This is a genomic window from Arthrobacter sp. Y3223166, from assembly GCF_059090935.1.
This window is the reverse complement of the sequence record NZ_JBNHGE010000007.1, coordinates 1-109106: the sequence shown is the minus strand read 5'-3', so window position 1 is coordinate 109106 and position 109106 is coordinate 1. Positions and strand designations below refer to the sequence as shown.

General features: G+C 68.4%; 91 protein-coding genes and 5 tRNA genes. 46 read left to right on the top strand and 50 right to left on the bottom strand.

The window, feature by feature from the left end; translation table 11 throughout:
• Positions 1-302: 302 nt before the first annotated feature.
• From glgB to AC5RUH_RS05825, 3 genes are read right to left on the bottom strand one after another with little or no spacing between them, the layout of a single operon-like run.
• The gene (glgB, locus tag AC5RUH_RS05835; protein WP_494128126.1) at positions 303-4289 is read right to left on the bottom strand and encodes a 1,4-alpha-glucan branching protein GlgB; all 3987 of its coding nucleotides are present in this window, start codon (positions 4287-4289) and stop codon (positions 303-305) included.
• Positions 4282-6081: a maltose alpha-D-glucosyltransferase gene (treS, locus tag AC5RUH_RS05830; RefSeq protein ID WP_494002334.1), complete on the bottom strand. Its 1800-nt coding sequence runs from the start codon at positions 6079-6081 to the stop codon at positions 4282-4284. The genes glgB and treS overlap by 8 nt, the downstream gene beginning before the upstream one ends.
• Positions 6081-8129: an alpha-1,4-glucan--maltose-1-phosphate maltosyltransferase gene (locus AC5RUH_RS05825; RefSeq protein WP_494128125.1), complete on the bottom strand. Its 2049-nt coding sequence runs from the start codon at positions 8127-8129 to the stop codon at positions 6081-6083. The genes treS and AC5RUH_RS05825 overlap by 1 nt, the downstream gene beginning before the upstream one ends.
• 146 nt (positions 8130-8275) lie before the next feature.
• Here AC5RUH_RS05825 and glgP point away from each other — a divergent pair, with 146 nt between their 5' ends.
• From glgP to AC5RUH_RS05800, 5 genes are all read left to right on the top strand, one after another.
• Positions 8276-10909 (top strand): alpha-glucan family phosphorylase, encoded by a 2634-nt coding sequence (glgP, locus tag AC5RUH_RS05820; RefSeq protein WP_494014726.1) that lies wholly within the window; start codon positions 8276-8278, stop codon positions 10907-10909.
• A 251-nt stretch (positions 10910-11160) separates the two neighbouring features.
• Entirely contained in the window at positions 11161-12225 is a 1065-nt protein-coding gene (locus AC5RUH_RS05815) for a YihY/virulence factor BrkB family protein (RefSeq protein ID WP_494002332.1), read from the top strand.
• 48 nt (positions 12226-12273) lie between these two features.
• Complete coding sequence (locus AC5RUH_RS05810) at positions 12274-13098, top strand: hypothetical protein (RefSeq protein ID WP_494002331.1); 825 nt, start codon at positions 12274-12276, stop codon at positions 13096-13098.
• An 11-nt stretch (positions 13099-13109) separates the two neighbouring features.
• Positions 13110-13562, top strand: a complete 453-nt coding sequence (locus AC5RUH_RS05805) for a phage holin family protein (RefSeq protein WP_494002359.1) — start codon at positions 13110-13112, stop codon at positions 13560-13562.
• Positions 13559-14146, top strand: a complete 588-nt coding sequence (locus AC5RUH_RS05800) for a DUF3618 domain-containing protein (protein ID WP_494002330.1) — start codon at positions 13559-13561, stop codon at positions 14144-14146. The genes AC5RUH_RS05805 and AC5RUH_RS05800 overlap by 4 nt, the downstream gene beginning before the upstream one ends.
• 82 nt (positions 14147-14228) lie before the next feature.
• Here the strand turns inward: AC5RUH_RS05800 and glgX are convergent, their stop codons facing one another.
• From glgX to AC5RUH_RS05770, 6 genes are all read right to left on the bottom strand, one after another.
• Positions 14229-16322, bottom strand: a complete 2094-nt coding sequence (gene glgX / locus AC5RUH_RS05795; RefSeq protein WP_494128124.1) for a glycogen debranching protein GlgX — start codon at positions 16320-16322, stop codon at positions 14229-14231.
• A 16-nt stretch (positions 16323-16338) separates the two neighbouring features.
• Positions 16339-17319 (bottom strand): 23S rRNA (guanosine(2251)-2'-O)-methyltransferase RlmB, encoded by a 981-nt coding sequence (gene rlmB, locus AC5RUH_RS05790; protein ID WP_494128123.1) that lies wholly within the window; start codon positions 17317-17319, stop codon positions 16339-16341.
• A gap of 120 nt (positions 17320-17439) precedes the next feature.
• Entirely contained in the window at positions 17440-18900 is a 1461-nt protein-coding gene (gene cysS / locus AC5RUH_RS05785) for a cysteine--tRNA ligase (protein ID WP_494128122.1), read from the bottom strand.
• Positions 18901-18946: 46 nt separating this feature from the next.
• Positions 18947-19447 (bottom strand): 2-C-methyl-D-erythritol 2,4-cyclodiphosphate synthase, encoded by a 501-nt coding sequence (ispF, locus tag AC5RUH_RS05780; RefSeq protein ID WP_494002326.1) that lies wholly within the window; start codon positions 19445-19447, stop codon positions 18947-18949.
• A 2-nt stretch (positions 19448-19449) separates the two neighbouring features.
• Positions 19450-20220 carry a 2-C-methyl-D-erythritol 4-phosphate cytidylyltransferase gene (ispD, locus tag AC5RUH_RS05775; protein ID WP_494128121.1) on the bottom strand — a complete coding sequence of 257 codons (771 nt, stop codon included), beginning with the start codon at positions 20218-20220 and terminating at the stop codon, positions 19450-19452.
• 89 nt (positions 20221-20309) lie between these two features.
• A complete protein-coding gene (locus AC5RUH_RS05770; protein ID WP_127513280.1) occupies positions 20310-20792 on the bottom strand; it encodes a CarD family transcriptional regulator in 483 nt (160 codons plus the stop codon).
• Between the two features lie 256 nt (positions 20793-21048).
• Between AC5RUH_RS05770 and AC5RUH_RS05765 the strand changes: the two genes are divergently transcribed.
• Positions 21049-21621, top strand: a complete 573-nt coding sequence (locus tag AC5RUH_RS05765; protein WP_494024625.1) for a hypothetical protein — start codon at positions 21049-21051, stop codon at positions 21619-21621.
• 82 nt (positions 21622-21703) lie between these two features.
• Here the strand turns inward: AC5RUH_RS05765 and AC5RUH_RS05760 are convergent, their stop codons facing one another.
• Positions 21704-22384, bottom strand: a complete 681-nt coding sequence (locus AC5RUH_RS05760) for a winged helix-turn-helix domain-containing protein (protein ID WP_494002323.1) — start codon at positions 22382-22384, stop codon at positions 21704-21706.
• On the bottom strand, positions 22381-23583 hold the full coding sequence (locus AC5RUH_RS05755) for a sensor histidine kinase (RefSeq protein WP_494074210.1): 1203 nt from the start codon (positions 23581-23583) through the stop codon (positions 22381-22383). The genes AC5RUH_RS05760 and AC5RUH_RS05755 overlap by 4 nt, the downstream gene beginning before the upstream one ends.
• Before the next feature lie 175 nt (positions 23584-23758).
• On the opposite strand from AC5RUH_RS05755, the gene phoU reads away from it, so the two are divergent.
• Positions 23759-24418, top strand: coding sequence for a phosphate signaling complex protein PhoU (gene phoU / locus AC5RUH_RS05750; RefSeq protein WP_494002321.1), 660 nt, complete (start codon positions 23759-23761; stop codon positions 24416-24418).
• A gap of 83 nt (positions 24419-24501) precedes the next feature.
• Here the strand turns inward: phoU and AC5RUH_RS05745 are convergent, their stop codons facing one another.
• Positions 24502-25260: a phosphoglyceromutase gene (locus AC5RUH_RS05745; RefSeq protein ID WP_494024318.1), complete on the bottom strand. Its 759-nt coding sequence runs from the start codon at positions 25258-25260 to the stop codon at positions 24502-24504.
• A gap of 159 nt (positions 25261-25419) precedes the next feature.
• Here AC5RUH_RS05745 and AC5RUH_RS05740 point away from each other — a divergent pair, with 159 nt between their 5' ends.
• Entirely contained in the window at positions 25420-26238 is an 819-nt protein-coding gene (locus AC5RUH_RS05740; RefSeq protein ID WP_494128120.1) for a class I SAM-dependent methyltransferase, read from the top strand.
• A 12-nt stretch (positions 26239-26250) separates the two neighbouring features.
• On the opposite strand, the gene AC5RUH_RS05735 is transcribed toward AC5RUH_RS05740, so the two are convergent.
• Together AC5RUH_RS05735 and AC5RUH_RS05730 are read right to left on the bottom strand one after the other, a co-directional pair.
• Complete coding sequence (locus AC5RUH_RS05735; RefSeq protein ID WP_493976898.1) at positions 26251-26574, bottom strand: DUF2516 family protein; 324 nt, start codon at positions 26572-26574, stop codon at positions 26251-26253.
• A gap of 38 nt (positions 26575-26612) precedes the next feature.
• The gene (locus AC5RUH_RS05730; RefSeq protein ID WP_494128119.1) at positions 26613-27779 is read right to left on the bottom strand and encodes a trans-sulfuration enzyme family protein; all 1167 of its coding nucleotides are present in this window, start codon (positions 27777-27779) and stop codon (positions 26613-26615) included.
• Between the two features lie 82 nt (positions 27780-27861).
• Here AC5RUH_RS05730 and tmk point away from each other — a divergent pair, with 82 nt between their 5' ends.
• The 4 genes from tmk to AC5RUH_RS05710 all read left to right on the top strand — a co-directional run bounded on the left by tmk (position 27862) and on the right by AC5RUH_RS05710 (position 31409).
• The gene (gene tmk / locus AC5RUH_RS05725; RefSeq protein ID WP_494024321.1) at positions 27862-28512 is read left to right on the top strand and encodes a dTMP kinase; all 651 of its coding nucleotides are present in this window, start codon (positions 27862-27864) and stop codon (positions 28510-28512) included.
• On the top strand, positions 28509-29648 hold the full coding sequence (locus tag AC5RUH_RS05720; protein ID WP_494024631.1) for a DNA polymerase III subunit delta': 1140 nt from the start codon (positions 28509-28511) through the stop codon (positions 29646-29648). The genes tmk and AC5RUH_RS05720 overlap by 4 nt, the downstream gene beginning before the upstream one ends.
• A gap of 41 nt (positions 29649-29689) precedes the next feature.
• Positions 29690-31243, top strand: coding sequence for an alpha/beta hydrolase (locus tag AC5RUH_RS05715; RefSeq protein ID WP_494128118.1), 1554 nt, complete (start codon positions 29690-29692; stop codon positions 31241-31243).
• Positions 31244-31333: 90 nt separating this feature from the next.
• Positions 31334-31409 (top strand) — tRNA-Thr (locus AC5RUH_RS05710).
• A 78-nt stretch (positions 31410-31487) separates the two neighbouring features.
• On the opposite strand, the gene AC5RUH_RS05705 is transcribed toward AC5RUH_RS05710, so the two are convergent.
• The 5 genes from AC5RUH_RS05705 to AC5RUH_RS05685 form a co-directional block, all read right to left on the bottom strand.
• Positions 31488-31943: a hypothetical protein gene (locus AC5RUH_RS05705; protein ID WP_494014750.1), complete on the bottom strand. Its 456-nt coding sequence runs from the start codon at positions 31941-31943 to the stop codon at positions 31488-31490.
• A gap of 5 nt (positions 31944-31948) precedes the next feature.
• Entirely contained in the window at positions 31949-32587 is a 639-nt protein-coding gene (locus tag AC5RUH_RS05700; RefSeq protein WP_494024324.1) for a bacterial proteasome activator family protein, read from the bottom strand.
• 52 nt (positions 32588-32639) lie between these two features.
• Entirely contained in the window at positions 32640-32846 is a 207-nt protein-coding gene (locus tag AC5RUH_RS05695) for a YbdD/YjiX family protein (RefSeq protein WP_494128117.1), read from the bottom strand.
• The gene (locus AC5RUH_RS05690; protein ID WP_494024633.1) at positions 32846-35143 is read right to left on the bottom strand and encodes a carbon starvation CstA family protein; all 2298 of its coding nucleotides are present in this window, start codon (positions 35141-35143) and stop codon (positions 32846-32848) included. Before AC5RUH_RS05690 ends, AC5RUH_RS05695 begins: the two co-directional genes overlap by 1 nt.
• A gap of 82 nt (positions 35144-35225) precedes the next feature.
• On the bottom strand, positions 35226-36206 hold the full coding sequence (locus tag AC5RUH_RS05685; protein WP_494128116.1) for an NAD(P)H-quinone oxidoreductase: 981 nt from the start codon (positions 36204-36206) through the stop codon (positions 35226-35228).
• Positions 36207-36295: 89 nt separating this feature from the next.
• Here AC5RUH_RS05685 and AC5RUH_RS05680 point away from each other — a divergent pair.
• From AC5RUH_RS05680 to AC5RUH_RS05670, 3 genes are all read left to right on the top strand, one after another.
• Positions 36296-36383: transfer RNA gene (locus AC5RUH_RS05680), tRNA-Ser, on the top strand.
• A gap of 191 nt (positions 36384-36574) precedes the next feature.
• A complete protein-coding gene (locus tag AC5RUH_RS05675; RefSeq protein ID WP_494002301.1) occupies positions 36575-37075 on the top strand; it encodes a septum formation family protein in 501 nt (166 codons plus the stop codon).
• A 334-nt stretch (positions 37076-37409) separates the two neighbouring features.
• Complete coding sequence (locus AC5RUH_RS05670) at positions 37410-41822, top strand: ExeM/NucH family extracellular endonuclease (RefSeq protein ID WP_494128115.1); 4413 nt, start codon at positions 37410-37412, stop codon at positions 41820-41822.
• A gap of 60 nt (positions 41823-41882) precedes the next feature.
• Here the strand turns inward: AC5RUH_RS05670 and AC5RUH_RS05665 are convergent, their stop codons facing one another.
• Positions 41883-43886, bottom strand: coding sequence for an FAD/NAD(P)-binding protein (locus tag AC5RUH_RS05665; RefSeq protein WP_494128114.1), 2004 nt, complete (start codon positions 43884-43886; stop codon positions 41883-41885).
• 58 nt (positions 43887-43944) lie between these two features.
• Here AC5RUH_RS05665 and AC5RUH_RS05660 point away from each other — a divergent pair, with 58 nt between their 5' ends.
• Complete coding sequence (locus AC5RUH_RS05660; RefSeq protein WP_494128113.1) at positions 43945-46011, top strand: prolyl oligopeptidase family serine peptidase; 2067 nt, start codon at positions 43945-43947, stop codon at positions 46009-46011.
• A gap of 65 nt (positions 46012-46076) precedes the next feature.
• Positions 46077-46165, top strand: a tRNA-Ser gene (locus AC5RUH_RS05655).
• Between the two features lie 100 nt (positions 46166-46265).
• Here the strand turns inward: AC5RUH_RS05655 and AC5RUH_RS05650 are convergent.
• The 4 genes from AC5RUH_RS05650 to AC5RUH_RS05635 all read right to left on the bottom strand — a co-directional run bounded on the left by AC5RUH_RS05650 (position 46266) and on the right by AC5RUH_RS05635 (position 51848).
• Complete coding sequence (locus AC5RUH_RS05650) at positions 46266-47723, bottom strand: FAD-dependent monooxygenase (RefSeq protein WP_494128128.1); 1458 nt, start codon at positions 47721-47723, stop codon at positions 46266-46268.
• Between the two features lie 139 nt (positions 47724-47862).
• The gene (locus AC5RUH_RS05645; RefSeq protein WP_494048847.1) at positions 47863-49206 is read right to left on the bottom strand and encodes a permease prefix domain 1-containing protein; all 1344 of its coding nucleotides are present in this window, start codon (positions 49204-49206) and stop codon (positions 47863-47865) included.
• On the bottom strand, positions 49206-49568 hold the full coding sequence (locus AC5RUH_RS05640) for a PadR family transcriptional regulator (RefSeq protein WP_494002295.1): 363 nt from the start codon (positions 49566-49568) through the stop codon (positions 49206-49208). Before AC5RUH_RS05640 ends, AC5RUH_RS05645 begins: the two co-directional genes overlap by 1 nt.
• Positions 49569-49658: 90 nt before the next feature.
• Positions 49659-51848, bottom strand: a complete 2190-nt coding sequence (locus AC5RUH_RS05635) for a RecQ family ATP-dependent DNA helicase (RefSeq protein WP_494024334.1) — start codon at positions 51846-51848, stop codon at positions 49659-49661.
• Positions 51849-51918: 70 nt separating this feature from the next.
• Here AC5RUH_RS05635 and AC5RUH_RS05630 point away from each other — a divergent pair, with 70 nt between their 5' ends.
• The 3 genes from AC5RUH_RS05630 to AC5RUH_RS05620 all read left to right on the top strand — a co-directional run bounded on the left by AC5RUH_RS05630 (position 51919) and on the right by AC5RUH_RS05620 (position 54394).
• Positions 51919-53397 carry a phosphohexomutase domain-containing protein gene (locus tag AC5RUH_RS05630; protein ID WP_494128112.1) on the top strand — a complete coding sequence of 493 codons (1479 nt, stop codon included), beginning with the start codon at positions 51919-51921 and terminating at the stop codon, positions 53395-53397.
• Complete coding sequence (locus AC5RUH_RS05625; protein ID WP_494128111.1) at positions 53394-53882, top strand: hypothetical protein; 489 nt, start codon at positions 53394-53396, stop codon at positions 53880-53882. Before AC5RUH_RS05630 ends, AC5RUH_RS05625 begins: the two co-directional genes overlap by 4 nt.
• 62 nt (positions 53883-53944) lie before the next feature.
• Positions 53945-54394, top strand: coding sequence for an RrF2 family transcriptional regulator (locus AC5RUH_RS05620; protein WP_494002291.1), 450 nt, complete (start codon positions 53945-53947; stop codon positions 54392-54394).
• A 25-nt stretch (positions 54395-54419) separates the two neighbouring features.
• On the opposite strand, the gene AC5RUH_RS05615 is transcribed toward AC5RUH_RS05620, so the two are convergent.
• Both AC5RUH_RS05615 and AC5RUH_RS05610 read right to left on the bottom strand, forming a co-directional pair.
• Positions 54420-54983, bottom strand: coding sequence for a hemerythrin domain-containing protein (locus AC5RUH_RS05615; protein WP_494002290.1), 564 nt, complete (start codon positions 54981-54983; stop codon positions 54420-54422).
• Between the two features lie 231 nt (positions 54984-55214).
• On the bottom strand, positions 55215-57053 hold the full coding sequence (locus AC5RUH_RS05610) for a phosphoenolpyruvate carboxykinase (GTP) (protein WP_494102270.1): 1839 nt from the start codon (positions 57051-57053) through the stop codon (positions 55215-55217).
• Positions 57054-57455: 402 nt separating this feature from the next.
• On the opposite strand from AC5RUH_RS05610, the gene AC5RUH_RS05605 reads away from it, so the two are divergent.
• The 3 genes from AC5RUH_RS05605 (at position 57456) to AC5RUH_RS05595 (ending at position 59928) form a co-directional block, all read left to right on the top strand.
• A tRNA-Arg gene (locus AC5RUH_RS05605) sits at positions 57456-57532 on the top strand.
• Between the two features lie 315 nt (positions 57533-57847).
• Entirely contained in the window at positions 57848-58738 is an 891-nt protein-coding gene (gene sigJ / locus AC5RUH_RS05600) for an RNA polymerase sigma factor SigJ (RefSeq protein WP_494002288.1), read from the top strand.
• A 101-nt stretch (positions 58739-58839) separates the two neighbouring features.
• Positions 58840-59928 carry an NAD(P)-dependent alcohol dehydrogenase gene (locus AC5RUH_RS05595; protein ID WP_494024645.1) on the top strand — a complete coding sequence of 363 codons (1089 nt, stop codon included), beginning with the start codon at positions 58840-58842 and terminating at the stop codon, positions 59926-59928.
• A gap of 62 nt (positions 59929-59990) precedes the next feature.
• Here the strand turns inward: AC5RUH_RS05595 and AC5RUH_RS05590 are convergent, their stop codons facing one another.
• Complete coding sequence (locus AC5RUH_RS05590; RefSeq protein ID WP_494024340.1) at positions 59991-60512, bottom strand: SixA phosphatase family protein; 522 nt, start codon at positions 60510-60512, stop codon at positions 59991-59993.
• 55 nt (positions 60513-60567) lie between these two features.
• On the opposite strand from AC5RUH_RS05590, the gene AC5RUH_RS05585 reads away from it, so the two are divergent.
• A complete protein-coding gene (locus AC5RUH_RS05585) occupies positions 60568-62019 on the top strand; it encodes a dihydrolipoyl dehydrogenase family protein (protein WP_494024646.1) in 1452 nt (483 codons plus the stop codon).
• Between the two features lie 24 nt (positions 62020-62043).
• On the opposite strand, the gene AC5RUH_RS05580 is transcribed toward AC5RUH_RS05585, so the two are convergent.
• Positions 62044-62907 carry a winged helix-turn-helix domain-containing protein gene (locus AC5RUH_RS05580; protein ID WP_494013021.1) on the bottom strand — a complete coding sequence of 288 codons (864 nt, stop codon included), beginning with the start codon at positions 62905-62907 and terminating at the stop codon, positions 62044-62046.
• 504 nt (positions 62908-63411) lie between these two features.
• Positions 63412-64047 carry a uracil phosphoribosyltransferase gene (upp, locus tag AC5RUH_RS05575; RefSeq protein ID WP_494024343.1) on the bottom strand — a complete coding sequence of 212 codons (636 nt, stop codon included), beginning with the start codon at positions 64045-64047 and terminating at the stop codon, positions 63412-63414.
• A gap of 61 nt (positions 64048-64108) precedes the next feature.
• On the opposite strand from upp, the gene AC5RUH_RS05570 reads away from it, so the two are divergent.
• Both AC5RUH_RS05570 and AC5RUH_RS05565 read left to right on the top strand, forming a co-directional pair.
• Complete coding sequence (locus AC5RUH_RS05570) at positions 64109-64588, top strand: nucleoside deaminase (RefSeq protein WP_494074222.1); 480 nt, start codon at positions 64109-64111, stop codon at positions 64586-64588.
• A 61-nt stretch (positions 64589-64649) separates the two neighbouring features.
• Positions 64650-64737, top strand: a tRNA-Ser gene (locus AC5RUH_RS05565).
• 137 nt (positions 64738-64874) lie between these two features.
• Here the strand turns inward: AC5RUH_RS05565 and AC5RUH_RS05560 are convergent.
• The 5 genes from AC5RUH_RS05560 to AC5RUH_RS05540 form a co-directional block, all read right to left on the bottom strand.
• Entirely contained in the window at positions 64875-65072 is a 198-nt protein-coding gene (locus AC5RUH_RS05560) for a hypothetical protein (protein WP_494002281.1), read from the bottom strand.
• 174 nt (positions 65073-65246) lie between these two features.
• Positions 65247-66554, bottom strand: a complete 1308-nt coding sequence (locus AC5RUH_RS05555) for a Glu/Leu/Phe/Val family dehydrogenase (protein ID WP_494002280.1) — start codon at positions 66552-66554, stop codon at positions 65247-65249.
• A 269-nt stretch (positions 66555-66823) separates the two neighbouring features.
• Positions 66824-67003, bottom strand: a complete 180-nt coding sequence (locus AC5RUH_RS05550) for a zinc-ribbon domain-containing protein (RefSeq protein WP_494002357.1) — start codon at positions 67001-67003, stop codon at positions 66824-66826.
• Between the two features lie 329 nt (positions 67004-67332).
• Complete coding sequence (locus AC5RUH_RS05545) at positions 67333-67536, bottom strand: cold-shock protein (RefSeq protein WP_494002279.1); 204 nt, start codon at positions 67534-67536, stop codon at positions 67333-67335.
• Between the two features lie 151 nt (positions 67537-67687).
• Positions 67688-67876, bottom strand: coding sequence for a hypothetical protein (locus AC5RUH_RS05540; RefSeq protein ID WP_494101226.1), 189 nt, complete (start codon positions 67874-67876; stop codon positions 67688-67690).
• A 180-nt stretch (positions 67877-68056) separates the two neighbouring features.
• Here AC5RUH_RS05540 and AC5RUH_RS05535 point away from each other — a divergent pair, with 180 nt between their 5' ends.
• The 12 genes from AC5RUH_RS05535 to AC5RUH_RS05480 all read left to right on the top strand — a co-directional run bounded on the left by AC5RUH_RS05535 (position 68057) and on the right by AC5RUH_RS05480 (position 85208).
• Positions 68057-68266 (top strand): hypothetical protein, encoded by a 210-nt coding sequence (locus tag AC5RUH_RS05535; RefSeq protein WP_494013068.1) that lies wholly within the window; start codon positions 68057-68059, stop codon positions 68264-68266.
• A 463-nt stretch (positions 68267-68729) separates the two neighbouring features.
• Complete coding sequence (locus AC5RUH_RS05530; protein WP_494128110.1) at positions 68730-71015, top strand: transglycosylase domain-containing protein; 2286 nt, start codon at positions 68730-68732, stop codon at positions 71013-71015.
• 9 nt (positions 71016-71024) lie between these two features.
• Complete coding sequence (locus AC5RUH_RS05525; protein ID WP_494002275.1) at positions 71025-72650, top strand: hypothetical protein; 1626 nt, start codon at positions 71025-71027, stop codon at positions 72648-72650.
• Between the two features lie 82 nt (positions 72651-72732).
• Entirely contained in the window at positions 72733-73593 is an 861-nt protein-coding gene (locus AC5RUH_RS05520; RefSeq protein ID WP_494002274.1) for a thioesterase family protein, read from the top strand.
• Positions 73590-74057: a 23S rRNA (pseudouridine(1915)-N(3))-methyltransferase RlmH gene (gene rlmH / locus AC5RUH_RS05515; RefSeq protein ID WP_494002273.1), complete on the top strand. Its 468-nt coding sequence runs from the start codon at positions 73590-73592 to the stop codon at positions 74055-74057. Before AC5RUH_RS05520 ends, rlmH begins: the two co-directional genes overlap by 4 nt.
• Before the next feature lie 2 nt (positions 74058-74059).
• Positions 74060-74680: a hypothetical protein gene (locus AC5RUH_RS05510; protein ID WP_494101431.1), complete on the top strand. Its 621-nt coding sequence runs from the start codon at positions 74060-74062 to the stop codon at positions 74678-74680.
• Positions 74681-74781: 101 nt separating this feature from the next.
• Positions 74782-75498, top strand: a complete 717-nt coding sequence (locus tag AC5RUH_RS05505) for a YcnI family copper-binding membrane protein (protein WP_494002271.1) — start codon at positions 74782-74784, stop codon at positions 75496-75498.
• Positions 75499-75591: 93 nt separating this feature from the next.
• On the top strand, positions 75592-76239 hold the full coding sequence (locus tag AC5RUH_RS05500; protein ID WP_494014864.1) for a DUF4232 domain-containing protein: 648 nt from the start codon (positions 75592-75594) through the stop codon (positions 76237-76239).
• A gap of 76 nt (positions 76240-76315) precedes the next feature.
• A complete protein-coding gene (locus tag AC5RUH_RS05495; RefSeq protein WP_494002269.1) occupies positions 76316-81289 on the top strand; it encodes an Lhr family helicase in 4974 nt (1657 codons plus the stop codon).
• Positions 81282-82070, top strand: coding sequence for an Fpg/Nei family DNA glycosylase (locus AC5RUH_RS05490; RefSeq protein ID WP_494002268.1), 789 nt, complete (start codon positions 81282-81284; stop codon positions 82068-82070). The genes AC5RUH_RS05495 and AC5RUH_RS05490 overlap by 8 nt, the downstream gene beginning before the upstream one ends.
• 145 nt (positions 82071-82215) lie before the next feature.
• Entirely contained in the window at positions 82216-84168 is a 1953-nt protein-coding gene (locus AC5RUH_RS05485) for a DUF6541 family protein (RefSeq protein ID WP_494002267.1), read from the top strand.
• Between the two features lie 44 nt (positions 84169-84212).
• The gene (locus tag AC5RUH_RS05480; protein ID WP_494002356.1) at positions 84213-85208 is read left to right on the top strand and encodes an RluA family pseudouridine synthase; all 996 of its coding nucleotides are present in this window, start codon (positions 84213-84215) and stop codon (positions 85206-85208) included.
• A gap of 48 nt (positions 85209-85256) precedes the next feature.
• Here AC5RUH_RS05480 and AC5RUH_RS05475 read toward each other — a convergent pair whose 3' ends face one another.
• Positions 85257-85736: a DUF4383 domain-containing protein gene (locus AC5RUH_RS05475; RefSeq protein ID WP_494002266.1), complete on the bottom strand. Its 480-nt coding sequence runs from the start codon at positions 85734-85736 to the stop codon at positions 85257-85259.
• 328 nt (positions 85737-86064) lie between these two features.
• Here AC5RUH_RS05475 and AC5RUH_RS05470 point away from each other — a divergent pair, with 328 nt between their 5' ends.
• Entirely contained in the window at positions 86065-87108 is a 1044-nt protein-coding gene (locus AC5RUH_RS05470) for an SDR family NAD(P)-dependent oxidoreductase (protein ID WP_494128109.1), read from the top strand.
• Here the strand turns inward: AC5RUH_RS05470 and AC5RUH_RS05465 are convergent.
• Positions 87105-87452, bottom strand: coding sequence for a hypothetical protein (locus AC5RUH_RS05465; protein ID WP_494002264.1), 348 nt, complete (start codon positions 87450-87452; stop codon positions 87105-87107). The genes AC5RUH_RS05470 and AC5RUH_RS05465 overlap by 4 nt on opposite strands.
• A 278-nt stretch (positions 87453-87730) precedes the next feature.
• On the opposite strand from AC5RUH_RS05465, the gene AC5RUH_RS05460 reads away from it, so the two are divergent.
• From AC5RUH_RS05460 to AC5RUH_RS05450, 3 genes are all read left to right on the top strand, one after another.
• Positions 87731-88612, top strand: a complete 882-nt coding sequence (locus AC5RUH_RS05460) for a manganese catalase (RefSeq protein ID WP_494002263.1) — start codon at positions 87731-87733, stop codon at positions 88610-88612.
• Positions 88613-88673: 61 nt separating this feature from the next.
• Positions 88674-89417, top strand: a complete 744-nt coding sequence (locus tag AC5RUH_RS05455) for an MBL fold metallo-hydrolase (RefSeq protein ID WP_494048871.1) — start codon at positions 88674-88676, stop codon at positions 89415-89417.
• A complete protein-coding gene (locus AC5RUH_RS05450; RefSeq protein WP_494048872.1) occupies positions 89417-90295 on the top strand; it encodes an FRG domain-containing protein in 879 nt (292 codons plus the stop codon). The genes AC5RUH_RS05455 and AC5RUH_RS05450 overlap by 1 nt, the downstream gene beginning before the upstream one ends.
• On the opposite strand, the gene AC5RUH_RS05445 is transcribed toward AC5RUH_RS05450, so the two are convergent.
• Positions 90292-90813, bottom strand: a complete 522-nt coding sequence (locus AC5RUH_RS05445) for an O-acetyl-ADP-ribose deacetylase (RefSeq protein WP_494002260.1) — start codon at positions 90811-90813, stop codon at positions 90292-90294. The two genes, AC5RUH_RS05450 and AC5RUH_RS05445, sit on opposite strands and share 4 nt — an antisense overlap.
• A gap of 46 nt (positions 90814-90859) precedes the next feature.
• Between AC5RUH_RS05445 and AC5RUH_RS05440 the strand changes: the two genes are divergently transcribed.
• Together AC5RUH_RS05440 and AC5RUH_RS05435 are read left to right on the top strand one after the other, a co-directional pair.
• The gene (locus AC5RUH_RS05440) at positions 90860-91519 is read left to right on the top strand and encodes a DedA family protein (protein ID WP_494013082.1); all 660 of its coding nucleotides are present in this window, start codon (positions 90860-90862) and stop codon (positions 91517-91519) included.
• A 26-nt stretch (positions 91520-91545) separates the two neighbouring features.
• Positions 91546-92400, top strand: coding sequence for a TspO-related membrane protein (locus AC5RUH_RS05435; RefSeq protein ID WP_494128108.1), 855 nt, complete (start codon positions 91546-91548; stop codon positions 92398-92400).
• Between the two features lie 21 nt (positions 92401-92421).
• On the opposite strand, the gene AC5RUH_RS05430 is transcribed toward AC5RUH_RS05435, so the two are convergent.
• The 3 genes from AC5RUH_RS05430 to AC5RUH_RS05420 form a co-directional block, all read right to left on the bottom strand.
• Entirely contained in the window at positions 92422-92730 is a 309-nt protein-coding gene (locus AC5RUH_RS05430; RefSeq protein WP_494128107.1) for a hypothetical protein, read from the bottom strand.
• A gap of 77 nt (positions 92731-92807) precedes the next feature.
• Positions 92808-93125, bottom strand: a complete 318-nt coding sequence (locus AC5RUH_RS05425; RefSeq protein WP_494013085.1) for a DMT family transporter — start codon at positions 93123-93125, stop codon at positions 92808-92810.
• Entirely contained in the window at positions 93125-93478 is a 354-nt protein-coding gene (locus AC5RUH_RS05420) for a DMT family transporter (RefSeq protein ID WP_494002255.1), read from the bottom strand. The genes AC5RUH_RS05425 and AC5RUH_RS05420 overlap by 1 nt, the downstream gene beginning before the upstream one ends.
• Positions 93479-93849: 371 nt before the next feature.
• Here AC5RUH_RS05420 and AC5RUH_RS05415 point away from each other — a divergent pair, with 371 nt between their 5' ends.
• Complete coding sequence (locus AC5RUH_RS05415) at positions 93850-95997, top strand: amylo-alpha-1,6-glucosidase (protein ID WP_494128127.1); 2148 nt, start codon at positions 93850-93852, stop codon at positions 95995-95997.
• A 160-nt stretch (positions 95998-96157) separates the two neighbouring features.
• The gene (locus AC5RUH_RS05410) at positions 96158-97177 is read left to right on the top strand and encodes a glycosyltransferase family 4 protein (RefSeq protein ID WP_494128106.1); all 1020 of its coding nucleotides are present in this window, start codon (positions 96158-96160) and stop codon (positions 97175-97177) included.
• A gap of 36 nt (positions 97178-97213) precedes the next feature.
• Here the strand turns inward: AC5RUH_RS05410 and AC5RUH_RS05405 are convergent, their stop codons facing one another.
• From AC5RUH_RS05405 to AC5RUH_RS05360, 10 genes are all read right to left on the bottom strand, one after another.
• Positions 97214-98758: an aldehyde dehydrogenase family protein gene (locus AC5RUH_RS05405; RefSeq protein WP_494024369.1), complete on the bottom strand. Its 1545-nt coding sequence runs from the start codon at positions 98756-98758 to the stop codon at positions 97214-97216.
• Positions 98755-99525, bottom strand: a complete 771-nt coding sequence (locus AC5RUH_RS05400; protein ID WP_494013088.1) for an HD domain-containing protein — start codon at positions 99523-99525, stop codon at positions 98755-98757. Before AC5RUH_RS05400 ends, AC5RUH_RS05405 begins: the two co-directional genes overlap by 4 nt.
• A gap of 39 nt (positions 99526-99564) precedes the next feature.
• Positions 99565-100875 carry an NAD(P)/FAD-dependent oxidoreductase gene (locus AC5RUH_RS05395; RefSeq protein WP_494128105.1) on the bottom strand — a complete coding sequence of 437 codons (1311 nt, stop codon included), beginning with the start codon at positions 100873-100875 and terminating at the stop codon, positions 99565-99567.
• A 2-nt stretch (positions 100876-100877) separates the two neighbouring features.
• Complete coding sequence (locus AC5RUH_RS05390) at positions 100878-101198, bottom strand: 2Fe-2S iron-sulfur cluster-binding protein (protein WP_494002250.1); 321 nt, start codon at positions 101196-101198, stop codon at positions 100878-100880.
• Between the two features lie 23 nt (positions 101199-101221).
• A complete protein-coding gene (locus tag AC5RUH_RS05385; protein WP_494128104.1) occupies positions 101222-102025 on the bottom strand; it encodes an SDR family NAD(P)-dependent oxidoreductase in 804 nt (267 codons plus the stop codon).
• A 107-nt stretch (positions 102026-102132) separates the two neighbouring features.
• Positions 102133-104001 (bottom strand): PEP-utilizing enzyme, encoded by a 1869-nt coding sequence (locus tag AC5RUH_RS05380; RefSeq protein ID WP_494074242.1) that lies wholly within the window; start codon positions 103999-104001, stop codon positions 102133-102135.
• Positions 104002-104149: 148 nt separating this feature from the next.
• Complete coding sequence (locus AC5RUH_RS05375; protein ID WP_494128103.1) at positions 104150-105325, bottom strand: PEP/pyruvate-binding domain-containing protein; 1176 nt, start codon at positions 105323-105325, stop codon at positions 104150-104152.
• Positions 105326-105329: 4 nt separating this feature from the next.
• The gene (locus tag AC5RUH_RS05370; RefSeq protein WP_494074244.1) at positions 105330-106604 is read right to left on the bottom strand and encodes a cytochrome P450; all 1275 of its coding nucleotides are present in this window, start codon (positions 106602-106604) and stop codon (positions 105330-105332) included.
• A gap of 321 nt (positions 106605-106925) precedes the next feature.
• A complete protein-coding gene (locus AC5RUH_RS05365) occupies positions 106926-107720 on the bottom strand; it encodes an IclR family transcriptional regulator (RefSeq protein ID WP_494002246.1) in 795 nt (264 codons plus the stop codon).
• Between the two features lie 284 nt (positions 107721-108004).
• Positions 108005-108691 (bottom strand): HD domain-containing protein, encoded by a 687-nt coding sequence (locus tag AC5RUH_RS05360; RefSeq protein ID WP_494128102.1) that lies wholly within the window; start codon positions 108689-108691, stop codon positions 108005-108007.
• Between the last annotated feature and the right edge of the window lie 415 nt (positions 108692-109106).

Below are 109106 nucleotides of genomic sequence, written 5' to 3'. Positions count from 1 at the left end.
ACACACCACAGGGGCGGCACGCCACGGCACTTTCAACCAATAAATAATTGGTATCAACAAACTTGGCACACTATTGAGTTCTCAAACAACAGGAGCACCCGGCACCAGGACGACCCTCTCAGGCCCTCCATCGCTCCGGAGCAACTTTTCTAACTTACCCGCGCTGGCAGTTCTTGTCAAACCGCCCGGTCCCGCTCCGCCCGTTGGCAACTGCCTTCGGCCGGTTCGGCGAGGCGGCCTTACCGCCCTGCGCGGCTTTAAACTCTAGCACCGGTCGGCGCGGATGTAAATTCCGCTGCCGTTCATCCTTCCTCCACCCTGGCCGGGCCACCGGCAGCCGGCTTCAGGTACACCACGCCCAGCGGCGGCACCCGGAGCGTCGCAGAAGCGGGGCTGCCCTTCCAGCCGCCTTCCACGGCGGTGACCGCACCTGCGTTGACCACTCCGGATCCGCCGTATTCGGCGGAATCGGTATTCAGGGCCTCGTCCCATTCGCCCGCCCACGGCATTCCCAGCCGGAACCCTTCGTGCGGGGCCCCCGAGAAGTTAGCCACGCAGACGAGCGGGTTTCCGTGCTGGTCCCAGCGGATGAAGGACAGCGTGTTGTGCGCGCCGTCGTTCTCGTCGATCCACTGGAAGCCGGCCGGCTCATTGTCGCGCTCGTACAGGGCCGGCGTGGAACGGTAGATCCCGTTGAGGTTGCGGACCAGGTGCTGCAGGCCCTTGTGCGGAACGTTCTGGGAGAGCCACCAGTCCAGCCCGTGCTGCTCCGACCATTCCGACTCCTGGCCGAATTCGGTACCCATGAAGATCAGCTGCTTGCCCGGGTGCGCCCATTGGAAGGCCAAGTAGGCGCGCAGGTTGGCCAGCTGCTGCCAGCGGTCGCCGGGCATCTTGCGCAGCATCGACCCCTTGCCGTGGACCACCTCGTCATGGCTGATCGGCAGCAGGAAGTTCTCCGTGTAGGCATAGACCATCGAGAAGGTGGCCTTGCCGTGGTGGTACATCCGGTTGACCGGGTCCTCGGCGATGTATTCGAGCGTGTCGTGCATCCAGCCCATGTTCCACTTCAGGCCGAAGCCGAGGCCCCCCGCGCTGGTCGGGCGGGTCACGCCGTCGAACGCGGTGGACTCTTCCGCGATCATGACGATGCCCGGCACCCGCTTGTACGCGGTGGCGTTGACCTCCTGCAGGAAGGAAATGGCCTCCAGGTTTTCGCGGCCGCCGTGGATGTTGGGGACCCATTCCCCGTCATTGCGCGAGTAGTCGAGGTACAGCATGGAGGCCACCGCGTCCACCCGGAGTCCGTCGATGTGGAACTCCTCCAGCCAGTACAGCGCGTTGGCGACCAGGAAGTTCCGCACCTCGCGGCGGCCGAAGTCAAAGATCAGCGTGCCCCAGTCCGGGTGTTCGCCCAGCCGGGGGTCTGCGTGTTCATACAACGGCTGGCCGTCGAACCGGGCCAGCGCCCACTCGTCCTTGGGGAAGTGTGCCGGGACCCAGTCCAAAAGGACTCCGATGCCGGCCTGGTGCAGCCTGTCCACGAGGTACTTGAAGTCGTCGGGGTGCCCGAAGCGCGAGGTCGGCGCGTAATAGGAGGTGACCTGATAGCCCCACGATCCGCCGAACGGGTGCTCGGCCACCGGCATGAACTCCACGTGCGTGAAGCCCTGCCAGCTGACGTATTCGGCGAGCTGGTCGGCCAGCTGCCGGTAGTCCAGCCCCAGCCGCCACGACCCCAGGTGCACCTCGTACACGCTCATCGGCCCGTTGTGCGGGTCGCGGGCGGCACGCCGCTCCATCCATTCCTGGTCGCCGAAGCGGTAGTGCGATTCGACCACGCGGGACCCGGTCAACGGCGGGACCTCGGTCCAGCGGGCCATCGGGTCGGCCTTCTCCCGCCACTGGCCGTCCTGGCCCAGCAGCTCGTACTTGTAGACGGCACCGGCCTCGACGCCGGGGATGAACAGCTCCCACACGCCGGATCCGCCCATGGAACGCATCGCGTGCCGGGCGCCGTCCCAGTGGTTGAAGTCGCCCTTGACCCGGACAGCCCGGGCATTCGGCGCCCAGACGGCGAAGCTGGCCCCGGATGTGTCGCCCAGCGCGGAGTTGTAGCGGCGCACGTGGGAACCGAGCGCGGTCCACAGGGTCTCGTGCCGGCCCTCGCCGATCAGGTGCAGGTCGATTTCGCCCAGGCTGGGCAGGTAGTGGTACGGATCGTCGCTGATGGCGGGAGCACCGCCGTCGTACGCCACCTCGAGGCGGTAATCCGGGACGCGTCCCGGATCATCGGCCGGGAATACCGCCACCCAGATGCCCTCGTGCTCGTGTTCCATCGGCACGCGCAGTGACGGCGTGATCACCGTGACGGAGTCGGCCAGCGGACGCCGGGTGCGGACGGTGACGTGTCCATGGTCGTCCAGGTGGGCACCGAGCACTGCGTGCGGCTGGTGGTAGGACCCGTGCGCGACGGCGGAGAGCACCTCCGGCTCGACACGCACCGGGGTGCGGGAGCGGCTGCCCGACGGCGATGCCGGTCCGGGGGTGCCGGCCGCGCCGGAAGTGTTGGCCGCCCCGGAAGTGTTGGCCGCGCCGGAAGTGTTGGCCGGCCCGGAAGTGTTGGCCGGCCCGGGGGCGCCGGCCGCGCGGGAAGTTGTCTGGGCGGAAGTTCCGGCCGCGGACGCACCCGCGAAGGCGGGAGCTACCGGCGCCGCTGCGCCGACTGCGGCAGACGTCCGGCCGCTTCCCGGCCCGGTGCCGGTGCCCGCCAGTGGTGCCAGGGCCTCGCGTACGCCGCGGACCGGCACCTGTACCCAGCGCGGGCGGTTGCGCTGTTCGTACACCACTTCATAGAGGGCCTTGTCCAAAAGCAACGCGCGGAAGAGCGTGGAGGACGTGTCCACCGGTTCGCCCGTCCCCTCCCGGTAGCCGTCCAGGAAGGCGGAGCTGGCCTGCGCCGCCCAGTTGTCGGCGGCGGCGCCGACCGCATCGTCGGGCTCCGCGAGCCGGGCCACGCCGGCGGCGTAATCAAACGAGCGGAGCATGCCCACCACATCGCGCAGCGGCACGTCGTCGGTGCCGCGGTCGCCCATGGGCCGCAGCGGTTCGCCCTCGAAATCAAGCACTACCCAGCCCCGCTGTGCCGAGAACAGCACCTGGCCCAGGTGGTAGTCGCCGTGGATCCGCTGCAGCTGGGGAAGCTCGGTCACCTGGTCCAGCCGGTCCAGCAGTTCCTGCACCGCGTCGTCCAGGGGCCCCACGGACGCCCCGGCCTGGGCCCAGCCCCAGCGGATCCGTTCCGCCAGCGCGGCCTTGAACGCCTCGACGGCCTTGGCGTCCGCCGGGGAGGCGCCGGCCGCGTCGCGCAGGCTGCGGTGGATCCGTCCGGTGACGGCGCCGAGCTCGCGGGCCTGGGAGCTGAAGTCCGTGCCGTCCAGGGCGGAGCCCGACGCGGTGCGCCACGCATCCTGGCTGTCCGGAATGAATTCCCGCAGCACGCTCAGGTGTCCGGTGTCCCAGAGGCGGTCGCCGCCGTCGTTGTCCTGTCCGGGAGTCAGCCAGCCGCCGGTCACCCAGCCGTACGTGACCGGGACTTCGCGGCACCCGGCCTCCGTGAGCAGCACTCCGACCTCGACGTCCGGATTGGTGCCGGCTTCCAGCACGCGGAAGAACTTCACGATCAGCGGACCCTGGTCGGACTGGACCACCACCGAGGTGTTCGACTGCTCACCCAGCAGCACGGAGGCCTGCAGCCCGGTGGTGAACTCCGGCCAGGAATCGAATCCGGCCCCGGCGTGGCCGCGGGTGTGCCCGTCGCCCGTCACCGACTGCCGCCGCATCAGTTCCAGCCAGGCGGCCACGAACACCGGGTCGTGGGCGCCGTCGTAAATCCAGCGCTCTCCGGGACCACCCGCAGTACCGCCCGCGGCGCCGCCAGCCGCCCCCGCGGTGCCGCCCGCCCGGTCGTCCGGCCCGACGGTCTCGCCCTCTTCGCGGGTTGCCGCCCAGGTGTCCTCGGCGCCCTGCTGCACGCGCCCGAGCAGGGCCGCCTCCCCGCCGGCCAGGGGCTCCCGGCGGTAGCTCAGCGGCACGTTGACAACGTGGACGGCGTCGGCGGTGTGCACGGCCACGATGTGCACTTCCAGTCCCACTGCCCCGGCCGGGTCCGGCAAGCGGATGCCGCCCAGCCGGCGCAGGACCGACTCTTGGCCCTTGGCGGGGAACCAACGCTGGGCGGGGAGCCACTGGTGCAGCAGTTCGGGCAGGCTCGGCGTGAAATCAGGCATGTGATGCCACCTCTGTTCCTTCAGTCGCGGGTCTGATGACTGGGAGTGTCTCGGTCTGTGGAGATGCGGGGTTGGACGCGGCCGAACGCAGCCGCAACCAGAAAAAGTCGTGGCTGCCCAGCGTCAGCGTGAGCTGGCCGGCGTCGTCAAAGGCCGGGAAGGGGACGCCTCCGAACGTGTCGCGCAGCCCCCGGCCGGCAAATTCGGGCAGCCGCAGCGGTGCCGCCACCGGGTGCTGCGACAGATTGAACACGCACAGCAGCACCTCTTTCTCCAGGCCTTCCGGATTGTCCTCCGGCAATTCGCGCAGAAAGGCCAGCACCGATTCGGAGTCCACCGGCACGTTCCGGTAGGTGCCCAGGCCGAAGGCGGGATGGGCCTTGCGCACGGCCAGCATCTGGCGCACCCAGTGCAGCAGCGAACTGTTGTGCGCCAGCTGCGCCTCGACGTTGACGTAGTTGTAGTGATAGACCAGCGACTGCACCACCGGCAGGTACAGTTTGCCGGGGTCCGCGGTGGAGAAGCCGGCGTTGCGGTCGGGGTTCCACTGCATCGGGGTGCGGGAGGCATCGCGGTCTTCGAGCCAGATGTTGTCGCCCATGCCGATCTCGTCCCCGTAATACAGGAACGGGCTGCCCGGCAGCGACAGCAGCAGCGCGTGAATCAGTTCGATTTCTGCGCGCGAGTTGTCCAGCAGCGGGGCCAGCCGGCGGCGGATTCCGATGTTGGACCGCATCCGGGAATCCGGCGCGTACCAGCCGAACATCGCCTCACGTTCTTCGCGGGTGACCATTTCCAGCGTCAGTTCGTCGTGGTTGCGCAGGAACGTTCCCCACTGGGCCCCGGCCGGGATCGCCGGAGTCTGCTCCATGGTGGCGATGATCGGGGCGGCCTTCTGGTCCCGGAGCGCGTAATACAGCCGCGGCATGATCGGGAAGTGGAAGGCCATGTGGCATTCGGGGCGCAGCCCGCCGTCGCCGTCGGGCTGGCCGAAGTATTCCACCACCTCGTGTGGCAGCTGGTTGGCTTCGGCGATGATCACGCGGCCGGGGTATTCCGTGTCCACCAGTGCGCGCAGGTCCTGCAGGAAGGCGTGCGTGGCGGGCAGGTTCTCGCAGTTGGTCCCGTCTTCCTCGAACAGGTACGGGATGGCGTCCGCGCGGAAACCGTCAATCCCCTGGTCCAGCCAGAAGCGCACGACGTCGAACAAAGCCTCGATCACCTTGGGGTTCTCGAAGTTCAGGTCCGGCTGGTGGCTGAAGAACCGGTGCCAGTAGAACTGCCGGCGGATCGGGTCGAACGCCCAGTTCGAATCCTCGCTGTCCACGAAGATGATCCGCGCGTCCTGGTATTTCTCGTCCGTGTCGGACCAGACATAGAAGTCTCCGTACGGCCCCTCCGGGTCACGCCGGGACTGCTCGAACCAGTCGTGCTTGTCCGACGTGTGGTTTATCGGCAGGTCGATGATTACCCGGACGCCGCGGGCGTGGGCCTCGGCGACCAGGCGTTTGAAGTCGCCGATGGTGCCGAACTCGTCCAGCACGTCGAAGTAGTCCGCGACGTCGTACCCGCCGTCCCGCAGCGGGGACTTGAAGAACGGCGGGATCCACAGGCAGTCGACGCCCAGCCACTGCAGGTAGTCCAGCTTGTCGATCAGCCCGGAGAAGTCGCCCGATCCGTCTCCGTTGGAGTCGGCGAAGCCCCGCAACAGCACCTCGTAGAACACTGCCTTGCGGTACCAGTGGGGGTCATGCGTCAGCCCCGGAGCGTGCAGCTGGAAGGGGCCGGCCATCAGCGGTTCCTTCGGATGTGCAGGATGTGGGCGGGTTCCACGTGTGCGTCCAGCCGCACGTAGTTGTGTTCGCCCCAGCGCCAGCTCTGCCCGCTGAGCAGGTCATCGACCCAGAACGTGCCGTCGTCGTTAAGGTCCTCCTCCCGCAGCCCCAGCGCCGTCAGGTCCAGCGAGACCGTCGATTCGCGCGCGCTGTGCGGGTCCACGTTGACGACGACGATGATCGTGTCCCGCCCGCCGCCGTGGCTTTCGGGCAGGTGCGCCTTGTGCTTGGAGTACACCACCGTGGCCGGGTCGGTGCTGCGGTGCACGGTAAGGTTGCCCAGGTCGCCCAGCGCCGGGTGGGCCCGCCGGATGGCATTGAGCCGGGTCAGGTACGGGGCGAGCGAGCGCCCTTCGGCCTCCGCGGCGGCGAAGTCGCGGGCCTTGTATTCGTACTTTTCGTTGTCGATGTATTCCTCGGCGCCCGGCCGGGCCACGTGCTCGTAGAGTTCGTAGCCGGCGTAGACGCCCCAGAGCGGGCTGGCCGTGGCCGCCAGCACGGCCCGGACCTTGAACCCGGCGGGGCCGCCGTACTGCAGGTACTCGGTGAGGATGTCCGGGGTGTTGACGAAGAAGTTCGGCCGGAAGAACGGCGCCGTCTCGTGGCTGATCTCGGTGAAGTATTCCTCGATCTCTTCCTTGGTGTTGCGCCAGGTGAAATAGCTGTAGGACTGCTGGAAGCCCGCGCGGCCCAGCGCGTGCATCATGGCCGGCCGGGTGAAGGCCTCGGCCAGGAACACCACCTCAGGGTGCTCGCGGTTCACCGTGCCGATCAGCCATTCCCAGAACCACAGGGGCTTGGTGTGCGGGTTGTCCACCCGGAAAATCTTCACGCCGTGCGAAATCCACAGCTTCACGATCCGCAGGACCTCTTCGGACAGGCCGCGCGGGTCGTTATCGAAGTTCAGCGGATAGATGTCCTGGTACTTCTTCGGCGGGTTCTCGGCGTAGGCAATCGTGCCGTCGGCCCGCGTGGTGAACCATTCGGGATGCTCGGTGGCCCACGGGTGGTCCGGGGCGGCCTGCAGCGCCAGGTCCAGGGCCACCTCCATGCCGAGCGCCTCGGCGGCGGCCACGAAGGCGTCGAACTCCTCGAATCCGCCCAGGTCGGGGTGGATGGCGTCATGCCCGCCGTCCTTGGATCCGATGGCCCACGGCGATCCCGGGTCGCCGGGTCCGGCGGTCAGCGTGTTGTTCGGTCCCTTGCGGTTGACCTCGCCGATCGGATGGATGGGCGGCAGGTACACCACGTCGAAGCCCATGGCCGCGACGGCCGGAAGCCGCTCGGCCGCCGTCGTGAAGTCGCCGGAGGTCCAGCGCCCGTTCGCCGGGTCGTAATGCGCGCCCTCGGAGCGCGGGAAGAATTCGTACCAGGCGCCGCGGCCGGCCCGTTCACGCTCCACGAGGATGGGGTACCGCTTCGAGGGGCTGACCAGGCTGCGGATCGGATGGCTGTTCACGGCGTCCAGCACGGCCTCCGAGGTTCCTGCGGCCAAACGTTCATGCACGGTGAGCGATCCGTCTGCGAGCGCGGCGGCGGCGGCGCGCAGCACCTGCGCGTTGCCTTCCGGCCGCCCGCCCTGGCCCGCGGCCTGTTCCAGCAGCAGCCGGCCCTCGGCCAGCATGAGGTCCACGTCCACGCCGGCGGCAATCTTCACCTCGGCGTTGTGCCGCCAGGTGGCGTAATTGTCTCCCCAGCCTTCCACGTGAAAGGTCCAGAGGCCGGTACCGGTGGGCCGGAGGGTCCCGTGCCAGCGGTCGGTGCCGGGCGCGCCGGGCGTCAGCCTTGCCCGCTGGACGGGCCGGCCGTCCGGGTCGAACAGCACCGCGGTCGCGCCGATCTTGTCGTGCCCCTCGCGGAAGACGGTGGCGGCTACCTCCAGGTCTTCGCCCGGTATCGCCTTGGCCGGAAACTCGCCGCCGCCGACCACGGGCCAGACGTCGACCACCGGGATCCGGCCGAACTTCAGGCGGGGGGCTGGCTGGGTCGTACTCTGCTCCTGCATCGAAGTCGTCACAAGACAGACGTTAGCGAGATTCCTTCCCGATTGCGAAGGATCCCCACGCCCTGCGACCGGGTTGACGGCCAGTTCGACGCGCATTCACCCGCCGGCCATCAACGGCGCAGGGGATCTGCGCTAGCCTAGGCCGGGTGAAGGCAATCCGCAGATTTACTGTCCGAACTGTCCTCCCCGAGAGCATTGCTCCGTTGGCCCGCTTGGCCGGCAACCTCCGCTGGTCCTGGCACCGGCCCACCCAGCAACTCTTTGAACAACTGGATCCTCAGGCCTGGTCCGAGGTGCGCCAGGATCCCGTCGCCCTGCTCGGCTCGTTCACCCGCGAACGGCTGCGGGCGCTGGCCGACGATCGGGACGTCGTCGCGCGGGTGCGGGAACTGGACGCCGACCTGGAGCAGTACCTGACCGAGGACCGCTGGTACCAGACGCTGGGAGCGGACGCACCGGCGTCGATCGCCTACTTCTCCCCCGAGTACGGCATCTCCCATGTGCTCCCGCAGTACTCCGGCGGCCTGGGCATCCTGGCCGGCGACCACCTGAAGGCCGCGTCCGACCTGGGCGTGCCGCTGGTGGGCGTGGGCCTGCTCTACGCCGCCGGCTACTTTAAGCAGTCGCTGAGCCGCGACGCATGGCAGCAGGAGACGTACCCCGTCCTGGACCCGGACGGCCTGCCGCTGACGCTGCTGCGCGAGCCGGACGGGCAGCCGGCCCAGGTCACGCTGCCGCTGCCGAACGGCCGCAGGCTCGGCGCCTACATCTGGCGCGCCGACGTGGGCCGGGTGCCGCTGCTGCTGCTGGACTCCAACATCCCGGGCAACGACGAGGCCGCCCGCGGCATCACCGACCGGCTCTACGGCGGGGGCGGCGACCACCGCCTGCAGCAGGAACTGCTGCTGGGCATGGGCGGCGTGAAGGCGCTGCGCATCCACCAGCGGCTCACGGGCGCCCCGGCGCCGGAGGTCTTCCACACGAACGAAGGGCACGCGGGGTTCCTGGGCATCGAACGCATCCAGGAGCTGGCGGCCGCCGGGCTGACGTGGGACGAGGCCTTGGCCGCCGGCCGCGCCAACACCGTGTTCACCACGCACACGCCGGTGCCCGCGGGCATCGACCGGTTCGACAAGGCGCAGATCCAGCATTTCTTCAGCGCCGGCCTCGCCCCGGACGTGCCCACCGCGAAGATTCTGGAACTCGGCGACGAGAATTACGACGGCGGAGATCCGTCCAAGTTCAACATGGCCGTGATGGGCCTGCGGCTGGCGCAGCGGGCCAACGGTGTGGCCAAGCTGCACGGTGTGGTCTCCCGCGGCATGTTCTCCGGGCTCTGGCCGGGCTTCGACCAGGAGGAAGTGCCGATCACCTCGGTGACCAACGGCGTGCACGTGCCGACCTGGGTGGACCCGCGGATCGCCGAGTACGCGCGGTCGGCGTTCGGCGACGAGCCGGTGATCGCCCGCCAGTGGGACCGGGTCTACGACGTGTCCGACGAGGACATCTGGGCGCTGCGCCGAAGCCTGCGGACGGCCCTGATCGAGGATGTCCGCCGCCGGCTGCGGGCCGCCTGGAAGAAGCGCGGGGCCGCGGACGCGGAGCTGGCGTGGACCGACGCCGTGCTGGACCCGGACGTGTTGACCATCGGTTTCGCCCGCCGGGTGCCGACCTACAAGCGGCTGACCCTGATGCTGCGCGACCCGGCCCGGCTCAAGGCGCTGCTCCTGCACCCGAAACGGCCCATCCAGCTGGTTATCGCCGGCAAGTCCCACCCTGCGGACGAACAGGGCAAGCGGATGATCCAGGATCTGGTCCGCTTCACCGACGACCCGGAGGTCCGGCACCGGATCGTGTTCCTGCCCAACTACGACATCGCCATGGCCCGCACGCTGTTCCCGGGCTGCGACGTGTGGCTGAACAACCCCCTGCGCCCGCTGGAAGCCTGCGGGACGTCCGGCATGAAGGCAGCCATCAACGGCGGGCTGAACCTTTCCGTGTTGGACGGCTGGTGGGACGAGATGTACGACGGCGACAACGGCTGGGCGATCCCGACGGCGAACCCGTCCACCGATGCAGGGACCGCGGACATGTTCAGCGCGGACGATCGGGACGATATCGAAGCAGCCGCGCTCTACGACCTGATCGAGCACCACGTGGCGCCCCGCTTCTATGCCGCCGAGGTCTCCGAGGGCGCGGGGGCGGCCGGCCCGTCCCAGCCGATAGCCGACGATGCCGTCCCGCACCAGTGGATCGCCATGATCAAGCACACGCTGGCCAATCTGGGTCCGGCGGTTTCCGCCGAACGGATGCTGCATGACTATGTGGAGCAGCTGTACCGTCCCGCCTGGGCATCCGGCCGGACGGCCCGGGCCGACGATTTTGCGGCGGCGAAGGAACTGGCGGCGTGGACCAGCCGTGTGCATGCGGCCTGGGCCGACGTGTCGGTGGAGCACGTGGACTCGCTCGGCATCACGGACGAGCCGCAGATCGGCGAATCGCTGACGGTCAATGCCTATGTCCGGCTCGGCTCGCTGGCGCCGGACAGCGTCACCGTTCAGGTGGTGCATGGCCAGGTCACCGAAAACGACGACCTCGCCCAGACCTCCAGTGACGAACTTGCCCTCGCCGAACAGCTGGGCGATGGCCGCTATCTCTTCACCGGCCCGGTCACCATCGACCGATCCGGGTCGTTCGGGTACAGCGTGCGGGTGCTGCCCAAACACCCGGCGTTGGCAAACCATGCCGAACTCGGACTGGTGTCCAACGCCACCGGCTGATCCACGGGCAGCGCCCGTTGCCGCTCGCGCCCGTCGCCCGCCCGGGCGGCCGGCGCGAGTGGCAACAGAACGGCTGAAACGTAGCTATCCGACAGTTTCTTTAAATCGGCCGGGACCCCCCGTTTCATGCCGGATTAGAGCGGAAATGTGCTGCTTCGTACGTCCTTCTGTGTGACTCACCCCTTTATTATCAGCATGCTGACTAATAGCATGAGGGTGTTCCGTCCGAATGGACTACGAAGGAGGCGAACATGGGCACGAGTACCGAGCGGGAGGCACCACCGCCGGACCACGGGGACAAGCCGCAGCAACCGCAGCAAGTAAAAAAGTCTTCGTGGAAGTACATCCTCCGCAAGACCATTCGGGAGTTCTCCGACGACAACTGCACCGATCTTGCGGCGGCGCTCACCTACTACGCGGTGCTGTCCCTGTTCCCCGGCCTGCTGGCGCTGGTTTCCATCCTGGGCTTGGTAGGGCAGGCGGAACAAACCACCAACGCCATGATGAACATGCTGGGGCAGGTAGCACCCGGCCAGGCCGTTGATGTCATCCGCCAGCCGATCCAGCAGCTCGCCACTTCCCAGGGAGCCGGGCTGGCGTTCGTCGTCGGCCTCGTCGGCGCGATCTGGTCGGCATCCGGTTATGTCACCGCCTTCGGCCGGGCCATGAACAGGATCTACGAGGTCGAAGAAGGCCGCCCGTTCTGGGTGCTCCGCCCGATGATGCTGTTGGTGACCCTCGTGGTGCTGCTGCTGGCCGTCCTGACGCTGCTGATGCTGGTCGTGTCCGGCCCGGTGGCGGAGGCGATCGGCTCGGTGATCGGACTCGGCGAGGCGGCAGTGACCGCCTGGAACATCGCCAAGTGGCCGGTCGTCGTCATCTTCGCCGTGGTGATCGTGGCCGTGTTGTACTACGCGACGCCTAACGTGAAGCAGCCGAAGTTCCGCTGGATGAGCCTGGGCGCCCTGGTCGCGCTGATCGTGCTGGCCCTGGCGACCTTGGGCTTCGCCTTCTACGTAGCCAACTTCGGCAACTACAACGCGACCTACGGAGCCATCGGCGGGGTGATCGTCCTGCTGCTGTGGTTCTGGCTGGCCAACCTCGCCCTGCTGTTCGGCGCAGAGTTCGATGCCGAGACCGAACGCGGGCGCGAACTGCAGGCCGGCATGGCCGCCGAAGAAAACATCCAGCTTCCGGTCCGCGATAACCGCAAGATCGAGAAGAATGCCGAGAAGGAAGAGGAGGACATTGCACGGGGGCGCGATCTGCGCCGCGAGCACGCGCATTCCCACGAGGAATCCCGTGAGCATAGCTGACCAAGATCAGGACTGACAGGAAGAACCCGACTAGGAAAAGGAATTGCCATGACCACGAATCCACATTCCGGCAGTTACGACGAGGGCGCTCCCGTTTACCCCACAGGTGGCACGGCCGTACCGCCGCCGTCGAACCCGCCCTCAACCGGCCAGTCCAGGAGCGAAACCGCCAAGACCGAGGCACGGGAAGTAGGGCGCGAAGGGGCCGAAGCCGGCCAGCACGTTGCGCAGACGGCCAAGGACGAGGCAAAGCAGGTGGCGTACGAAGCCAAAGACAAGGCCCGCAACCTGATGTCCGAACTGGGCGACGGTGTCCGCGGCCAGGCCAACACGCAGCAGCAACGCGTGGCTTCGGGGCTGCGGTCCATCGGGGAGGAGCTAAATTCCATGGCCCGCAACTCGGAACAGTCCGGACCGGCGACCCAGCTGGTCAGCCAGGTGGCGGGCCGGGCCGACTCAGTCGCAGGATGGCTCGAGAACCGCGACCCGGGATCCCTGCTGGACGAGGTCAAGCGTTTTGCCCGCCGGCGGCCCGGAGCCTTCCTGGCGATCGCGGCGGGGGCCGGCGTCTTGGCCGGGCGCCTGACCAAGGGCCTGACCGCCGACAGCGGAGCAGGCAGCGGCTCCATGACCGGCAGGAGCGTGGGCACGCACCGTGCAACCACCGGTTCCGTCTACGACACGGCAGGAACGGGCAGCTATGAGGCCCAAAGCGCCGCCGGCTTCGCGGCGCCGGGAGCGCAGACAGGTTCCGCCCTCGGCGGCGCCCCGGCACAGCCCGAAACCACCTACCCTGTGGGCGAACCGCCCGTCGGTGGCCGCGGCACCGCGATCCCGGAGCGGAACCCCTATGAGGACGGAGGGACTCGATGAGTCACCAGCAAATGCCGGGCCCGAGCAATCAACGCGTGCCCGGCCAGGATGGCGCCGAGCCAACGCGAGCGGAAATCAAGGCCGAGAACGAATCCTTGGGCGATCTGCTCAGCCAGGTCAGCAAGGACATCTCCGTCCTGATGCGCCAGGAGGTGGAGTTGGCCAAGGCCGAACTCAAGGAGACCGGCACCAAAGCCGGCAAGGGCGCGGGCCTGCTGGGCGGAGCCGGCGTGGCCGGCCACTTCGTCCTCCTGTTCCTGTCCCTGGCCCTGTGGGCGCTCATCGCCGGCGGGGTCGGGTGGGCCTGGTCCGGCCTGATTGTGGCAGTCATCTGGGCCATCATCGCGGCCATTCTGTATTCGGTTGGCCGCAAGCAGCTGAAGACGGTCGAAGGGATGCCCCGGACCACCGAGTCAGTGAAGCAGATTCCGGAAACATTGAAGCCAAGTGAGGAAGCGCTATGAGCCAGTCACCCGAAGAAATCCGAGCCGACATCGAACGTACCCGCGCCCGGCTGGGCACGGATGTGGACGCCGTGGCGGAAAAAGCGTCGCCGTCGAACATCGTCCACCGGCAGACGGACAAAGTGAAGGATTCCGTGGGCCGCGTCAAGGAGAAGATCATGGGCGCGGCTGACGACGCCACCGGCGGCACCCGCTCCATGATGCACGACGCCGGCGAGATGGCCAGCGACGCCCCGCACCAGCTTGCCCGCAAGACCGAGGGCAACCCGGTGGCGGCCGGCCTGATCGCCTTCGGCGCCGGCTGGCTGCTGTCCTCGCTGTTCCCGGCCAGCCGGGTGGAGCAGCAGGCAGCCGACAAGGTCAAGGAACAGGCCGAACCGGTGGTGCAGGAAGTCAAGGACTCCGCCCGCCAGGTGGCCCAGGACATGAAGGAGCCGGCCCGCGAGGCAGCCGAAGACCTGAAGTCCTCGGCCCAGGACTCGGCGGGCAGGGTGAAGTCCGAAGGAGCGTCCGCCGCCGAGGACGTGAAGGCACGGGCCCAAGAGGCCCGCGGCAACGTCCAGGAGGAGCCCCGGCAGATCTAACCCCTGGGTGCACGCCGGCTAACGGCCGGCATGCCGGCGCCGGGAAGGCTTTGAGGGCCTTCCCGGCGCCGGCTGCGTTAAGTCAGGAGCGGTAGACGGAGAGGCTGTTGGCGGCCACCATGTCCTTCTCGCCGCTGCGGACCTTGGCGCCGCGCCGCTGCTCCTCGGAATGCGCGGTGGTGTAGAGCAGTTCGAACACGTGGTTCCCGCCGCGGTGCTTGCCGAAGTCCTGCAGCGCGTGCGGGGCCGGCATCACGATTTTCTGCGGCTGACACGCCCCGTTGATCACCAGCAGACCATCGATCACACCCTGGGGCGATCCCATCAGCAGCTGGACCAGGCGGCAGTCCGGGTTGTTCCAGTCGTCCGGAGTCATCGGTTCGCCGTCGGCGTTGAACCAGAGCAGGTAGGAACTGTCCGCCCGTGCCGGGTAGTTATACGGCTGGTGCGCCAGGAAGGACCGGCGGATCTGGATAAGCCGGCGGGTGGCATCGAACATCCGGTGTTCGCGCTCGTCCAGCTGCCAATTGGTCCACGCCAGCTCGTTGTCCTGGCAGTATGCGTTGTTGTTTCCCTGCTGGCTGCGGCCGATCTCGTCGCCGGCGCAGATCATGGGCACCCCGAGCGACAGCAACAGGGTAGCCATCAGGTTACGCGCGCTCCGGTCCCGGGCGTCGAGGACCCGGCCGTCCCCCGTGTGACCCTCGATGCCGTGGTTGTAGCTGCGGTTATGGTCGTGGCCGTCGCGGTTTTCTTCGCCGTTGTTTTCGTTGTGCTTGCGGTTGTACGCAGTCAGGTCGGCCAGGGTGAAGCCGTCGTGGGCGGTCACGAAATTCAGCGAGGCCAGCGCGGTGCGGCCGGAACCGGCGAACAGCTCGGTGGAGCCGGCCAGGCAACCCGCCAGCCGCGCCACCGTCCCGGCCTGCCCTCCGCCCGCCAACGCGGCCTGGTCCGCCAGCCAGAAATCGCGGACGGTGTCGCGGAAGCGGTCGTTCCAGTCGGCCCAGCCCGGCGGGAAGTGCCCCGTCTGCCAGCCGCCGTCGCCGACGTCCCACGGTTCCGAGATGAGCTTTGCCCCGGAGAGCACCGAGTCTGCGCCCACGGCCACCAGGAACGGATGGCGGGGATTGAAATGGTTGTTTCCGTCGCGGGCCAGGGACACAGCCAGGTCGAAGCGGAACCCGTCGATGTGGAACTCTTCCACCCAGTAGCGGAGCGAGTCGAGGGCCAGCTGGATCACGCGCGGCTCGTTGAAGTCCATGGTGTTGCCGCAGCCGGTGGTGTCCAGGTAATTCCCGTGGCCGTCGTGCCGGTAGTACACGTGGTCCGCCAGCCCCCGGAAGGAATACGTGTCCTGGTCCTTGCCGCCCTCGGCCGTGTGGTTGTAGACCACGTCCAGGACCACCTCGAGTCCGGCGGCGTGCAGCTGCTTGACCATGGTGCGGAACTCGTCCTGCACGGCCCGCGGTCCGGCGGCCTGCGCTGCGGCGGTGGCGTAGCCCGGCCAGAGGGCGAAGAAGCCGAGCGTGTTGTAGCCCCAGTAGTTGGCCAGGCCCAGGTTTTGCAGGTGCGGTTCGTCCAGGTGGTAGTGCACCGGCAGCAGCTCCACCGTGGTGATCCCCAGCTCCAGCAGGTACTCGACCATCACCGGGTGCGCCAGCCCGGCGTAGGTGCCGCGCAGTTCTTCCGGGATGTCCGGGTGCAGCATGGTCTGGCCCTTGACGTGGCACTCGTACACCACGGTGTCCCGCCACGGCACGTGCGGCCGGGCGTCGTTCTCCCAGTCGAATCCGCCGGTGACGTACACCGAGCGCAGCACACCGCCGTCGTCGTCGATGGCGCGGCCGTAGGGGTCCAGCAGCAGCTGCCCGGAGGCCGGCAGTTCCTCGCCGTGGGGCCAGAAGGCGTACCGGCTGCCGGCCTCGAGTCCCTCGACCGTGCCGTGGTGGACGCCGTCGGTGAGCGCCGTCAGTTCGACGCGCCGCCAGGTGCCCGCCGCGTCTTGGAAGTGCACGTCCACCGAACCGAAGTCGGGGGCGAAGACCGCCACGTTGACCGCGCCGGGAATCGGCGGCAGGCCCGGGGCGGCGTCGCTCACGCCGAGCGGGAAGGCACGCGAAAGCCGGGCCTGGCGCGTCGGAGGCTCAGGGGAAAGGCTCTTGGCGTGACGGGCCACAACGGTCCACCTGCTCCTAGCGCGCGCGCTGCCGCGAAATCTCGTACAGGCTGATGCCCACGGCCATGGAAGCGTTGAGCGACTCCATCGCCGAGTCGATCGGGATGGAGACGATCTGGTCGCAGTGTTCGCGGACCAGCCGGGACAGGCCCTTGCCCTCGGATCCCACCACGAGGCACACCGGTTCGGTGGCCAGCGACAGGTCCGGCAGCGAGACGTCGCCGCCGCCGTCCAGGCCGAGCACGAAGATGCCCAGCTGCTGGAAAGCCTTGAGCGTATTGGTCAGGTTGCCCGCCTTGGCCACCGGCACGCGCACCGCTGCGCCGGCGCTGGTCTTCCATGCGGAGGCCGTCATCCCGACCGAGCGGCGCTCGGGCACGATCACGCCGTGGCCGCTGAAGGCCGAGGAGGAACGGATGATGGCGCCGAGGTTGCGCGGGTCGGTGATGCCGTCCAGGGCCACGAACAGCGGGGCGTTGTTGATGTAGCCCTTCTTGAACTTGGCCATGGTTTCCTCGGCCAGTTCCAGGGCGTCCTGATAGTCATAGGGCGGGATCTGCAGCACCAGGCCCTGGTGGACGGCGTCATCGGTCATCCGGTCCAGTTCCGGCTTGTGCGATTCGAGCACCGGAATACCGCGTTCGGCGGCGATCTTCAGGGATTCCCTGACGCGGTCGTCCATCTCGATCCGGACCCCGACGTGCAGCGCCTTGGCGGGAACACCGGCGCGCAGGGCTTCCACCACGGAGTTGCGTCCGGTCACCATCTCGCCGGCGGACTTGCCGCGGCGGGGCGCCGGGCCGCGCTGGCCGGCCGGGCGCTTGGCGGCCGAGCGTTCGGAGAGCTGCTTGGTGCGGTACGCCTTGTGGTACGGGCGGTCTTCGGCCTTCGGGGTCGGCCCCTTGCCTTCGAGCGCCTTGCGCCCGTGTCCGCCGGTTCCGGCGGTGGGTCCCTTTTTGGACTTGCGCACCGCTCCGGGGCGAGGTTTGTTGGCCATCGAAAAACTACCTTTGTGTTGGGGAAGATACGTTCCCACGCGCGGCGCACCGGCTGTGAGCGGCAGGCCCGACGGGAATCGTCTGCTTTAAAGGGTACCGCCCAACGGTGCGGGCTGCCGTCAGCCGAGATTCCAGCTGGCGCCCTCGGCCGAATCCTCCACCACTATCCCGGCGGCCGCCAGGGTGTCGCGGATGGCATCGGCGCGGGCCCAGTCCTTCGCCTCGCGGGCCAGCCGACGCTCCTCCAGTTGCGCGCTGACCAGCACGTCCAGGGCCTGAAGGGCCGCGGGGTCCGCGCCGCCGCTGCTCCAGTGCGGATCCAGCGGGTTGATGTACAGCACGTCGGTCATCGCCATGACCTGGTGCAGCGCGCGGGTGGCCGCTTCCTTGTCGCGGGCGTCCAGCGCGGTGTTGCCGGCCCGCACCGTTTCGTGGACCACTGCCAGCGCCTGCGGCACGTTGAGGTCGTCGTCCATGGCCGCGGCGAAAGCCTCCGGGACGCGTTCGGTCACGACGAAGCCGAACTGCTCGCCGTAGAGGAACTTCAGCGCCCGCTGCAGGAATCCCTCGATCCGCTCCACCGCGGCGCCCGCTTCCACCAGCGAGCCGGGGTTGTAGTCCAGCGCGGACCGGTACTGGGCCTGGCCAAGGTAGTAGCGGACCACCAGCGGCCTGGCGTCCTGGAGCATCTCCGCGGGGGTGATGATGTTGCCGATCGATTTGGACATCTTCTCGCCCTCGAAGGTGACCATGCCGTTGTGCATCCAGAAGTTGGCGAACCCGTGCCCGGCCGCCCGGGACTGGGCCATCTCGTTCTCGTGGTGCGGGAACCGCAGGTCCAGCCCGCCGCCGTGGATGTCGAACTCGGTGCCCAGGTACTTGGTGACCATGGCCGAGCACTCCAGGTGCCAGCCAGGGCGGCCGGCTCCCCACGGGCTGGACCAGCTGGCCGTCTCCGGCTCGCCGTCCTTGTGTCCCTTCCAGAGCGCGAAGTCGCGCGGATCCTTCTTGCCGCGCGGGCCGGCGTCGGGCGCCGCCTGCATGTCCTCGATCCGCTGATGCGTCAGCGAGCCGTATTCCGGCCACGAGCGCACATCGAAGTACACGTCGCCGGAATCGTCCAGCGCCGGGTAGGCGTGGCCGCGGTCGATCAACTGCTGGATCAGGCGGTGCATCTCCGGAATGTGGCCGGTGGCGCGCGGTTCGTAGGTGGGCCGTTCCACGCCCAGGATGTCGTAGGCCTTGGCGAATTCCTGCTCGTAGCGGTAGGCCAGCGCCCACCACGGCTCGTTCGGCACCGGCACCATCGGGTCTTCGGCCGCGCCGGGGCGGAAGGATTCGGCGGACTTGACCAGGATCTTGTCGTCGATGTCCGTCACGTTGCGCACTACCGTGACGTCATACCCGCTGTAGCGCAGCCAACGGGTGAGCTGGTCGAAGGCGATGGCCGAACGGATATGGCCGACGTGCGGATCGCCCTGCACCGTGGCCCCGCAGTAGTAGAGCCCGGCCTTGCCCGGGGCCAGCGGGACGAAGTCGCGGACTTGCGCGGTGGCGGTGTCATAGAATCTCAGGCTCACCGCTCTAGCCTAGCCGCGGCCGCCACGCCGGTGCGAACGCACCCTGCTACGGCAGCTTCACGACGACGGCGGTGGCCACCGCCGCGATCCCCTCGCCGCGGCCGGTGAATCCCAGCCCGTCGCTGGTGGTCGCCGAAACGCTGACCGGCGCACCGGCGGCCTCACTGAGCACCGCCTCGGATTCGGACCGGCGCGGCCCGAACTTGGGGCGGTTGCAGACCAACTGGACCGCGATATTGCCGATCTCGAACCCCGCCTCGCGGACGATCCGCGCCGCTTCTGACAGCAACCGGACCCCCGAGGCGCCGGCGTACTCGGGACGGTCAGTGCCGAAGTGCGTGCCGAGGTCTCCGATCCCGGCCGCGGAAAACAGCGAATCCGCGGCGGCGTGGGCGGCGGCGTCTCCGTCGGAGTGGCCGGCCAGGCCTCGCTCCCCCTCCCACAGCAGGCCGCCCAGCCACAACGGCTGCGGGTCGGAGTCCGGGGCGAAAGCGTGGACGTCCACTCCGATTCCGGTGCGCGGGAGGGGAAACGGGAAGTCGGGCACGGTCAGCCTTTCATGACGGGTCGGGGCCGGCCGGCGGCCAGCAGGGCCTCCGCCACGGTCAGATCCAACGGCGTGGTGATTTTCAAGGCCCGTGCGGAGCCGGGCACCAGCATCACGTCGATGCCGTGACGCTCCAGTAACAGGGCTTCGTCGGTGATGGCGGCGGCCTCCTCGGGGGCCATGCCCGCCAGGCTCCGGTGCGCCACCGCCAGGGTTGCCGCGTCGAACCCTTGCGGTGTCTGGACGGCGCGCAGCCGGGTGCGGTCCACGGTGGCCGCCACCTTCTCGGGTGAGATTTCTGCCCCGGCGCCGGTGCTCGGCGCGGCCTCCTTGATGGTGTCCACCACCGGCACCGCCGGAACGACGGCGCGCGCGCCGGCCGCCAGCGCGGCGGCGACCCGTTCGAAGACCTCGGGCGGGGTCAGCGCCCGGGCCGCGTCGTGCACCAGGACCCCGGACATGCCGTCGCCCAGCCCGCGGAGCGCGGCGGCGACCGAGGCGGCCCGGGTGGCACCGCCGTCGACCGCGGAGATCGGGGTGTGGGGATACTGCGCGGCGAAGCCACCGCAGAGCTGCCGCAGGGCGGTGTCGCCGGGCGGGACGGCCACACAGATCCGTGACGCGATGCCGGCCGCCAGCACTCCCCGCAGCGCGTGGGAGAGGATCGGTTCGCCGGCCAGCGGGACTTGGGCCTTGGGCAGGCCGTAGCCGAGGCGGGTGCCCGAGCCGGCCGCCACGATGATCACGCCCAGGGACGTGCTTGCTGTGCTCACCCCTTTAGCCTAATGGGGCGCGGCCGGGCGGTTCGGCCACGAAAAAGCGGCCGGCTTCCAGTGCTGGACGCCGGCCGCTTGGAGCGTGGTCAGGAGGCGAGAACCTCGTCGAGGACCTCGGCTGCCTTGTCTTCGTCGGTCTTCTCCGCGAGGGCGAGTTCGGAAACCAGGATCTGGCGCGCCTTGGCCAGCATCCGCTTCTCGCCCGCGGAAAGGCCGCGGTCGTGGTCCCGGCGCCACAGGTCGCGGACAACTTCCGCCACCTTAATGACATCGCCGGAGGCCAGCTTTTCCAGGTTCGCCTTGTAGCGGCGGGACCAGTTGGTCGGTTCCTCGGTGAACTCGGCACGGAGCACATCGAACACATGCTCGAGGCCTTCCTTGCCCACCACATCGCGGACGCCGACCAAATCCACGTTTTCCGCCGGTACTTCAATCGTCAGATCGCCCTGGGCAACCCGGAGCTTGAGATACATCTTCTCTTCACCTTTGATGGTGCGCATTTTGATCTCTTCGATCTTTGCGGCACCGTGGTGAGGGTAAACAACTGTCTCGCCGACCTCAAATACCATCTGTAGTATCCCCTTTCCCGACCACCAGTTTATCACGGATGGTTTGGCCACTTCCGCGAGTTTGCAGGCCTCTACGCCCGTCCGAGCGTTAGAATGCCGCGCTTTGCCCCCTTGACGGATAGCGGATTTGGTGCTTCGCCCGCGGGTACCTACCGGCGTCGAATCCTACTTTTCACCGGTTTGCCGATAGGCTAGGCGAGGCAAGCTGCCTAGATCTGCAGCACCGCACCCTGACTTTGACTGAGGAGTTTCTGCCGTGAAGATTGCGCCGAAGAACCGTGTGCAGCGCACCCTTGTAGCAGGCGCCGCCGCGCTCACCCTGCTCGCATCGACCGGATGCGGCGCAATCAACGAACAGGCCACCACCAAGTCCTACTCCGCCAGCGACGGCATCGTGGCCAACGTCGGCTCGATCGGACTGCGCAACCTGCTGGTCGTCGCAGAGTCTGCCGACGCCCCCGCCCGTGTCCTCGGTACCGCCTTCAACACCTCCGATTCTCCCGTGCAGATGGCCCTGACCGGCCCGGGCAGCACCGCCACCGTCACCATCCCGGCAGACGGGAAGGTCATCTTCGAAGAGGATGAGAACGAGACCATCGTCGGCAGCCCGGGTGCCGCTCCCGGCGCCCTGGTGGACATCACCGTCCGCGTGAACAACGAGTCCGCCGACGTGCTGGTGCCGGTGCTCGACGGCACGCTGCCGGAGTACCGGGACTTCGTTCCGTCGGCCGAGCCCACGGAAACCGCGGCGCCTGCCGAGACCGCCTCACCGACAGACGGCGCCACGGAAGAGCCGACCGGCGAGCCCGCCGAAGAGGCCGGCGCCTAACCCTGCCATCGCTTCACAAAAGGCCGGGCCGCTTCCCTTTCGGGAAGCTGCCCGGCCTTTTGCCGTGCTGACGCCCTCGGTTTTACGGTTCGAACTTGTAGCCCAGCCCGCGCACGGTGACCAGGTAGCGGGGCGCGGAAGGATCGGGTTCGATCTTGCTGCGCAGCCGCTTGACGTGCACGTCCAGGGTTTTGGTGTCGCCCACGTAGTCGGAGCCCCAGACGCGGTCGATCAGCTGCCCGCGCGTCAGGACCCGGCCGGAGTTGCGCAGCAGCATCTCCAGCAGTTCGAACTCCTTCAGCGGCAGCGACACCGGCTCGCCGTCCACGCTGACCACGTGCCGTTCCACGTCCATCCGCACCGGTCCGGCAGAGACTGCATTGGGCACCAGTTCTTCCGGTTCGGCCTGGCGGCGCAGTACCGCGCGGACCCGGGCCACCAGCTCGCGCGAGGAGTAGGGCTTGGTGACATAGTCGTCGGCACCGAGTTCCAGCCCCACCACCTTGTCGATTTCCGAGTCCTTGGCGGTGAGCATGATGACCGGAACGGCGGAGCGTTGCCGCAGCTGCCGGCACACCTCGGTTCCGGACTGTCCCGGCAGCATCAGGTCCAGCAGGACCAGGTCCGCTCCGGAGCGGTCGAACGCAACAATGGCGTCCAATCCGTTATCCACCACCTCGACTTCGAAGCCCTCTTTGCCCAACAGATAGCTCAACGGATCGCTCAGCGATTCTTCATCTTCGACGACCAGAATGCGGGTCAAGCACCGACTCCTTGTTCATGCGCCACACCGGCGCCCTGCGTGCGCGGCTCCACGGATTCTGTGGTGCCGCCGTCTTCCTGCTCCATTTCCGGCAGCCGCACGGTGAAGGTTGAGCCCTGTCCGGGCTGCGACCACACCGACACTTCCCCGCCGTGCTGGGAGATGACGTGTTTGACAATGCTCAGGCCCAGGCCGGTTCCCCCGGTTTGCCTCGAGCGGGCATCGTCGATCCGGTAGAACCGTTCGAAGATGCGGTCTTGCTGATCGGGGGTGATGCCCGGGCCCTGGTCGGTCACCGAGACAGTGGCCAGCCCTTCGCGCATGCGCAGCCCCACACCCACCTTGCTCCGTTCGGGCGCGTAGCGGATCGCGTTGTCGATCAGGTTCCGGAACGCGGTGGTCAGCAGTTCGGCATCGCCGAAGACCGGCCCGTCAATCTTCCCGCCCACCGACAGTTCGATGTGCCGGCTTTCGGCCATCAGCTTGTTGCGGTCCACGGCCTCGGCCACCACGGCATTCAGGTCCACCTCGGTACCGTCCTGCACCACGTCCGCGCCCTGCAGCCGGCTCAACTCGATGATGTCCTGCACCAGGGCGCCCAGCCGGCGCGACTCCTTGTGCATGCGGCCGGCGAAGCGGCGCACCGCTTCCTCGTCGTCGGCGGCGTCGTCGATGGCCTCGGCCAGCAGCGAGATGGCTCCGACCGGGGTCTTCAATTCGTGGGACACGTTGGCCACGAAGTCGTTGCGCATCGCTTCGGTGCGGGTTATCTCCGTCCGGTCATCGGCCAGCAGCAGGATGTACTCCTCGCCGATGGGTGCCACGCGCACCTGGACCACAATCGTGCCCTGGCCGAGCGGACCGCGCGGCAGCTCCAGTTGCCGCTCCTCGATCACGCCGTCCCGGCGCACCCGGGCGGTCAGGTCGAGCAACTCGGAATGCACCACGGTGTGCCCGCGGACCAAACCGAAGGCATAAGCGGCGGGGCTGGCCCGGACCACGCCGTCGATCGCGTCCACCACTACATAGGCGCGGCCGACGACGGAAAGCACCTCGGCGGCACCGTCCGGCAGCGTCGGTTCGTCCACTTCCTGCAGGCGCCGCCGTTGGCGATCGCTCAGGCCGAAGGCGAGCACACCGAAGCTGCCCAGCACCAAGCCCACGAGCCCTGCCAGCAAGCCGAATATCAGTGGATCCACGCCTCTAGCTTAGGCGCAGCCGGGCACGTGCCAGGGCCGTTCCGGTAGCAATCGCCTCCCCGTTCAACTAACGTTCACTTGAGGTGGCGTAATAGTTCACCGCAGGCTGAGAGGGTATGAAGCCAGTGGGATGCTAGGACCCCTATGCTCCACGTACACAAGCGAAAGGACGCCAGTGCGCAAGGTTTTCCAGGCCGAACTCCATCAAGTCGGAGAGCAGCTGGTAGAGATTTCCCGGTTGGTCACCGAGGCGATGCAGAAGGCAACCACGGCGCTCGACACCGCCGACATCGATTTGGCCCAGGAAGTCATTGCCGCCGACGCCCGGATCGATTTCCTCCAGACGGACCTGGACGAGCGTTCCATTGACATCCTGGCGCTGCAGGGTCCGGTCGCCTCGGACCTGCGGATGATTGTCGGCGCCCTGCGGATGAGCGCCTCGCTGGAGCGGATGGGCGACCTCGCCCGGCACATCGCGCAACTGGTCCGGCTGCGTTATCCGGACCTCGTGATCCCCGCATCGCTGCGCGACACGTTCCGGGAGTTCGCCGAGAAGGACATTGCGATCTCCGAGAAGCTGACCGAACTGCTCGAGACCCGCGACCTGGACCTCGCCGCCCAGATCGACACGTACAACTCCCGCATCAATGAGCTGCATGCCGGCGTCTTCAAGGCGATTGCCGATCCGGCCTGGAACTCCTCCGGGCCGACCACCGTGGACGTCTCGCTGGCGAGCCGTTACTTCGAGCGTTTCGCCGACCACGGCGTCTCCGTGTCCCGCAAGGTGACCTACCTGGTCACCGGCGAATGGCGCCCCAACGGCCAGTCCGTGTAACGCAGGACCTTAAGCAGGAAGGCCGGCTCCCCGCGGGGAGCCGGCCTTCCTGCTTAAGCGTGCGGCAACTTCTTGGCGTGTGGCTACTTCTTGCCCTGGTTCGCCACGGCCTGGATGGCTTCCGCCGCGGCCGCGGCATCCAGGTAGGTGCCGCCGGCGGTGACGGGCTTCAGGTTCTCGTCCAGCTCGTACACCAGCGGGATGCCGGTAGGGATGTTCAGCCCCGCGATGTCTTCGTCGCTGATGCCGTCCAGGTGCTTGACCAGGGCGCGCAGCGAGTTGCCGTGCGCGGCCACGAGCACCGTCTTGCCCGCCTTGAGGTCCACGGAAATGTCCGATTCCCAGTACGGCAGGAAGCGCTCCAGCACATCCTTCAGGCATTCGGTCCGCGGCACGGCGTCCCCCAGATCCGCGTAGCGGGGGTCGTTGGCCTGCGACCATTCGCTGGCGTCGTCCAGGGCGGGCGGCGGAGTGTCGTAGGACCGGCGCCAGACCATGAACTGTTCCTCGCCGAACTCATTGCGGATCTGCGCCTTGTCCTTGCCCTGCAGGGCGCCGTAGTGGCGCTCGTTCAGCCGCCAGCTGCGCTTGACGTCGATCCAGCTGCGGTCGGCGGCCTCCAGTGCGAGGTTGGCCGTGACAATGGCCCGCTTCAGCCGCGAGGTGTACAGGACGTCGGGAAGCAGATTGTGCTCGACCAGCAGCTCGCCGCCACGGTGCGCTTCCTTGCGTCCCAGGTCGGTCAGCGGGACGTCGACCCAGCCGGTGAACAGGTTCTTTTCGTTCCAGTCGCTCTGCCCGTGGCGCAACAGGACCAGCGTGTGTTTCGAGGTGGAAGTCATGGCTGCCATCCTAGCGGAGCACCGCACGGCACCGGCGGCAGCGGCATGACATTACGGGGTCAAACCCGGGGGCAGTCCCGCGATTCCCGCCAGTGACCTTGCGCACATCCGGCCCGTAGCGGCCTGTGCGGGCCCGCCGTGCCCCTATTCTTTTTTCTCGTGCCTCAGACGACCGCCGCCGCCAGCCGTCCCGTCCGCCGACCCATCGGCACGGCCACCCGCGGCACCACCAGTCCCAACCGGCTGCGCCGCGCGGACCGCTGGCTGGCCGGTCCGGCCGCCGGCTGCCTCCGCCGGTCGGCGGACCCGCTCGTCATCGACTTGGGCTATGGGGCGGCGCCAACCACCGCCGTCGAACTCCACCACCGCCTGTCCCGGGTGCGCCTCGACATTGAGGTGATCGGGATCGAAATTGAGCCGGCACGCGTCGCCGTGGCCAAGGCTTTGGAGCGGCCTGGCCTGACCTTCCGGCAGGGCGGCTTCGAAATCCCGGTGGCAGGCCGGCGGCCCGCGGTGGTCCGCGCGTTCAACGTGCTGCGGCAGTACCCGGAATCCGAGTACGGCGCGGCGTGGGACACGGTGCGGGGACGGCTGGCGCCGGGCGGGCTGTTCATCGACGGCACCTGCGATGAGATCGGCCGCCGCGCCACCTGGATCGCGGTGGCGCCGGAAGGGCCGCTCTCGCTGAGCATCTCGCTGCGGTTCGGCGCCTTCTGCCGGCCCTCCGAGGTGGCCGAGCGGCTGCCCAAGGCGCTGATCCACCACAATGTTCCCGGCGAGCGGGTGCACCGCTACCTGCAGGCGCTGGACCGCGCGTGGGCAGACGCGGCTCCGCTGGCCGCGTTCGGAATCCGGCAGCGCTGGCTGGCCATGTGCCAGAGGATGCACGACGCCGGGTGGCCGCTTCTCGACGGGCCGTCGAGGTGGCGGCTGGGGGAAGTCACCGTGGCGTGGCACGCCGTCGCGCCCGCGGGGTGAGTGAGGCAGAACCTACCAGGGGTAGGCGGACCCGCCGCCCTTGACCTCGATCAGGGCGGGCTTGACGTCCGCCAGGTACACGCCGGCAGCGGCAACGGCGGCCAGCTGGAAGATCATCCACGTGCCCAGGCCGCCGGCGCCCAACGCGGCCAGGGCCCCGACCGCCGTGGAGGCGGCCAGCACGCCGACCCAGAAGCCCTTGGTCTTCTTGAATGCGGCCTGGAAGTAGTCGGCCTTGCGGCCCACGCAATCCGCCAGCGCCCATATCTCGATCACCAGGGCGACCAGCCCCAGGACCGTGTAGAGCCAGTATTGGATGTCGTAGGCGAGTAGCACGGCTTAAGCCTAACCGGTGGGGGTGCGTTTCGGCAGCCTCACACGTCCGCCGCGGCGAGTGCCTGGTCCAGGTCCGCCCAGAGGTCGGCGGGGTTCTCGATTCCCACCGACAGCCGCAGCAGGTTCTCCGGAACGCTCTCGGGTTCGTTGACATGGCGGCGGCGCCGCTCGATCAGCGATTCCACGCCGCCCAGCGAGGTGGCCGGCAGCCACAGCCTGAGCGCGTCAATGACCTTGTCCGCGGCCGCTGCCCCGCCCTTGACCTGAATGGCGATGATGGAGCCGAAGCCGTCCATCTGCGCCGCGGCGCGGGCGTGCCCCGGGTCTTCGGGCAGGCCGGGGTAGCGCACGGCCTCCACGGCCCGGTGTTGCTGCAGTTTTCGGGCGAGTTCGCCGGCAGTGGCCTGGGAGCGTTCCACCCGCAGCGCCAGAGTCCGCACGCCGCGCAGTGCCAGCCAGGTCTCGAACGGCCCGGCGATGGCGCCGCGCAGCGACCGGTGCACCAGCAGCTTCGAGCGCAGGTCCTCGTCGGACGTGACCAGGGCGCCGAGCACCACGTCCGAATGGCCGGCCAGGTACTTCGTCACCGAATGCACGACGACGTCGACCCCCGCCGCCAGCGGGCGCTGGCCCAAGGGTGTGGAGAAGGTGTTGTCCGCGACCACCAGGGCGCCGGCCGCGTGGGCGGCCCGGGCGAGCACCTCCACTTCGGCGATCTCGAGCATCGGGTTGGTCGGGCTTTCCAGCCAGAGCATGCCGGCGCCGGCCAACTGGGCCGTGACGGCGGCGGTGTCCGCGATGTCCACCGTGCGCAACTGCAGTTCCCCGCGCCCGGCCAACTGCTCGGCAATGGCCAGGCTGCCCTGGTAGCTGTGCCGCGGCATCACCAGCACCCCGCCGGGAGGGAGCAGCGACAGCGCGGCCGAAACGGCCGCGAGCCCGGACGCGAAGACCAGTCCCGGCAGGGACGCGCCTTCCAACTCGGCCAGGGTTTCTTCGAACGGATCCCAGGTCGGGTTGGAGTAGCGGCCGTAGGCGCGGTCCCCCTGCACCACTTCGCCCCGGCCGAAGAACGTGGAGGACAACACCAGCGGCGGGTTGACCGGTGCGTCGTGGTCGCGGGGCGGCCGTCCGGAGGAAACCACAACGGTGTCCGGGGCGAGTTGCCCGGCATCCTGGCGGCCGTGGGAGAAGGCGTCGGTCATGAGAGCACATTAGTACCACGGCCATCCACACGCTAACTGTGACCGTCCCGCGGGCCCCGGCGATTCCCGCTAGGCTAATCAGGTGAGTTCCGACCGCCAGCCCGCCACCGCACGCGGCCTCTTTATCGCATTCGAAGGCGGGGACGGGGCCGGAAAATCAACCCAGGCCGCCGCCGTCGAACAGCGTCTGCAGGGGATGGGCCGGACGGTGCTACGTACCCGGGAACCCGGCGGCACCCCCGTGGGGGAAAAGCTGCGCGCGCTGGTGCTCGAACACGGCCACGGCGAGATCGACGCCCGCACCGAGGCCCTGATCTTCTCCGCCTCCCGGGCCGCCCACGTGGAACAGGTCATTCGGCCGGCGCTGGAGCGCGGCGAGGTGGTGGTCTGCGATCGGTTCATCGACTCCTCGGTGGCGTACCAGGGTGCCGGCCGCGGGCTTGGACTGGCGGCGGTGCGGGAGCTCAACCTGTGGGCCACGGACGGGTTGCTGCCCGACCTGACCGTGCTGCTGGACGTTGCCCCGCAGCAGGGCCGCGAGCGGCGCACGGCCGGGGATGCCGCCGAGGACCGGCTGGAGTCAGAGGCCGACGACTTCCACTCCCGGATCCGGGACGCCTTTGTGGAACTGGCCGACGCAGCCCCGGAGAAGTACCTGGTGCTGGACGCCGCCGCCGACCGCGACGACCTGACCGTGGCGATCATGGCCCGGGTGCGGGAGCTGCTGGCATGAGCGTCTGGTCCGACCTGCCCGGCCAGGCCGCGGTAATCGAACAGCTCAGCCGGGCGGCCGCCGCCGAACGCCCCGCGCACGCCTGGCTCTTTACCGGCCCGCCCGGCTCCGGCCGCAGCAACGCCGCCAAGTCCTTCGCCGCGGCGCTGTTGTGCGACCACGCGGATCCGGCCGAACGCGGCTGCGGGGCCTGCCATGCCTGCCGCACGGTGCTGGCCGGTTCCAATGCCGATGCCACCCTGGTGGCCACCGAGAACGTGACGTTCTCCATTCAGGAGATGCGCGAACTGGTCGGCAAGGCGCAGGACAAGCCGTCCTCGGGGCGCTGGCGCGTGATCATCATCGAGGACGCGGATCGGATGACCGAGCGCACCACCAATGTGCTGCTCAAGGCCATCGAGGAACCGCCCCCGCGGACCATCTGGATCCTGTGCACGCCCAGCCCTGCGGACGTCCTGGTGACCATCCGCTCGCGCTGCCGCCCGGTCAGCCTGCGCATTCCGCCGCCCGACGACGTCGCCGCCCTCCTGGTCCGCCGGGACGGCGCGGATCCCGAGCTGGCCGGCTTCGCCGCCCGGGTTTCCCAAAGCCACATCGGCGTCGCCCGCCGCCTGGCCACCGACGCCGATGCCCGCCACCGCCGCGACACGATTGTGCGGCTGCCGCTGCGGCTGCGCGGTGTGGCCGACGCCGTCACCGCCGCAGGCGAACTCGTGGAGATCTCCAATGCCGACGCCGCGGCCGCCTCCGAACAGCGCAACGAGGCCGAGCGCGAGTCACTGCTGGTCGCGCTCGGGGCACCCGAGAAGGGCGCCATGCCGCCGGCCATCCGCAGCCAGCTCAAGCGGCTGGAGGAAGACCAGAAACGCCGCGCCAAGCGCAGTGTCAGCGACTCGCTGGACCGGGTGATGATCGACCTGAGCACGTTCTTCCGCGACGTGCTCACCCTCCAGCTGGGTACCGGCACCGAACTGGTCAACGAATACCTGCGCCAGGATCTGACCGCCTACGCGGAACGATCCACCCCCGAACAGACGTTGGGCAGGATGGACGCCATTGCCCAGGCCAGGCAGCGCCTGGGCACCAACGTTGCCCCCGTCCTGGCCATGGAAGCCATGGCCGTCAGCCTGCTCTGAGTCCCCGGACCCGCACGCAGCACTATCCAGGAGCCGCCCGCATGCCCCGCACCCGCCCCAGGCACCCCGCTTCAACGCGCCGTTCCCCAGCAGCGGTGCTGGCCGCCGTCGTCCTCCTGCTGGGCACCGGCTGTTCCGTGATCGCCCCGGAACAGGAGCGCGAGGCCGCGGACCCGGCGCAGGTCACCAACGGGGTGGCCGAAGAACTGATGCCGTACTACACGCAGGACGTCGACTGGCAGCCGTGCGAGAGCGGATTGGAGTGCGCGGACGTCGACGTGCCGCTGGACTACGCGGACCCCGGCGGCGAAAGCATCCAGATCGCCGCCATCCGCAGCGACGCCGGCGGTTCGGCGCAGGGGTCAATCCTGGTCAATCCGGGCGGGCCCGGCGGCTCCGGCTACGACCTGCTGCGCGACGGCCTCCAGACGATGTTTTCCGAGCAGCTGCGGAGCGAGTACGACCTGGTCGGCTTTGATCCGCGCGGCGTGCAACGCTCGGCGCCGGTGACCTGCCAGACCGACGCCGAACGCGACGAGTCCCGGCAGACGGAGTACGACCGCGACTCGGCCGAGGACCTCCAGCGGGCGATCGACGATGCGGCCGAGCTCGCCGCCCAGTGCGCGGAGAAGACCGGCGAGGTCCTGGGCCACGTGGACACGGTCAGCGCCGCCAAGGACATGGACATCATCCGGGCCGTCGTCGGCGACGAAAAGCTGAACTACCTGGGCTTCTCCTACGGCACGTTCCTGGGTGCCACCTACGCGGGGCTGTTCCCGGAGCGGACCGGCCGGATGGTGCTGGACGGTGCGCTGGATCCCTCGCTGAGCAACGAGCAGATCACGCTGGGCCAGGCGGCCGCCTTCGAGGACACCATCCACGCCTACGCGGAGTTCTGCCTGGAGAACGCCGGCTGCCCGATGAACGGCGGCGTGGACGACGCCGTGGCCCAGCTGCGCGACCTGATCCGCTCCGTCGAGGAGAGCCCGCTCACCGCGTCGGACGGCCGTCTGGTCCCGGTCGGCACCTTTGTCTCCGGCCTGCTGGTGCCGCTGTACGACGACGCCAGCTGGCCGATCCTCACCCAGGCGCTGGCCAGCGCGTTCCAAGGCGACCCCAGCACCGTGCTGCTGCTCGCGGACAGCAGCGCCGGCCGCGATTCCGACGGCCGCTACACCAGCAACAGCACGTTCGCCTTCATGGCGGTCAACTGCCTGGACTATCCGATGGAGACCGATCTGGCCGCCATGCGCGAGGACGCCAAGGAGCTGGAGCAGGCCTCCCCCACCCTCGGCCGCTACCTGGCCTACGGCGGGGTGAACTGCAAGAACTGGCCGTACGAGCCCACCGGTGAACGCGCCCCGATCCACGCCGAGGGGGCCGCGCCGATGCTGGTGATCGGCACCACCGGCGACCCGGCCACCCCCTACGAGTGGGCGGAATCGATGGCCGCGGACCTGGCGTCGGCCACGCTGCTGACCTACGAGGGCGAAGGCCACACGGCGTACGGGCGGGGCAACACCTGCATCCGCGATGCGGTGGACAGCTACTTCGCCGACGGCACCATGCCGGCCGAGGGCACCGCCTGCTCTTGAGCCGACGCGGGCCGGTCGTTTTGACCGGCCCGGCACGGCTCCCATATAGTTGTTCTTCGTGGATTCGGCCCGGAAACGGTCACGATCCCCGCCTCCTTAGCTCAGTCGGTAGAGCGTTTCACTCGTAATGAAAAGGTCGCCAGTTCGATTCTGGCAGGGGGCTCCATCGAAGCTCTCCGCACGGCACACAGCCGGCGGAGGGCTTTTTTGTTTCCCGGCTTCCGCCGCGTAGGCAGGGTGCGGGTCAGTGTTTCAGGCCGGCCAGCAGGCGCTCGGCATCGGCCAGGTCCGCGAGCACGACGGCGGCGCGCCGGCGCACGTTCTCGACGCCTGCTTCGTAGCCCTGGCTGCCGCCGAGCCTGACCATCGCTGCGGCCTGTGCGGCCGCCGCCAGGGAGTTGCCCGCCCTGGAAAGGCTGCGGTGGACATCTGCCAGCACGCCGCCGGGAATATCCAGTCCGTCGGTGGGATGCAGCGACTGGGCGGTCGTGCAGCAACTGCGCACTCGTGGCAGGAGGCCGGCGAGCTGGTCGGCTACCGGCAGCAGCTCGCCGTAGAGGCCGTCGTCCTCCACGCCCTCGAGGACCTGGTGGTAGCGCTCCAGGGCGCGCCGGAAGCGGTCGTGCGCGCGGCGCCAAATGCCCTTGCCGAGTTCCTTATCCTCCCGGCGGGCCTGCCGGGCGGCACCGAAGAGCGCCACCGGCCCTACAGGTACTGTCCGGGTCCGGCGTGCCGTTCGCCGCCCTGCACCGAGCCGGCGTTCTCCCCCTCGGCTCCGGTGGCCCGCCGCGGTTCACCGTCGTCGCCAATCACGACGCCGGGCGCGATCATGGTGCCGGGCGGCAGCTGGCGCATTTGCATGCGGGCCGCCATCTGCTGGTTGAGGGCCTGCTGTGCCGCGATGGCGGTCTGGATGCCGTGGAAGAGGCCCTCCAGCCAGCCGACCAGCTGCGCCTGGGCGATGCGCAGCTCGGCGTCCGACGGCGTGGAGTCGTCGGTGAACGGCAGGTTGATCCGGTGCAGTTCCTCGATCAGCTCCGGTGCCAACCCGTCCTCCAGCTCCTTGACGGACCGCTCATGGATTTCGGCCAGGCGGACCCGGGCTGCGTCGTCCAGCGGGGCGCTGCGCACTTCCTCGAGCAGTTGGCGGACCATCGTGCCGATCCGCATGACCTTCGCCGGTTCATCGACCAGGTCGGCCAGCGCCGAATTGCCGCGGCCGGGCCGCCGCGCGGCGGGACCGGGCCCCGGGCTCGGGGGCTCTCCGCCGGCCGGGCTGTGGCCGCTGGGCAGCGCGGGGAGGATGACCGGTTCTGCCGGCTGCGGCGTCTGCTCTTCGCTCATGTTTTCATCTTGCCAGAGACGGACAGCGGGCGCAGAGCATATCCGGCCCCGGTCAGCAGCAGCGTCCCTGCGGGTTGTTCTCCTGCCGGTCCGTCTTGTCCCGCCAGAACTCGCGCTCGCTCATCGGCTCCGTGCCCGGATGTGCCCGCCGGTGGTGCCGAAGATAGTCCTGGTAGGCGTGCTCGCCCATCACCCCTTGGAAGAACCAGGCGAAGCTCTGCCAGCCGCTCCGGGCGCGGGGCCAGATGACGCCGGACATCAGTGGCCCGCCTTGGCCCGACCGGTGTCGGCCGGCAGTTCGTTCCATTGCCTTTCCAGTTCCTTCTCCGGCCGGCTGGCCAGGAAGCCGGCCGGCGCGTAGATGGCGGAGACCACCGCGGGGTCCTCGTGCGAGGGTTCCCCGCCCAGCCGCCAGGACTTATAGGTGGCGATGAGGGCGGTGGCGATGACGATGATGGTCAGCACCACGAACACGATGGACAGCGTGCCCTGCACCGCGGTGTTGCGGACCACCGCCTCCATCTCCTGCACGGAGGATGCGTTTCCGAGGCTCGTCTCACCGGCTGCCAAGGCTTCGCGGTGGGCGATGTGGTTGGCCCAGTAGCCCACCTTCACATCCGAGCTGAAGATCTTCAGGATCGAGGCCCAGATGGTGATCACGGCGGCGAAGGCCAGCGGGAGCCCGATAATCCACAGATACTTGAACGCCCCGCGCTTGGCCGCGATGGCCAGGCAGACCGCGAGCGCGATGGCCGCCAGCAGCTGGTTGGCGATGCCGAAGAGCGGGAAGAACGTGTTAATGCCGCCCAGCGGATCGGTGACGCCCAGGATCAGGATGTAGCCCCAACCCGCCACCATGATGGCCGTGCAGATCCAGACGCCGGGGCGCCAGGACATGTTCTTGAACTTCGGCAGGACGTTGCCGACGGTGTCCTGCAGCATGAAGCGGGCCACGCGGGTTCCGGCGTCGACCGCGGTGAGGATGAACAGCGCCTCGAACATGATGGCGAAGTGGTACCAGAAGCCCATCATCCCGATGCCGCCGATCAGTCCCTGCATGATGTGTGCGAGGCCGACGGCGAGGGTGGGCGCGCCGCCGGTGCGCGAAACCACCGATTCCTCGCCGACGTTGCTGGCCAGGTCGGTGAGCATGTCCGGTGTCAGGTTGACGCCGGCCAGGCCAAGGCCATTGACGAAGGCGACCGCGCCTTCCACCGTGCCGCCGGTGGCCGCCGCGGAGGCGTTCATTGCGAAGTAGATACCGCGGTCGATCGAGATGGCCGCGACCAGCGCCATGATGGCCACGAAGGACTCCATCAGCATTCCGCCGTAGCCGATGAAGCGGGTCTGCCTCTCCTTCTGCACCATCTTGGGCGTGGTCCCGGAGGAGATCAGCGCATGGAATCCCGAGAGTGCGCCGCAGGCAATGGTGACGAACAGGAAGGGAAACAGCGAACCGGCCACCACGGGGGCGTCGTCGCGGCCCGCGAACTCGCTGAACGCCGGCACGTTGATTTCCGGGCGCACGAGCACGATGGCCAGCGCCAGCATCAGGATGGTGCCGATTTTCATGAAGGTGGAGAGGTAGTCGCGCGGGGCCAGCAGCAACCACACCGGCAGTACCGCCGCGATGAAGCCGTAGATGATGATGCCCCAGGCGATGGTGGTCCGGTCCAGCGTGAAGACCGCCGCGCCCCACTCGGTGTCCGCGATCATCCCGCCGCCAATGATGGCGGCGATCAGCAGCACGAAGCCGATGAGGGAGACCTCGCTGACCTTGCCCGGCCGGAGGAAACGCAGGTAGATGCCCATGAAGATGGCGATGGGGATGGTCATCGCCACCGAGAAGACACCCCAGGGCGACTCGCCCAGGGCGTTCACCACGACCAGGGCCAGGATCGCCACGATGATGATCATGATGGTCAGCGTGGCGATCAGGGCCGCGGTGCCGCCGATCACGCCGAGTTCCTCGCGGGCCATCTGGCCCAGCGAACGGCCGCCCCGGCGCATGGAGAAGAACAGCACGAGGTAGTCCTGCACCGCCCCGGCCAGGATCACGCCCACGATGATCCACAGGGTGCCCGGCAGGTAACCCATCTGCGCCGCCAGGATGGGCCCGACCAGCGGACCGGCGCCCGCGATGGCGGCGAAGTGGTGGCCGTAGAGCACGCGGCGGTCCGTCGCGACGTAGTCCTTGCCGTCCGCGTTGTACTCTGCCGGCGTCGCCCTCAGGTCGTTGGGGCGGGTGAGCTTGTTCTCGATGAACTTGGAGTAGAACCGGTAGGCGATGAAGTACGTGCAGACGGCCGCGAAGACGAACCAGATCGCGTTAATCGTTTCGCCCCGCGAAAACGCGAGGATACTCCAACTCACGGCCCCGAGCAGGGCGATGGCCACCCAGATCACGATCTTGGTCGGGGTCCACCTGTGGGCCTCGGCCTCCGCGGCCGGATCCAGCGCTACCGGCGGCAGGGTGGGATCCTGCACCAGGACGTCGGATGCGGGACCATTCCTCCCGGGTTGCCCGGGCCGGGGTCCGCTGAATTTCTCGCTCATGATGCTCCCCTCGTGGAACGCCGTCCGCTTTTACGAAGCACCGTAGCAGCGACGTCGCTTGGAGGGAACGGGAAGGCCGATTTCAGGGGGTAGTGAGCAGGATCTTGCCGGTGTGTTCGCCGGAATCGAAGTACTCGTGGGCCGCCGCCGCCTCCGACAGGGCGAACGTGCGGTGCACCTGTGGTTTGACGTCGCCGGAGACGACCAGCGGCCAGACATGCTCGGCGACCGCCCGCACGATGGCGGCTTTCTCCTCCGCGGGCCTGGCCCGGAGGGTCGTGCCGATGACCGCACCCCGTTTGGCCATCAACTGGCCGAGGTTCAGTTCGGCCTTGGCCCCGCCCAGCAGCCCGATCACCACCAGCCGCCCGGAGGTGGCGAGCGCGTCCACGTTGCGCTGCAGGTATTTGGCACCCACCACGTCCAAAATGACGTCGGCGCCCCGGCCTCCGGTGGCGTCCTTGATCCGTTCCACGAAGTCTTCCTCGCGGTAGTTGATCAGCACCTCGGCACCCAGCCCACGCGCGACATCGAGCTTTTCCCGGCTGCCGGCCGTCACGGCAGGGATCGCGCCGAAAGCGGCAACCAGCTGGACGGCCATGGTGCCGATGCCGCCGGCGCCGCCGTGGATCAGCACCGTTTCCCCGGCCTGCACGCCCGCGGCCATGAAGAGATTGGAAAAGACGGTGGCCGCCACCTCCGGCAGGGCCGCGGCCGTCACCACATCGATTCCCCGCGGGACCGGCAGCACCTGGCCCGCCGGAACCGCCACCTGCTCGGCGTAGCCGCCGCCGGCCAGGAGCGCGCATACTTCGTCGCCCACCCGAAGCCCGCCGACCCCCGGGCCGACCGCCGATACCCGGCCCGACACCTCCAGGCCGGGGATCTCGGACGCACCGGGCGGCGGCGGGTAAACGCCCAGGCGCTGCTGGACGTCGGCGCGGTTCACTCCCGCGGCGGCGACGTCGATCACCACCTCGCCCTCGGCTGGTTGCGGTGCTCCGGTCTCCCGCATGTTCAGGACCTCGGGTCCGCCTGCTCCGTCGTAGAAAACCGCCTTCATACCAGCCTTTCGCCTTGTCCGGGGCATCAAAACCCCGGTGCCTGCGCGCTTTGCCCGGGTAGACCCCTCCGTGTCAGACTACAAGGTAAGGAAGGTTGTCCGAGCGGCCGAAGGAGCTGGTCTTGAAAACCAGTAGGCGGTAACCCCGTCTCATGGGTTCAAATCCCATACCTTCCGCTTCCAGCAGGTGTCCGGGCCGTTTCGCCCGGGCACCTGCTGCATTTGGCTCCCACACCGGGCCGCGGTCCCGGTCCCGCCGGGCGGATGGTCCGGACGCCGGCCATCCGGCGTCAAGTATTCTGGCCCGGCGCTCCCCCGGTATACCCTCGGCTAGGAGTCGTTCGCACCAAAGCTTGAGGAGTCCACCCGTGCCCAGCCAGCCAGCACCCGTCCGCCGCCCCCTCAAGGCGGCCACCGCCGTCGTCCTTCTGGCGCTGCTTAGTGGCTGCGGGGGTGAAACGGAGGAACCGCCGCGGGATGAGTCCGGTGCGGTGACGGAGGCCGCCGCGGCCGGCGCCTACGCGATCAAGGTGGGCGACTGCCTGAACAATCCGGACACCGACCGCCTGACCGAGGTGGAGTTCGTCCCGTGCGACCAGGCCCACGAGCTGGAGGCGTTTGCCGCCAGCAACCTGCCGGAGGGCGATTTTCCCGGCGACAAGGAAGTGGCGGCCAAGGCCGAGGAGTTCTGCGTGGCCGAGTTCGAGGCCTTCGCCGGCATCCCCTACGACGATTCGGCACTGGAGCTGACCTACCTCAACCCGACCGAGGCCAGCTGGACCGGCGAGGAGGACCGGGAGCTGCTGTGCCTGCTCGGCGAGGAAGGCTCGAAGCCCGTCACCGGCACGCTGAAGGACGCCCGGCGCTAACGTCCCGGCCGTCGCCCCGGAGGTACCTTCCCGGTGGTAACTGCGGCTAGGTAGCTCCGGCTAGCGTCCCAAAGCTAGCTACCCGGACGTCGTCCCCAAAGCTAGCTACCCGGACGTCGCCCCGGCCTTCCTGTCAAGAGCGGGAGCCGTTCCTCGGCGAATTTAAACGTTCTTTCGCAGAAGTCTTCCACTGCTTCTGGCCCTCGGGTAACCTCCCGTTCATCCGTGCCCGCTGGACTGGGGGCGGTGCGCCCTGTGCACCGTGCAACCAGCTGTGCCGCAGCCCTTCCCTGCGGTCCGAGGAGCATTACTTCCACCTGAGAGATAGGGCCACATGGCTACTTCATCACCGAAGACCGCGCTGGCGGCGGTCCTGACGGCAGGGTTGGTGGCGGCGCCTTTCGCCGCGTTACCTGCGCACGCGGCCGACCCGGTCGAGCTGAACCTGCTGAGCATCAACGATTTCCACGGCCGGATCGACGCGAACACCGTCAAGTTCGCCGGCACCGTGGAGCAGCTCCGCGCGCAGAACCCCGAGGGGACGCTGTTCACCTCCGCCGGCGACAACATCGGCGCCTCCGTCTTCGCGTCCTCCACGCAGCAGGACCAGCCGACCATCGATGTGCTCAACGCCCTGGAATTGGCGACGACGGCGGTGGGCAACCACGAGTTCGACGGCGGCTTCGCGGACCTGACCGACCGCGTGGCGGCCGCGTCCGACTACCCGCAGCTGGGCGCCAACGTGTACCGTGCCGGCACCACGGAGCCGGCCCTGCCCGAGTACGAGCTGGTCACGGTCAACGGCGTGAGCGTCGGCGTGGTCGGAGTGGTCACGGAGGAAACCTCCTCGCTGGTGTCCCCGGGCGGGATCGCGGACCTGGAGTTCGGCGACCCGGTGGACGCCGTCAACCGGGTGGCGGCCCAGCTGACCGACGGCGAAGGCGACGAAGCCGACGTCATCATCGCGTCCTTCCACGAGGGAGCGAACACCAACACCGATCTGGGCGGCGCGGTGGGCGCCAGCGCCGTGTTCAATCGGATCGTTAACGAGACCAGCCCGGACGTGGACGTCATCTTCAACGGCCACACCCACCAGGCCTACAGCTTCGACGCCCCGGTCCCGGGTGCGGAGGGCAAGACCCGGCCCGTGGTGCAGGCAGGCTCCTACGGCGAGAACATCGGCCAGGTGCAGCTAAGCTATGACCCCGCGACGGACGAGGTCGTGGCGCACACCGGGGCCGTGGTGCCGCGGACCAAGACCGCGGACGGTGACCTGGCGGCCGCGTACCCGCGGGTGGCCGAGGTATCCTCGATCGTCCAAGCCGCACTCGAGCACGCCGCGGAGGTCGGCGCCCAGCCCGTCGGCTCTGTCACGGCCGACATCACCACTGCGTTCCTGCCCGACGGGCCGGATGCCGGCACGGAACCGGACCGCGACGACCGCGCCTCGGAATCGACGCTGGGCAACCTCGTCGCCGACTCGCTGCTGGCGTCGCTGTCTACCGCCGAACGCGGCGGCGCGGAGATCGGCGTGGTGAATCCCGGCGGCCTGCGCAACGAGCTCTACTACGCGCCCGACGGCACCGTCACCTACGCCGAGGCCAACGCGGTGCTGCCCTTCCTGAACAACCTGTGGACCACCACGCTGACCGGCGCGCAGGTCGAGGCCATGCTGGAGCAGCAGTGGCAGCGCACGGCCGCCGGCGACGTGCCGAGCCGCGCCTACCTGCAGCTTGGCCTGAGCAAGAACGTCAACTACACCTACGACCCGGCCCTGCCCGAGGGGGAACGCATCACCGGCGTCTGGGTCAACGGCGAACCGCTGGACCCGGAACGCGGCTACCGCGTGGGCACCTTCAGCTTCCTTGCCCAGGGCGGCGACAATTTCCACATCTTCAACGACGGGACCGACACCCGCGACTCGGGCCTGGTGGACCGCGACGCGTGGATCACCTACCTCCGGGGCAACAGCCCGCTCTCCCCGGACTTCGCCCGGCGCAGCGTGCAGCTCACCGGCGCGCCGGAATCCGTCAGTCCCGGCCAAAAGGTCAGCGTGCAGGTGGCCAAGCTGGACCTGACGTCGCTGGGCGCCCCGGTCACCACCGAGGTGTCGCTGGCCTACGTCGACGCCGCCGGCACCAGCACCACGCTGGGCACCTTCCCGGTGGCCGACGGCGCTGCCTCCCTTGAGTTCACCGCACCGTCCGCGCTGGACGGCGGCTACTTCACATTGACCGCGGACGCGTCCGGAACCACCTTCCGGCTGCCCACCACCCTTATCGCCGGAGACACCGGCGCCGACCATGTAGTGATCAACGAAGCCTATTTGTCCGGCGGCAGCGCCGGCGCGGCCTACCGGAACAAGTTTGTGGAGTTGTACAACCCCACGGACGCCGACATCAGCCTCGACGGCTGGTCGCTGCAGTACCGCTCGGCCACCGGCACCGGAAACCCCAGTGCCGTGGCAGAACTGTCCGGCAGCATCAAGGCCGGCGGACACTATCTGGTGCAGGCCAACTCCAACGGCAGCAACGGCGAGGACCTGCCGGAGCCTGACCTGGTGACCGGCATGGCCCCGTCCGGCACGAGAGGCACCCTGGTGCTGTCGAACCAGGCCGGTGCGGTGGCGGACCTGGGCACCGGCTCGGTCGTCGACCGCGCCAACGTGGTGGACCTGTTGGGCTACGGCACCTCGAACACCTTTGAAACCGAAGCGGCCCGGGCGCCGGACAGCAACCAGGACGTGCGGTCGCTGAACCGCGCCGAGGGAACGGACACCGACAACAACTCCGCGGACTTCAGCCTCAGCGAAGACATCACCCCGCAGGGCGCCGGCGGGGGTGACGGCGGTGGCGATCCCGTACCGCAGCCGCGGTCCGTGGCCATCGCCGACATCCAAGGCACCGGCACGCAGTCCCCGCTGGCCGGCCAGACCGTGACCACCCGGGGCGTGGTCACCGCCGCCTACGCCACGGGCGGTTTTGACGGCTACTACCTCCAGACGGAAGGCACCGGCGGCGACACCGACGCGGCAGCCCGGGCGGCGTCCGATGCCGTCTTCGTCTACTCCCCCGCCACCGTCGGCCAGGTGAAGGCCGGCGACTTCGTGGAGGTCACGGGCAAGGTCAGCGAGTTCCACGGCCTGACCGAGCTCACGGTGGCCGCCGACGGACTGAAGCAGCTCACCGAGGCGGCCGCGGCCCCGAAGGCGGCCGCCATCGGGTGGCCCGCCACCGACGACGAGCGCGAGAAGTTCGAGGGCATGCTGCTGGCTCCCCAGGGCGGCTTCACCGTCACCGACAACTACTCCCTGAACCAGTACGGTGAAATCGGCCTGGCCGCCGGAAACTCCCCGCTGGTGCAGCCGACCGCCGTCGGAACCTACGGTTCGGACGCGTTCTGGGCCGAAACCGAGAAGAACGCAGCCCTGGCCGTCACGCTGGACGACGGCTCAAGCGTCAACTACCTGGGCTCCGACGCCAACAAGGACATCCCGCTGCCTTACCTCTCCGCCGAGGATCCGGTTCGGGTGGGGTCCCCGGCCACATTCACCACCAACGTCGTGCTGGATTACCGGTTCGATCTCTGGCGTTTCCAGCCGCTGGGACACCTGACGGTGGAGAACGCGGAAAGCGTCCAGCCGGCGTCGTTCCAGAACACCCGCACTGATGCTCCGGAACAGGTCGGCGGCGTGAAACTGGCCTCCTTCAACGTGCTGAACTACTTCACCACCACCGGCGATCAGGTGGCGGGATGCGGTGCCTTCACGGACCGCGACGGCAACCCGGTCACGGCCCGGAACTGCGACGCCCGCGGCGCCTGGGACGCGGCGAACCTGGAACGCCAGCAGGACAAGATCGTGGCAGCCATCAATGCGCTGGACGCGGACATCGTGGCGCTGGAGGAGATCGAGAACTCCGCGCAGTTCGGCAAGGACCGCGACGCCGCCCTGGCCGCGCTGACCGAGGCACTGAATGTGGACCTGGGCGACACCCGCCACCACGGCAAGCATTCGGGCAAGGGGCCTCAGCACGGCGGGTGGGACTACGTCCGGTCGCCGGAGGAGCTGCCGGCGCTGGCGGATGAGGACTTCATCCGCACGGCCTTCATCTACAAGAAGGACGAGGTAAAGACGGTGCGGGAGTCGGTGATCCACAACGACACCGCAGCCTTCGCCAACGCCCGCAAGCCGCTGGCCCAGGCGTTCAAGGCCAAGAACGGCGCCTCGGATACCTTCATCGTGATTGCCAACCACTTCAAGTCCAAGGGCTCCGGCCCGAAGTCGGGCGAGAACGCCGACCACGGCCAGGGCGCCTGGAACGCCGCCCGGACCGCGCAGGCGCATTCCCTGGTGGACTTTGCGGATCGGCTGCAGGAACAGTTCCGGACCAACAAGGTGCTCCTGACCGGCGATTTCAACTCCTACGCGAAGGAGGACCCGATCAGGGTCCTGACCGACGCCGGGTACGTCGACCAGGGCGCCAAGACCGGCGAGCACAGCTACAGCTTCGGCGGCATGGTCGGTTCGCTGGACTACATCTTCGCCTCGCCCGCCGCGGACGCGAAGGTCGAGGGCGCAGACATCTGGAACATCAACTCAGTGGAGTCGATCGCGCTGGAGTACAGCCGGTACAACTACAACGCCACCGACTTCTATGCGCCGGACCCCTACCGGGCCAGCGACCACGATCCGATCATCGTGGGCCTGGACATGGGCAAGGACAAGGCAGCCGGCAGCGTCCGTTAGACAAACAAACGCGTAGGCCCTCCCCCGCCGGGGAGGGCCTACGCGCGTCCATGGCCGGGGTCAGTACCCCGGCACCCCGCTGGCGACCACGTCGGTGCCCGCCTGTGCGGGGCCGGCCAGGCTCCTGTTGTCTGCCGCGGCCAGGATGGCGCGCGCTATCCGGTCCGCATCCTGCAGCGTACGGCCGCCGGTGTCGCCCGGCGCCCCGGCCTCGGCGGCGATCGACGTGCCCCACTGGACCGAGGACAGCTGCAGTCCGATCACGTACAGGCTCCGGGCCGGATGGCCGTTTCGGTCCAGCGGACGGTAAGGCGGCAGCGTCACGTCCAGGCCCGACGAGGTCACCGGCTGTCCGTTGGGCCCGATCATCAGCCTCGGCCGGACCAGGCCGTCCTCGAGCATCCGCCGCAGCAACGGAGACCGGTTGTGGGCCACCCGGTTGGCCGGCATCATCGCCTCCACCAGGTACGCGCCGGTGTATTCGGCGCCGTCGACCCACGGCGACGTCACCCGGAACCGGCCGCTGTCCGGGTCCACCTCGTAGACCGGTTCCGGCCCGGCGAACCGGACGATGCCGGCCCGCGCCAGGGCGGCCAACTGCTCGATGCGCTGGGCCGGCGGTCCGCTCGCCAGCCCTTCGACCAGCGGTTCGAACCAGCCGCGCAGCTCGGCAAGCCACGATTCCTCCGTGATGCCGCCGTCGGCCACAATCTTCTTCAACAGCGAGCGCCCGGCGTTGAGTGCCCCGATGGCCATCTTGAGCGGATCGTCGGTACCGCGGGCGGAACCCATGGCATCGGCATCCAGATAGTCCAGCACGGCCTGCTCGTAGTCTGCCGCGGAGGCAAACTTGCGCCCGTTGAACGGCTTGGCCAGTGCCTCCACGTCCAGCAGCCGGTGCCCGGCGACCCGTTCCGACAGGTAGGCCCCCGCCCGCACCAGCAGGGTGCGGCTGCCCGGCTCCGTCTTCTCCGCCAGCAGCCGCTCCAGCCCGGCCAGCAGCTCCTCCGGCGGCACGCTCAGGCACTCCGGTTCCACCCGCGCGAGCGTGGAGTAGTAGGCCCAGTAGACGTCGCGGTGCAGCATCGGCCACAGGTCATGGTCGAAGCCGGGCTGCACGCCGGCTTCGGCATACAGGCTGGCCGCGTGCGTGGTGAAATGCCGCAGCTCCACGCCAGCCGGGATGTAGCTGTCGATCCTGGCCTTCGCCCGGTACGGCGTGCCCCGCCGGGAGCCGGCCACCAGCCGCGGTTCCTTCCCCGAAGGGACGTAGCGCAACGGCTCGGTGTCCGTCGCCGGGAGGAACCTTCCGCCGCGGCCTTCGGTGACCTGCACCATCAGGTCGAAAAAGTTCAGCCCCATGCCGCGCACCAGCACCGTGCGGCCGGGCGGGAGCCTGTCCCAGTCCACGTCGGCCGGCACCCTCGGCGGCAGGTAGTTCAGGCCGTGCCGGGCCGCTGCATCCTGCAGCTGCTGCTGCTCCGGATTCAGCGCGGCGGGAACGTGCCCCAGGGCAAGCACCACGGCGTCCGCCGCCACGGTGGCACCGTCGGCCAGCTCAAGCTGCCATTCGCCGTCGTGCTCCGAGAGACCGGTGGCCTCCGCCGAATGCACGGTGAGGGACACGTCCGCCCCGGTCCGGGCGGCCAGCTGCGCGAAGGTCCAGGTCAGGTAGCGCCCGTAGAGTGCCCGGCTGGGAAAATCGGCCGGCCCCAGCGCAGCGGCCTCCTCGCGGTCGTCCTGCGGCACCTCGGGAAAGCTGCCGGCCGCGACCGCGGAGCGCCAGGCCTCGAAGGTCATGCCCGCCACCGGATCGGGGCCCACCTGTGGGGTCCCCGGGGCCGGCACCACCGTGGGGAACAGGCAGGGGGTGTTCATCAGGAACAACCGGGACTGGCCCGGCTGCCAGACATGCCCGGCGCCGGGAGGATAGGGATCGATCAGATGGATCCGCAGCCGCGCCCCGCCGTGGGCCCGGTGGTTGGACAGCAGCCGCTCCAGCACGGAGGTGCCCCGCGGGCCGGCGCCCACGATCGCCACACGGTAACTGCCCGGATTGTCCATCCGTCTAGCCTACGGGTTGGGAACCGGCTCCCCGTGGCGGCATGCCTAGGATGGGTCCATGGCCAAGGACACCGCGCATCTGCCCCAGGACGACTTCATCTGGCTCGAGGACATCTACGGCGACAAGCCCCTGGAGTGGGCGAAGGCACAAAACCAGCGCACCGAGGCCAAGCTCGTGGACGACTCGTTCACGGCGCTGGAGGCGGGCATTCTGGAAGTCCTGGACGCGGAGGACCGGATCCCGCCCGTCATCAAGCGCGGCCCGCACTACTACAACTTCTGGCGGGACAAGGCCAATCCCCGCGGCCTGCTGCGCCGCACCAGCTGGGAGAGCTACCTGACCGATTCCCCGGACTGGGAGGTGCTGCTGGACGTCGACGCGCTGGCCGCCGCCGAGGGCGTCGACTGGGTCTATGCCGGTTCGTCCTTCCTGCGCCCGGCCGACGGCACCAGCTACCGGCGTGCCATGCTGCGGCTCTCCCCCGACGGCGGCGACGCGGTGCGGCTGCGCGAGTTCGACGTCGAGGACCGCGCCTTCGTGCCCGGCGGCTTCGACATCCCGGTGGCCAAGAGCTACGTCTCCTGGCTGGACGAGGACCGCATCCTGCTGGGCACCGACTTCGGCCCCGGCTCGCTGACCACTTCCTCCTACCCGCGTACCAGCCGCATCCTGCGCCGCGGCCAGGCTCCGGAGGCTGCCACCGAGTACTTCGACGTCCCCCAAGACCACATGCTGGCCCAGGTGGGCCACGACTCCACCCCCGGCTTTGAACGGGACGTGGCGGTGGACGTCATCGATTTCTTCAACTACCGCACCTACCTGCGGCGCGACGGCGAGTGGCTGCCCATCGACGTTCCCACCGACGTGAACGTGGATCTCCACCGCCAGTGGCTGCTGCTGCGGCCGCGGGACGACTGGGAACTGGACGGCACCGTCCACCCGGCCGGGTCCCTGCTCGCCGCCGATCTGGAGGCGTTCCTGGCCGGCGACCGTTCCCTGCAGGTCCTCTTCGCCCCCGACGCGGCAACCTCGCTGCAGTCCTGGAGCTGGACCCGGAACTACCTGCTGCTCAACCTGCTGCAGGACGTCTCGTCCCGGATCCTGGTGCTGGATCCGGCCGCGCAGTGGGCCGCCTCCGAACTCCGTGACTGCCCGCCGCTGCACGCCGTGGATGCATCCGGGGTGGACGACGACGAATCCGACGACTACTGGCTGGTGGCCACCGGCTACCTCACCCCGTCGACCCTCTCGCGCGGCACCATCGGTGGGCCGGCACTGGAAGTCAAGGCATCGCCGTCGTACTTTGACGCCTCCGCCTACGAGGTCCAGCAGCACTTCGCCACCTCCAAGGACGGCACGCAGGTCCCCTATTTCCAGGTGGGCCCCAAGGATCTTGCGTACGACGGCGGCAACCCGGTGCTGCTCTCGGGTTACGGCGGGTTCGAAGTCGCGCGTACGCCCGGCTACAGCGGCACGGTGGGACGGGCCTGGCTGGAACAGCGCAGCGAGGAGGGGCGCGGCGGCGTGTACGTGGTGGCCAACATCCGCGGCGGCGGCGAGTACGGCCCGGGCTGGCACCGGGCGGCGCTCCAAGCCAACCGGCACCGCGCCTACGAGGACTTCGCAGCGGTGGCGCAGGACCTGATGGACCGCAGGGTCACCCGCCGGGAGCGGCTGGGCTGCGCCGGCGGATCGAACGGCGGCCTGCTGGTGGGAAACATGCTGACCGGCTATCCGCACCTCTTCGGCGCGGTGTCGTGCGGGGTGCCGCTGCTGGACATGGCCCGCTACACCCGACTCTCCGCCGGTTACTCCTGGATCGCGGAGTACGGGGACCCCGAGGACCCGGCACAGTGGGAGTTCATCCGCACCTTCTCGCCCTACCACCTGCTCCAGCCGGGCACCGAGTATCCCGACACACTCATCTGGACCGCCACCTCGGACGACCGGGTGGGCCCGGTGCAGGCCCGCAAGATGGCCGCCCGGATGCAGGAACTCGGGGTCGAAAACGTCTGGTTCCACGAAGCCCTCGAGGGCGGACACGCCGGCGCCAGCGACAACAAGCAGACGGCCCGGTTGCAGGCGCTCTCGCACGCGTTCCTGTGGCGCGCGCTGACCGGCTGAGCCGTTCGCGGTTTTGCTCTTGGCCCCGGATTCTGGGTAGTCTTGTGTGGCTAGCAATAGCGTATGGAGACGTGCCAGAGCGGCCGAATGGACTTCACTGCTAATGAAGGGTCGGGGTTAAACTCGACCGGGGGTTCAAATCCCCCCGTCTCCGCGTCAACTCCCCCGGGAAACCGGGGGAGTTTTTGCGTCTGGGCCTCGCGTTCCGGCGGCCCGGCCGCTTGATGAGGGCCCGCCTCCTCCCCGCCGCGGCGTCACGGCCGCGCAGGCCCGAACCAGCGGGCGAGCGCGTCATCCAGTCCCGACTGAGTTCCGTCCCCCGTCCACGCCACATGCCCGTCGGGCCGGATCAACACCGCGGCCGGCGCGCTGACCGAACCGATGACGGGAAGCTCCCACCCGCCGTCGTACCTGGCGTCCACCAGTTGCACCCGGTCCGCCCACTGCCCCAACCCGATGCTGCCCGGCGCGCCGAGGTTCAGCAGCACCGCGCGGGCTTCATGCAGGAGGGTGAACACCCGCAGCGGGCCCCTGGCGGTGACCAGGTCGAGATCGGGCATGCGCCGCCCGAGCAGCGGGTGCCCCTCGCCGAGGTCGTAGCGGACGTCCAGGCCGGAGATGAGTGCAGCCAGCCGCTTCCGGGCCTCGTCGATCGTGAGCAGTCCGGCCACCGTGTCGGCCAAGGCGCCGACGCGCGGGTCGGCCCGCTGCATCAGCGACTGCGCCATTGTGTGCTTGAGCGCGCGGGCTCCGGCGGGGTGCCGCTCGGCGTGGTAGGTGTCCAGCAGGCTGCCCGGGGCACTGCCCCGGACCACCAGGGCGAGCTTCCAGCCGAGGTTCACGGCGTCCTGGATGCCGAGCCCGATCCCCTGCCCGCCCGAAGGAGCATGGATGTGCGCGGCGTCCCCGGCCAGCAGCACGCGTCCGCTGCGGTAGGCCGCGGCCTGCCGCGTGGCGTCGGTGAAGCGCGAGATCCAGGTCGGATGGTGGATCCCGAAGTCGGTGCCGTAGACCTCGGACAGCGCCATGCCGAGGTCCGCCAGCGTGGGCTCGGTCGCCGGCCCCAGTTGCTTCTCGGTCACGACCACCCGCACCGTTCGCCCGTCCTCCATCGGGTGCAGCCCGTGGACCCCCACCTCGTCGATGCGCATGCCCGACGGCGTATCCTCGGTTACCTCCACTTCGGCGATCAGGCTGCTTTTCGTGGCATCCCAGCCGGGGAACCCGATGCCGGCCGCCTTGCGGACCGCGCTGCGTCCGCCGTCGGCGCCGACCAGGTACCGCGCGCGCATCGGCCCGCCGTCGGCCAGATGCACGTCGACACCGGCGGCGTCCTGGACCAAGCCGGTTACCTCGAGGCCCCGATGGACCGGCACACCCAGTTCCTCGATCCAGCCGGCCAGGATCCGCTCAATATGGTTCTGCCACAGCCCGAGCGTGTAGGGGTGGCGGGTGGGAAAGTCGCTGACGTCCAGCATCGTGTTCCCGAAAAACGCCGCCTGGACGGGCTGGCCCTCGGCCAGGAACCGGTCGGCAATCCCGCGCTGATCGAGGATCTCGATCGTCCGCGAGTGGAAGCCGCCCGCGCGCGAGCCCACCAGCTCCGGCGTCGGGCGGCGCTCCACGATCGCCGTATCCACGCCCGCCAGCGCCAGTTCACCGGCAAGCATCATCCCCGACGGACCGCCCCCGGCAACGATGACCTCCACCATCACGACCCCGCCTCTCCGAGCCTTTTCGTGCGCCTCTTCAGCGCACGTCCGGGCCAGTTTGGGGCATGAGGGGGGCCTTGCAGCAAGCCCCCCGGTGCGCGCTACGTTGGAAGTGGCGGCAGACCTACGGCCCCGCAGGTCAGGCGAAGCCGAAAACCGGCGGGAATACCACGACGACGACGGCGGCCCAGGCGCCATAGACCGGCAGGTACCCTGTCTGCCAGCGCTCCAGCGCCGCGAAGGGTCGCCGCCCGCGCAGGAACCCGACGGTGAGCCACGCCGCCCACACCAGATGCACCAACAGCAGCAGGTTCAGGCCGAGCGCGGCGACCTTGTTGGCGCTGGTACCGAATTCGGCGATCCGGGTCAGCATCGCCGTCAGCATGACCGCGTCGACCGCGACCGCGGCGGCGACGAGGACCAATTGCAGGCCGTCGAACAAGCCCGGCGGCGCCAGCGCGTCGCGGGCAGAAATCGCGTACAGCAGCAGGGCCAGGACGAGCACGAGGATCGCGTTCATCAGGATGAGCAGCCCCCGGTCGACGTCCACCAGGCCGCCTGCCGCCGTGAGTACCGCCAGCAGGGCCAGCAGCATCACGATGGTCAGGGGCGTGAAGACGCGGGTGAGCACCGGGGCGATGTTCTCGACGACGTTCTGCTTGGCCTCGACCAGCCAGGCGGCCACGACCAGCGCACCCGGGACGGCGAACGGCAGTATCCAGGCCTCCATCGCGGGCTCGAAGTCGACGCCGACAGCCTGCAGCGCGCCGAAAGTGAGCCCGATCAGCACCGCCCCGCCGAGGGCCAGCAGCGTGAAGTAGATCGCGAGCTCACCGCTGAACCGGACAAAGTCCATGCGCCGGCTGTGCTCCCGCCACCTGCCGCCAACGTACGCCACGCCCGCCAGCAGCCACAGGACGACCGGGGCGTGCAGCACGGCGAGCACCTCGGTGGAACCGGCGGCCGCGAACGGATAGGCATTGAGCAGCACGGCCAGCGCGGTGAACGGGACGAGCAGCGCAGCCGCCTTGGGCACCGTCAACCGGCGTTTCCAGGCGAAGTACGCGGCAAGGAACGGGAAGACGAGGAGGCCGAGGTTGCGCGCCAGGACCGCGCCGTCGAGCCACAGGGTGCCTGCCTTGACGGCCACCCCTGCCCCCACGGCGAGCGCGAGGACGACAGCGAGCTCCCGCCATGGCGGCGCTGCGGAGTCGGCGTCCTGCGGGACGAGCACCAACTGCTTCCACAGCCGGTCGGAGTGCTCGCGGGCGAACTCATGCGAGATCGCATCCAGATTGCCCAGGCGCTTGATCGCGACGAGGAAGGCCTCCTCGTCGTCCAGCCCTGACGCCTGGCGGTCGGCGATTTGTCCGCGCAGGTGGTCCTCGAGTTCATCGAGGTCCGCGGGTGAGATCGCCTGCCGCCGCCGGACATACCCGCGCCACCGGTCTATCTGTGCTTCCAACTCGGCATGCGGTTCCATCAGGCCCACCCTTCGACCGGGGCCGCGGGCGGCGGCACTGCCTGCCACACCCGCCGCAGCGTCTCGGCGACCACCGTCCACTGTTGCTGCCGCTCGGCGAGCACCTCCCGGCCTTGGGCGGTGATGGCGTAGTGTTTGCGCCGCCGTCCGGCCTCCGAGATGCCCCACGAGGACGACACATACCCGAACCGTTCGAGTCGGTGCAGCAGCGGGTAGAGCATGCCGTCCGTCCACTCCAGCCCTCCGTCGGACAGTTCGCTGACGCGCTTGCTGATGGCGTAGCCGTATAGTTCGCCCTCCGACAATATCCCCAGCACGAGCGGGGTGGCCGAAGCGGCGACCAGGTCCTTGTCAATGCGCAAAGGGTCCTCCTGATACCTAGATCTGCAAGGTATTACCATAGCACCTCTAGGTATCAGGCAGGGCGGCCGTCCGGCCAGGCCGCCTTGGGCTCAGGCCTTGAGGGCCAAAACAAAGGGCAGGACCGCTTCGGCCCCGGCGAGGCGCAGCGCGCGTCCGGCCACGGTCAGGGTCCAGCGGCTGTCGGCGACGTCGTCGACCAGAAGCACGGGGCCGCGGTTTTGCGCCAACCAGGCTTCACCGCCCTCGGGGACCTGGAACTGGTCCCACACATCGGCCAACCGGAAGGCGCTGTTGCCGCCGGGGCCGCTGCGGGGTCCGCCGTGCGGGACGGTGAGTTCGCCCAGGTAGGGCAGCCGGCCGATCTCGGACAGGCCGCGGGCCAGTGACTGCACCAGCAGCGGCCTGCTGCGGGAGGGGACGCTGACGATGCCGACCGGGCGTTGTGCCCAACCCCACTGCGCCAGGACCTGGACGCAGGCGTTCAGCATGGCCGGGTCCACTTCGCGGTCCGGCGCCCCGTCCGCGAAGACTTCGCGCAGCTTTCCGCCCCAGCCCAGGTCCGTCAGCCGGGCCAGGGCGCGGCCGCTGCCGTTGGCCTCCGCCGGCGGGATCTTGCCCTTGACCGGCACGCCCAGCTTGTTCATGCCGCTGGGCCACATGGCGCGCGGCTCCAGTTCGACGCCGGCACGTTGCAGGGCGGCGCCGGCGCTTTCGGTGGCCTCGGCCGCGATGGTGTCCGAGTACCAGGGTCCTGCGCAGTTGTCGCAGCGCCCGCAGGGCGCCGCGGCGGGATCGTCCAGGGCCCTGGCGAGGAATTCCATCCGGCAGCCGGAGGTGTTCTCGTAGTCCAGCATGGCGTTCTGCTCGGCCACCCGGGCCTGCGAAATGCGTCCGTAGCGCTCCGCGTCGTAGGTCCAGGGCTGGCCGGTCCCCTCCCAGCCGCCGCTGACCTTGCGCACCGCGCCGTCCACGGAAAGGACCTTCAGCAAGAGTTCCAGCGGGGACCGTTTCAGGTTCACCAGCGTCTCCAGCGCCGCGGTGGACAGCACGGTCCCCGGGACGGAGAGCTCGCGCAGCACGGCCGTTGCCGTGCCCTCGTTCGGCATCGACGCCGTGGCAAAGTACTCCCAGATGTCCCGGTCTTCGGTACCCGGCAGGAGCAGCACGTCGGCGTTCGGAGTTCCGCGTCCTGCGCGCCCCACCTGCTGGTAGTAGGCCACCGGGGAACTCGGCGCACCCAGGTGCACCACAAAGCCCAGGTCGGGTTTGTCGAAGCCCATGCCGAGGGCGCTGGTCGCCACCAGCGCCTTGACCCGGTTCTCCTTCAGCGCCGCCTCAGCCTGTTCCCGCTCGGCCGGATCGGTCCGGCCGGTGTAGGCGGCCACCTCGTGGCCGGCCTCGCGGAGCAGCCGGGCCGTGTCCTCGGCGGCGGAAACCGTGAGGGCGTAGATGATTCCGCTGCCGGGCAGGTCGTCCAAGTGCGTGAGCAGCCACCCGAGCCGGGCACGCGGGCTGGCCAGGCGGAGCACTCCCAGCCGCAGCGACGCGCGGGCGAGCGGGCCCCGGATGGTGAGCACTCCGCCGTCGTGCCCGGGGGCGGCATGCACGCCGAGTTGCTCCTCGATGTCGTGGACCACGCGGGAATTGGCGGTGGCCGTGGTGGCCAGTACCGGGACCCGCTCGGGCAGTCGGGCGATCAGGTCCCGGATCCGCCGGTAGTCCGGGCGGAAGTCGTGGCCCCAGTCGGAAATGCAGTGCGCCTCGTCGACCACCAGCAGGCCGGAGCTTTGCACCAGCTGCGGCAGCTGTTCGTCGCGGAACCGCGGATTGTTCAGCCGCTCGGGCGAGACCAGCAGCACGTCCACGGTATTGGCGGCCAACTGCTCCTGGACCTGGCCCCATTCCAGCTGGTTCGCCGAGTTGATCGCCGCGGCCCGCACCCCCGCGCGTTCGGCCGCCGCCACCTGGTCGCGCATGAGCGCGAGCAGGGGCGAGACGATCAGGGTGGGGCCGGCGCCACGGCGGCGCAGCAGGAGGCTCGCCACGAAGTAGACCGCCGATTTTCCCCAGCCGGTGCGCTGCACCACCAGCGCCCGGCGCCCGCCGGAAACCAACGCCTCGACAGCCTCGAACTGGCCCTCGTGGAACTGGGCCGTGTCATTGCCCACCAGGGCACGCAGCAGCGCGGTGGCCTCCCCGCGCAGCCCGCCGTCGTCCTGCCCGGGCCCCGCCGTTCCCGTCGTCACCGCGTCCGTTGTCCCGTCGATCAGCTCAGCCATGCTGCCCAGTATCGCAGCCGCCGAGGACAACCTGGCCCTTTTCCACAGCAGCCCCTTATAAGCTGGTGAAGTGAGCAGCATAGATCTTGGCCTGTCCTTCAAGGCGTACGACGTCCGCGGGATCGTGGGCGAAACCATTACGGCGGCGACCGTCGAGGCGACCGGCGCCGCGTTCGTGGACGTGTTGTCCCTGGCCGGGCAGACCGTGCTGGTGGGCGGCGACATGCGCCCGTCCTCGCCGGAATTCGCCGCCGCGTTCGCCCACGGCGCGGCCGGCCGCGGGGCCAACATCCAAATGCTGGGGCTGATCTCCACCGATGAGCTCTACTACGCCTGCGGGTCCCTGGACGCCGCCGGGGTGGTGTTCACCGCCAGCCACAACCCTGCGCAGTACAACGGCCTGAAGATGGCCAAGCCCGGGGCGGTGCCGGTCTCCTCCGACACCGGCATGTTCGACATCCGCGACCTGGCGCAGAAGTACCTCGAGACGGGGATCCCCGACGGCACCGAACCCGGGACCATCAGCGAAACCAACGTGCTGGCCGGTTACGCCTCCTACCTGCGCTCCCTGGTGGACCTGGCCGGCATCCGGCCGCTGAAGGTAGTCGTGGACGCCGGCAACGGCATGGCCGGGATGACCACCCCCGCCGTGCTCGGCGACACCCTGCTGCCGGCGCTGCCGCTTCAGGTCGTGCCGCTGTATTTCGAGCTGGACGGCACGTTCCCCAACCATCCGGCCAACCCCCTGGAACCGGAAAACCTGGTGGACCTGCAGGCCGCCGTCACCGAGCACGGGGCGGACCTCGGCCTGGCCTTCGACGGCGACGCCGACCGGTGCTTCGTGATCGATGAGACCGGGGCGGTGGTCTCCCCCTCGGCAATCACCGCGCTGGTCGCCCGGCGCGAAATCGCCCGCGCCCGCGCCGCCGGCGAAGAAAGCCCGGCGGTGATCCACAACCTGATCACCTCCCGCGCCGTGCCCGAAACCATCACCGCCGCCGGCGGACGCCCGGTCCGCACCCGGGTGGGACACTCGTTCATCAAGGCGCACATGGCCGAGGAGAAGGCCGTGTTCGGCGGCGAACACTCCGCGCACTATTACTTCCGCGACTTCTACAACGCCGACACCGGCATGCTCGCCGCCATGCACGTGCTCGCCGCCCTCGGCGAGCAGGACGCACCGCTGTCCAAGCTTGCCGCCGAATACGACCCCTACCACGCCACGGGCGAACTGAACTCCCAGGTCGAAGACAAGGACGCCGCGATCGCCCGCGTGCTGGCCGACTTCGCCCCCGCCCTCGCGTTCGACCCCGCCGCGGCCGGAACCGACACGACGGCCGTTAGCTGCCCGGCCCCCTACGCGGGCACCGGCGTGAGCGTGGACCGGCTCGACGGCACCACCGTGATCGCCGACGACGGAACCTGGTGGTTCAACCTGCGCCCCTCCAACACCGAACCCTTCCTGCGGCTGAACGCCGAGGCGACCAGCCCCGGCCTGCTCGACACCCTCCGCGGGCACGTCCTGGCCCGCGTCCGGGAAACAGCATGAGCGCCTCGTGGCGGGAGGGCATCCCCGCGGAGATCCTGGCCGATATCGACACGCTGTTCGGAACCGGGCTCGGGGTGGCGCAGGAACAGTTGACCGAGCATGGGGCGTTCCTGCCCGCGGCCCTGGTCACCACGCACGACGGCGGCCTGCGGCTCGTCGTGGTCTCCCCCGATGACCTGGACGCCGAGGCAGCCGAGGTCAACGTGGATGGGATGATCGAGGACCTGTACGCCACCCTGCGCCATGACCGCGCCGATTTCCGCGCCATCGCCGTGATCAGCGACATCTTCCTGCCCGAAGAGGACGCCGACGCGATCCAGATTGCCGTGGAGCACTCGGCCGGCATCGCGGTCTCGGCCATCCAGCCCTACCATCACGACGACGACGGCACCTGGAGCTACCCGGACCCGTTCGTGGACCCGCAGGAACGCCTGGTCTGGCCCGATGAGGAACCCGACGCAGAAGCCGGGCCTCCCCGGGGCTGATCCACCGGCGCCGCGCGGAACGGCGGCAATTCCGGCCGCGCCGGACGGCTAAAATTGGCGGCATGCGTATCAATGCCTTCTCCGATGTGTGCCTGCGTGCACTGATGCTGCTGTCCGCGGCGCCGGAGGGCGAATTGATGACCACGCAGGCGGTCGCCGACGGCGTCGGCACCCCGTACAACCACGTCAGCAAGGCGGTGCTGAAGCTGCGCTCGCTCGGACTGGTCGAGGCGGTGCGCGGCCGCTCCGGCGGCATCCGGATCAGCGCCGCCGGGCGGCTGGCGACGGTGGGCGGCCTGCTGCGGACCCTCGACGCGCGGGAGGATCTGGTGGATTGCGAGTCCGCCAGCGGCGACTGCCCGATGAACAACAACTGCGCGCTGCGTGGGGCGCTGCGCCGGGCCCGCGAGGCCTTTTACCGCGAACTGGATCCCCTCGTCGTGTCCTCGTTGCCACACCCGTCGCAGATGGAACCCGTCTTTTTGGCATTGCTGAACCGCCGCCCCGCGTGATCCGCGGCGGGCCACCACCACGGACTCAACCGGTCTGGCGGCCCGAGAGCTTGTCGCGCAGCCGGTCCACCATGCCGACGCCGGGGCCCAGGGTCTTGTGGAACAGCTCGGAGTGCGGGGCGCTGGGATGGGGCCTGGTCGGCGCGACTTTCTTGGCGTTCTGGACCTTTTCACCCAGCTCAACGAGCCGCTCCGGGGGGATGTGGGCGCGCAGCTTCGGGAACTGATCCGTCTCCTCGTCGTTGGCGTGGTGGCGCAACTGCCCTTCGAGTTCCCTGACCAGCTCCATGAAGGTTGGGTCGGAGGAGTCAACGTCCTCCATCCGCTTCATCAGCTGGACGATCTCATCGTGCTCCTTCTTGTCATGCTCAACCTCTTCCTTGCCGTTCGGCACGTGCTCTTCGATCGCGGGATAGACGAGCATCTCTTCCGCGACGGCGTGGCGCATCACCTCCGCGATGACGGTATCGGCCAGGTCCCGGCGCTGGCCCGGGTCGGCGGTCTGCTCGATCTGGCTGAGCAGTTCAATCATTTCGCGGTGATCGGTCGTGAGGATATCGATGACATCCCCGCCCTGCGTATCGGCCATGACGCCCCTCCTTGGGTCGTTGCTCGTGAGCGTGCGTAGGAGGGCTCAACATACCAACGAGCGGCATTCGATTCCACGGTCCGAAGCGCTTTCGGGGTTGGGAGCGCGAAATCGGGGCAGCCGGTCTAGACCGGACGCGCGGTGTGTCCGCAGTTAAGCGGATGAGGCCCCCGCGCAGGTGCGCGGGGGCCTCATGTCGGGAACCTGTCATGGCGTCCCGCGTTCAGTCACTCAGGCGAAGCGGGCCTGGAGCTGCTTGAGTTCGGCGTTCAGCTCATCGGGCAGGGAATCGCCGAACTGCGCGTACCATTCCTCGATGCCCTTGAGCTCTTCCTTCCACTCCGCCGGATCCACCTTGACGGCTTCTTCCACCTGAGCCTGGGTCATGTCCAGCCCGGTCAGGTCGATGGAGTCGCCGGTCGGGATGTAGCCGATCGGGGTTTCCGCGGCGTCCGCGGTGCCCTCGATGCGTTCGATGGCCCACTTGAGCACGCGGGAGTTCTCCCCGAAGCCCGGCCACGCGAAGCCGCCGTCGGCATTGCGGCGGAACCAGTTGACCAGGAATACCTTGGGCAGGCGGTCCGGGTTGGCCTTGCCCTCGATGGTGCCCCAGTGCTTGAGGTAGTCGCCGGCGTTGTAGCCGATGAACGGAAGCATGGCCATCGGGTCGCGGCGGACCACACCTACTTCGCCGGCGGCGGCGGCGGTGGTCTCCGACGACAGGGTGGAGCCCATGAAGATGCCGTTGGTCCACGAGCGGGCCTGGGTAACCAGCGGGATGGTGGTCTTGCGGCGCCCGCCGAAGAGGATCGCATGGATCTCCACACCGTCGGGGCTGTAGTACTCCTGGGCCAGCATGTCGATCTGTGAGATCGGCGTGCAGAAGCGCGAGTTCGGGTGCGCCGCCGGCCGGCCGGAGTCAGGCGTCCAGTCGTTGCCCTGCCAGTCGATGAGGTGATCGGGCACTTCGTCGGTCATGCCCTCCCACCAGACGCCGCCGTCGTCGGTCAGCGCCACATTGGTGAAGATGGAGTTGCCCTTGGCGATGGCGCGCATGGCGTTGGGGTTGGTGCTCCAGCCTGTGCCCGGTGCGACGCCGAACAGGCCGTACTCGGGGTTCACACCGCGCAGTTCGCCCTCCTTGCCGATGCGCATCCAGTTGATGTCGTCGCCGAGGGTCTCGGCCTTCCAGCCCTCAATGGTCGGATCCAGCAGCGCGAGGTTGGTCTTGCCGCAGGCCGAGGGGAAGGCGGCCGCAATGTTGTACGCCTTGCCCTGCGGGCTGGTGAGCTTGAGGATCAGCATGTGCTCGGCCAGCCAGCCTTCGTCGCGGGCAATGACCGAGGCGATGCGCAGGGCGTAGCACTTCTTGCCGAGCAGCGCGTTGCCGCCGTAGCCGGAGCCGTAGGACCAGATGGACCGTTCCTCGGGGAAGTGCACGATCCACTTCTCCTCATTGCACGGCCAGACGACGTCGGCTTCCCCTGGTTCCAGCGGGGCGCCGACGGAATGCAGCGCGGGGACGAAGAAGGCGTCCTCTTGCTCCATCTTGCGCAGCACGTCGGTGCCGATGCGCGCCATGATGCGCATGGAGGCGACCACATAGGCCGAGTCGGTGATTTCAACGCCGTACTGCGGCTGTTCCGCGTCCAGAGGCCCCATGACAAAGGGGATCACGTACATCGTGCGTCCGCGCATGCTGCCGGCGAAGCGCTCCGTGAGGATCGACTTCATCTTCGCGGGGTCCATCCAGTTGTTGGTGAACCCTGCGTCTGCCTCCTTCTCGGAGCAGATGAAGGTCCGCTCTTCGACCCGGGCGACGTCCTTCGGGTCGGAGAAGCCGACGAAAGAGTTCGGGAACAGCTCCGGGTTCAGCCGCTTCAGCGTCCCGGCCTCGACCAGCTGATCGGTCAGGAGGGCGTACTCCTCTTCGGAGCCGTCCACCCAATAGACAGAGTCGGGCTGCGTCAGCTCTGAAACTTCGGCAACCCAGGCCAGAAGCTTTGCGTGTGTAGTTGGGGCATCCATAAGTGTTTCCTCAAGAACCGGCTGACGCGTGATATCGCCCATGACTCATCCCTTTCCTGGGCCAGTGGTGTTTCTAGATGCTATGGGTCGATGGCTAGACCAGCGGGCTGCAGAAAAAGGAAAATAGGTCTGGCTAGATGGGTAGAGCCCGGAAATCCGGGGATTTTCAACGTGTCAAGGCCCACAGGTGTGATTAAGGTCATATAGACCGGTCTAGTTAATGTGTCCCTTCAGGGGCTGCCCGACGCGGCTTCCCGGGATCAGCGGCCGCCCGGCGGGCCGGCGATGGAGACTCCTCTGGGTCAGGCAGACGGGCCTCGGGGGGTGAGGTGGCGCTCCCACAAGCAGCGCTGCGCGGAATTCCGGGGCGGAGGCGGGCGGGGCTCCCTCGATTTGGCGACTGTCCGGCAAACACGCTACAGTTGTATCCGGCCGCGAGGCCAAGCGCCCATAGCTCAGCTGGATAGAGCGTCTGTCTACGGAACAGAAGGCCGGGGGTTCGAATCCCTCTGGGCGCACCAACGAAATGCAGTCCGGTCATCGACCGGGCTGCATTTTTCTTTGCCGGCAACGTGCCGCGGCTCCAGCGGTTTTACCGGCCACTCCCCTCTCCGGGCTCCAGTGTCTCAACTTCGGATACTGGAAATTTCATCACCAGGGCGTGGACCCGGAGAAACTGCGGGAGGTTCCGCGCTGGCACACCGGCTACCGTCTACACTCAGCTTGAGCGCGATGTGCTCGGTGTGTGGAGCACCAGCGGTCGAGGGTCAACGCCGCGTTAGGCCAAGGCCTGGCCAGCCAGGGCTTCACGGAAACCTGCAGCGTAGGAGGTTGAGATGACGGCGACCCAGGCAAACCTGGCCGTGTTCCAGCAGCACCGCGGGCTGCTCTTTGGGGCGGCGTACCGCCTCTTGGGCAGCGCCGCCGACGCGGAGGACGTCCTGCAGGAGGCATGGCTGCGGTTCTCCGACGTGCCGCAGGACCATGTCCGGGAACCGCGCGCCTTCCTGCTGCGAACGGTAACCAATCTGGCGCTGAACCAGATCCGCGCCCAGCAGCGCCGTCGCGAAAATTACGTCGGGCCCTGGCTGCCCGAGCCGGTCAGTTCCCTGCCGGATGCGCCGAGCCCTCCCGCACCGGACGAAGCCGCCGTGCTGGCCGACGATGTTTCGCTGGCCATGCTGGTGGTCCTGGAACAGCTCTCCCCCTTGGAACGTGCGGCCTACATCCTGGGCGAGGTCTTCGGCTACCCGGCACCGGATATTGCCCGGACGCTGGGCCGCTCGCCCGCGGCGGTGCGGCAACTCATCTCGCGTGCCCGCGGCCACGTTGCCAGCCGGCAAGCCAGGAACCAGGTGGATCCGGCCCTGCACCGGCGGATCACCGAACAGTTCCTGGAGGCGGCCAACACCGGGGCCATCGAGCCTCTGCTGGGCCTGCTGGCCCCGGACGTTGTGCTGACCAGCGACGGCGGCGGACAGAAGACCTCGGCGCTGCGGCCCATCTACGGGGTGGAGAAGGTGCTGCGCTTCCTGCTCGGCATCACCGGCAAGCCGGACGCCCCCTTCCACCTGCATGTCGCCGACGTCAACGGGCTGCCCGGGCTGGTGGCCGTTGACGCGGACGGTGCGGTGGACACGGTCGCCGGCTTCCGGATCGATGAGGGCTTGGTCCGCGAAATTTTCCTCATCCGGAACCCGGACAAGCTTGGCCGCATCCGCATCTAGCAGGTGCACTGACCCGGCCGTCATGAGACGGTTAAAACTGGAGTCCGCGCCATCGTGCGCGCTCCTGTCATGTGTTGGTCCCGTATTGAGGAGGAATACCCATGAAGGTCACCGCCGCCGTCGTACGCGAGACGGGCGCACCGCTTTCAGTCGAAGAACTGGAGCTCGCCGATCTCCGGCCCGACGAGGTGAGGGTCCGCATGGTCGCCACCGGCATCTGTCACACGGATTCGACCGCACGCGACGGGGCATATCCCCTCCAATGGCCGGCGGTGCTCGGACACGAGGGCGCCGGCGTGGTGGAGGATGTGGGCATAGCGGTGACGAGCGTCAAGGCTGGTGACCACGTGGTGCTGGCGCCGGCATCGTGCGGTACGTGCAAGCAGTGCCGCCGCGGGGAGATGGCCTACTGCGAGCACTACATCGCCATCAATCTCAGTGGCCGCCGTACCGCGCTCTCGGCCGACGGTGAATCCGTGGCCTCCCACTTCTTCGGCCAGTCGTCCTTCTCGTCGTACGCGAACGTGCTGGAGCGCTGCGTGGTCAAGGTGGACCCCGACGTTCCGCTGGAGATGCTCGCCCCGCTGGGGTGCGGGCTGCAGACCGGTGCCGGGGCGGTGCTCAACGAGCTGCGGCCGGAGGCGGCATCATCGCTGGCGGTGATCGGCGCCGGGGCGGTCGGCTCGGCGGCGATCATGGCGGCCAAGATCGCCGGCTGCACGACGGTGATCGCGGTGGATCTGCACGACAACCGCCTGGAGACGGCCCTCGAACTCGGCGCCACCCACACCATTAACTCCGCCAAGACGGACATGGGCGAGGAACTGAACCGCATCACCGGCGGGGAGGGTGTGGACTACATCGTCGATACCACCTCGGTGCCCGCTGTGCTCAACCAGGCTGCGCGCGCGCTGGCCTTCCGCGGCACGCTCGTGGCCGTGGGCAACACGACCTTCGGCACCGAGGCACCGTTCGAGATCGGCGAGTCCCAGGTGAAGGGATGGACGTTTAAAATGAACGTCCAGGGCAGCTCGGTGTACCAGGTCTTCATCCCGCGCCTGATCGAGCTGTGGAAGCAGGGACGGTTTCCGTACGACAAGCTGGTCAAGACCTACCCCTTTGCCGACATCAACCAGGGTTTCGAGGATTCGGCCAGCGGTTCTACGATCAAGCCGATCCTCCTCTTCTGACCGGCTGACCGGCGGAATCCGCCCCGGCTGAAACGCGTCCGCGAGGCGCCGCCCGGCCACGCTCAGCGCAGCACCACGAAGTCGGTCACCGCGGCGTCGCGCCCGTCCAGCTCCGCCCAGCTCTTGCCGTGCTGCAGCACGGTCAGGCCCGAGGTCGGATAGTGGGTGGCCATGTCCACCACGGCCTCCTCGTCGGAATCCCGCGATGCGAGCCGCATCGCCAGGTCCTGCACCGCCGGCATGTGGGCCACCACCAGCAGGGACGTGATGGTGTCGGGCAGCCGGTTGATCTCGGACAGGACCCGCACGGCCGGCGCGTCGTAGAGTTCGTCGGACAGCATGGGGGTCGGCGCCTTCTCCCCCAGCTCGCTGCACACCCAGGTGCAGGTCTGGCGGGTCCGCAGTGCCGACGAGCACAGGATGAAGTCCGGGATGCAGTCGTGCTCCACCATCCACCGTCCGATCTGCGGCGCCTCGTCGTGGCCGCGCTGGGCCAGCGGCCGCTCGTGGTCCTCGACGCCCAGCGGCCACGCGGCCTTGGCGTGGCGCATGATCATCAGCTTCTTCAGGTGGTGGTCGTTCACACCACGAGTGTATGCGGCCCTTGTCAGCGCCTCCGCGCGATGCGAAGCTCGGGACATGGCAGAGCGGACCCTGGAAGCGGATGTCGTGGTACTCGGGGCCGGGGCGGTCGGCGAGAATGTGGCGGACCGGACCACCCGCGGCGGACTCAAGACCATCCTGGTGGAATCGGCGCTGGTCGGCGGCGAGTGTTCCTATTGGGCCTGCATGCCCTCCAAGGCCCTGCTGCGCCCGGGCACGGCCCTGCAGGCCGCGCGAAGCGTCAAGGGCGCGGCCGAAGCCGTGACCGGCGGCCTGGCGGCGGAGGCCGTGCTGGCCCGCCGCGATTCCTTCACCTCCGGCTGGGACGACGCCTCGCAGGTGGAGTGGGTGAAGGGCGCCGGCATCGAACTGGTCCGAGGCACCGCCCGGCTTAGCGGTCCGCGCGAAGTAACGGCAACGGACGACGACGGGACCTTGACCCGCATCACCGCACGCCACGCCGTCGTGCTGGCCACTGGTTCCTCCCCGAACGTGCCGCCGCTTCCCGGGTTGGACGGCGTCGATTTCTGGGGAACCCGCGAAGCCACCGCTGCGCAGAAGGTTCCGGAGAGCCTGCTGGTGCTGGGCGGCGGCGTCTCCGGCTGCGAGCTCGCGCAGGCGTATGCCCGGTTGGGCACCGACGTCACCTTGGTGGCACGCGGAGACCTGCTGGCGAGCGTCCCCGAACCCGCGCGGCGGCTGGTGGAAGCCGGGCTGCGCCGCGACGGGGTGAGGATCCGGCTCCACACGGCGGCGTCACGGGTGGCTGCGCACGACGGCGGCGTCAGCCTCACCCTGACGGCTGCGGGTGCGGACGGGGAGACCGGGGCGGCGGACACCGTCACGGCCGCGAAGCTCCTGGTGTCCACCGGGCGACGGCCGGCCCTCTCCGGCCTTGGCTTGGAGGAGCTGGGACAGGATCCGAAGCGGCTGCAGGTCGACGCCAGCGGACGCGTGGGCGGCATCGACGGGGGCTGGCTGTATGCGGTAGGCGACGCCGCAGGCAAAGCCCAACTGACACACCAGGGCAAGTACCAGGCGCGGGCCACGGGGGACGCGATTGCCGCCCGCGCGGCCGGCGAGCTGAACGGCGACCCGGAACCGTGGAGCCGCTTCGCCAGTACTGCCGACGACGCGGCGGTTCCCTCGGTGATCTTTACCGACCCGGAGGTCGCCGTCGTCGGTCTCACCGAAGAGCAGGCCCGGGAGCGCGGGCTCGCCGTGTCCGCCACCCAACTGCCGATCGCCGTCGCCGGCTCCTCGCTGTATGCCGACGGCTACCAGGGCTGGGCCCAGATGGTGGTGGACGAGGACCGCAAGGTCATCGTGGGCATGACGTTCGCCGGCCCCGGTGTCAGCGAGTTGCTGCACTCGGCGACCATCGCCGTCGTCGGCCAGGTCCCGCTGGACCGGGTCTGGCACGCCGTGCCCTCCTACCCCACCATCAGCGAGGTCTGGCTCCGCCTGCTCGAGGCGTACGGGCTGTAGCGCGGCGGCGGAGCCGGGCAGGACTTAGATGGAGTACTCCGGCGCGGCCCAGACCACTACTTCCGGGTGCTCATAGAAGCGGTAGCCTTGGCCGCGGACGGTGCGAACGGTGTTGGCCAGGCGGCCCAGCTTGGAACGGAGCCGGCGGATATGCACGTCGATGGTGCGTTCGTTCGGAACTTCCTCGGCGTTCTTCCACAGCCCGGAGAGCAGCTCTTCGCGGCCGACAGTGCGGGTGGCGTTCTCCACGAGGTAGTTGAGCAGCTCGAATTCCTTGAACGTCAGGTTCAGGGTCTCCCCGTCCAGGTGCACCTCGCGGCGGGACAGATCGATCAGGACGCCGCTGGGACGGCTGGCGTGCGAGGCCGGCTGCGGCTGCCGCTGTATCTCCACGGCCGCGGTCCGCGGACGGCGGCTGACGGTCGGATCGCCCAGTGCCTGGCGCACCACGTCAATGTTCTCGCCCGGGGCGTCGGCCGGCGCCAGGGCCACGGCCCCGTGGGTCTGGGCGTCGGGAGCCAGCGACTGCACATAGGCACGCACCTGGGAAGCCAGCTTGCTCAGCGTGGTCCCCTGGGCGGCGGCAGCCTCCTCGTCCAGGCCCACATAGAGAACGAACCCGCGGGCAACAGTGTCATTCGACACCGCCTGCGGGCCGGGAATTCCATTGGGGGTGACCACGGGGGTGGGGGCGGTGGTCGGATGGGGGGCAGCGGCGTCGAACTGGCCGGGAACCGCGCGCAGCACGCGGTAGGCCTGCTGTTCCCCCGGGTAAGACGGCTGTCCGGCGAACTGCGGGTTCTGCCCGGCTGCCTGTCGCTGCGCGGCTGCCGCGCGGTTCTGGGCGTTGCGGACGGAGATGTGGACGTATCCGGATGAAACTGACATTAGAACCTCATGTGTGAAAATGGCCGTCATCACGGCGCGAATGCATGGGTATGCCCGCACGGGATGTGTTTCTGGCGCCCGCCATTGGACAGATGAATTGCCTGGATTAACTCGAGGGGTGGTGAGTTAGGCCTGCATTCGGCAACAGTCCGCCAGTGCGCCGGGATACGTCCCGTAACTGAAGGCTGCGGCTGCAGATGCTGTTGCGTTGTTGTTCACAACCATGAGTTTGGCGCGTAACAATGCCTACGTGCAAGTAATATAAGCCTGCTTGTCTCACATAGTGAGAAGAAACAGTGCTTTTGTGCCACACATCACACCACGGCCGTGCATAAATATCAGCCGAACACCGCTCTTGCGGGGCGCCAGTGAATAAATATGCATTGTTGGTTTTGCCTCGTGGTGAGGCGCACTAGATGCAAAGCGCCGGCGTTTGCAAACCGTCCAAAATGTGGACACGCACTGGAACGTGCGGGCCCCCGATCTGCCACCTCGCCGGCTGGTTCAGCCGGCAACGCCGTACAGCCGGTCCCCTGCGTCACCCAGGCCGGGCACGATGTAGGCTTTCTCGTCCAGCCGCTCGTCGATGGACGCCACCACAATCGAGACGTTCTTGCCTTCGAGCTCATCGCGCAGGGCCTGCAGGCCCTCCGGTGCCGCCAGCAGGCAGATGCAGGTGACGTCGGCGGCGCCGCGGGCGAAGAGGAACTTGATGGATTCGCGCAGCGTGCCGCCGGTGGCCAGCATGGGGTCGAGCACGAACACCTGGCGGCCGGTGAGGTCGGCCGGCAACCGCTCGGCGTACGTAATGATGTCCAGCGTTTCCTCGTTGCGCGCCATGCCCAGGAAGCCGACCTCGGCGGTCGGCACCAGCTTGGTCATGCCCTCGAGCATGCCGAGGCCCGCGCGCAGAATGGGCACCACCAGCGGGGTTGGTTTGGTGAAGGCGGTCCCGATGGTCCGGGTGACCGGGGTCTCGATTTCCACCGGCTCGGTGTGGACGTCGCGGGTGGCCTCGTAGGCCAGCAGGGTCACCAGTTCTTCGGTGAGTTGGCGGAATACGGGCGACGGAGTGGTCTTGTCGCGGAGAACGGTGAGTTTGTGGGCAACAAGGGGATGATCCACTTCGAGTACGCGCATTCCACAAAACTACCGGCAGCCGGATAGCAGGGACAAACATCGGGCCTGCCAGAATGGTGGCATGGGCCCCATTGATCCGCAGCACCACCAGTGGATGGGTCTTGCCCTGGACCAGGCCCGGTTGGCCCTGGAGACCTCCGACGTGCCGATCGGCGCCGTGGTGATGGGGCCCGACGGCGCGGTGCTGGGTTCCGGACGCAACGAACGGGAGGCGCTGCACGACCCGACCGGCCATGCCGAAATGGTGGCCATCCGGGAGGCGGCCAGAAAGCTTGGCTCCTGGCGCCTGGACGGCTGCACGCTGGTGGTCACGCTGGAGCCCTGCGCCATGTGCGCCGGCGCCATCGTGCTCGCCCGCATCCCGAAAGTGGTCTTCGGGGCGTGGGATGAGAAGGCCGGCGCGGCCGGCAGTGTTTTCGACATCCTGCGCGAACGTCGGCTGAACCACTGGGTGGAGGTCTACCCTGAGGTCCGCACGGAGGAGTCAGCCGCCATGCTGCGCGCGTTCTTCGCGCGGCACCGCGGCGATCTCCCCCTCTGACTCAGGTGCCGGCCGCGCCGTTTTGGGGCTCAGGGCCAACAGCGGGTAAAGTTGACGCGTTGGTGACGTGTCCGAGCGGCCGAAGGTGCAACACTCGAAATGTTGTTTGGTGAAAGCCAACGTGGGTTCAAATCCCACCGTCACCGCCACTAGCAAGGCCCCGCTCCCCTCCTAGAGAAGGGAAGTGGGGCCTTTTGCTTTCGCCGCAGATCGGGACAGTTTGCCGAGCTTGAGTCGCCCGTTCGACGACCACCCGTAACGGCCAGAGCTTCTTCTGTTCCGCGCCTTACGGGCTTGGAACGAGCTCTACCGAATAACCTTCAGCTTTTTCATACAGCTGCCGCAGGTGCCCGCCATGCCATTCCAGCCACAGGGCGTCCGCTGCCCGCGTCACCTCTTCGACCCGGCCCTTCCGGACGGCTTTCCCATCCTTGCGGATCTGAACGTGCTGGCCTGTTAGGTCTTTCCAATTGTCTACCGTCATGGGAGACCTTTCCTCAATCTTGTGCAGTATTTTGACCGCTGCGTGGTGGTAAGAGAGGCAAAACGAGGGTGCCGCCGCCGGTTGGGGGATGTCGCCATCGTTCGGCAACATCCCCCAACCGGCCCGGTCCCTGATGCGGGGCATGCGAAACCCCGCCGACGCGCGCAGTCAGGATCAGGGGTAGAGCCCGCGGGTCAGGTGCGCCTGTGCCACACGCTCGACCGCCGTCACCGTAGCGGCTTCGCGCAGGTTCAGGCCGCGCTTGGACGCAATGGACAGGACGTTCTCCCACGCCGCCAACATCCGGTGTTCCAGTTTTTCTTCAACTTCGGCAGCAGTCCACCAGTAGGCCTGATTGCCCTGCACCCACTCGAAGTAGGAGACGATGACGCCGCCCGCATTGGCGAGAATGTCCGGAACAACGAGCACGCCCTTGTCCTGCAGAATGACGTCCGCCGCCGCCGTGGTGGGGCCGTTGGCGCCTTCCACGATGACCTTGGCGCGCACCTTGTTGGCGTTGCCGCCGTGCAGCACGCCTTCTACTGCTGCGGGGACCAGCAGGTCCACCTCAAGCTCCAACAGCTCATCCGAAGGCATGGCACCTGCGCCGGCAAAGCCGACGACGCTGCCAGTCTCCTTGACATGGTCTTGCAGGGCACGGATGTTCAAGCCGTCAGCATTATGGATGGCCCCATACTGGTCGCCCACAGCCACAACGCTGACTCCGGCGTCGGCAAGGAACTCTGCGGCTCCGGCTCCCACCTTGCCGAAGCCTTGAACAGCCGCGGTGCTATGCCGTGGATCAAGCCCGGCGTGGGCAAGCGCTGCCAGCGCGACGTGCACGACGCCCCTGGATGTGGCGCTCGAACGGCCGAGGGAACCGCCAACACTGACAGGCTTGCCCGTCACCACGCCTGGAACCGTGTATCCGACGTTGACCGAATAGGTGTCCATCATCCATGCCATGGTCTGTTCGTCAGTGCCGATGTCGGGCGCCGGCACGTCCTTCTCAGGGCCGATGATCGGCAGGATTTCGCTGGTGTAGCGGCGCGTAACGCGCTCCAATTCCTGCTGCGAGTAATTCCGCGGATCAATAGTGATCCCGCCCTTGGCGCCGCCGTAAGGGACGTCCAGCAGAGCGCACTTCCACGTCATCCACATTGCCAGTGCACGCACTTCGTCCAAGGAGACGTGCGGGCTGTAACGCAGTCCGCCCTTGGCGGGTCCGCGGGAAAAATTATGTTGCACGCGGTAACCGGTGAGAACCTCAACGCTGCCGTTGTCCCGGCGCAAGGGGATGCTCACGGAAAGCTCCCGGCGCGGCTGGGCCAGCAACTGGTGCAGCCCTTCGCTGTATCCCAGCGTACGGATTGCTGAAGCAAGCTGCCTGTGGGCGTTCTCCAGCGGTCCCGCGTCCTGGGTGGGAGCCGACGTGCCGTGCTCGGATTGTGCGGTTGACAGAGATAAGACAGGTGTCGTCATCGACAGAGGTTCCTTTTCGGCTTAGGTCTTTCGGAGGGTGTGCATGTGACGCTACAAGGGCGCGAAAGGGACGTCAGTGTGCGAGTGCACAAAACGGCGTGACGCAACTAGCAGCTTCAACAGCGGCCGCGGCCTAAGACCCGGCCAGCGGGGACGAGACGCCCGCTCCGCTTCGCCGCGCGCCTGCCGGTATGAACGGTGCGGCCAAGACAACGAGGCCCTATGCCGCCTCGGAAAAATGTCCTTCCAGGTGAAACGCAGTCTCTCAGCTAGCTAAGGAGTGCGTTCTTCTGTCGGGATTTCGTTGTGGAGCTCCGCCCGCAGTTCGTGCAGGTGATGACTAAGCCCCTGGATGTTGTGAAGACCGGAATAAAGAAGACTGTGAGTTTGGTGGCGCGTTCCTGCAGGCGATGGTGCACGAACCGGCCGCAATACTGGCACGTAGCCATCCGTCCGGGCAGATCGCGAAGGGCGGTCTTGAGACCGAAGAGAAGAAACACTGTGCGTGCCTTTCAGAGGTTGTTTCCAGTCAGTCCCGGATGGGATGCGGGCATCGCAGACATGGATCTCCGTTCTCTTGGCAGAGGACGCCCTTGTCAAGATAGTAAGCATACTTGGCGATTACCTACCAGCGCGGAGCGAAAGGAATTCGAGGGCTCTCACGTCTGCCAAAGATGACGGAGCGTAAGTAATGAGTCCCCTAGCCTGTGCGGTTCACGGCGGCTACAACACAAACGCCCCGCACTTTCGGAGAGCGGGGCGTTGGTTTGAGCGTGTGTTAAAGCGGGCGAATGTTCTCGGCCTGCAGTCCCTTTTGGCCCTGGACGACGTCGAACTCAACTTTCTGGTTTTCTTCCAGCGAGCGGTAGCCGCTGGCGGCGATGGCCGAGAAGTGTGCGAACACGTCCGGCCCGCCGTCGTCCTGGCTGATGAAGCCGAACCCCTTTTCGGCATTGAACCATTTGACGGTGCCTGTTGCCATGCTGATCTTCCTTCTGGAACGGCAGCGCCGACTCCCCCAACGGGAACCTGCCCGCGACCGTCCACCTTCAACCTAGGTGAGCACCGGCCGTGCAGCAAGAGCATCCGGAGGTCCGGACCGCAAGAAGCCGCGGGACAGTCCTCCAGACAGGTCAGGCAGAGTCGCCGGCTCCTTCGTCCTTGACGTGGTTGCGGGATTCGTCGTCCCGGTCGGCGTCCTCGGCGACGGCGTTGGCAATGAGGTCCATGCGGTCGGCCGGGGTAAGCCGGTCATCCTGCTGATACTCTTCGATGTTTTCGCTGACGGCGTCTTCGTCGGCGGGCTGAACGTTTTCCGTCATTACTGCTCCTGCGTAGTACGGCTCCTTATCACTGTCGCCGATCCGGCACACGTCCACAACCCCTCGGGCGCGGCCAACCCGACCCTCACGGGGCCTTGGTCTCGCTGAACATCCTGCCGCTGCGCCACGTGGGGCGTAGCCTTAATCCATGCACCTTCTCTGGCTTTCGGAGGTAAGAGAATGGCCACCCCTGCCAAGGCTTTGAAGCCCACCGCCATCGGCCGGGTCGTCTCAGTGACCACGGCCAACGGGGACGAGCATGTCGGCGTCCTGACCGCATTCCACCGAAGGCAGCACAGCGAGGATTTCCTGGTCTATCTTCAGGGAGTTCCGCAACCGGTCCCGGTACCCGCCGAAGGGTCGGCCGTGGTTCACCAGCGCGTGCTCTAGCGCGTGCTTTCATGCCGCAGATGGTGCCCGGGCGGGGTGCCATCTTTAGTGCCATGCAGCGGTCCTGTCAATGCTTTCAGGCTCAATCCGGCCTTTCACATCCATCACAAAAATGCCGCCCATGTCACATTTCGACAGCTATCGAAAAGCGCCGGAAAAAGAGGTTGAGTCGTGGAATTTTAGCCGTACGCTAAGACCACCTCACAGGTCGCGGCGGCTGACGAAAGCCGCCTCCTTGAGGTAATTCGTCTGCAGGTTTTCCCTGTGGTGGCGTCGGGGGACGTCCAGGGCCTGCTGAGGGGGACGGGGGCTACGGGTGAACCAAGGGGATCGTGATCCGGCGGGCAGCGCAACCAGCGGCGCCCCGATAACGGCTGCCGGTCACACACCGGCTCCGGCGGGCCCAAGCGCCGCCCACCTGCGGAGAAAAACGCGGCGGTGGTGGCCCCGGCGGCGGGAAACCGTGGGGCTGGATGAGCTGTTGCGGCCTGCGGCCCGGCCGGAGCACCGGCCGGGCACCCTGATCCGCGTGGCCGGATGGGCCGGTGCGGTCGCCGTCGTCGCGCTCAGCGCCGGATCCCTGGTAGCGCCGGGGGCCATCGCCTTCTCTGCTGCCACGGATTCCGTGCTGGACCTGTGGGAAGGCCTGCCCGCCGAGCTTCCACTGGACACCGCCTTGCCGCAACATACGGTCCTGCTCGACAAGGACGGCAAGGAATTCGCCCGCTTCTACAGCGAAAATCGGATTGACGTGGACCTGGATCAGGTCTCGCCCGCGTTTTTGGACACGCTGCTGTCCACCGAGGACTCCCGGTTTTACGAACATCACGGCGTGGACCCCATGGGCGTCACCCGCGCGATGGTGAGCAACTCGGTGGGCGGCGAGCGCCAGGGCGGCTCCACCATCACCCAGCAGTTGGTACAGAACATCCTCGTCAACAATGCCCGGGATGCAACCGAGAAGTCGGTGGCGGTGGGCGAAACCTACAACGCCAAAATCCGCGAGGCCAAGTACGCCGTCCAGCTGGAAAAGCGCCTGGACAAGGACCAGATCCTGAACATGTATGTCAACGCCGTCTACTTCGGCAACCGCGCGTACGGCATCCAGGCGGCGGCGCGCATCTATTTCAATACGACGGCGGCCAAGCTCACCCTGCCCCAGTCGGCCCTGCTCGTCGGACTGCTCAAGGGACCGGTCTACTACGATCCGATGAAATACCCGGATCGAGCGCTCAGCCGCCGCAACACCGTGCTCAATGTTCTCGAGCGTCATGGCGCGATCACGGCGAACGAAGCTGCGGCGGCCCGCGGCAGCGGGCTCGGCCTCGACCCGGGATCTGTGCCCTCGGGCTGCGGCGGCTCCGAGTACCCGTTCTACTGCGATCTGGTCAGGGATGAAATTCTTACCGATCCTGCCTTCGGCAAGACCCAGGAAGAACGCGGGGACCGGCTCTCGCGCGGCGGCATGACGCTGACCACGGCCCTGGACCGCAAGGCCATCGACGCGGCCGAAAAGGCCGTGCACAAAGCGATGGGCAACAAGAACCGCGCGGCGCTGGGCACCGCCGTCGTCGAACCCGGCACCGGGCATGTCACGGCGGTGGCACAGAACCGGTCCTGGGGCGAAGGCAAGGGCAAGACCGAGGTGGTCTTCGCCGACAGTGCCTTCCAGGTGGGGTCGGCGATGAAGCCGATCGTGCTCGCCACGGCGCTGTCCCAGGGGATTTCACCGCGCCAAAAGCTGCTGGCCAACGGCCCCTATTACTCCTCGCTGGATAATCCGCCCGGTGGTTTCCACAACTACGGCTACGAGAATTACGGCTCTATCGACGCCTACCAGGCCGTGCGCGCTTCGGTGAATATCTACTTCGTGCGGTTGATCGAGCGCACGGGCGTGAAGGAAGTCGCCGAGTTCGCGGAAACCCTGGGCATCACCTCGATCCCCGTCGATAAGCTGCACGGCCGGGAGGCATCGCTGGCGCTCGGCTCCTACGAGATTTCCCCGCTTGAGATGGCCAACGCCTACTCCACCTTCGTCAGCGGCGGGGTGCTGTGCCGGCCGGTCACCATCACCGCAGCCATCCGCAGCGATACCGGGGAGAAGCTCCCGGTTCCCGCCTCAAACTGCCACCAGGCCATCGACCCTTCGGTGGCGGCCACGGTGGCCGACGCGCTGACCGAACCGTTCCACCCGGCGGGCACGCTGGGCGCCCTGGGCATGCCGAAGGGCCGCCAGGCCGGAGCCAAGACGGGTACCACGAACGACTTCGCCGCGAACTGGATTGTGGGCGTCACCCCGCAGTATGCGACGGCGGTGTGGCTCGGCGACCCCCGTGGCGGGGCCCAACACCCGTTGAAGACGGTGCATGCCTACGGCAAAACCTTCTACGACCTCACCGGCTCCGAACTGGCCGGCCCCGTATGGAAGGACACCATGGAAGGCCTGCACAAGGGCCTGCCCGCCGAGCCGATGCCCGAGGCCGACCCGCTGACCACCAGCGTCGAAACGTCCCGGTCCATGCCGGACCTCCGCGGACTGGGCGTAAACGAGGCCATCACGGTGCTGCTGCGCAACAACCTGGTGCCGGTGGTCGGGCAGGAAACGGCCAAACCGGACCCGCGGGTGGATCAAAACGTGGTGACCGCGCAGTCGGCACCGCCGGGCAGCAGGCTGACCTTCCGCCAGGAAGTGACCATCACGCTCAGCGCCGGCAGCAACACTGCCATCACGGTCCCCGACGGGTTGTAAGGAGTCCCGGTGTCCATCTTCGAGAAACATCCGGCCCTTGCCCTGGCCACCGGTGCGCTGTGCCTGGCGTCCCTCACCGCGTCGGGGCTGGTGGCCCTGCAGGCATCGGGGCTGCCGATGTTCTTCGCGCAGGAACAGGCCGCGGCGGTGGCCGAGCCTGCCACACCGGTGGCAATCAGCGCGGTGCTCACGGACAGCCCGGCCTCCATTTCCTTGACCGGGCTGCTGGCCGAACCGCCCGGAAAGTGGAAGCCGGAGGGTTCGGTGGAGCGCGGAGCGGCGCTGCCGGTGCCCTACGCGTGCGACATCGGCGCGGCGCCCTCGGTGGCATTGTCCCGTTCCTTCAGGGTGCGCGGCGAGAGGGTGCAGGTGCTCGCCGCCGCCTACACCGCCGGCCTCGGCGCCGAAGCCATGGACAAGCTGGCGGACAACGCGGCCAACTGCGCCGGGCCGGCGATCGCGGTCCGGAACGAGGAACTGGACGGCCCCGGCGTCCAGGCCCACCGGATCTACGCAGCCAAGAACGGCCACGGCACCATGCAGGTGCTCACCTTCCGGCGCGGGGACGTGCTGGCCTTCGTGACGGGAAAGGCAGCCGCACCGCTGCAGAAACTGGCCAGGCAACTGGACAAGAAGCTCGCGGCCGCGCTCGCCGACGTCTGCGCAGACCAGGAATCCAAAGCCGGCGACGCTGCCCGCTCCCCTTGGTCGACCGCCGGCTACAAGCCGTTCACGATCACCCGAACGGTATCCATCCCCGCCGTTCCGCTGCCGAAGGCCCCGGCCGACGCCGACTACGAAACCGTGTCCTTCCCGGCACCGGACCTGAAGGTCAAGCCGGCCAATCCGGCGGCCCTGCCGGCCTACCCGGTCTGGCCGCCGATGCCGGACGCCCGGGAGTTCCCCCGGCCGCCCAAGGGCCCCGCGAACGAGCCCGCGAGGTCGGCGAAGGTCCATCTGCTGACCGAGGACGCCGCCGGGCCGGGCTGCGGCTGGCAGTTCACCGGCATGTCACCGGTGCCTTTCGACGCCAGGGACGCAGCCGCCGCCAACCGGGAACGTGTCCAAGCCGCAGAATCGAGACTCGCCGCCCGCGCCAGGAAATGGCAACAGGCCGTGCTGGACTACTGGGCCGCCTACGACCACTACCGGACGGACGTGCAGGAGTACAAGGACTACGCCGCCGCGGTTGCCAAGGTGAACAAGGAGTGGGACAAGATCGCGGCACAGTGGAATGACTACTGGGCCGAATACGCCGTCTACCAGCAGGCCCTGGCGGAGCGTTCGGCATTCTTCACCCAGCGGGACAATGCACGGGCCGGCTACCGGAACGCCCTGGCGCAGTGCGAAGCGGACAACCGGAACGCGGAGCAGGAGTACAAAAACGCGCGGCAGGAGTACAAGAAGGCGCTGGAAGATTACCGGAAGGCGGTGGAAGCAGCCGAAGAAAACCAGGGCGACGAAGACGAGGAGGAAGAGCAGCCGGAGCCGCCCAGTCCGCCCCGGGAGCCCTCACGGCCCGAGCCGGCGGATTGTGACGCGATAGGCCAGCCGGCCATCTTGGATTGGGCGCCGCCGGCCAAGCCCGTTGCCCCGGCGCCCCCGCCCGATCCCCGCCCTGTCGGAGAACGATGACCCCGGCACCCGCCGGTTTGCCGGCGTGGGGCCCGTGGTGCCGGGAGGCGGGGCTGCCGCGCGCTTTGGCTAGAGTGGGGGCATGGTTGATTCCACCGCCACCGCGGCCACCGCCGGCATTGCCGCTACCGAGCACCTCGGCGCCGATGGAGGTGCAGTTCCGGATGCTTACTACGTGCGCCTGGACGGCAGACGCTTCCAATCCACGCTGCATTCCCAAGGAGCCTGGAACGACCACGAACAGCACATGGCACCGGCTTCCGGCCTAATCGTGCACGAGCTGCTGCGCAACCATCCCCGCCCCGAGATGGTGATGAGCCGGATCAATTTCGAGATCCTGGGCATCATCCACGGCGGCGAGTTCGAGGTCCAGACCCGGGTCCTGCGGCCGGGCAAGACAATTGAGCTCTTGGAGGCCACTTTCACCGCGCAAGGCCGCACGGCCATCCGCGCCCAGGCCTGGCGCCTGCTCACCGGTGATACCGCTGCCGTCGCCGGCACCTTCAGCCGGCCCCTTCCCGGACCCGCCGGCTGCCCCCCGGCGCCCATGACCAGCGTCTGGGACGGCGGCTTCATCCGGTCCACGGAGTTCCGCACCGCGGCGGACCTCGGTCCCGGCAACCGGACCGTCTGGGCGCGCACCCTGCACCCGTTGGTTCAGGGCGAGGACAGCCACCCGCTGGCCCGCTTCGTCAGCATCGTGGACACCGCCAACGGCATCGCGGTGCGGCAGGATCCGCGCGAGTACATGTTCCCCAACCTTGACCTGACCATCCACCTGTTCCGCCAGCCGCAGGGCGAGTGGACGGGTTTGGACACCCGCGTGAGCTTCGGCGACGACGGCGTCGGCCTGACGGACACCGAACTGTTCGACGAACAGGGTCCGGTGGGCCGCGCCGCCCAGATCCTGACCGTCCGCAAATTTTCCGGATCAGCCGGATGACCCTGCGCATCCTGACCATAGGCCGCAAACACGAGTCGTGGGTGGCGGAAGGAATCGACCGCTACGAGAAGCGGATGAAGAAGCCCTTCGACGTCAGCTGGCAGCCGATCCCCCATTCCTCCCGCGAGCATGACGCCGCGCGCAAGGAAGAATCCGAAACCCTGCTGGCCAAACTCAGCGGCAAGTACGCCAACGACTTCGTGGTGCTGCTGGACGAACGCGGCAAGAACATCGATTCGCCCACCCTCGCGCGCACCCTCCAGCAGCCGCTGGACAGCTCCCGCAACGTCACCTTGATCATCGGCGGGGCGTACGGGGTGGACGACTCGATCCACCAGCGGGCCGACTTCGTCTGGTCCCTTTCCAAATTGGTCTTCCCGCACCAGCTGGTCCGGCTGATCCTCATGGAGCAGCTCTACCGCGCCCAGGAGATCGCCGGCGGGCGTCCCTACCACCATGAATGATCTTGGGTAGCGCGCTGCGATTCGGGCGGTCCGCGGCAGTCGCCGCCGCTGTCTTCAGCGTAGCCGCCGGCGCGCACACTGCGGCCGGAGGAACCCTGCCACCCGCCGCCGTCGTCCTGGCGCTGGGCGCGCTGACATGGTTGCCGGTGATGATCCTGGCCGGGCGGAAACTCCAACTGGTGACGATCCTTGCGGTACTGGCCGTCGGACAGCTCGCACTGCACCAAGCCTTTGAACTTCTCGCAACCGTCCGCTGCGCGCCGGACCCATACTCCGACGGACACGCCGTACACGTGGGCCATGCGGGCCACGCCGGATCCACTGCCGTGGCACTCGACTGCGCGGCCACATCCCACGCCGGGAGTTCGCCTGCCATGCTCGCCGCCCATGTGCTGGCCACAGCACTGACCGCGCTCATGTTGGCGCGCGGCGAGGCTGCGCTGTGGAGCCTGGCCGCTTGGCTGCGTCCGCTGGTCCGCCAGTCGACCGTGACGGCGCTGCCGCCCGCCGGCGTCACCCTTGCCGCCAAGCAAGATCCGTTGCCTCTCCTAACCCAGTACCTGGTCACACTCGTGCCGCTGCGGGGACCGCCGGTGCCGGCGAGCTTCCAAAACCGGACCTAACCCAAGTCCTAAACATCATCGATTCCCCGGCCCTGCGCCGCGACGGGCCGCTATGGCCTTGCTACGCGGACCGCGGCCCAGCGCCTCCCGAAAGGCATTCTGTGACTACCATTCACCGCACTACCCTTCGCTCTTTACTGGCCGTCGGAGCCACGGCTGGCCTGTTGGCTGTTGGCGCCGGAGCAGCCTCCGCCCACGTGGGCGTCACCCCCGAGGACGACGCCGCCGGCAGCAGCTCCGTGCTGACGTTCTCCTTCTCCCATGGATGTGAGGGTTCACCGACCACGAAGATTGCTATCTCGCTGCCCGAGCAGCTGGCCGACGCCACGCCCACCGTGCACCCCAACTGGGACGTTGAGAAGGTGACCGAAACCATCGATGCCCCCATAACTTTGGACAGCGGGGCCACCATCACCGAGCGGGTCAGCCAGATTGTTTACACGGCCAAGGAACCGGTGGCCGACGGGCTGCGCGACGCGCTGCAGCTCCAGGTGCTGCTGCCCGACGTCCCCGGCGAGAGCCTGGCCTTCCCCACGCTGCAGACCTGTGAGAAGGGCGAAATCGACTGGGCCGAGCTGCCCGCGGAGGGCCAAGATCCCCACGAGCTGGACTCCCCGGCTCCGTCGTTCGTGATCGGCGAAGCATCCGCCAACAGCCACGGAGGGCACGACGACGGCGGCGCGGCTCCGGATGCCGGGGCGGCCGGGGCAGCGGGCAACGGCGCGGCGACGGTGGCAGGCTGGACCGGGCTCGGGGCCGGCGTGCTGGGCCTGGCCGCCGGCGTGACCGCGCTGGTCCGCACCCGCAAGAGGCCCTGACCCACAAGCTGCTCCCGGCGGGCGGACCGCCTGAAGGCGGCCGTCCGCCGGCTGGAATCCCAAGCCGGAGGGCGGCTGGCGAGGGTGTTTAATATGACCATGATGAATCGTTTCCGGGCGCGCCCGGCCGCCGCGGCCCTGTTCGTTGGATCCGCCCTCCTGCTGGCCGGATGCGGGCAACCGGCTCAGGAACCCGGCACCGCCGCTGCGTCTTCCGCCCCCGCGGCCAGCGCGCCGTCGTCGTCCCCTGCGCCTGCCCCGGCAACCGGAAACGCGGGAAGCGCCACCGCGTCCCCGGAGGCCGGCGGCGGCGCCGCCGACGGTTCCTGCCGCGCCGACCAGTTGGAAGCGGCCATTCAAACCAAACCCGGCGCCGGGGCCGCCGGCAGCGTCTACCGCACGCTGGTACTGACGAACACCGGCACCGGGTCCTGCACGCTCCAGGGGTACCCCGGCGTCTCCTACGTCGACGCCGACGGCACACAGGTGGGCGCGCCGGCCGAACGGGACCCGGCGGCAGCGACGGCGGCCGTCACGCTGGAGCCGGGCGGAACCGCCGAGGCGCAGCTGCAGCAGACCAACGCGCAGAACTACGGCGAGGAATGCGGACTCACGGATGTGGCGGGGGTCAGGGTCTACCCGCCGAACCAAAAGGAATCGCTCGTCGCGAAGCAGGAGACGGTCGGCTGCTCGGACTCCTCCGTGGTGCTGATGACCGTGGGCACCTTCCAGGCCCCGTAGCCGCCCGCCCGCTCCCCGGACTGCACACCGGGAACTGCACAGCGTCGGTGCCGGCCGCTAGGCTCAAGACATCGGTATGACGACGTCTGTGCTCGAACGCTTCAGCCCGGCCACCCGCGAGTGGTTCGCCGGCGCCTTCGCCGCGCCCACCAACGCACAGGCCGGTGCGTGGAACGCCATTTCCGCCGGCTCCCATGCCCTGGTGGTGGCGCCCACGGGTTCCGGCAAGACCCTGGCGGCCTTCCTCTGGGCGCTGGACACGTTCATCTCCCGGGCACAGACGCAGGCCGAACCTCCCGCCGCTGTGCCGGAAGCGGCGCCCAAACGGGGACGCGCCGCCCGCGAGGAGTCCGGCGGCACCCGGGTGCTGTACATCTCGCCGCTCAAGGCGCTGGGTGTGGACGTGGAGCGGAACCTGCGCGCGCCGCTGATCGGCATCACCCAGACCGCCAAACGGCTTGACCTGCCCGCCCCGTCCATCACCGTCGGCGTCCGTTCCGGTGACACCCCGCCCAATGAACGGCGCCGGTTGCTCACCCACCCGCCGGACATCCTGATCACCACGCCGGAATCGTTGTTCCTGATGCTGACCTCCAGGGCGCGGGAAACCCTGGCGTCGGTGGACACCGTGATCATCGATGAAGTCCACGCCGTGGCCGGGACCAAACGCGGCGCCCACCTGGCTGTCACCCTGGAACGGCTGGACGCCCTGCTGCAGCGGCCCGCCCAGCGGATCGGCCTCTCCGCGACCGTCGAGCCGCTGGATACCGTGGCCCGGTTCCTGGGCGGCAATTCCCCGGTGGAGATTGTCGCCCCTCCCGCCCGGAAGTCATGGGACCTGACGGTCACGGTGCCGGTGGAGGACATGACCGCGCTGGCCTCGCCCAGCCAGGAGGAACTGGGCGCCGGCGCGCAGCCCGCGTCCATCTGGCCGCACGTCGAAGAGAAGATCGTGGACTTGATCGCCGAAAACCGGTCCACCATCGTCTTCGCCAACTCGCGCCGGTTGGCGGAGAGGCTCACCGCCCGGTTCAACGAAATCTGGACCGAACGCGAGTCCCTCCCGCTGTCCGGCGAGGACGTCTGGGGCACCGCCGCCGCCCATGACGACGCTGCCGAGAACGCTCCCGGTCCGGGGCCCGGCTCGGGTTCCGGTTCCGGTTCGGGTTCAGCTTCCGGTTCCGGTTCCCGCACGCAGACCAAGCCGCCGGCCCAGATCATGGCCCAGGCCGGTTCGGCCTCCGGCGCGGATGCCGTCCTCGCCCGAGCCCACCACGGCTCGGTCAGCAAGGAGGCGCGCGCGCAGATCGAGGACGACCTGAAGTCCGGACGTCTGCGCTGCGTGGTCGCGACCTCGAGCCTGGAGCTGGGCATCGACATGGGTGCCGTGGACCTGGTGGTGCAGGTGGAATCCCCGCAGTCCGTGGCCAGCGGCCTGCAGCGGGTAGGACGTGCCGGGCACCAGGTCGGCGAGGTCTCCCACGGCGTGCTGTTTCCCAAGCATCGCCAGGACCTGGTCAATACCACGGTGACCGTCGAGCGGATGCTTGCCGGCCGCATCGAGCCCCTGTATATCCCCGCCAATCCCCTGGACATCCTCGCCCAGCAGACCGTGGCCGCCACCGCCCTCGGCGCCGTCGACGTGGAGGAATGGTTCGACGTCGTGCGCAGGTCCGCGCCCTTCGCCACGCTGCCGCGTTCCGCCTACGAGGCCACCCTGGACCTGCTGGCCGGGCGCTACCCCAGCGACGAATTCGCTGAACTGCGCCCGCGGATCGTTTGGGACCGGGTCGCCGGGACCATCACCGGCCGGCCCGGCGCGCAGCGGCTGGCCGTGACCTCCGGCGGAACCATCCCGGACCGCGGACTGTTCGGCGTCTACCTGGTGGGCTCCGAGGACGCGAAGAACAGCGGCGGCCGCCGGGTGGGCGAGCTGGACGAAGAAATGGTCTACGAATCCCGCGTGGGCGACGTCTTCGCGCTGGGCGCCACCAGCTGGCGGATCGAAGACATCACCCACGACTGCGTCCTCGTCTCCCCCGCTTTCGGGCAGCCGGGCAAGCTGCCGTTCTGGAAGGGCGATTCACTGGGCAGGCCGGTGGAGCTCGGGCGGGCGCTGGGCCGCTTCGTCCGGGAAGTGTCCGGCACGGCCGAGGAGCCGGCACGCGAGCGGCTGGCCGCCGCCGGGCTGGACGATTGGGCAGCGGGGAACCTGCTGGCCTACCTGGCCGAGCAGCAGCAGGCCACCAACGATGTTCCCAGCGACCGCACCCTGGTGGTGGAGCGCTTCCACGACGAGCTCGGCGACTGGCGTGTGGTGCTGCACAGCCCGTTCGGCATGCCCGTCCACGCGCCCTGGGCGCTGGCGGTCGGCGCCCGGCTGCATCAGAGGTACGGGCTGGACGGTTCCGCCATGGCCGCCGACGACGGAATCGTGCTGCGCGTGCCCATGATGGAAGAAGAGCCGCCCGGCGCCGAATTGTTCCTCTTCGACCCCGAGGAACTGGACCAGATCGTCACCGCGGAGGTGGGCGGTTCCGCGCTCTTCGCCTCCCGCTTCCGCGAATGCGCCGCCCGCGCCCTGCTCCTGCCGCGCAAGAATCCGGGCAAGCGCAGCCCGCTCTGGCAGCAGCGCCAACGCTCCGCCCAGCTGCTGGATGTGGCGCGCAAGTACCCGACGTTCCCGATCATCCTCGAGACGGTGCGCGAATGCCTCCAGGACGTCTACGACCTGCCCGCGCTCAAGGAGATTGCCGCCGGGATCGAGCGCCGGGAGTTGCGCCTGGTGGAAACCACCACCCAGCAGCCGTCGCCGTTCGCCCGCTCGCTGCTCTTCGGCTACGTGGCCAGCTTCCTGTACGAAGGCGACTCCCCGCTGGCCGAGCGCCGGGCCGCGGCCCTGTCGCTGGACCCGGGCCTGCTCAACGACCTGCTCGGCCGGGCCGAACTGCGTGAGTTGCTGGACGAAGGGATCATCGCCCAAACCGAGCAGGAGCTGCAGCGGCTGACCGAGGACCGCAAGGTGCGGGGCGCGGAGGGCATCGCCGACTTGCTGCGGCTGCTGGGACCGCTGACGACGGCGGAGATCGCAGCCCGCGTCCGGCCCGCCGAACCGGCGAGCGGACCCGTGAATGCGCCGATGGACGGACCGGCGGATGGGCCGACGGATGCCTCGGTCGACGGACCCGTTCCCGCCGGCTCCGCGCCCGTCGGGATTGCCGACGTCGAACCCTTGGTCGCCGAGCTGGCGAGGGCCAACCGCGCCCTGAAGGTGGGCGTCGCCGGCGGCGAACGCTGGGCGGCGGTGGAAGACGCGGCCCGGCTGCGCGATGCCCTCGGCGTGCCGCTGCCCGTGGGCGTGCCGCTGGCGTTCATCGAGCCGGTGGCCGACCCGCTCGGCGACCTGGTCAGCCGCTTCGCCCGCACTCATGGCCCGTTCACCGCCGCCGAATGTGCCAGGCGGCTGGGCCTGGGCACCGCCGTGGTGCACACCGCGCTACAACGGTTGCTCAAGGACGGCCGCGTGGTCGAAGGCGAGTTCCGGCCCGGCGGCGCATCGCCAGCTGAGGAGGGCGGAACCCACGGCACGGCCGACGTGGCTTCTCCGGCCCCGACGGATCAGCGCCAGACCGAATGGTGCGACGTCGAGGTGCTGCGCAAGATCCGCCGCCGGTCGTTGGCCGCCCTGCGCAAGGAAGTCGAACCGGTGGATCCTGCCACCTATGGCCGGTTCCTGCCGACCTGGCAGAACGTCGGGGCGAAGCTACGCGGCCTGGACGGCGTAGTCACGGTGGTGGACCAACTGTCCGGGGTACCCATCCCGGCGTCGGCGTGGGAACCCCTCATCCTGGCGTCCCGCGTGAGCGACTACGCCCCAGCCATGCTGGACGAGCTGACCGCCACGGGCGAAATCCTGATCTCCGGCGCCGGGTCGATGCCCGGCAACGACGGCTGGATCAGCCTGCATCTGGCCGACGCCGCGCACCTGACGCTGAATCCCCAGCCCGATTTCGAACCCAGCGTGCTGCAATACGAACTGCTCAACGCGCTCTCCGGGACCGGGGGCTACGGCGGCGCCTACTTCTTCCGACAGCTCACCGACCTGCTCGCGGCCAGCGGCACCCAACCGGGGGACAACGCCGTCGCCAGCGCGCTGTGGGACCTGCTGTGGGCCGGGCGGATCACCAACGACACGTTCGCCCCGGTGCGTTCGCTGCTGGCCGGCGGGACCACCTCGCACCGGCAGCGCAACGCACCGCCGCGGGCACGCTCGGCGCGGCTGGGCCGGCTCGGACGCCTGCCCGGACTGCACGGGACCGGCCTGCAACCCGGCGGCGCCGGGGCGGGTACCGGCAGGGGTCCCGGCCAGCCGCGCACCTCGCCACCGACCGTCGCGGGGCGCTGGTCGCTGCTGCCGGCGCCGGAGACCGACCCCACCGTGCGCGCACATGCCACCGCCGAACTGCTGTTGGACCGCTACGGCGTGGTCACCCGCGGCTCGGTGGCCGCCGAGTCGATCCCGGGCGGGTTCGGGCTGATGTACAAGGTGCTGGGCAAACTGGAGGAAACCGGCCGCTGCCGCCGCGGTTACTTCATCGAACACCTCGGGGCGGCCCAGTTCGCGGTCTCCCCCACCGTTGACCGGCTGCGCTCCTTCAGCCGCGATGCGCAGCTGGGTGAGCAGGCGCCGTCGGCCGTGGCCCTAGCTGCGACCGATCCGGCCAACCCCTATGGGGCCGCCCTGCCCTGGCCCCCGCAGGACTCCGGCCACCGGCCCGGCCGCAAGGCGGGCGCGCTGGTGGTCCTGGTGGACGGAGAGCTTGCCCTCTACGCGGAACGTGGCGGCAAGACGCTGCTGGCCTTCACCGAGGACGAGGAGGCGCTGGCGTTGTGTGCCCGGGCCCTGGTGCAGGTGATCCGTCGCGGTGCCGCGGACAAGATGGCCGTGGAAAAGGTCAATGGGGCCGGCATCCTGGACACGCCGCTGGCCCATGCGCTGATGGATGCCGGCTTCTATTCCACCCCACGGGGATTGAGGTTCCGTGCCTGAAGGGGACACCATCTGGCGTGCCGCCCGGCGCTTGCATGCGGCGCTGGCCGGGCAAGAGCTCACCGGCAGCGACTTCCGCGTGCCGCGCTATGCCACGCTGGACCTGTCCGGGCAGACCGTGGACGAAGTCCGCTCCCGCGGCAAGCACCTGCTGATGCGGATCGGCCCGCTGACGGTGCACTCGCATCTGGGCATGGACGGCAGCTGGCAGATCTACCAACCCGGCGAGCGCTGGCGCAAACCCGCCTTCCAGGCCCGCCTCATCCTCTCCACCGGCGCGACGACGGCGGTTGGCTTCGCGCTGGCCGCGCTGGACGTGGTGCCGCGGACCAAGGAAGACACGCTGGTGGGGCATCTCGGTCCCGACCTGCTTGGGCCGGACTGGGACGAGGCGGAGGCGCTGCGGCGGCTGCGGCAGGAACCGGACCGCCCGATCGGGCTGGCCCTGCTGGACCAGCGCAACCTCGCCGGGATCGGCAACGTCTACCGCTGCGAGGTCTGTTTCATTGCCCGGGTGCACCCGTCCACCCCGGTGGGCCAGGTGCCGGATCTCCCTGCCATGGTGTTGAAGTCCAAGCAACTGCTGGAGGTCAACAAGGATCGCGGCAGCCGCAGCACCACCGCGTCGCCCGCCCGCCGCGAATCGTTCTGGGTCTACGGGCGGGCCGGCCGGCCGTGCGGCCGCTGCGGCACCCCGGTTGTCCACGACCAGCAAGGCAATACCGACGCCGACCAGCGCGACGTCTACTTCTGCCCGCACTGCCAACCGCTGGCTCCCTGACGCGCGGGGCGTTCGCCCGACACACCCCCTCCGCCCCCGGTGCAGGGGGCCGCCCTCCGCCTGCCACAGGCCCCCGTGGCCTGCTCCGACGGCGGCCGGGCGGCACAAACCGTAATATGGTGACGATGACCGACGAAGGGGGCCCATGAGCTGGCTGCAGACGATTCCGGCCGCGCTGTTGGCCATCGTCCTCGTCTTCGGACCCGGCCTGCTCTGGGGTGCAGTGCTCGGCCTGCGCCGGTTGTCCCTGGTCGCACTGGCCGGCCCGTTCGGCGTCACCGCCATCGTGGTCGCCGCCGAGCTTGGCCGCCTGGTCGGGCTGGATTGGGCCTGGCCGCAACTTCTGGCCGTGACCGTGGTCGTGGCCGTCCTGCTCTGGCTGCTCCGCCGCAGCGTTGGCCACCGCCTGCACCGCGATCCCGAAACCCCGGACCGGCCGGCCCCCTGGCGGTCGGTCGTGCTGGCCTGGGCGGTGTCGGCCGTGCCGCTGGCGGCCGCCATGCTCTGGATCTTCGGCGCCCCGGACAACATCGCGCAGTCGCACGACAACATCTTCCACCTCAACGCGCTGCGCTACATCTCCGACTCGGGCAACGCCTCCTCGCTGACGCTGGGCTATCTGGGCACCACGGACCGGGGTACCTTCTACCCGGCGGGTTGGCACGACGTGGTCTCCCTCGTGATGATCACCGCGGGGCTGCAGCCCGCGGCCGCCATCAACATCACCAACCTGGTGCTGATCACCGGAATCTGGAGCAGCGGCTGCCTGTTCCTGGTCAGCCGGATCACCGGTGAACGCACCATGCCGCTGCTGGTCGCCGCGGTGCTCTCGCTCGCCTACAGCAGCTTCCCCTACCTGCTGCTGGAGTTCGGCGTCGTCTATCCGTTCATGCTCTCCATCGCCATGCTTCCGGCCGCGCTGGGGGTGGTGCTGCAACTGCTCCGGGTGGGCGTGCACACGCGTGTGTCAACGGAAGGCAACGTGCTGCTGCTGGTTGGACTGTTGCCGGGCATGGCGTTGTCCCATCCCGCCACCATCATGGGACTGCTGGCGCTCTCGGTGCCGCCGGTCTTCGCGGCCGCCCACCCGGCGCTGCGCTCCGGAGAACAACGACGACGGCGGCGCGCCCTGGCGGGCACCGTCGCCTATCTGGTGGTGCTGGCCGCGCTCTGGATGACGCTCCGGCCCGCCCGCAGCAGCAGCACCAACTGGGACAACCTGGGCAGTGCCGCCGAGGCCCTGGCCGACGTGGTGCTGCATTCGCCGCTCGAGCGCCCCATCTCCATCCTCGCGACCGTCCTGACGATCGTGGGCGCCGCGGTCGTCTTCAATCTCCGCAAAAACCGCTTCGCGCTGGCAATGTACGCTATCGCGGCTGCCCTCTACGTGATCGGCAACTGGCACCAGATGCCGGGCCTGCGCTGGTGGGTGACCGGTATCTGGTACAACGACTTCTTCCGCATCAGCGCCATGCTTCCGGTGGCCGGACTGCTGATCGCAGCCATCGGCGGCGTCGCACTGGCCGGGACGGCGCGCTCCTTCTTCCGGGCCACGCTGGTTCGTCGCGAGAAGAAGCAGCCGTCGTGGTTCCGGCCGGCCGCCACAGGCCTGCTGGTGGTCGCCAGTTTGGCAGTGGTGCCGCTGTTTGCCGTGCAGCGGGGCATTTCCGAGGCCGCCGCCAAGTACCGGTTCACGGACAGCTCCCACCTGCTCACCGCGGACGAGCTCGCGTTGATCAAGCGGATTCCCGCCCACGTACCGGAAGACGCGGTCATCGCCGGCAACCCGCTCACCGGCGCCTCGCTGTCCTACGCCTACACCGGGCGTCCCGCGCTGGTCCCGTCGGGAGTTACGTCGCCGCGGGTGGACGGCAAGCTCATCATGGACAAGCTGGATCAGATGAAGACGGATCCGGCGGTGTGCGCCGCCGTCGAGGCCCAGAACGTGCAGTTCGTGCTCGACTTCGGAGACCACTCGGTGCACCCCGGCGAGAGGACCTCGGTGCCGGGCCTGCAGGAGCTGACCGAGGCCAACGGGTTCGAGCTGGTGGACTCCGAAGGCGAAGCAAAACTCTACCGGGTCACCGGCTGTCCCTGAGCATTGCGGTTGCGTGTGGTGCCACCCGGTACCCTTGATGGGTGATGGAATCCCCGCTACCGGTGCGTGACGGCGTCAACGCCACCCGCCTGCGCCTCCCCGGGGAGGGACCGTGGGAAACGGCGCTGGACTACATGCTGCACCGGTGGGGCCATGTGGATCCCGACGGTATCAGGGACCGCTTCGACCGCGGCGAGATCGTCGGCGAAGGCGGAGCCGTGCTGGACCGGACCACCCCGCTGGATGCCCACACGTTCATTTGGTACTACCGGACCTTGCCGCGGGAGAAGCGGCTGCCCGTGGAGATCAGCATTCTCCACCAGAACGCGAACATCCTGGTGGTGGACAAGCCCCATTTCCTTCCGACCACCCCCGGCGGCACCTTCATCCAGGAGTCGGCGCTGGTCCGGCTGCGCCGTCAACTGGATATCCCGGATCTGATTCCCATGCACCGGCTGGACCGCCTCACCGCCGGAGTGCTGCTCTTCTCCACTAATCCCGCCACCCGCGGCAAGTACCAGGTGCTCTTCGAGAAACGCTTGGTGCAGAAGGAATATGAGGCCATCGCACCGGTGGATCCGCGGCTGCAGTTCCCGCACACGGTGCGGAACCGCATGGTCAAGTCCCGCACCTACCTGCTGGCCGAGGTCGTCGAGGGAGAGCCCAACGCGGAGACCCGGATCGAGTTGCTGGAACAGCGCGGACGGCTGGGCCGCTACAAACTGGAACCGCATACCGGGAAGACCCACCAGCTGCGCGTGCACCTGGCGTCACTGGGCATCGGGATCCTGCACGACCCGTTCTACCCGGTGCTGCTGGACCAGGCTCCTGACGACTTCGAGCGTCCCCTGCAATTACTGGCCCGCGGCATCTCCTTCACCGACCCGATCAGCGGACGACCGGTGGAATACCGCAGCCAACTGGAACTGTCCGAATGGGCAGCGCCAGCCGAATGGGCAGCACGACGCGGAGGGGCAGCAGATAGCGCCGCCGGAGCAATTGCTGCCGGCGGCGCGTTCGCCCCTGCCCGGCAGGCCTAGCGGACTACGGGATTCGGGCCTGGCGGACTACTACGGGATTCGGCCGCTTCAGGCCCGGCCGGCAGCGGTTCCGCGCGCGCTGGTGTCCCGCCGGCGGTCGAGCAGCAGGCCCAGGGCGATCATGACCACGCCCAGGACGAAATGCAGCCAGTTGTCTGCGGTGTTCAGCGGCACGAAGTTGGCTGCGCTCTGCTGGTCAATAAACAGGCCGTACAGCCAGAGGACCAGATAGACCGCGCCGCCCCAGATCATGAAGTTCCGGGCACCGGACACAGTCCTCGCGAGCGCGAATGCTGCCACGCCGTACAGGAGGTGGACGATGTTGTGCAGAATCGAAACTTGGAACACGCCCATCAGCATGGCTTCGGACTGGTGTCCCGCGAATGACATCTGGTCATAGTTTGAGGTGATTCCCGGAATGAAGCCCAAGAGCCCGATCAACAGAAAAACGGCACCGAAGACCATTGCCGCCGTCTGGAGCGGGGTCCGTCCGGTGCTTCGGGCCTGGACGTTGCCTTCTCTTGCCATGGCGATCTTCCCCTCTGACGCCTTGGCAGGTGCGTGCCCCGACGCCGTTCGATATGGACCCTGATCAAAACACTCTACAATAAGCTTGCTTACTAGTTAAGCCCCCGCAGCCAGTCTCAGCCGAATTCGGCTGCCTTTCCTGCGGATAATCCGCTGCCTATGCTGCGGATATAGCCAGGTGCGGCAACTCCTGCCGGCCGGCGGTCCCGGCCCGGCAGAGTGCTGGAAAGCCCGGCGGCCGTGGTTGCCCCCTCCGCCGCCTAGCCAGGCCCGGGGTAGCGGTCTACGCTGATGCCACGTCCGCCAGAGGGCCAGGCGAGGAGAAGCATTGGCAGAGCAATCACCCCGTAGCCGGGCAACCGGCCGGTCCACCGATCAGACCACCGGCCCGGTCACCGTGATCACCGGAGCCTCCAGCGGAATCGGCAGGGCGACAGCCCGGATCCTTGCCAAGCGCGGAGCTGCCCTGGTGCTGGCGGCGCGCAGCGCCTCCAGCCTCGACGAGGCGGCAACCGAGTGCTCAAGGCTGGGGGCACAGGCCATCGCGGTGCCCACCGACATCACGGATGAGGGCGGCTCCGAGAGGCTGGTTCAAGCTGCGCTGGACCGGTTCGGGCGGATCGACGTGTGGATCGGGGCTGCGTCCGTTTATGGCTACGGCACGTTCGAACAAACACCGGCCGACGTGTTCCGGAAGATAGTCGAGACGAACCTGCTAAGCCAGGCCGACAGCATTCGGGCCGTGCTGCCGCAATTCCGACGGCAGCGGCGTGGAGTCCTGATCCTCGTCGGCTCGGTCTACTCCAAGATCAGCACGCCCTACGTGTCCGCGTATGTGGCCGGCAATGCCGGGCTGCTGGGGCTGGCCAACGCGCTGCGACAGGAACTGCTCGACGAGAAGGACATCCACGTTTGCACCGTCCTGCCCGCCACCGTCGACACTCCGATCTTCCAGCACGCGGCCAACTACACCGGCCGCAGCATCCACCCCCTCCCTCCGGTCGTCAGCCCGTACCGGGTGGCCAGTGTCATCGCCCGGATGGCCTCAAAGCCCCGCCGCCAGGTGGTGGTGGGCCGGCTCCAGCACGGATTCATTCCGTTCCAGCGCTGGTTCCCGGGCCTGCACGACCGCGTATCGGGGCCGCTCATGGACACCCTGGCACTTCGGGGACAGGGCGTCGCGCCATCGGCGGGGACTGTTTTCGCCCCGGATCCGCCGTCGAACAAAGTCAGCGGGAACTGGCGTTCGGGACGCGCCCGTGTGATGGCCGGCGGACTGGCAGGCCTGGCGGTGGCCGGTTACCGAAGGACGCGGAAGCGGCGGCACCCGCGCGCCGGGCTCCGCGGAACCCGCAAGCGGCGACGCCCTTAGACCGGGCGCCGCGCCCAGGCGACCAGCCAGCAGGCCTCGACCACGGCGTCGAGAAGATAGATCCTACTGATCCGTCCGGGCACCGCGGTGAGGATGTCGACGGCCGCAAAGGTGGCAGCCGCCCCCATGCCGATCCGCCGGGCAGCGGCTGTGCCGTCGGAAGTCCCGGCGCCCCTGATCTGCGCATGGCCCGCCGCAATCATCAGGCCGCCGACAGTCTTGACCAGCCAAGGCTCCGCTTTCGGCCCGGTCACCGCTTCGAAGCTGCGGTAGTGCAGCAGCGGCCACACCCCGAAGGCCACGTTGAACACGCCGTGGGCGACGGCCAAACCTGCCTGGCGCATACGGAACACCTCTCGCCGTCGTCGGAGTGGATCTGGGCGGTGTGCCTGCGGCAATTGTGCCGCAGGGGACTACGAAAATCCACGCTTCGCCGCCCTGACCCGCCTGCTGCCGAAGGACTGGCTTCAATCGAAGTCCGGGCACCCCGCTGCCGGTCACTAAGGTTGCTTATTAAATTCAGCGTGCCTAGCGTGGAAGGCATCCGGCCCGCACGTGGCCAGCCCGGACAGATGAGTTGGCAGTAGCGACGGCGAGCCCATTTTCGCGGAGGTTGCCGCAGATGTTCTTCCATAAACAAGAGCTCCAATACAAAGCCGAACCAAACCAGCCGGACGCCGTCTACGCCCGAAAACTTCAGGAGGTCCTGGGCGGTCAGTACGGCGAGATCACGGTCGCCATGCAGTACAGCTTTCAGGCGTGGAACATCCACATCCCCGGCAAGTACAAGGACCTGCTCTTCGGCATTGCCGCGGAGGAGTTCGGCCACGTGGAGATGCTGGCCAAGATGATTGCGCAGCTGCTGGAGAAAGCCCCGCTCGGCATCACCGACGAAGCAGTCCAATCTGATCCGACGATCGCCGCGGTGGTGGGCGGAACCGATGTCCAGCAGGCCATCGTCGCAGGGGCGGGCGCCCGCCCGGTTGACAGCAACGGAAACCCCTGGTCGGGAAGCTACATTACCGCCAGCGGCAACTTGCTCGCAGACTTCACCTCCAACGCGAACGCCGAGATGCAGGGCCGGCTGCAGGTAGCCCGGCTCTACCACATGACGGACGACCACGGCGTGCGCGATATGCTCTCCTTCCTGCTCGCCCGGGACACCATGCACCAGAACCAGTGGATCGCCGCGGCACGGGAACTCCAGGAAGAGGGGTCCGAAACCCTGCCGGTGCCGAGCAACTTCCCGCTGTCCAAAGAGAACCGGGACGTGGCCTACCAGTACCAGAACTTCTCCGACGGGGCTGCCGCGGCACAAGGTTCCTGGGCGAGCGGGGCTTCCCCCGACGGCAAGGGCGAGTTCACCTACCACGACGGCCCCACCACTGCCGCCCCGATGCCGAAGCCGACCCACCCGGACGCACGCTTTTACGGGACCACGGAGCTTCCCAACCTGGTCGAGAAGACTGCCGGGGCGGTCCAGGACAAGCTGCGCAAGGAATAGCACGCCACGCATCCCCGCGGCCGGCAGCGCCGCGGGGATGCCCTGACTCCGAAAGGCAGATATGTTTCAACGCAACGTCGCCGAAAACATCCACCGCGTCGGCCATGCCGATGTGAACCTCTACATCGTCGAGGACGGCGACAGGATCATGCTGGTCGACGCCGGACTGCCGGCCATGTGGAAGATGACCGTGGCAGCCATCCGGGAGCTGGGCCGTTCGCCCCGCGACATCAGTGCCCTGGTATTGACGCACGCCCATTTCGATCATGTGGGGTTTGCCGCCCGGTTGCAGCACGACCTCGACGTCCCGGTGTACTGCCACCCCGGCGACTACTACATCGCCGCCCATCCGTACCGGTACAAGCACGAGAAAAACCGCCTCATCTATCCCGTCAAGTACCCCCGGTGCATACCCATCCTGAGCCGGATGACGGCAGCCGGCGCGCTCATGGTCAAGGGTGTCACGGACCTGCGGACGCTCGACGACGGTGCCGCCGCAACGCTGCCCGGCGCACCGATGGTGGTGCCCACTCCCGGACACACTGCCGGGCACTGCGCCTTGCACTTTCCAGGGCGCGGGGCCTTGATCACCGGCGACGCGCTGGTCACCCTCGACCCGTATACCGGCGCCCGCGGACCGCACATAGTAGCTGCCGCCGCCACCGCGGACACTCGGCAAGCACTCCAGTCGCTCCAGGCCTTGGCGCAGACGGAGGCACGAATCGCCCTCCCGGGCCACGGGGAGCCGTTCGCCGGCGGCATCGCTTCGGCGGTGCAGCAGGCCATCGAGCGCGGACCGTCCTGATGGCTGAAAACGGCCACCCCGCGCGAGGCGTGGCCGAAAACGGCCCTGCCCCCGCGGGAGGCGGGCAGGAGTCCGTCGTCCACCCGGACGGCGACGACCTGTTTGGCCTAATCGCCACCCTGACCGAGAGCCGCTGGCAATCCTCGCAGGGGAAGTTCAGGCCGACGGTCGCCTACCGCGGCCACACCTCCGCCGCCCGGGATCTTTCCACCGGGCTGGTCCGGCTGCGCGGGCAGCAGGAGACGGATGTGGAACGGCACATCCTACGCAACTTCCGCAAGTACGCCCACCGGGACACCTCACCGGGGGACTCGGACTGGAATTGGCTGAGCGTCGCCCAGCACCATGGCCTGCCGACCCGGCTGCTGGACTGGTCGCACTCGCCCTACGTGGCGCTGCACTTCGCCACCCGGGACACGAGCAGGTACGACGAGGACGGTGCCGTCTGGTGCGTCGACTATGCGGCCGCCCACCGCACGCTGCCCGAGGAACTGCGCGCCGCGGTCGAGTCACTGGGCGGCGGCCTGTTCACCACCGGCGTTCTCTCCCGTGCCGCCTTCACCCTGGACGAGTTCGACCGTTTCACTGACGCGGACGGGCGGAGCGTGCCCTTGTTCTTCGAACCGCCGTCGCTGGACGAGCGGATCGTGAACCAGGCGGCGATCTTTTCCACCATGTCGGACTCATCGGCGGGCCTGGACGAGTGGCTGGGGCGCCATCCCGGGATCTACCGCAAGATCATCATCCCGGCGACACTCAAGTGGCGCATCCGGGACCACCTTGACCAGGCCAATGTCACCGAACGGGTGCTCTTCCCGGGCCTGGACGGTCTCTCGCTGTGGCTGCGCCGCTACTACGGCCTCCGGGATAAGGGCTAACCGCCCAGTTCCGCGTGGACGCGGCGGAAGGTCTCCGCCAGCCCCGCCGAAAACAGGACAAATTCGACCACCCGGATCCCGCCGCCGTCGTACTTGAGAACCTCGCCGATGCCGCGGCGGGCGACCGTCTCCGCATCCCAGCCGTAGACGCCGGCACCGATCGCCGGGAACGCCAGCGTCTCGGCCCGCAACCCGTCGGCCACGCGGAGGGATTCCCGAAAGCAACTGGCCAGCAGCTCCGGGTCGGTCTGGCCGGCACGGCGGTTTGGCCCCACGGTATGGATCACCCACTTGGCCGGCAGGAAGTAGCCCTCGGTGGCCGCCGCGTGGCCCGGCGGCAGCCCGTCCGGCAGTTCGGTGGCGCGCAGCAGGCGGCAGGCTTCCAGCAGTTGCGGTCCCGCGGCGGCGTGGATGGCCCCGTCCACTCCCCCGCCGCCGAGCAGGCTGGAATTGGCGGCGTTCACTATGGCGTCCACCTGACGCTGGGTGATGTCGCCTTCAAGGATGCGGATTTCCATCTTTTCCAGTCTGCCACCGAGCCTGTATTCCCGATAGATTGGGCCAATGGAGATTCCCGAGGGGCCGCTGCAGTGGGTGTATTACCCCATGACGCTGCTGCTGGTTATTCTCGACGCCGCGATGCCGGCATCTCCGTCGGAAGTGATGGTGATCGGCGGCGGCACTCTGCTGGCCAACGGTGAACTGATCCTGCCGCTGGTTATCCTGGCCGCGGTGCTGGGCAGTTGGCTCGGCGACCTCCTGCTTTTCCTGCTGTTTCAGCGCGGCGTCAACGCTTGGCTTAACCGTTACAGCTGGGGCCGGATGATCGACCGAGGGGTGACGCTGGCCCTGAGCAAAGCGGGTGAATCCTCCACCTACGCCGCGGTGGTGGCGGCCCGTTTCATCCCGGGCGGCCGGACGGCCTCGGTTGCGGCCTCCGGGCTGGCGGATGTGCCGTTCAAGCCGTTCCTGCTCGCCTCCGCCGCCGGATCGGTGCTGTGGGCCGCGTGGATGATCGGGCTGGGCTACGTCGCGGGCACGGTGTCCACCTTCCCGTTTTGGGTCAACATCCTGATCGGGACGGTGGTGGGCGTCCTGGTGGCTTCGGTGATCACGGCCGTGATCGGCTTCCGCCGGCGGGCCTACCTGCGTGCCAATGGCGCTGCCGACGCCGTCATCCCGCGTCCCGCCGCATCCCCTTCCGCCGACCTGGGAGCAGAGTGAAAACTGCGCCTTCCATGGAACCCTTGATGGCTACCGCGCTGCCCCCGGTCCGCCGGCTTCGATCCCTGCTGGCCGCCGACCTGGCACGCCAGTGCGCGGTGACCGTCGCTTTGGTCGCGTGCCTGCTGGCAGGAGCCAGCAGCGTGGGCCTGCTCGGCGGCACTCCGATCCATGATGCGGGCGGTGGGCTTCCCTCCCCCGACCGGACCCTGCTGTCGCTGGACGCCCGGGCAGCCGAGATCTGGTCGCTGATTTACCTGGGCCTCTTCGGCTACACGATCTTCCAGTGGTGGCCGGCCGTGCGCGAGTCGGCACGGCAGCGCTCCACCGGATGGCCGGTCGCGGCGGCGATGCTGCTGACCGCGGGCAGCGTCGTGGCAGCGCGGGCCGGACAGGCGGGGCTGACGCTGGCCCTTACCCTGTTGGTGCTGGCATCCCTGGGCTGGGCGGTCTACGGACTGACCCGCCACCCCGGCCGGGAACCGGTGGAAGCCCTCTTGGCGGATGCTCCGATCGGTCTCTTCACCGGGTGGATGCTGCTCGCAGCGGCGGTCCATGCCGCGGATTGGCTGACCGGTCGCGGCGCCGACTTGTTCGGCTGGGGCGCCGCGGCCTGGGCCGTGCTGGCGGTGGCGGCCGTGTCCTTTGCCGCGGCCGTGGCAGCCATGACCGGCCGCGGCCGGATGGCGGTGGTGCTGGCAGTCTGCTGGGGTTTGGGCTGGCTGCTCTACGACCGTTTCCTGGGCGATTCACCGTCCCCGCCGGTGGCGATGGCGGCCGGCTTCGGCCTGTTCTTCGTGCTCGTGTGCGGCATGTCCCGCCGATTCCAGGTGGGGCATGCCGAGCGCCTCGCCATCCGCCGGGGCGAGCCATTGGATTAACCCCGAGGGCGCATCTCCTCCTTAGCGGACCGGAGCCCACTTGCCGCGCGAGCGCCGCAGCACGGCCAGTCCGGCGGTACCGGCGACTTCTTCAACCGCGTGGCGCATGTTGGCGCCGGTCTGCAACGCCTGGCGGTTCTCAACGGCATAAGCGTTGGCGTCCACTGTGAAGCGGACGGTGATCCGCGGGACGCCGGCCACCACGTCCAACTGGTGTGCTTCCACCACGTGGGCGGAACCCACAGCTGCCGTTGCGGCGTCCATCACCGCTTCCGGAGGGTTGCCGGGCCGCAGTCCGGTGATCTCCAACTGGGCGCGGAAGGATGGCATCCCTCAACTTTAGCTGCGTCCGGGCCACCCGCCCACGCGGTCAACCGGGCGCGTTCGCAGCCCTGTGGCGGAGGGCGTCACGGCGTGCCCAGTTCGATCAGCAGCACGCCGGCCGCGATGCAGACGATTCCGGCCGCCATCAGCTTGGTCAGCGGTTCGTCGAAGAGGAACTTTCCGGCCAGCGCCGTCAGGGCCACGCCGCAGGCAGTCCAGATGCCGTAGGCAATCCCGATTCCCAGCCCCTGACGCAGGGCGAAGGACAGGCAGGTAAAGGCTACGAGGTAGCCCGACACGACGGCCACCAGCCAGGCTTTGTGCCCGTCGATGCTGGCCCGCAGCGAGAGCGTGGCGGCTACCTCCAGGACGATCGCGACCGCGAGGAAGACCCAGGCCATTAGGTACGCGCCCGCTCTGCCCGGCGCGACGAAGCCCGGTGCCCGCCCCATTGCACGAGCACCACCCCGGCGACGGCGAGCGCCATGCCGGCAACCATCAAGGCCGTTAACGGTTCCTGGTACAACACTGCCGCCAGGACGGCCGTGAGGGCGACGCCGAGCGCACCCCATATCCCGTAGGCAACCCCGACGGGCACTCCCGCACGCAGGACGGCGGCGAGGAGCGCAAACGACGTGACGTAGCCGGCGACCACCACCGCGTACATTCCCGGCGAATCCAACGCAGCCTTCAACGACAGGGACGCCGCCACCTCGCAAACAATCGCTCCCGCGAGGAGCAACCAATTCTTCATCTACCAACCTCCCCCACCAGCACAACAGGTTACGGGGTTCATTGCACGCCCGGAGCACGGATCGCCGGGTGCGGTATGACGGCGGGGCGCGCACCGTGCCCGGGCAAAAGGCAGGACGAACCGGAATTATGGCGCCGCCATCTTGACGTACTAATCCGCCAGAACATCAAATAAAGAGAAACCGCTGAGGCAAGCCGCCGAAGCAGCCTCCCTCAACGGCCGGTTTCAGCATCAGGGTTCCGCTGCGCAGTTCAAGAGAGTCAACTGTGGAAAAGCAATCGATCGCCCCTGCATCCGCTCAACAAGAAGGCGCCGCGCCGGGGCAGGCGCAGTCCGACGGCGGCTGGAATGCCGATACCGCGGCCGGGCCGATGAGCGCCGGCGGAGCGGTGACGGTGGTGGAGGGTTCGTCCTTCTGCATTTCCTCGGCGGGAGGCGACATGTTTCCCGGCCTGACGCAGGGCGCCTTCTACCAGGACACCCGGATCTTGTCCGGCTGGTGCCTGACCGTCAACGGGCTTCCCCTCGAACCCCTGTTGTCCCGCGTGTTGGAGCCGTACCGTGCGCTCTTCGTCGGGCGGGCCCGCCGAGCGGACGGCCTGGCCGACTCCCAGTTGGTGGTCGAACGCGAACGCCTCGTCGGGGCCGGCCTGCGCGAGGACCTGGTGGTGACCAATCACTCGGCCCTGCCGGCGGAGTGCGTCCTGGAGTTGCGGGTGGAAGCCGACTTTGCCGACCTCTTTGACGTGAAAGGCGGGCGGGCGGCGCCTGCGGTCCAGCTGGTCCGGCAGGCCCACGGTGATGAACTCCAGCTCGAAGTAGTACGCCGCGGCCGCCGGCGCGGCATCCTCGTGCACGGGCGCGGCGCAGCGGTGAACGAGGACGTCCTTCACTTCGAGGCAATCATTCCGGCGCGCGGGAAGTGGACCACGAGCGTCATCGTCACTCCGCTGGTGGAACAGGACCGGCCCGCCGAGCCGTTCGTCGCCACCGGCTCCGTCGCCGACTTGGAAGCGGCACGCCGCCACCGGGCCTGGGGGGAATCAACGCCGCAGCTGGACATTGCCAACACCGACATTGAAGCGGTGCTGCGGCGAAGCCACGAGGACCTCGGTGCGCTGCGGATCTTCGACCCCGCCCATCCGGGACGCGCCGTGGTTGCCGCCGGTGCCCCCTGGTTCATGGCGCTCTTTGGCCGGGACTCGCTCCTGTCCGCCTACATGGCGTTGCCCGTGGACCCCTCGCTGGCACGCGGGACGCTGCAGACGCTCGCCGCCCGGCAGGGCACCGCATTCAATCCCGATACAGAGGAGGAGCCCGGCCGGATTCTCCACGAGGTGCGCCTGGGAGTGGCGGCCGGAGTAGTTTTGGGCGACCACGCGGCGTACTACGGGACGGCGGACGCGACTCCCCTCTTCGTCGTCCTGATGTCGGAGTTGAACCGCTGGGGCATGGAGCGGGACGTCCTGCAGTCGCTGCTGCCGCACGCGGACCGTGCGCTGGACTGGATCCGAAACTTCGGGGATCGGGACGGTGACGGCTTTGTGGAGTACAACCGGGCTGTTCCCCACGGCCTGCTCAACCAGGGCTGGAAAGATTCCTGGGACGGCATTAACTTCGCCGACGGGCGGCTGGCAGAGCCGCCGATCGCCCTGTGCGAGGTTCAGGGGTATGTCTACAGCGCCTACATCGGCCGCGGCCTGCTGGCCGCCGCGGCCGGTGATCAGGACCTTGCCGCCGAGTGGGGGCGCCGCGCGGCAAGGCTGAAGGAGGAGTTCAACGAGCGCTTCTGGCTTCCCGACCTGGGGTACTACGCCGTGGCCCTGGACGGAAAAAAGCGGCCGGTGGACGCCTGCACTTCCAACATGGGGCATTGTCTGTGGTCGGGCATCGTCGATGACGACAAGGCACCGCAAGTGGCCGCCCGGCTCATGTCCCCCGAGATGTTCACGGGCTGGGGGATCCGGACGCTGGCATCGGACATGGGCGCCTACAACCCGGTCAGCTACCACAACGGCTCCGTGTGGCCCCATGACAGCACCTTGGTCGCCAGCGGGTTGATGCGCTACGGGTTTGTCGAGGAGGCCCGGAGGGTGGCGGGAGGGCTCTTTGATGCCGCCGTTCACTTCGACGGACGGTTGCCCGAACTGTTCTGCGGTTTCGACCGGAGCGAATACGACGTGCCCGTGCCCTACCCCACGTCCTGCTCGCCGCAAGCCTGGGCCGCCGCCTCGCCGGTCCATCTGATGCGCATGCTCCTGCGCCTGGATCCTTATCTCCCGGCGGATGAGCTGTGGCTCGCTCCTGAGATTCCGGCAGACTTCGGCTCGTTCCGCGCGGACAACCTGCTGCTCGGGAAATCCCGGGTGTCCCTGGCCGCCACCGGGAAAACTTTTACGGTGGAGGGCCTGGCTCCCGAGGTGAGGGTGCGTCACGGCGCGCGGTCGCCGCTGGCGGAGCTGCTGGTGCTCAGCGGCCGGGAAACGGAAGGGTCTGAAAGCTCCGCCGGGGACAGATGAGCCGCCTCGATGCCCTGCTTGGCCGACCCTTGCGGCCCACGCCGCCCGCCGCCGGTGACCGGCCGCCGCTCCGCCGGACCACAGGCGTCGAACCTGCGCGCCTCGCCAACCCCGGCTGCGCTGTCGTACGCTGGAGCCCCTCCGGGAGAAAAGGCCGACGATGCGTATCGGGCTGATCGCCCCACCGTGGTTTCCGGTTCCGCCGGGCGGCTACGGCGGTATCGAAGAGGTCGTTGACAACCTCGCCCGCGGCTTCGTGGACGCAGGACACGACGTGGTGCTGGCCGCCGCCGCCGACAGCACATGCCCCGTTCCCCTGGTGCCGGGCACGCAGCCGTCCGATCCGGAGGCCATCGGGACCAACTGGTCGGAGCTCCACCACATCATCCGCGCCTACGAGGGGCTCCACGGCGTCGACCTGATCCACGACCACACCCTGACGGGGCCGTTCTACCGGGACCGGCCGGGTTCGGTGCCGGGGGTCATGACGATCCACACCGGGCTGACCGCGCAGCTGACCGGTATCTACCGCGCCGCGGAACGACACGTCGCCCTCGTCGCCATCTCTCACCAGCAGGTGGCCGGTACCGGCCTCGACGTCTCCGCCGTCATTCACCACGGGATCGATACCGCCGCCATCCCGGTGGGCGCGGGCGGGGGCGGGTACGCCTGTTTCCTGGGCCGGATGTGTCCGGACAAGGGAGTGGCCGAGGCCATCGGGATTTCCCGCATGGCGGGGATGCCGTTGAAGATCGCCGCCAAGATGCGCGAGCCCGAGGAACTGCGGTACTTCCACGACGTCATCGAACCCATGCTCGGGCCGGATGAGGAGTTCCTCGGCGAAGTCGCCGGCGGCGACAAATACCGGTTGCTGGGCGAGGCGGTCGCCCTGTTGAACCCGCTCCAGTGGGCCGAGCCTTTCGGCCTCGTCATGATCGAGGCTTTGGCCGCCGGGACCCCCGTGGTCGCCACGCCGCGGGGAGCCGCCCGGGAAATCGTCGAGCCCGGCGCCACCGGGCATCTGGCCGAGGACCATCGGGAACTGGCCAGGTTCCTGCCCCAGGCCGCCGCGCTGGACCGCCGCGCCTGCCGGGCGGCCGCCGAGGATCGCTTCAGCGCGGCACGCATGACGGCTGACCACCTGAACCTCTACGCCCGGCTGCTGGCCGGACAAACCTAACGACGGCGGGACGGGCCAGGCGACGGCCGCCCAGGGCTAGCGACGGTGGATGGACTTGTAGCTGACGTAGGCGTTGAGTCCTTCTATCCCGTACTCGGTGCCGAGGCCCGAGTCGTGCCTGCCGCCGAACGGGGCCGAGTGGTTGGAAGCGAAGAAATTGATGCCCACCGAGCCGGTGTCCATGCGATCGGCCACGGCGAGCGCCGCGTCCTGGTCCTGGCCGAACACGAGTCCGCCCAGCCCGAACCCGGTGTTGTTCGCCAGCGCCACGGCTTCGTCCAGGTCCGTGTATTTCAACACGGCCAGGGCCGGCCCGAAGACCTCCTCGCGGGCGATGCGCATATCCGGTGTCACGTCGGCGAACACCGTGGGCTCCACGAAGTATCCGCCCTCGAGCCCGCCGCCGAGCCGCGCGGCCCGCCCGCCGGTGGTGGCCCGGGCCCCCTCGGCCCTGGCCGCCTCCAGATGGTCGAGCACTGTCCGGTACTGCGACTCGGTGGCCGACGGGCCGAAGTCGGTGGCCGGGTCCAGCGGGTCGCCCTGGACCCCGGCGGCGATAGTCGCCGTCACCATGTCCACCACCTCGTCATAGCGCGCGGCCGGGGCGAGGATGCGGCTGGAGATGTAGCAGGTCTGGCCCGTGTTGCGCATGCTGGAGCGGATCAGCACCTTCGACATCTCGTCCAGGTCGGCGTCCTCGAGCACCACCGCGCTGGACTTGCCGCCGAGTTCCAGCGTGACGGGGCGCAGCAGCTCGCCGCAGGCGGCGGCGATTTTGCGTCCCACCGGGGTGGAACCGGTGAAGGCGACCTTGTCCACGCCGGGATGCTTGACCAGGGTGTCGCCGAGCCTGCCCGACCCGGTGACCAGATTGACCACGCCGGCCGGCACTCCGGCGGCGGCCACGGCGTCGACGATGAGGCGGAAGGACAGCGGCGTGGGCGAGGCCGGTTTCATCACCACGGTGCAGCCGGCCAGCAGCGCCGGCGCCAGCTTGATCACCATGAGGTTGATCGGGAAGTTCCACGGCGCGATCAGCCCGCACACCCCCACCGGATCCCGGCGCACCACGGATTCGCCGCCGCCGTGCGGGAACGGGCGCACGTCTTCGTGTTCGAGATAGCCGGCCAGGGTGGCGAAGTATCGGAAGATTCCTGCGGCATTGCCGGCGGCCCGGGACGACTCGGAGACCGGCGAACCGTTTTCGCGGGTGTTGGTCAGCGAGAGCTCCTCGGACCGTTTCTCGACTTCGTCCGCAATCCGCAGCAAATACGCCGCGCGTTCGGACGGCGCCAGCGTCGGCCACGGGCCGGAGTCGAAGGCCCGCCGCGCCGCGGCCACGGCGGCGTCCACGTCTTCGGGGGTACCGTCCGGCACCGACCCCCAGACGTCGCCGGTGGCCGGGTCGGTCACCGGATTGCGCCCGGTGCCGCGGGCGGGAACCCAGGCGCCGTCGATGAAGACGTCGTCGACGTGGGTGTAGGGCAGGTGCAACGCTGCGCGCGCGGCGAGGGCGGGCGGGGCGGACGACGCCGGCGCTCCCCCAGGTGCAGGGGTGGTGGTGCCGGGGGTGGTGGTCATCGGATGACTCCTGTCTTCAGCAGGGCCCTGGAACGTTCCAGGTCGGCCGTTCCCATGGCAAGGGCGGCCTCGGTGATCAGTTCCGGAATGATTTCGGCGCCGAGCCGGTCGGTGTAGACGGCCGGCGTCATGCCGAACCAGGAGGCGGCCACCGCGATGCCGGCGTGGTCGAACCGCCACAGCCGGTCGGCGTCCCGGACCAGGGCGTCCTCCAGCGAGTACGGCACATGGCGGGTGTCATGGCCGTCGATGATCTCGCAGACGCGGTCGACGAACTCCTCCGAATACCCGAGGCCGGGCAGCACCGTGCGTGCCACCTTGCAGCCCTCGGCCTCGTGCTCGAAGCGGATGGCCGCCTTGCGCCAGTCGCCGGTGAACCCCTCGGAGAGGATCCGTTCCTCGTCCACGTGCGCCCAGCCGGTGTCGTGCAGCAGGACGGCTACCCGGACCAGTTCCGCGTCGGCTTGCGGGTACGCCCGGCACAGCCGCTCGGCGAAGGCCAGCGAAATCGGCAGGTGGATGTCGTTGGCGCGGGTGCGTGTCTCCGGCACCACGGCCTGCCAGATCGGGTCCAGGTCGGCGGCGGCCGCCGGGGTGGTGGCGATGGGCGTGGTGTCGATGTCGCCCGTGGCCGGCAGCGGCCGCACGGGGTGGGCGGCCGCGAAGGCGGCGGCGCGCGGATCCTCGGCGGGGTCTGGCTGGCCGCCGGCAGCCCATGCCGGGGTTTGGCCCTTGGCCTCCGGGGTCTGTGTCTCGGGGGTGCTCATGGGGTGGGTCTCCTTGTCGTGCAGCCGCACGGCGGGCAGTCAGTCGTCCGTCGCAATGGTCTTGAGGACGACGGCGGGGTCGGCTGCCGCGTCCGCGGGAATGTTCTGGCCCTTGGCCAGGGCGTTCTTGACCGCCATGAAGTCCAGCGGGGCGTTCACGCAGTCGGCGGCGATGATCCGGCCGTCGCGGTAGTAGAGGACGGAGAACTTGCCACGCTCGTCGTCGCGGCGGACAACGGTCCGGTCGTAGCCCAGCGTCAGGCCGGCGATCTGCAGCTTCAGGTCCGCCTGGTTCGACCAGAACCACGGGATCCCGGCGTAGTCCTCCCGCCGGCCCATCAGCGAATAGGCGGCGACCTTGGCGTGTTCGATCGCGTTGTTCACGCTTTCCAGCCGGATCCGCTCGCCCTCCGGGGAGCCGGGCAGCGGATTGGGCATGTTAGCCACGTCGCCCACCGCCACCGTGGTTCCGTCGGAGGCCAGCGCGTGCCGGTCCACCACGATGCCGTTGTCCACCTCCAGGCCCAACTGCTCGGCCAGCTCGGTGTTGGGCACGACTCCGATGCCGACCAGCACCAGCTGGGCGGCGACGACGGTGCCGTCTTCGAGTCCGACGCCGCCCACCCTGCCCCCGCCGTCCGCCGGCACCAGTTCCCGGATGCGGGAGTTCAGCCGGATGTCGAGGCCGCGTTCACGGTGCGCGGTCAGGAAGTAGTCGCTGGTTTCTTCGCCCACGGCCCGGCCGATCAGCCGCGGCCCGTACTCAAGCACGGTGACGTTCTTGCCCATCTTGTGCAGGCTGGATGCAGCCTCCAGTCCGATGAAGCCGCCGCCGATCACCACCGCGTCCCGCACGCCCTCCAATTGGGCCTTTAGCGCCAGGGCGTCGTCGGCGTTGCGCAGGTAGACCACGCCGTCCAGATCCGCACCGGGCACCTGGAGCTTGCGGGCCCGGGCGCCCACGGTCAGGGCCAGCCGGCGGAACGGGAACTGCGCCCCGGAGACCGCGTGCGCCACCCCGGAGCCGTCCGCTTCCTTCTCGATCCGCTCAATCCGCTCGCCCTTGACCAGGGCCACGTTGTGGTCCGCCCAGTACTGGTTCGACCGGAAGATCAGCGATTCGCTCTCCACCGTGCCCTGCAGGAACTCCTTGGACAGGGCCGGGCGCTGGTAGGGCCGGTGGTTTTCCTCGCCCAGCAGCGTGATGTGCTCCGTGAAGCCGAGCGCCCGCAGCGAAACGGCCAGCTGGACTCCCGACTGGCTCGCGCCGATGATCAGCAGCCCGGTTTGCACGGCACCGTCCGCCGCCCGGGCGGGGGCCGCCGACGTCGTGGTGGTGGTGGTTTCCATGATCAGATCTGCGTTTCCGGGGTGGTGACGTACACGTCCTGGCCCTCGGCGAGCTTGAGCTGGCAGGACAGGCGGGAATTTTCCTGGCGGTCCACCGCCGTTCCGTAGAGCATTTCGTCTTCCATGTCTTCCATCTCCGGAAGCTGGTCCATGGTGTCCTCGCGGACGAAGACGTGGCAGGTGGCGCAGGACAGCGAGCCGCCGCATTCGGCGACGATGCCCGGCACGCCGTTGCGCACCGCGGTTTCCATGACCGAGTCGCCGGGGTTGCCTTCGACGTCGCGGACGGCGCCTTCAGCGTCGGTGAAATGTACCGTAGGCATGGTTCTCCTTGGGTTGCAGTGGTTCAGATGAACTGGCGGCCGCCGTCGACCACCATGGTTTGTCCGGTGATGTAGGAACTGTCCGGCCCGGCCAGGAAGAGCGCCGCGCCCACGATGTCCTCGGGCTGGCTGGCGCGTTTGAGCGCGCCGCGGTCCACGCCGTAGTTCTCGGCGTTCTCCATCAGCCCGTAGCTGGCCTCGGTGAGCGTGAAGCCCGGCGCGATGGCGTTGACGGTGATGTTGCGCCGGCCCAGTTCCTTGGCCAGCACCCGGGTCATCGACACCACGCCGCCCTTCGAGGCCACGTAGTGCAGCCACTGCTCCGAGCCGGAGTAGATGGTGGCGGAGGAAAGGTTGATGACGCGGGCGCCGTCGGGCAGGTAGGGGCTGGCGGCTCGGGTCACCAGCCAGGGGCCCTTGAGGTTCACGTTCATGACCAGGTCCCATTCGGCCGGGTCGATCTCCTCGAACGGGGTGCGGGTCACCGTGGCATAGATGGCGGCGTTGTTAAGGACGACGTCGATGCTCCCCTGCCCGAAGTCGGCGCACCGCCGGGCGAGGGCCTCGGTGGAGGCCACGTCGGTGACGTCGGCTTCGAAGGCCTCGGCCTCCGCACCGGTTTCGCGGACCAGTGCGGCAGTCTTTTCGGCACCGGCCAGGTTGGTGTCGGCCGCTGCCACCCGGTACCCGCGGGCCGCGAAGCCCAGGGCGAAGGCGCGGCCCAGCCCTCCGGCGGCTCCGGTGACCAGCACGGTCCGGGTGCCGGGCCCCTGGTCGGGGTTCGGGAAGCCTTGGCCGGCCGTGGCGTCGGGGGGAGGCTGTGTCATCGTCACGCTTTCATGTTCGGTGTGCCGGGCCGGGACCCGCTGGGGGTGCGGGCTTTTCCCGGCCCGGCACTTGGTGTGCTTGAGTCGGCTGCAGTGCTGCCGGAAACTCAGGTGTGGCTGTGTGCTCCCGGCCCGGCGACGGCCGGTTCGGCGGCTTCCTCAACGTCCAGGATCTGCACGGTGCCCTTGGTCCCGTCCACCCGCAGCCGCTGGCCGGTCTTGATGGTGGTGGAGGCCGAGCCGGTGCCGGTCACCGCCGGCAGTCCGTACTCGCGACAGACAATCGCGGCGTGGCTCATCATGCCGCCGATGTCCGTAACGGTGGCCTTGATCTTGCCGAAGATCGGCCCCCAGCTCGGCGCGGTCACGGTGGCCACCAGGATTTCATCCTGCTGCACTTCGGAGAGCTGGTCGGAGTCGTGGACCACCCGCGCGTACCCCTCGACGACGCCGGGGGACGCAGCCATGCCGCGCAGTCCGCCGCCTTCCACCTCTTCGCCCTCGCCCAGCCACTGCTGGACCTGTTCGGTGGTGATGCCCCAGAGCATCCGGGTGAAGGGTTCGGTGATCGAGGCCGGCGGGGTGTTGAGTGCCGGTGCCGGCCGCGCGGTCTTCAGCGCGTCCACGATCTTGCGGCGGCGCTCGATTTCCTCCGGCCAGTAGGTGGGGCCGATCGGTTCGGCGCCCACGCCCCAGCCGGTGACCAGGTCGAAGAGCGCGTCGCGGACCTCGTTGCGGTTCAGGTAGAGCAGGTCGTCCGGTTCGGTCCAGAAGCCCTCGGCGTGCAGCATCCGCGAAAGCTCGCGGATTTTGCGCCAGAAGACGCCCATGGTCCAGTGCTCGATGTAGAAGTTGTGGTTTTCCACGTACGGGTAGGCGGTGGCGGCCAGCTGGCGCTTGGCGTCGAACGCGGCCAGGGTCTCGCCGTCGAGCAGTTCGCGGTATTCCTCCACGATCCGTTCCTTCTCCGCCACCAGCTCCTCGACCGGGCGCATGATGTGCTGGCCTTCGTCCAGCCGGCGGATGTAGTCAGCGATGTAGCCCAGCGGGATTTCCTGGTGTTCGTTCCAGTACTTGTCGTGCCCATAAAAGCCGTTGCCCACGGTGAAGTTGAACCACGGGTCCTTGGCTTCCTCATAGCGGGCGATCCAGCGGTCGCCGCCCTCGGAGGCGCGGATCGCGGCCAAGGTGGCATCGACGTCGTCCGTGTTGCCGAAGGCGGACTGCAGGCCCAGCTCCACGGCCAGCTTGGCGAGGTGCTTGAGCTCATCGTCCGGGCGGAAGAGTTCCATGTCCACGCCCTGCACCATGGTGGCGATCGACTGGTCGGGGATGTTCGGGAAGACTTCCTTGCAGAAGTTGAAGAAGTCCAGGTAGGCGATGTAGCCCAGGTTCAGGAACTCGAAGTGGTACTGCCAGTTCTGGTAGGCCAGCTGGATCAGCCGGTCGTAGTTCTCCAGCAGCACCTCGGAGCCGTCCTTGGCCTTGCCCGTGGTGATGTCTTCCATCGGGACCATGTCCGGCAGCTTTTTGAACGAGATGGTTTCCATTTCGTCGATAGTGCCGCGGACCTTCACGTGCCACTGCTTGAGCAGTTCCTCCCAGTTTTGGAAGTAGTGGCCCACGCGCTGCTCGAAATGCGGGACCCGGGCGGCGATCTGGTCCTCCGGCACCGGGATCGGCGACATGTACAGGTAGCCCAGGTGCACCCGGAACTCGATGCCGTTGGCGTTGGGGATCATCAGGTGGCGGGCGTTGTACTGGCCCAGGCACTTGACCGCGAACTCGCCGCCGATGGTCTCGAACGGCTTGTAGACGGTGGGCCAGTGCTGGCTGTCGCAGAACCAGAACTTGGCGTCTTCCTGTTCCTTGAGCTTGTCCTGGAACACCAGGTAATACGGGTAAATCTTCTCCCAGCCCTCGGCGCCGGCGGGCACCGGCAGTTCGGAGGGCTTCGGGAAGGACTTCATAGACATGGCGGTCCTTTCGGTGGCGGCTCTGCATTGAGCCTTCGGTGGGCGGTTCGGTGGAACGGTGGAACCTTGTTGCCTTGCTTCCTTGCGGTGGGGCTGTTGGAGCCTTGCTGCCTTGCGGTGGAACAGGCGGAACAGTTCAGGGCAATGGTCAGGCGGAGGGCTTCAGCAGTGAGGCGGTGATGCTGCCCAGGCTGAAGCCGCCGGTGGCGGTGCCTGCGTTCCCGGCTCCTGCGTTCCCGGCTCCGGCGGGCGCCGCCGTCGCGGGCGCAGCACCCAGGGCCGCGGCGTATCCGCCGCCCCCCGATACCGCGGACGACGCCGCGACCGGCTTCTTGGAGGAGTGCACGGTTTCCGGCCGCGACTGCAGCAGCAGCAGGTTTTCGCCGTCGGGCAGGTCCCTGTCCAGCGCCCACTCGATGTCCTGCGGGCACTTGTAGTGTTTCTCCGCCCGCTTGGCCATCCGCGCCACCGCGAGCAGTTCGTCGTCGGTCAGGCTGCGTCGGGCCCGCCGTTCGGCGTCGACCTCCCGCTCCACCAGGGTGCGCGCGGCTGCGTCGGGGATCAGTTCGGCGTGCTTGTCGCCCAGGTGTTCGGCGACCGGGGCCAGCGTGACCTTGTCCAGCACGATGTTGTCCGGCGTGACCTGCCCCGAGACCACCATTTCGCCGACGCCGTAGGACGCGTCGATGGTGATCTTGGAGCGGTCGCCGTTGGCCGGGTCCAGGGTCATGGCGACGCCGGAGACCCTGGCGTTGACCATCTTCTGCACCACGACGGCCATCGACAGGCCCTGGTCCGGGATGTTGTTTTTCAGCCGGTAGATGATGGCGCGCGAGGTGTAGAGCGATGCCCAGCAGCTGCGGATGTGTTCGCCGACGGCGGCAAAGCCTTCCAGCCAGAGGTAGGTGTCCTGCTGTCCGGCGAAGGAGGCATCCGGCAGGTCCTCGGCGGTGGCGGAGGAACGCACCGCCACCGGGACCGGCGCGTCAAAGCGGGACATCAGGGCGTCATAGGCCTCGACGGTCTGGGCGCGCATGTCGGCCGGTACCGGGCGGGAGCAGATGTCTTCGCGGATGGAGGCGGATACCGCGTCCACCTGGGCGATGTCTTCCGGGTCCAGGCCGGCCAGCAGTTGGTTGATGTGCTCGGTGATCCCGGCTTCCTGCATGAACCGGTCAAACTGGGCGGTGGTGACGACGAATCCCGGGGGCACCGGCATGCCCGCAGAGGTCATGGTGACCAGCGAGGCGCCCTTGCCGCCGAGGTGTTCGAGCCGGGGCTCGATGCCGCCGTCGAAAAACTGGATGAATTCGTTGCTGCGCATGGGCTTAGGCCTCCCAGCTGACGGGGACGGTTTCGGGGACACGGAAGGAGATGTTCTCGCGGAACTCGATGTTCCCGGGGTTCTCCAGCTTCAGGTTCGGTGCCAGCCGCGCCACCTCTTCCAGGGCGATCTTGGCCTGCAGCTTGGCGAGCATGTTGCCCAGGCAGTAGTGGATGCCGAAGCCGAAGGACAGGTGTTCGCGGGCGTTGCCGCGGGAGATGTCGAACTCCTCGCCGTCTTCGAAGCGGGCGGCGTCGCGGTTGGCGGAGCCCATCAGTAGCAGCAATTCGCCGCCCTCCGGGATCTTGACCCCGCCGACTTCGGTGTCCTTGAGCGCCTTCCGGCGCCAGCCGACGATGGATCCGGAGAAGCGCAGCACCTCGTCGATGGCTGCCGGGATCTTTTTGGGCTCCGCCACCAGCTGCTGCCACTGGTCCGGACGCGCCAGCAACACGCGCAGGGAGTTGGCGATCAGGGTGGTCGTGGTCTCGTGTCCCGCAAACAGCAGGGAGTAGAGGATCGAGGCGATTTCGTGGTCGCTGATCTCCGCCCCGTCCTGCTGGGCCTTGACCAGGTCACCGGTCAGGTTGTCGCCGCCTTCCTCGTGGGCGACACGGACCAGGCGCAGGCATTCCTGCCAGTACTCCACCAGGTTGTGGGCGTGCGGGATCTGCTCCTCGTCGCTGAGGTCGCCCCAGGTCATCGCCGCGCGGGAATCGGACCAGCGCTTGAACGTGTCCACCTGGGAGACGTCGGCGCCGATCAGCGTCAGGATCGTGACAGTCGGGACGGTGTAGGCCAGGTCCTTCACGAGTTCACCGCGGCGATCCGGGTTGGCGAGCATGGCTTCCAGTTGGTCCACGACGTTCTGCCGGATGGACGGTTCCAGCGCCTTGTAGCGGCGTGGGGTGAAAGCCTTTTGGGCGACGGCGCGGATCCGGGTGTGCTCCGGCGGGCGGCGGGCGGAAAGACCCGAGTAGGCGGTGAAGCCGCCCTCTTCCATGATCTTGGTGGCCTGCGGGCCGCGCCGGCGCACCGGTGCCTGGGCGTTCTCGCTGGAGAAGGTCTCCCAGTCCTCGAAAACGGCCTTGATGTCGTCGTAGCGGGAAACCACGTAGTAGCCGACGCGCTCGTCGAACATGACGGGCTGTTCGTTCCGCAGCTCGGCGTAGGCCGGGAACGGGTCCTTCATTTGGAACGGCTCGTAGCCGTGGTGTCCTGCGGGGGCCTCGGCACCGTGGCCGAACGGGCAAGCTGCCGTTTCGGTCGAAGATGACATCTGGAACTCCTTGGGGTCTGCTCCCGCCGTCGCCGTTGTCGGTTTCAGCGGGCTGATTAGACTCCAGTGTTGCCCACGTCACTCGCGGGGCCTAAGGGGCTCTTCCACTGAGTGGAAACGAATAGTGCTTAGCATCTCGTGGCATGCGGCGGCGTACGGCCCTTGGGCGCGATGTGACTGGCCAGCAATAAGCCCGGGTGGGCTGTTGGGCCGGGCGCCCAGGCCTTGGGCGCCTCATGGCTGCCCGGCAACGACTCATCAGGCATGCGCCGTAGCGCGTGGTGCGGCGGTCCGGGAATTACCAGGATGTGCGCCGGGCGGTCACGCCTTCCGGGCGATGTGGCTTCCCAGCAAAGACTCCAGCGGGATGTGCGCGGTGGCGCGTTCGATCTGTGCTGAGACACCGCGCAGTGCCGGAAGGTGCCGCGTCATCGTGGCGGCCTGCGACGTCAGCAACACCAACCCCAGCCCGGCTCCGATCCGGCCGGTGTGGAAAACGGGCACGGCGATGGAGCAGGAGCCGAGCCGGACTTCCTCCAGCGTGGTGGCGTAGCCCTGATCGCGAATCTGGACCAGTTCCTCCGCCAGCCGCCCGGGAACGATGTGCGTGTGGGCGGTGGGACGTTCCAGCTGCCGGTTCAGGTAGGCGGTGCGCACCCACTCCTCCTCGTACGCGAGGATGACTTTCCCGACGGCGGTGGCGTGCATCGGCAGCCGGCCACCGACCCGCGAAGCGCGGGGCACGCGCTTGGTGCCGTAGATACGCTCGATGTACAGCACTTCGTGGCCTTCCCGGACCGCCAACTGTGACGTCTCGCCGGTGAGGGAGAACAGGTCCTGCACGAAAGGACGCGCGGCATCGCGCAGTTGCCGGCCGGCATTCTGCGCCAGCTCCCAGAGGCGAATGCCCAGTTGGTAACGGCCGTTGGCGCCGCGGGAGAGGAAGCCCCATTCCGTCAACTCAGCGACGAGCCGGTGCGTGGTGCTCAACGGCAGGCCGGAACCCTCGGAAATCTGGGTCAGGCTCAGCGCGCTGCGGGATTGCTCGAAGGCTTCAAGGATGGCCAGCACGCGGGACGTGACCGTGCGTCCCGGATCTCGGCTACCGCCGGCCATAGCTGCCTCCCATATTCCGCTGAGTTCGGCACCGCCTTCGTTCAGACGAAGCCCGGCACCGCCCTGTCGCCCCGCAAAGTGGGGCACCGTCGTCGTCCGGGCATAGCCGGGCAACCGCCGTCGTCCAAGCAAAGCCCGGCACCGCCGTCGCCCAAGCAAAGCCCGGCACCGCCGTCGTTCAGACGAAGCAGGGCGCCGTCTTCCAGGCAAAGCCGGGCACCGCCGTCGTCCGTGCCGCAGAGCTTCCCAGCCGGTGCCCTCGCGGCACCCGCCCGAAACCGAGTCTAGCCGTCGGCCAGCAGCGCCCGGCGCTGCGGCCACAACGTTACCGATTCCAGCGCAGACAGCGCGCGCGCCATGGCCTTGGCCTCCTCGGTGAAGAGATGGCCCAGGACGCGCTGGCTGCAGAGCCGAAGCGCCTGGCCGCGGTCCAGCCCGAACCACTCCATCACGGTGTCGACGCCGTGCGGGCTGAGCCGCCACGTTTTGTCTGCATCCTTGACGATGGCGTCCTCAATCGAGAGGGCCTCCTTGCGCGAGTCGTGCCCGTCGATGATCTCCAGGATGCGCGGAATGAGCGCCGGATCATGGTTAACCTCTTCGAGGATCCCGGCCGCCAATCGGGCGCCTTCCTTCTCGTGCAGCAAGACGAGGTCGGGCCGGCCGCCGCCGGGGGCGATCGCTGCGAGGACCTGGTCCGGGGGCACCTGCGACCAGCCGATGTCGTGCAGCATGATGGCCGGAAGGACGACGCCGGCGTCGGCCTCCGGGTGGGCGGCCAGCAGGGCCTGGGCCAGGCCATAGGCGTAGAGCGTGTGGGCATCATTGTCGCGGACGGCCAGCAACGGAGCCGCTTGCTGCCAGATCCGATCCAAGTGCGCAGCCAGGTGCACCACGCCGTCCGGCTGGGCCTCGATGGCGGCGGCGACGTCGTGGCCGAACAGGTTGGCGGCAGGCAGCAGCTTCGTCATGCCCACAGCATGACGAGCAATCGCGGGGCGGGCAACCAGGTGGTTCCGCTGGACGGAAGGTGGGCGGGCGGGTGGATGGGGCGCGCGGGCGGCCTAAGCGGTGTGGACGGCTCGCTTGCCGGGCGGCTTGCGGGCGGAAGGCTAGGGCGGGCCACTTGCGCGCTGCTTGGACGGGTCGCAGACGGGCGGGTTTGCGCCGTAACTTCCCACGTTTAGCCGCATGCTTAAGCATCCTGCCTAGTCAGACGTGGGTGGGTTGGCCAAGACATGGGAAGTTTTGGCTAAACATGGGCAGATGTGCGCTGCCAAGCCGCCGCGGATAGGCATCCTGCGCACCCTGACACCGCGAGGCCGCTAGTTAGGCCGCGAGGCCGCGCGCGGCCTCCGGTCAGGCCGCGAGCCCGCGCGCGGCCAG

Excerpts from the sequence above, each read along its gene's own strand:
- AC5RUH_RS05390 (WP_494002250.1), bottom strand. The coding sequence starts at position 101,198 with ATGCCTACGGTACATTTCACCGACGCTGAAGGCGCCGTCCGCGACGTC.
- AC5RUH_RS05800 (WP_494002330.1), top strand. The coding sequence starts at position 13,559 with ATGAGCCAGTCACCCGAAGAAATCCGAGCCGACATCGAACGTACCCGC.
- AC5RUH_RS05585 (WP_494024646.1), top strand. The coding sequence starts at position 60,568 with ATGGCAGAGCGGACCCTGGAAGCGGATGTCGTGGTACTCGGGGCCGGG.
- AC5RUH_RS05540 (WP_494101226.1), bottom strand. The coding sequence starts at position 67,876 with ATGACGGAAAACGTTCAGCCCGCCGACGAAGACGCCGTCAGCGAAAAC.
- treS (WP_494002334.1), bottom strand. The coding sequence starts at position 6,081 with ATGGCCGGCCCCTTCCAGCTGCACGCTCCGGGGCTGACGCATGACCCC.
- AC5RUH_RS05560 (WP_494002281.1), bottom strand. The coding sequence starts at position 65,072 with ATGACGGTAGACAATTGGAAAGACCTAACAGGCCAGCACGTTCAGATC.
- AC5RUH_RS05420 (WP_494002255.1), bottom strand. The coding sequence starts at position 93,478 with ATGAAGAATTGGTTGCTCCTCGCGGGAGCGATTGTTTGCGAGGTGGCG.
- AC5RUH_RS05360 (WP_494128102.1), bottom strand. The coding sequence starts at position 108,691 with ATGACGAAGCTGCTGCCTGCCGCCAACCTGTTCGGCCACGACGTCGCC.
- AC5RUH_RS05615 (WP_494002290.1), bottom strand. The coding sequence starts at position 54,983 with ATGGCCGATACGCAGGGCGGGGATGTCATCGATATCCTCACGACCGAT.
- AC5RUH_RS05475 (WP_494002266.1), bottom strand. The coding sequence starts at position 85,736 with ATGGCAAGAGAAGGCAACGTCCAGGCCCGAAGCACCGGACGGACCCCG.
- AC5RUH_RS05460 (WP_494002263.1), top strand. The coding sequence starts at position 87,731 with ATGTTCTTCCATAAACAAGAGCTCCAATACAAAGCCGAACCAAACCAG.
- AC5RUH_RS05380 (WP_494074242.1), bottom strand. The coding sequence starts at position 104,001 with ATGTCTATGAAGTCCTTCCCGAAGCCCTCCGAACTGCCGGTGCCCGCC.
- AC5RUH_RS05635 (WP_494024334.1), bottom strand. The coding sequence starts at position 51,848 with ATGGCTGAGCTGATCGACGGGACAACGGACGCGGTGACGACGGGAACG.
- AC5RUH_RS05455 (WP_494048871.1), top strand. The coding sequence starts at position 88,674 with ATGTTTCAACGCAACGTCGCCGAAAACATCCACCGCGTCGGCCATGCC.
- AC5RUH_RS05500 (WP_494014864.1), top strand. The coding sequence starts at position 75,592 with ATGACCATGATGAATCGTTTCCGGGCGCGCCCGGCCGCCGCGGCCCTG.
- AC5RUH_RS05700 (WP_494024324.1), bottom strand. The coding sequence starts at position 32,587 with ATGAGCGAAGAGCAGACGCCGCAGCCGGCAGAACCGGTCATCCTCCCC.
- rlmH (WP_494002273.1), top strand. The coding sequence starts at position 73,590 with ATGACCCTGCGCATCCTGACCATAGGCCGCAAACACGAGTCGTGGGTG.
- AC5RUH_RS05715 (WP_494128118.1), top strand. The coding sequence starts at position 29,690 with ATGCCCCGCACCCGCCCCAGGCACCCCGCTTCAACGCGCCGTTCCCCA.
- AC5RUH_RS05545 (WP_494002279.1), bottom strand. The coding sequence starts at position 67,536 with ATGGCAACAGGCACCGTCAAATGGTTCAATGCCGAAAAGGGGTTCGGC.
- AC5RUH_RS05435 (WP_494128108.1), top strand. The coding sequence starts at position 91,546 with ATGGCTACCGCGCTGCCCCCGGTCCGCCGGCTTCGATCCCTGCTGGCC.
- glgB (WP_494128126.1), bottom strand. The coding sequence starts at position 4,289 with ATGCCTGATTTCACGCCGAGCCTGCCCGAACTGCTGCACCAGTGGCTC.
- AC5RUH_RS05770 (WP_127513280.1), bottom strand. The coding sequence starts at position 20,792 with ATGGTATTTGAGGTCGGCGAGACAGTTGTTTACCCTCACCACGGTGCC.
- upp (WP_494024343.1), bottom strand. The coding sequence starts at position 64,047 with ATGCGCGTACTCGAAGTGGATCATCCCCTTGTTGCCCACAAACTCACC.
- AC5RUH_RS05520 (WP_494002274.1), top strand. The coding sequence starts at position 72,733 with ATGGTTGATTCCACCGCCACCGCGGCCACCGCCGGCATTGCCGCTACC.
- AC5RUH_RS05805 (WP_494002359.1), top strand. The coding sequence starts at position 13,110 with ATGCCGGGCCCGAGCAATCAACGCGTGCCCGGCCAGGATGGCGCCGAG.
- rlmB (WP_494128123.1), bottom strand. The coding sequence starts at position 17,319 with ATGGCCAACAAACCTCGCCCCGGAGCGGTGCGCAAGTCCAAAAAGGGA.
- AC5RUH_RS05690 (WP_494024633.1), bottom strand. The coding sequence starts at position 35,143 with ATGAGCGAGAAATTCAGCGGACCCCGGCCCGGGCAACCCGGGAGGAAT.
- AC5RUH_RS05370 (WP_494074244.1), bottom strand. The coding sequence starts at position 106,604 with ATGTCATCTTCGACCGAAACGGCAGCTTGCCCGTTCGGCCACGGTGCC.
- AC5RUH_RS05625 (WP_494128111.1), top strand. The coding sequence starts at position 53,394 with ATGAGCGCCTCGTGGCGGGAGGGCATCCCCGCGGAGATCCTGGCCGAT.
- AC5RUH_RS05465 (WP_494002264.1), bottom strand. The coding sequence starts at position 87,452 with ATGCGCCAGGCAGGTTTGGCCGTCGCCCACGGCGTGTTCAACGTGGCC.
- AC5RUH_RS05535 (WP_494013068.1), top strand. The coding sequence starts at position 68,057 with ATGGCCACCCCTGCCAAGGCTTTGAAGCCCACCGCCATCGGCCGGGTC.
- AC5RUH_RS05395 (WP_494128105.1), bottom strand. The coding sequence starts at position 100,875 with ATGGAAACCACCACCACCACGACGTCGGCGGCCCCCGCCCGGGCGGCG.
- AC5RUH_RS05410 (WP_494128106.1), top strand. The coding sequence starts at position 96,158 with ATGCGTATCGGGCTGATCGCCCCACCGTGGTTTCCGGTTCCGCCGGGC.
- AC5RUH_RS05405 (WP_494024369.1), bottom strand. The coding sequence starts at position 98,758 with ATGACCACCACCCCCGGCACCACCACCCCTGCACCTGGGGGAGCGCCG.
- AC5RUH_RS05385 (WP_494128104.1), bottom strand. The coding sequence starts at position 102,025 with ATGACACAGCCTCCCCCCGACGCCACGGCCGGCCAAGGCTTCCCGAAC.
- AC5RUH_RS05570 (WP_494074222.1), top strand. The coding sequence starts at position 64,109 with ATGGGCCCCATTGATCCGCAGCACCACCAGTGGATGGGTCTTGCCCTG.
- AC5RUH_RS05730 (WP_494128119.1), bottom strand. The coding sequence starts at position 27,779 with ATGACCGACGCCTTCTCCCACGGCCGCCAGGATGCCGGGCAACTCGCC.
- AC5RUH_RS05665 (WP_494128114.1), bottom strand. The coding sequence starts at position 43,886 with ATGGACAATCCGGGCAGTTACCGTGTGGCGATCGTGGGCGCCGGCCCG.
- AC5RUH_RS05425 (WP_494013085.1), bottom strand. The coding sequence starts at position 93,125 with ATGGCCTGGGTCTTCCTCGCGGTCGCGATCGTCCTGGAGGTAGCCGCC.
- AC5RUH_RS05445 (WP_494002260.1), bottom strand. The coding sequence starts at position 90,813 with ATGGAAATCCGCATCCTTGAAGGCGACATCACCCAGCGTCAGGTGGAC.
- AC5RUH_RS05555 (WP_494002280.1), bottom strand. The coding sequence starts at position 66,554 with ATGACGACACCTGTCTTATCTCTGTCAACCGCACAATCCGAGCACGGC.
- sigJ (WP_494002288.1), top strand. The coding sequence starts at position 57,848 with ATGACGGCGACCCAGGCAAACCTGGCCGTGTTCCAGCAGCACCGCGGG.
- AC5RUH_RS05645 (WP_494048847.1), bottom strand. The coding sequence starts at position 49,206 with ATGGAACCGCATGCCGAGTTGGAAGCACAGATAGACCGGTGGCGCGGG.
- AC5RUH_RS05650 (WP_494128128.1), bottom strand. The coding sequence starts at position 47,723 with ATGGTGGAGGTCATCGTTGCCGGGGGCGGTCCGTCGGGGATGATGCTT.
- AC5RUH_RS05495 (WP_494002269.1), top strand. The coding sequence starts at position 76,316 with ATGACGACGTCTGTGCTCGAACGCTTCAGCCCGGCCACCCGCGAGTGG.
- AC5RUH_RS05485 (WP_494002267.1), top strand. The coding sequence starts at position 82,216 with ATGAGCTGGCTGCAGACGATTCCGGCCGCGCTGTTGGCCATCGTCCTC.
- AC5RUH_RS05670 (WP_494128115.1), top strand. The coding sequence starts at position 37,410 with ATGGCTACTTCATCACCGAAGACCGCGCTGGCGGCGGTCCTGACGGCA.
- AC5RUH_RS05440 (WP_494013082.1), top strand. The coding sequence starts at position 90,860 with ATGGAGATTCCCGAGGGGCCGCTGCAGTGGGTGTATTACCCCATGACG.
- AC5RUH_RS05720 (WP_494024631.1), top strand. The coding sequence starts at position 28,509 with ATGAGCGTCTGGTCCGACCTGCCCGGCCAGGCCGCGGTAATCGAACAG.
- AC5RUH_RS05595 (WP_494024645.1), top strand. The coding sequence starts at position 58,840 with ATGAAGGTCACCGCCGCCGTCGTACGCGAGACGGGCGCACCGCTTTCA.
- AC5RUH_RS05550 (WP_494002357.1), bottom strand. The coding sequence starts at position 67,003 with ATGGCTACGTGCCAGTATTGCGGCCGGTTCGTGCACCATCGCCTGCAG.
- AC5RUH_RS05610 (WP_494102270.1), bottom strand. The coding sequence starts at position 57,053 with ATGGGCGATATCACGCGTCAGCCGGTTCTTGAGGAAACACTTATGGAT.
- AC5RUH_RS05815 (WP_494002332.1), top strand. The coding sequence starts at position 11,161 with ATGGGCACGAGTACCGAGCGGGAGGCACCACCGCCGGACCACGGGGAC.
- AC5RUH_RS05450 (WP_494048872.1), top strand. The coding sequence starts at position 89,417 with ATGGCTGAAAACGGCCACCCCGCGCGAGGCGTGGCCGAAAACGGCCCT.
- AC5RUH_RS05660 (WP_494128113.1), top strand. The coding sequence starts at position 43,945 with ATGGCCAAGGACACCGCGCATCTGCCCCAGGACGACTTCATCTGGCTC.
- AC5RUH_RS05580 (WP_494013021.1), bottom strand. The coding sequence starts at position 62,907 with ATGTCAGTTTCATCCGGATACGTCCACATCTCCGTCCGCAACGCCCAG.
- AC5RUH_RS05620 (WP_494002291.1), top strand. The coding sequence starts at position 53,945 with ATGCGTATCAATGCCTTCTCCGATGTGTGCCTGCGTGCACTGATGCTG.
- AC5RUH_RS05400 (WP_494013088.1), bottom strand. The coding sequence starts at position 99,525 with ATGAGCACCCCCGAGACACAGACCCCGGAGGCCAAGGGCCAAACCCCG.
- AC5RUH_RS05430 (WP_494128107.1), bottom strand. The coding sequence starts at position 92,730 with ATGCCATCCTTCCGCGCCCAGTTGGAGATCACCGGACTGCGGCCCGGC.
- AC5RUH_RS05685 (WP_494128116.1), bottom strand. The coding sequence starts at position 36,206 with ATGAAGGCGGTTTTCTACGACGGAGCAGGCGGACCCGAGGTCCTGAAC.
- AC5RUH_RS05480 (WP_494002356.1), top strand. The coding sequence starts at position 84,213 with ATGGAATCCCCGCTACCGGTGCGTGACGGCGTCAACGCCACCCGCCTG.
- AC5RUH_RS05745 (WP_494024318.1), bottom strand. The coding sequence starts at position 25,260 with ATGACTTCCACCTCGAAACACACGCTGGTCCTGTTGCGCCACGGGCAG.
- AC5RUH_RS05415 (WP_494128127.1), top strand. The coding sequence starts at position 93,850 with ATGAGCGCCGGCGGAGCGGTGACGGTGGTGGAGGGTTCGTCCTTCTGC.
- AC5RUH_RS05825 (WP_494128125.1), bottom strand. The coding sequence starts at position 8,129 with ATGCAGGAGCAGAGTACGACCCAGCCAGCCCCCCGCCTGAAGTTCGGC.
- AC5RUH_RS05375 (WP_494128103.1), bottom strand. The coding sequence starts at position 105,325 with ATGCGCAGCAACGAATTCATCCAGTTTTTCGACGGCGGCATCGAGCCC.
- AC5RUH_RS05695 (WP_494128117.1), bottom strand. The coding sequence starts at position 32,846 with ATGTCCGGCGTCATCTGGCCCCGCGCCCGGAGCGGCTGGCAGAGCTTC.
- AC5RUH_RS05365 (WP_494002246.1), bottom strand. The coding sequence starts at position 107,720 with ATGGCCGGCGGTAGCCGAGATCCGGGACGCACGGTCACGTCCCGCGTG.
- AC5RUH_RS05810 (WP_494002331.1), top strand. The coding sequence starts at position 12,274 with ATGACCACGAATCCACATTCCGGCAGTTACGACGAGGGCGCTCCCGTT.